This window comes from Vreelandella nigrificans (assembly GCF_002374315.1).
Classification (GTDB): Bacteria; Pseudomonadota; Gammaproteobacteria; order Pseudomonadales; family Halomonadaceae; genus Vreelandella; species Vreelandella nigrificans.
This window is the reverse complement of sequence record NZ_NWUX01000004.1, coordinates 1-115,343: the sequence shown is the minus strand read 5'-3', so window position 1 is coordinate 115,343 and position 115,343 is coordinate 1. Positions and strand designations below refer to the sequence as shown.

The following is a 115,343-nucleotide window of genomic DNA, read 5'->3' as shown; positions in this document are numbered from 1 at the left end:
CAAGGTTGCACTCGATTTCTACGTCCGAGAGAACACTTTCATCCCGATGGAAAACAAGATGCGCCGCTGGATGGGCAGCCGCTTCAGTCCTAAGGCGCTTTACTCGCCCAAGGGCGACGTGCAGGAAAGCAGTACCATCCGGAAGTGGCCGCAGATCAAGCCTGGCACGCCCCACCGTCTGATCAAGCTGCTCGAACTGGCAACCGGGCTGAATCGCGACATGAATGTGGATGCCGACAAGATCAATAGCTGGTTAGACGCGGCGTGGCTGGCGCTGGTCAATGCTGGCATTCTGGAGCCATCCGATACTGGTCACCGTTTGCGTTTGGAGTCCCTTACCTTCTCGCTACCTACAGAGGGTTGGGTCTGCCCGTTGACCCGACGCATCTTCGATAACACCTTCCGTGGCTTGACACCCTATTTGCCGCGAAAGCTGCTAAATCAGGATTACCGTTGCCAGAAGATCCAGCTTCCTACCTTGAGCACTCTAATGCCGGACGGCTCACCAGTACCCAAGCAAGCTCAGATTCGGCAGCTGGTTGCAAAAGACCCTGTCATCACTAATTTAAGAAAAGAAAGCCTGTGGACGGATATCAGTGACCGAACAGTCGAAGGCGGTTTCTACTACCGAACAGCCGAGCACTCGGCACAGCAGTCGGCAAAACGACTGGATGACTATGTCGAGGAGTTCAAGCGCGGCGATATAAACGTGCTGAATTGCTCCACCACCATGGAAATGGGTGTGGATATCGGCGGTGTTTCTGCTGTGGTGATGAATAATCTGCCGCCCCATCCGGCCAATTATTTGCAGCGCGCAGGTCGCGCCGGACGACGCAGCGAAGCTCGGGCGATCGCATATACGCTATGCAAAGCCGATCCGCATAACCAGCGAGCATTCTCCCATCCGAAGTGGCCGTTTGTGACCGCAATTCCAGCACCGAGCATTACCCTCAGTTCTGCTAGGATCGTACAGCGTCATATCAACTCTCTGTTGCTATCGTTATTCCTGCGTATGCACAGCAGCAATGATGGCGACCGAACAAAACTAACTCTGAAATGGTTCTTCGACTCAGACGAGTCGCCCTGTCAGCAGTTCATGGCTTGGCTCATGGCAAGCTCAGAAGAATATGGTAGTGCCGTGAAGCAACTTGCAAGGGGTACCTGCCTGAAAGGACGTTCGCTCAGCTCAATCACTGGCGAAACACAACAGGCGGTGCGAGACATCAAGGAGTACTGGCTGGCTGAACACCGCAATATCGACCATAAGTTGAAGTCAGTCAGTGAGGGCCCCTATAAGAAAGCTTTGACTCTAGAGAAGCAGCGCCATGAGAACGAGTATTTACTGCGTCATTTGGCATCCTCTGCATTCTTGCCGGGCTACGGTTTCCCTACCGATGTTGTGAGTCTCAAGACATACAACGTAGAAGATTTCATGCATCTGCAGCGAAAGGACAATGTTAGCCGCGAAGACAACATTTTCAACAACAAGGAAATGCCATCGCGCAGCTTGAATATCGCCATTAGAGAATACGCCCCCGGCGCTCAGGTGGTTATTGATGGACGTGTTTATCGTTCTGCTGGGGTCAGCCTGCAGTGGCATGGCGACGGGAAGATCAATGAGGCACAAAAGTTCGATGTAGCTTGGCGCTGCCCGGAGTGCGGAAGTTCTGGGGTGATCGAAAATGCCTATTCTAACAATAGCGGATTGTGCTGTTCGCATTGTACAACCCCGATTCCGTCAGCCGAATTATGTATGGTGTTGCGTCCAGGCGGCTTCTTGACCGACTTTTACGAGGAAACCACCAACGATGTTACTTCGCAGAAATTCATCCGCGTTGAGCGTCCACGTATTCAACTGAATGGTGAAAGTACTGCGTTACCCGACCAACGCTGCGGATTTGTGCGTTTTGGTCATGATGGTAGCGTTTTTCACCATTCAACTGGCGAGTATGAAAAAGGATATGCTGTCTGTATGACCTGTGGACGTGCAGAGTCGATGCTTGCCTCGGGCGAAATTCCCAAGGACTTGCAACCTGATAAAAGCCACCGCCCGGTTGGTGGGTTAGCCGGTAGTCACAAGGAGCGCGATTGCTCAGGCGAAACGGTTAAACCCAACATTCATTTGGGCTATCAGATTCGAACTGATGTGCTTGAGGTATTCCTCAGGAATCCCCTTACTGGAGAGTGGTTACGCGATACCTCTGAAGGTCGTTTAGTCGCTACGACACTGAGTGTTGCTATGCGCGACGTTATCGCAGATCAGATCGGTATCGCCAGCAACGAAATGGGATTCGGCTATCGTCTGGACCGTGACCGGGAAACTAGGGAGGGACGCGCTGTCATCCAATTGTTCGATGAAGTCAGTGGGGGGGCCGGATTTGTACTGACTGGTCTGGCTGATATTTCGCTGCTGCTGAGCAAGACTTTGGATAGGTTACGATGCCCTGCCAACTGCGAGAATGTTTGCTCGCACTGTCTGGCCAGTCAGGATAGTCGTGTTGAACGTGAAGAACTGGATCGCAATTTGGCGTTGCAGTGGATGAACGATTCTCGACTGATTGAGCATCTGGGGCTTCCCGATGTATTTACTGGTTTGCATGGTGCTCGCTATTGCTCGGTCGGTCCGTTGCGCGAACTGAGCTACGCCATCAACTCATTGGATCATCGTGATCAAACAGCATCGATTTTGCTTTGTCTTCACGGTTCCTGTGAAGATTGGGATATGGACCATCCTCGTTTCCGGGAACAAGTGCTAACGTGGGCCATTTCAGAGAGGCTCAAAGTCCGCCTTGGGATTGCTACGACTGCTCTGTTAAGCACCGAGCAAAAGGAGACCTTTGCACTGTTTGAGCGCTTAGGCATTGAGCTAATCAAGCTGAATCCCACAGAGTTTCAAGCTCCGTACCTAATTGCACAACTCCCTTCACAGTCTGGTGTTCAGAGCCTGTACAGTAGCACTGACAGCGTTGGAGTACCTGGCTCCGACTGGCTACAAGGTCAGGCTGATGTGGTGTGGGCTACCAGCAAACTTATACCACCCGTCACCGGGAGTTCTATCGATAGCAGTAACTGGCACCAACAGCTACAAAATGCGCGTGTCGTTGAAATTTCTACGCAGCTTGATGGGCCTGTCAATACTCTGGAAAAACGCCTTTATTCACTGGTCAAAGCTCAAATGCCAGAACTGGCCGACTTGATCTCCAATGACCAGGCGATTTCCATCAGTTACTCGGATCGCTACCTAAAATCGCCCTTGTCGCTGATGCTCCTTACGGGTTTCCTGGAGTTGTTCCGGAGTGATGAACTTCAGTCTCTATCAATACAGACGCTAGCACCGAGCAGTAACCAGCCCAGCTACCTGCTTGGCCATGACTGGATGCGAGCGGATGACCAGAAGACCATAATCAAGCTCTGGTTCGAAGAGCAGTTCGATATCGCACCGGACATTATCCTGATGAATAAACCACGTGATCTGCTGCACTGTCGAATCATTACTGTGAAGTGGGCGTCGGGTAAATCCAGCAAGATCCTGCTGGATCAGGGTATGGGCTACTGGCGTGGAAGGATGCCATACAGGGATCAACTGAACTTTGATTTCAATGCTTCACATCATGATCAGAAAGAGCTCATGTATGATAAATATAATTACGTTCAAATACAGCCGGGTGGTGAATGGCCAACTTTCATGAGCTGCGTAATTGATTGATCATAAAAGCCAGTATTTGTTTTAAGCCGTTTAATAACGGCTTAACATAAAATATTTGGTATTCTTTTTCCTCAGGAAAATGAATGCTTATGATTACAAGTCGTTGATTCAAAAAATAAAGCTTATCTCACTACTGGAGCTGCCCAGCGAGGCAGCTCCATTTTATTCAGGCATATCTCTACACATATCCCATTTCGGCGAACGATCTACAACCATCACTTCCTACAACCACATGATCAATCACTCGAATATCCATTAGCCCCAGGGCCTCTTTGAGTCGCTCGGTAATACGCCGATCTGCATTGCTAGGCTCAGGATCGCCGCTGGGGTGGTTGTGAACGAGGATAACAGCAGCTGCGTTGCAGGCTAGTGCCGCTTTCAGCACTTCCCGTGGGTACACGCTAGCCGAATCAATGGTGCCGCGAAACAGCTCTTCAAAGCGGATGACACGGTGTTGGCTGTCGAGAAACAGCACGCTGAACACCTCATGCTCATAGTCCTGAAGCAGCAGCTGCAAGTGCTCAAATGCTTGCGAGGGCTTTGTAATCTTACGGCCTTTAGCGAGTTTACGCCGAGCGAAGCGCTTAGCCATGGTAATGATGTCGGTTTCGGTCACCGGTGAAGTGACTAAGTAGGTGCCCGCCACTTCACCGGCTTTAAGCTTAGAATGAGCCATGTTTACCTCCAAAAAATAAAAAATGCCGGGGTTGTAGCCCCGGCATCTATTCCGTCGATTGTGGATAATGTGCGTAGCTAGTAAGTTGTCTCACGCAGCCATCACTTGGCTGATGCGCCGCTCCATCTCTTCATGAAATGCCTCCACCCGCTCGGCAATCGTGCGGATCATGATGTCGTCACGGTAGGCACGCTTAATAAACAGCGGCATGCCAGGCCAATAGCTCACAAAGTCGATCCACTGCCGCTCGCTGACCCACAGCCCTCCTTGGCATTGTGCAACATGCTCGGCGGGAACCTCCCCGCTCAGCAGCACCTCTATCTGGTACTTGGGCAGTTTGGTTTTAATTTCCAGCAAGCCGTTATCACCCACCAAACTGTCGGGCGAGTAACCCACGTTGTGGTTGAGGATAATGCCCGCTTCCTGTGGCTCTGGTTCGCCAGTGGCGTCGCGGTATAGCTCTCTTGCCACACTTTCTAGCTCGTGGCCCCGTCGGGTATGCGCGTTGCCCTGAAACGGTTCAGCTAGTTCACCGGTGATCCGCTCGCCAATCAGCTGATGCATATACGAAAAGGCCCCAGTGCCAAATCCACCAGGGCCTTTGCCGTTGACCAGCAACGTTTTTAGCTCCGACATGGTGACGCGCCCTAAGCGCGCCGCAAGCCATTCAGGGGAGCCTTGCTCCATGTTGAGTACCTGCATGGATGCCTCCTTTACTCAGGTAGGGTTGTACGCCGTTTTACTTAACCGCTCGCTTGGTGAGGGATGCCCGCAGCTTGTCAAAGTCCGTCTGAGGCACCTGAACGGCGGAACCGTATTTGCCGCTGAACCACTCCTGGGTCGTGGCGGGGCATTGGCTAATCAGCCGCTGGATCTGTCCCGCCTGAAAGGGTGTTACTAGCTTTACTCTAGTGCAGGTGTTGCCGTTATCGTCCTGGCCTCGCGTGGTGATGTTTAGCAGGGCGCTCAACACATACCGCTTGCCATAGCTAGTAGACGAGCCAAAGGCCTGTACCGTGTTTTTGTTACCGCTCATATCCGCAGGCAGTAGCATGCTGGTCTCTTCACGGTGACCGTCCTTGTGCATCAACACACCGGTGACCTGAATGCCCCGTTCTTGGGTCTGAATACGGAAGCTCACTGCAAAGCCGTACTTCTGCATAATGGGCCGCACGGTATCGACGATATCTTCCAGCGTGGCGTACTTACCGTTATTGCCTTGGCCATGTTCTTCGATGCTGGGTAACTCGGTCTGCATCGCCGCCATCGCCGCGCTATAGGCCATCATGGCCTGGCGATCCATCACCCGCTCCTGCATCTGTAATAAGCGTTCCATCTTGTCGATATCAACATCTGGGTTAAGCGCCGCACGCTCGATGACCTGAATGATGGCCGTGCTTTCTGCAAGGTGAGGGGTAGGCACCGTAGGAACAGCTTGTAAAGAGGGTGCAGATAAGTCGTGATTTACCACATTAGTTTTAGTTGCCATGACGAAGTACCTTCAATAGGGATTAAAGATCGGCAGGAAGCTCACTAGGTGAAACGGGGCATAAGCGCAGCTCGGTGCGATAGAGCTGCCCCTTTGCCATGACGTAGGTCTTGGCATAGGTTTGGTCTTGGGTAAGCAGTCGTTCCGTTAGTTGGGTTAATGCGATATCTAAATCAAGGCTAAGATTGGCCATGGTGTGCTCCACGTAAAATGCAAAAAGCCCAGCCGTGTAGATGGCTGGGCTGATCGCGCTATCCAATAAGGGGTAAGATAAAAACCAAAAGAAGTAGTAGTAAGATGATGAGAAACAGCATGTCAGCTCACCAGGGCAAGGGCCGTTTGCAATGCCTCCTGCTTTAACTGAGCCCCTTGACCAAACCACGCTGAATCCAATCGAGTATCGTTACTGCGCGCACGCTTGTCGTGATCCACGTACTCGGTAATAGCATTGAGCAAGCCCCACGCAGTATCTTTGGCAGTGTCGAGATGAGAACCGCGGCCTTCGCCGTGGTAGAGCTTCTGTACCTTGTTAAGCGCCCGATAGTTGGGCAGTTTGGAAGGATCGTCTATCGCCTTATCAATACCGCAGAGTACCGACTGAAAATACTGCTGTGCCTCGCCGTGGTCGACCTTACGTTCCGCTAACGCCTTCATGCGGTACATGAAGTCGTTCCACTGAGAAACAGAAATACCCAGTTGGCGTTTCACTGCACGGGGGTCGAACTCCGAACGGTGGGGCACCTTCACCGCCTGCGACGTACCATCCACGGCAATTTGTAGCGTGTTATTGCACACTACCCGCACCGTGGTGGGGGTCGCCATAGTGGCTAGGGTGCCATCGCACGACGTCGCCAACAGCAAGTAGTCGTTCACCTCATCCTGGCCTTTCAGCGAGGTGCTTAAGCCACTACGGGCCAAGGCCCAGAATTTACGCCCACCTTTAAGCACGCCCGCTGTCTCTAGCTCATAACCGGCGTATTCCGTTAGGTCGCGGTAAAACTCCAGAATCTCCTCAGGCTGCACCACCTTATAACGCTGCGATACTACGGAAAGGGGAGCCTTGGTATCCGAGCGATAGAGCACCTTCTGTTCTGGGAACGAGTGGATGCTACCCAAGTGGCTGGCACCCTCGGCAATAAACCGCACTGGCGCTTCTTCAATATGCCAATTCATACCGGCTTGTTGCTGCCAGATCTCTAGCGGTTGTTGACGGGATAGCTGTTGCCCCAGGCCGTGCCAAGGGGTAGCGCCGACGTAAGCCATTTGTTCAACGAGATGAGCCATGAGTAAGTCTCCAGACATAAAAAAGCGCTGACAAAGGCCAGCGCTATGGGGTGAGTGAGTAAAAGGCAAAACCAAACAGGCGCGACTTAGTAAGCGTCGGCCAAAGGGGGATACGACTGTCGAAAGGTATGCCCACAGGCAAGGCACAGCCAGGGGGTACCGGCGCCGGGTGGCAGCCACTGGGCGAATAAAGACGATGTTACCCGGACACCTGCCTGGCCTCCGGAAACTGCGCCGATTAGAGCAGCGGGAAGCTTAGCCAGCGGAAAACTCGCCGTTGCCAGTGAAGGCGTTTGGGTACCGGCAGTCTCGCGAAGGGCACCGATCAAACCACCCACTAGGCACCCGCTGACAACGCCAATGCGTTGGGCGGAATCGAGATTAATCAGGCGGGTAGCGGCACAGCGTTTACAAGGTGGGGACATTGGCAACACTCCTATGCATCACGAAGCAATACGTGGGGTGGGTTCTTAGGAGTGATATAGATCTGAAATTAATTCAGATAATGCGAATAGCGAAAAGAAAGAAAAACCATCAAAAAAACAAAAACTTAAACTCAGTTTCTTCACCTTTAGCTGAAGTCTAAAGACATTTTCTATCTTCCTCAAAACGAAATTTTTGTCCTGTTAGTCTTACAAGGTAGACAGCAGTCTCGTCCGAAAATGGACTCATTTTTATGGTTACAAATACATTAAGTGGCCTTTGTTATAAATTTTGGTAATCTTAAAGTTAAGAGCGTGCTTCAAATCCAATATCGATCCATGATGTTAGGTCAATTAAGGAAGCGGTGTGGCTTTTGCAACCAATAACAACAGTGAGAACTGGCCCTGGAAGTGGCATCTAGGAATACGCACATGAGCGAACCACAGACCTTATCGCCAAAACACAGCGCACCTGGGCCCTATCTGGGGTTCTCCTTGCAGCCGGTTCGGCTTTGTTACTATCTTCTTTGCAGCCCGGCGCATTCAAGAGTATCGCTTGAGTACCTAGACGATGTGGCGGTACACCACTCGGATGGCACAGTGCTTCTCGAACAGTGCAAGAGTGCGCTGTCCCATAATGCGCTTTCAGACTGGTCTGAGGACTTTTGGAAATCCATCGCCAATTGGCTTGAAGCTGTTCAATCGAAGAAAATTGATGGTGCCAATTCATCATTTCAGCTGTACGTTACGCCACCGAAAGCCGGAAAGATTAGTGCAGCAATGCACTCAGCTCTTACGCCAGAAGATGTGCAAAAAATCATCAGCCTTGTCAAAGGTAAACTCTCTAAGAAGACGCGTCCCCCGAAGTGCATGCCGCATGTCCAACGGTTCCTGGACGCTGATGAAGACATTCGCTGCCTTGTCGTCCAGCGAATGTCCTTAGCAAGTGAAGACACTGATCCATTGGAACCATTACGAGCCTTACTAGCCCCCACTGTTCCCGACGCCTCAATCGACACTATCTGTGAAGCCGCCATTGGAATGGCAAAGGAATGGGCAGACAAATGTATCCGCCGAAAGAGCCTTGCTCTGATTGATACCTCAGACTTCCGAAAGAACTTTCATGCTTTTGTCCAAAGAAATAACTTAGCTGGCTATTTGCCAACATTTTCAACCGCACCACCAGCAGAGACAACCCAATCAATGCTCATGGACTGCCCTATATTCGTGCGGCAGCTGCAGTTGATCGAGGCGAGTAAAGAACAGCAAGTACGTGCCGTTAGCGATTTTATGCGCACCTCAGCGGACAAAGTGAAGTGGGCCAATCAAGGCCTTGTTTTTGAGGGTAGTTTTTCAGATTGGGAGAATTCACTGCTGCGTAGGCACGCTGCGATGCAAGGCGAGATCCATGACCTCCATGCCGATAGGACGGAGATCATACAGGGCCGAACGCTCTATAACAGGTGCTCTACTTTGGAAATCCCTCTTGATAGTCGTACAGTTCCTGGTCATTTCACCCATGGCGGCTTCAATGAGCTAGCTGACCGACAGCAAATAGGTTGGCACCCTCAATATAGAAAATTTCTGGCAAATGAGGAAGATGAGTGATGGTTAATGCTTCCACGTTGCACTTAAGCGAGGCAGCAATAGTTCAGAATGAAGCCATTGGGTCATTTGCCCTGTGGAAGTTTGGGCTAGCGTTTCAGGCTAGAGACGGGTGTGCAGTAACTCTGCCATTGTTATATTTGATCCTACCTTTGATTATGCACGAAAAAACACTGAACTTAATTCTCGGAACTCGTAAGGCATCCGGCCTTCATCTATTTGTAGGCAAACTTAATGAAAAACGAGAAGACTTACTGTCTGTGCACAGTCGAGCGATGACACTCCGACAATTGACGCTCTCTTCACTCATTTTGGGTGAGCAATCAGGTTTACTGCGGATAGAGCCATCAACAGCAGAGGTCTGGGCAAATAGCGTAGACGAAGAAATACGCATCCCAGTTCTACCCGAGCGTATCAGAAGGATTACACCTGCTTGTGAGCGATTAGGGCATTGGTTTGCAGGGCTTTCTGACCAGCAGATAGCTCATACGCTTAAAGTGGAGTTCTAATGTACTTTCAAGTTCGACAGGTCATTCTGTGGCCAAGACATGGTGGTGAGCCGAGAGTGGTCGAGTTCGAGCCAGGGGTTGTAAACGTTATCAGTGGTGCTTCGAAGACAGGTAAGTCGTCGGTCATCCCTATCATCGATTACTGCTTAGGCGCAGGGAAATGTACCATCCCCGTTGGTGTGATCCGCGAAACCTGTTCGTGGTTTGGCGTCCTGATCGACACACAAGAAGGGCAAAAACTTTTAGCTCGTAAAGAGCCAGGGAATCTGAAAAGTTCTGGGGACATGCTTCTCCTTGAGGCCCCCAAAATCGCTCCACCAAAAACTATCGAGAGAAAGAATCAAAATGTTGAGCACGTGAAAGCGATGCTGAACCGACTGTCCGGATTGTCAAATCTGGAGTTCGAGCCAGGTACTGATGATCGGTTCAAGTATAGGCCGAGTTTTCGCGATTTGATGGCCTTTTTGTTTCAACCACAGAACATTGTGGCAAACCCCGACGTAATGTTCTTTAAAGCTGATACGACGGAACACAGGGAAAAACTCAAAACCATATTCCCATACGTACTGGGAGCTGTAAGTCCCGAGATACTGCAGGCGCGACATGAGTTGGATCGGATCAAGCGATTGCTAAGAAGGCGAGAATCAGAGCTTAGAGCACGTCAGGCTTCAGGGGCTTCGTGGCAGCGCGAAGGCTTTGCTTGGGTTCGGTTGGCAATTGAGTACGGACTTTTACCTGCTCAAACTACCGTGCCTAATAACTGGCCAGAGACACTTGATCTACTTAGAACAGCACTCCAAGGTGACCCTCAGAACGTTGCTCCGACACTAGCTTCAATGGACGTAATAATGGGCCGACTGGCTGAGCTACGTGTAGCTGAATCTGAACTTGCTATTGAACTCAATCAGTCCCGTCAACGTTTACACGAACTTAGGCGCTTAGATGAAAGCAGTGATGAATATGTAGATGGATTACGAACCCAACGTGATCGTCTGAGTTTATCAACATGGATACGCGCGCTTGCCAGCGATCACCATACTGAGTCTGCAGTACTGGAGCCAAGTGCAACTGGTCGAGCAAAAATTGATCAACTATGTGAAGCATTGGAAGGTATTGAGCTGCGCCTTCGTTCTCATCCTGGCGTTACCGAGTCGCTCGGAAGAGAAATGCTGCGACAACGTGAATCCACAGATACCTTGCTTCGTGAGTTGGCTGCAGTGCGGCTGGAGATTCGCTCACTTGAGGGAAAATCAAAGGAAGCTCGGAAGGTAACCACTCGAGGTGAGGAGATAGCTCGCTTCCTCGGGCGACTTGAGGAAGCGATACGTTTATATGAGGCTGCTGACACATCTTCAACACTTCATGAAGAGATTTCCACACTCAGAATAGAAGTGGAAAAACTGTCAAAAATCGTCTCAGAGCATGATATATCACGCAAGCTCAATAATGCGCTCGATACTATCCAGAACATATCAGGCAGATTAATCCCCAAGTTGGATGGTGAATGGCCAGAGGCGCCCGTACGCTTACTAATTTCAGAGCTAACAGTCAAAGTAATTCGGGGAACCCGAGACGACTATCTTTGGGAAATAGGCAGTGGCGCCAACTGGCTGGCATACCACATCTCCTTAACCTTAGCCCTTCAAGGCTACTTCCTAAGACTATCACACCATCCAGTGCCAGCTTTGTTGATTTATGACCAGCCAAGTCAAGTCTACTTTCCGGCACGACGCGTTGGTGAACCCAAGGCGGAAGAGCTAGATCCAACCTGGAAAAATGAGGACGTCGTCGCTGTAAGAAAAGTTTTCAGTTTGTTGAGTAATATCAGTCAGCGCACCAAAGGCAAACTCCAGGTCATCGTACTTGACCACGCAGATGAAGAAGTATGGGGAGAGCTTCCAAACATACATCTCGTTGAGGAGTGGCGTGGCAAAGGATTAGTACCATCAGCCTGGATTACATAAGTCTTACCGAAACACTTTCTCAACAACCATACCGAGGGCTTTTCTGCTCGCTGAATAATTATATTTCAAACTATTCTAGCTTCCATATCAACAATAATTGCGACTATTCCAGCTACTTTGATCAAGGCCTGTTTTCGCTCTTCGTAATAATCATACCGGTCATAAATACCTTCGACGCCCTTAAGCTTGTGATTCAAGCAGCGCTCAGCAACGTGGCCAGGCACTCCCAACTCAGCCAATAAGCTCCGACAGGTACGCCGTAGGTCATGCACTGTAAACTCGGCGAGATCGCCCATTCTATTCTCGGGCTGTTGCTTCTTGCCTGGCTCCTTACCAAATAGCTTAGTAATGGCGCGATTCAGTGTGTCCTTGCCCATATGGGGTTGCTTACTACTACGACGGCTAGGAAACACATACGGCGAACCACAAGCGCGAATCTGTAGCTCCTCCAGCCAAGCGATAGCTTGTGGAGGGAGAGGTATCTCAATCCCAACCCCAGATTTGCTACGTTCGCCCGGTAAACCCCATCTCGCATCATTGAGGTCGAACTCTGACCACTTAGCCTCTGTAAGCTCTGTTTTGCGTACTCCTAAAACGACCAGTAGTGCGCAAGCGAGGTAGTTATCACGGGTAAAGCTAGTACGGTTCTCCCTGAACACAGTAAAAGCTTTACTGAGTTCATTGGTGCTTAGTGCTCTGTTCCTGCTTTTCTCGACCCCACCCGCATCGTTGACGTTAAAAGCCGAAGCAGGGTTATAAGTAATCAGTCCTAGCTTGATGCCGTGGTTAAATAGCTGTTTCAAATACATTAAGGCATCATTTGCAATAGTAGGTCGACCGCTGCTAGTTACGTTTCTGACGATGGCACGTACATCCATTGGTGTAACGTTATCCAGCGTTAGCGAACCGATGGCAGGAGCAATATCTCTTTCAAATACGCGTTTTGGGATGTTGGGACGCTTGAGGCGCTTCTCTAAATCTTGATGCCAGTCGTCGAATAGGTCCTGCACAGTGTTGATCGTTATTTGCTCATCACGCCTACGCTCTGCAAGGGGGTCGGTGCCGTTACGGATAGTCTTCTGGGTCTCGACCACTTGTTCACGGGCTTCAGCCAGAGAGAGCTGGTGGCACTTACCCAGTGTCATACCACGGCGTTTACCAGCGAAGGTGTAGCGGCACATCCAGTAAGCAGCTCCTGCCTTAGGAATCATCAAATACAAGCCGTTGCCATCACCATAGCGTCCTGGCTTGGATTTACTTATCAACGACTGGACTTTCCTGGCAGTAAAGCTTCCCATTCTCCCCCTCCGCTAACGCTTCAAATTTTTTATATTAGGTTCAATAACTTGTATCAAAAATGGGTAGTAATTGAACGAAATCCTGTCTAACTGGTGGGTAGCATGGCATTTTACTACCCACTTTACTACCCACTTAACGATGGCTTAGGCTGGATTATGGTAGACAATCGTAGACAACGCCTGATATTAAATAATTACAAAACAATATCTTATATATCTATTTAGACAACCATAGACATTACTCAATATTCTGAATCTGCTCCCGCATCTGCTCAATCAACACCTTCAACTCCACCGCGCAGCGGGTCGTCTCAGCCACCACCGATTTTGACGAGAGGGTGTTGGCTTCGCGGTTGAGCTCTTGCATTAGAAAGTCCAACCGGCGGCCTTTGGGGCCTTTCTGGGCGAGCTGGTGGCTCACTTCTTCGATATGCGCCGTTAGGCGGTCTAGCTCTTCATCCACATCAGCTTTTTGTGCCACCAGAACCAACTCGGCTTCCAGGCGTTGCGGGTCGAGTTCGGTTTTGGCGATTTCTAAACGCTCCAGCAGTTGGGCGCGTTGACGTTCTAGAATCTGTGGCAGCAAGCTACGCACGGTGGCGACCTGCTCGCTGATGGCCGTCAGGCGGGTGGTGATCATCTCGGCAAGCTTTTCCCCTTCCCGGGCGCGGGCGTCAATTAGCTCATTTAGCGCTTGATCAAACAGCGCTTTGGCGGCGGCTTTGATGGCGTCTTGATCCAGATGTTGGGTTTCCATTACGCCGGGCTGGTTGAGTAATTCCAGGGTCGTCGGTGCTGCTGCGCTAGGCACCTGCTGATGAATCGCCGCAAGGGCATCGGCAATCTCTTTTAGACGCCGAGCATTAACTGCGGGGGCCTCATTGGCCTCGGCTGCTTCAAAACGTAGGCTACACTCCACTTTGCCTCGCGCCAGGCGCGTACGCAGCGCTTCTCGCAGCACCGGCTCTAAATCGCGCAGGCTTTCATGCAGGCGGAAATGGGGCTCTAAATAGCGCTGGTTCACCGAGCGAATTTCCACCTGTAGGGTGCCAAAAGGGGCTGCTTGCTCGGTGCGAGCAAAGGCGGTCATGCTGTGTACTTGGCGTAGGTTAGCCATGAATGTTTCCTATTAATCGTGCATTTACATCAGTCTACCCGATATTGGGCTGGTTGATATTCCTTCCTTGAATAGACCCATCAGCAGTGGAATTGACGTGTACAATGGAGGGCTTTTCCCCCTTAAGATGATGTGAGGTGCTATGCGTCCTGATGTTGTTCGCCCCAGCGGTCGCCAAGCCGACCAGCTCCGTGAGATTCGCTTAACCCGCGATTACACTCGCCATGCGGAAGGTTCTGTACTGGTGGAGTTTGGCGATACCAAGGTGCTGTGTAATGCGAGCGTGGAAGCTGGCGTACCGCGCTGGCTGCGTGGCAAGAATCAGGGTTGGGTCACTGCCGAATACGGCATGCTGCCCCGTGCGACCCACACCCGCAGCAACCGTGAAGCAACCCAGGGCAAACAGGGTGGCCGCACGCTGGAAATCCAGCGTTTGATTGGCCGCAGTCTACGCGCTGCCATCAACCTCAAGAAGTTGGGTGAGTTCACCATTACCGTGGATTGTGACGTGATCCAGGCTGATGGCGGTACCCGCACTGCAGCGATTACCGGCGGCTGCGTGGCCTTGGTGGATGCTATTCGCCACCTTCAACGCGAGAAAAAGATCAAAGGCGACCCCTTCAAGCAGTTGGTCAGTGCCGTTTCGGTGGGTATCTACAAAGGCGTGCCGGTGCTGGATTTAGACTATCCAGAAGACAGCAAAGCCGACACCGATCTAAACGTGGTGATGACCGAAAGCGGTGAGCTGATAGAAGTGCAGGGCACAGCGGAAGCTGGTGCGTTTACCCGTGCTGAGCTAAACGCGATGCTTGATCTTGCCGAAAAAGCCGGCGGAGAGCTACGCGAGCAACAGCGCGAAGCGCTGGGAATTCGTGGGTGAAATGTGAGGCGAAGCAACAGGCCAGCTAACAGCTGGCCTGTTGTTGGTTACTCATAACGAGAGGCGACGCGGGAAAGTGAGCGCTTAGAGCGCTAAGTCATACTCAACGATCAGCGGTGCGAACTCGGAGAAGGTCGCATCGTAATCAATCCACGCGTCTACCACGTGGCGACGGAAGTTGGGGCCGACCAGTTGGTAGTCGATCCGCCAGCCTTCCTGGCGCTCACGGGGCACGTCTTGGTCAAGCTTTGGCCACCAGGTATATTCACCAGCGTCGCGATTGATCTCGCGGAAAGTGTCGATAAAACCGGTTGGGCCAAGCACCTGATCCATCCAGGCGCGCTCTTCCGGACGGAAACCAGAAGTGAGCTGATTGTCCGACCAGTTGGCCAAATCGACGGTTTTATGGGCAATGTGCCAAGTACCGCAGAGGATATATTCGCGACGTTTGCGAGACATCTTCGTCAGGTACTCTTGGTACTGCTCCATAAACGCCTGCTTGGCTTTTTGATCACTCCCGTCAGGCATCAGGAAAGAGACAATACTGAAGCGTTCATAATCCGCCTGCAGAAAGCGCCCTTCGTGGTCACACTGTGGGAACCCCAGACCGTACATAATGGCCTTGGGGATTTTACGGCAATAGAGTGCCACACCGGCGAAACCATCTTCTTCAGCATCCAGAAAGTAGCCTTCATAGCCTTCCGGATAGAGAATATGGTCACCCAGTTCGAAACTTTTTGCCTTGATGTTCTGCACGCAGACCACATCGGCATCCTGCTGAGCCAGCCAGTCCAGGAAGCCACGGTCGACGGCATCACGTATACCATTGACATTGATGCTGGCAATTTTCATAAATCGTCCCTTTTGCGTCGCTGCTGTATGATACCCGACGTTTAGACGTTTGGGTAAATAGACAAACCAATTCTTGCTATTTAACCCTGTTTTATTGTTGCGTTTGACTTACATTTCTATCGACAAGAGAAGACCGCCGTGGCTACCACTCTACAACCCTACCAGCGCGATTTCATTGCCTTCGCTATCGAGCAGGGCGTACTCAAGTTTGGCGAGTTCACGCTTAAATCGGGGCGAGTAAGCCCTTACTTCTTCAATGCAGGCCTGTTTCAGACCGGCCGCGCCTTAGCTAAGTTGGGTCGCTTCTACGCCCAGGCAATTGTCGATAGCGGCCTAAAGGCCGACGTGCTGTTTGGTCCAGCTTACAAGGGCATTCCGCTGGCGGCGGTCACCGCAGCGGCCTTGGCCGACCATCACGACCGTGATATGCCCTATGCGTTTAACCGTAAAGAGGCCAAAACCCACGGCGAAGGCGGCAACATTGTGGGCGCAGCACTTGCTGGCGACATTTTGATTATTGATGATGTCATTACTGCTGGTACCGCCATTCGTGAGGTTATGGGCCTAATTGAGCAAAGCGGGGCCCGCGCAGGTGGCGTGATTATTGCGCTTGACCGCCAAGAACGTGGCCAGGGTGAACAGAGTGCCATCCAGGAAGTACAGGCCCAGTACGGCATGCCAGTGGTTAGCATTGTTACCCTAGAGCAAGTACTCACTTACCTTGAAGAGCATGCTGGAAGCGAAATGTTGGCCTACGCCGAAGCTGTGCGCGCCTATCGCGCCCGCTACGGTATCGTAGGCTAAGATTAAGGCGTGTTTACTTAGTTAGCCGCTAAAGCGCCAGCATAACCTTGCTGGCGCCATGCTTCGTAGCTGACGATGGCAACAGCGTTAGAAAGGTTTAGGCTGCGGTTATTAGGCTGCATGGGGATACGCAGCTTCTGTTCGGCAGGCAGTGAGGCATGTACCTGAGGCGAAAGCCCCGCCGTTTCCGAGCCAAATAGCAGCACATCACCAGGCGCAAACGGAGCCTCGCTGTGGGCACGGGTGCCCTTGGTGGTAATCGCCCAAATGGTGCGCCCCTGCATCGCCGCTTGAAACGCCGTAAAATCCGCATGGCGGGTTACGTTGGCGAGATCGCGGTAGTCTAATCCGGCACGGCGCAGCTTTTTCTCTTCGAGATCAAAGCCCAGCGGTTCAATTAAGTGTAATCGGCAGCCATTGTTAGCCACCAGGCGCATAATGTTGCCCGTGTTGGGAGCCATCCGCGGTTCAAATAGCGCTACTTCAAACATCACCACCTGCCTATTATGTGCTCATATGCATTCGCCAGCGCCGCTGATTGTAATAGAAATTACTCAGAAACACTTGTAGAGGTCACCCTTCGTTATGCCCCAACCGCCAACGAGCATCCTTAGCCGCATTAAAGGGCTCAACCCGCGCCAGCAGGAAGCGGTGCGCTACATCGATGGCCCCTGTTTGGTTTTGGCAGGCGCGGGGTCCGGTAAAACCAGCGTAATCACCACCAAAATCGCTTACTTGGTGCAAGAGTGCGGCATGAGCGCGCGTAAGATTGCGGCGGTGACCTTTACCAACAAAGCCGCCCGAGAAATGAAAGAGCGCGTCGGACAAATGCTGAAGGGCAAGGAGGGCCATGGGCTAACGGTGTCGACATTTCACAACCTGGGGCTAAACATTATTCGCGGTGAGTTAAAAACCCTGGGCTATAAAGCGGGCTTTTCGCTGTTCGATCCTGAAGATGCCAAGGCGCTGCTGCGAGATTTAATGAACAAAGATGCCCAGGTAGATGCTGAGCAGATTAACGCCGTACAGAGTAAAATTTCTACCTGGAAAAACGATTTGGTACTGCCCAGTGACGCGCTATCGTTTGCCGCTGATGATGACGAGCACTTTGCCGCACGGGTCTATGAAGCCTATGTACGCCATTTAAAAGCTTACAATGCGGTGGATTTCGACGACCTTATTCTACTACCGGTAGTGCTTCTCCAACGTGACCCCGAAGCGCTGGCCCGCTGGCGGAACAAAATCCACTATATGTTGGTGGACGAGTACCAGGACACTAACGTTTCCCAGTACCTGCTAGTAAAGCTGTTGATGGCCGAACGAGCTACTTTCACGGTGGTGGGTGATGATGACCAGTCAATCTACGCGTGGCGCGGTGCGCGGCCCGAGAACCTGGTAACCCTTGGCGAGGATTTTCCTCGCTTAAAAGTTATCAAGCTGGAGCAAAATTACCGCTCTACCGCCACTATATTGCGCGCTGCCAACACACTGATCGCCAATAACCCCCACGTTTACGATAAAACCTTGTGGTCGGATATGGGCGATGGCGCTCCCATTCGGGTGATCGTCAACCGCCATGAAGAAGCTGAATCTGAGCGCGTTGCTAGCGAAATGCTCACTCGGCGTATTAAGGAAAAAGCCGAGTGGCGCGATTTTGCGGTGCTTTATCGGGGTAACTTCCAGGCACGACTATTAGAGCTTAAGCTGCAGCATTACCAAATCCCTTACAAGCTCTCCGGCGGCACGTCGTTTTTCTCGCGTAACGAGATCAAAGACACCATGGCTTACCTTCGGCTACTGATTAACCCCGCCGACGACAACGCCTTTTTGCGCATTGTGAACGTACCCCGTCGGGAAGTTGGCCCCGGCACGCTGGAAAAACTTGCCAACTATGCCAATGAGCGCACTATCTCGCTGTTTTCCGCCTGTCACGAGTTGGGGCTAGAACAAGTATTGCCGACCCGCGCTGTGGAACGGCTTTCGCGCTTTACCCACTTTATCGATGGCGTGCGCAAGCGTATGGACCAAGGCGATGCGATTGCTGCAATCCGCGATATGTTACGGGATATGGATTACGAGGCGTGGCTCTACCAAAATGCCAGCGCGCCCACTGTTGCTGAAAGGCGCATGGCTAACGTATGGATATTAATCGATCAGTTGGAGAAATCGCTTAACCGCGACCCAGAAGATGATACCGCTTCTACCGAGACAGAAACTGACGGCGTGGAAGCCGCTATTTCACGTTTGGTGCTGCGCGATATTCTGGAACAACAGGCAGAGGAAGATGACTCCGACCGCGTACAGCTACTTACCATGCACGCCTCAAAGGGGCTTGAGTTTCCCCATGTCTATTTAATGGGCTTGGAGGAGGACCTGCTGCCCCACCGCAATGCCATTGAGATGGGTACCGTAGAAGAGGAACGGCGCTTAGCCTACGTGGGTATCACAAGGGCACGGCGCACACTAACGTTAACGCTCGCACGCCAGCGTAAAGCCTACGGTGAACTGATGGACTGCCAGCCAAGCCGCTTTTTAGACGAACTGCCAGGCGATGATTTGGAATGGGAAGGCCGCGCAGATAAAGAGGACCCAGACAAAAAGCAGGCCAGGGGTAAAGATGCTATTGCCGGGTTGCGCTCTTTATTGGGCTGAAAGCTTTCTACTGGCTTAAGAGAACCACTTGTCTTGGGAGAGGAGCTGTTTTCGCTTCCAACACGATCAGACTAACAGCTGTCTGCAGAGGGATTGGTAATGACATCAACAATGAGTCATGCGCTGATCTTATGGCGCTATCTCACCGCCTCTCCTGGCTATCATCAGGAAGGACTACTGGTTGTCTGCGGATCGTACGATCTGCGCGTATGTGATTATGCCTGCGATCTTTTCAAGCGCCACAAATTCGATCAGCTGCTAATTACCGGGCGAACCGGAAACTGGACCCATCATCTATGGAGCGAAACCGAAGCGCGAATCTTTGCAAAGCGAGCCCGTCAGCACTCTATTCCTGACAAATCGATAATCCTTGATACTGAGGCGACGAACTTCGCTGAGAATATTCGCAATGCGCGCCTTCTTGTTCCCACGGCCAGAAAAGTGACTTTTATTACGAAACTGAATTCTATTCGACGAGTCCTCACAACTGCACCAGTCCAGTGGCCCGACGCCAATGTGCGAGCAGATGGACCGCCGATCCGCTTCCCCGACGAAGTATCCAACGTTGTCGGGGTTTTTGGTTTGATTGCAGAGATGGTCGGGGACATTGATAGGCTCATCAAATACCCTGATGCTGGGTTCCAGATCGCAACTGAGGTGCCGGACGATGTTTGGACCTCATACCAATACTTGGCCGAAAATGGCTTTGACAGCCACATGATCTCGTTGACCACCTGACTTTTCATGACACGCTTTCTGCTGAGCTGAAGGCGCGCTGCCGAGCTAAGTGATATTTGCTGAGACAAATACACAAAAAATATCCACAGGAGGTTTTGTAAACCCACCTGTGGATAATTCTACGCTACTCACCACTCGGTCTTACTTGCTACCGAGCAACAATTACTTACTGAACTTGCGACACCATATAATCCACAACGGCCATAATTTCTTCGTCAGAGGCGCTGCTACCACCGCGAGGAGGCATCACACCCAGGCCGTTGAATACGCTGGCATAAAGCTCATCAATACCTTTATCAATACGTGGGCCCCAGTCGTCAGCATCGCCAATCAGCGGTGCGCCCGCAACGCCTGCTGCGTGGCAAGCAACACAACCTGTGCTGGCATACAATGCTTCGCCATCTAAACCACTACCACCGTTACTGGCGTCTTCTGCACTGGCAACCGCTTCTTCATCAGCGGCGACGTCAGCCTCGACAACTTCTTCGCTTACTGTCTCGTCCGCTGCCTCTGCTGCGGCCACATCATCGCTGGCAGCCTCGTCACTGCCACCTAGCTCAGGCACGTCCATCACCGGCTCAAGTAGGTAAGCCGTTGAGGCTTCCATCTCTTCATCGGAAAGGTTGGGGTTACCACCACGGGCAGGCATCGCGCCAATACCATTGATAGAGTGCTCAAGAAGCGTAGCAAAACCTTGCTCTGTACGTTCCGCCCAAGCAGCTTCGTCACCGCGAACCGGGGCACCGGCAGCGCCTGTTTCATGACACGCCATACAAATACGGTTATAGATGCCGGCGCCGTCAATACTGTCGCCACCATTGCTCGCCGCCGCTGGAGCTGCTGCAGTACCACAGTCTTGTCCCTGTAAACAGAGTTGGCCTACAGGTGCCAGGCGCTCTGCCATTGCGTCACGTGCGGCATCGCTGGCATAAGCACTAGATGTGCCTGCCATGACGCCAAGGGCCGCCAGCCCGCTCATGATCAGCTTAGATTTCACTCTCACCACCTCTTGGGTATTGTCATAAAACGTTTGTGCTTAACCCCTGTGCGCACCGACCTGCTCCGCCGGGACGCCAAAACATGCGTATCGAGTTAGTATACCGAGAACCCCAAGGGTAAGAAAATGCTACTAAGCGCGCCAATCCCTCTTACGCTAGCTATTTGTGCCTTATTTTGACAATTAGCCCAGTTCGCTACCACCTTTCCAGGCAAATAAACGCTGCTCAGCATAGGTTTTAAAGCCTGCCTGTTGGTAAATTCGTCGAGCAGGTAGATTAAGTTCGTCTACCGCCAGCATAACCTCGGCGATTCCCGCCTGCTGAGTAAGGCTCAGTGCGTTATTCAATAGCGCACGACCAAGCCCCTGACCACGCCATTCGGGTGTTAGCCCCATTAACAGTAGCTCCCAACGGTCTAGCGCCGGACGAGCTGCAAGCAATAGCACACCTACTAGCGCCTGTTGATAACTAACTGCATACCAATGCTGTGGTGCTTGGGGGGCTTGTTGGTAAAAGCCCGCTAGGAGCTCTTGCACCGAGAGAATGTCACGCAGCGCACAGCTATCCAGCGAGTCACGCCCTACTGCGGCCAAAAGGTCGAGCTGTTCTACGTCGGAAAGCTTACTAAATGGCTGCAGTGATAAAAAAATCTCTGAATTTAACGCTAAACGCCGGGTACTGTTGCAGGTTAAGTACGCCAACGTAACCAACGGCTGCATATCGTGCTGTAGCAGCAGCGCTTCTGTTTCATGGGACTGGGAAGCAAGCTCCAGGTGGCACAGTCGAATATTGTGCTTTTTCACCCATTGGTGCGCTGCATCTAACAGCGCGTGAATAGGCGCCCCTGTAACGTTGGGTGACCCATGGCTGGTTCCCTCTGGGATTGTTTCCCCTTGCATTCTTGGCAACCACAACCGCGCCATATTCCCAGGTAAACGCTGCACCCAGACAGCACCATTCATCTGACCATCCAGGTAACTTACCCACAACCCCTGCCACTCTTCATCTGATGCGTTCACCATGCCCTTTAAGGCTATGCTAAGCATTTGCTGCTGTGTCGAATCGTGGGCTGCCGCTAGATGTAATAATGCTTCACGCCGCTTATCTGACGGACAGGGGATAACAGATAAGGAGCTTGAGGGATGCTGATGCGGTTTAGCCAATGGCAAAACTCCGAAGCAGTAACAAAGCGTGCTAGGTTATTAAAGTACAACATATAACACCCATCCTGACGGTCTGGGCCTGCTAACGCCACATTTAAGTGCCGAGAAGTTTAAGTACTGGGTGGCGGCGGTTGATGTAGAGGAGTAACCATTCTGCCATGCGCATATTGTTAGTTGAGGACGACCCCAGTTTGGCCTCGGGAATTCGTTTGGCATTAAAGCCCGAGCACTTTACGGTGGACCACCTAAGTGATGGTGTCAGTGCCGTGGCAGCATTAAAAGAGAGCGAACCTTTTGATGCGGTGATACTCGACCTCGGGCTGCCACGTCTGGACGGTATGCAGGTGTTGGAAGCCGTGCGTCGCCATGGCAATCGCGTGCCTATTTTAGTGCTCACTGCTCGGGATGCGGTCGATGACCGCATCGCAGGGTTAGATGGCGGCGCTGATGACTATTTAACCAAGCCATTTGAAGTCGCAGAATTAAAGGCACGCTTGCGCGCCTTACTGCGGCGTAGTAATGGCCAGGTCAATAGCACCTTGGAGTGCAGAGGTATTCATCTTGACCCGTTAACCATGCAGGTCAGTTATCAAGACCAAGCGGTTGTATTATCCCGCCGGGAACTCACCCTTCTGCAAGAGTTTATGAGCCATCCTGGACGGGTATTTACCCGCGATACGCTAACCCGCTTGGTATATGGCTGGGACGAAGATGTAGAGAGCAACGCCATTGAGGTACATGTGCATCATCTGCGTCGTAAATTTTTTCCAACACTGATTCGTACTGTGCGTGGCATTGGTTATGTCATGGATAAAGCCGATCAGGATGAGCGCTCATGACATCTATTCGACGACGCACGCTGGGGCTAGCGCTGCTGGTGTTCGGCCTGAGTATGCTGGTGATTGGGTTTATCAGCTATCGCTACGCTGCCCATGAGATTGAAGAACTTCACGATGCCAGCCTGACCCAAAACGCGCGTTTATTAGAAGGATTGCTGCTAGCAGAGTTACCCGATGAGTATCGCAGCGTGTTGCTCAATAGCCTGGAAAACACGCTAAGGCGTGCAGAACTTACCAACACACGCTTTGCTGGGCATCCCTATGAAAGCAGATTGGCCTTTCAGTTATGGGAAGATGATCGCCTGGTACTACGTTCCGCCAATGCCCCTGAATCGCCCTTGGCCGATTACCCTCCTGGCTTCATTAGCCAGTATGTTGATGGCTACGATTGGCGCATTTATGTATTGGACGTAGCCGGTTCCAACCAACGGATTGCGGTGAGTGAACGCGAAGACGTGCGTAGTGAAATCATTCGAGAAGTGGCAATGAGAACGTTAATGCCCGACCTATTTGGTCTACCACTACTAACAGCCCTGCTGTGGTGGTCGATTGGTTGGGGATTAGCGCCACTATCGCGGATGGCTGAACAGATTCGCAAGCGTGATCCGCATAACTTACAGCCCCTAACACTCAACCCACTGCCCCAAGAACTGGACACCATTGCAGGGGCGCTGAACAGGCTGTTAGAACGCATCCGACAAATGCGGATACGCGAAAAGCGCTTCATTGCTGATGCTACCCATGAGCTGCGCACCCCTTTAGCCGTGCTTGATCTACACGCCCAAAATGCACTGACCGCCGATAATGCTGAGGACCGCCAGGAGGCGCTCAACCACCTGCGCAGTGGCGTTGCACGCTCTACACGCTTAGTCACTCAGTTATTGACCCTGGCTCGCTTGGAACCCGAGGACGAGACGCAGCCCGATTACCGTCGTTCACATCTGCTGCGCGAAGTACGCGAAACCCTGGCCAAACTTTCACCATTAGCCGCAGAACGCCGCCAGCAGCTACTGTTAAATGCAGATGAGCAAACGGACTGGTTAATTATGGAAGAACCCGGTGCCATTGAAACAGTAGTACAAAATTTAGTCGGCAATGCCATTCAACACTCTCCCAACAAAAGTGCGATCAGCATCACGCTGGAGGCTTCCGCGCAAGAGTTCCAGTTAATCGTTGATGACCAAGGCCCTGGGATCCCCATCAATGAACGCACAAAAGCCATTGAACGCTTTCAGCGCGCGGGCCCAAGCGCAGGTTCAGGTTTAGGGCTATCTATCGTTGAGCGGCTTGTGGCACGCTTAAAAGGCACATTACAGTTAGAAGATTCGCCCAGTGGGGGGCTACGTGCGCAGATAAGCCTACCACGCCCACCAGCACCGAATGCCCCTAGTATTGATCACCAGCCTGAAAGTTAGCAGGCCCTTTTAGCAAACCCTTAAGGTTGCGATAAGAATTGCGTGCAACTGTGGAGTTACACGGCGAGCCAGATACGCACGGTTCGCCACTTTGCTACATGGAGGTCTCCTGATGAATCAAGCTATATATTCACCTAAACCACTCATTCAATTAGGTGCTACCCCTCAGTTAACCACGCCAGCGCCAAAGCGGTTACTGCCCACTAGCCCTGCAATGAGCCTACTTACCGACTTTTCTCAAGTGGCACCTCAATCTATCGATGCTGATATGCCCATTGATGAAGTTCACCTTAAGATGCGCCACGCCGGTGTACGCTTGCTATTCGTGATGGATAGTAACGCACACTGTATTGGCGTCATTACTTCCAAAGAGGTGATTGGTACTCGGCGCATTAATCTAGCAATGCAGCAGCGTAATCTAACCCACGAAGAAGTTACCGCCGGGATGATTATGACCCCATGGCATAAACTCAGTGCCATGCCTCTTGCCCAGCTAGCATCACTTACTATTGAAGATTTAGTGATATCGATGGAAACCTTTACCGATCAGCACTTATTAATCACTGAGCAAGACGAGAACCACGAACTGAAAGTTCGCGGCCTGATCTCGGCAAGTGATATTCAGAGTGCGGTAGGCAAAGATATCAACCCCGTGCCCATGGCAAAAAGCTTCGCTGAAATTTGCCAGGTGATTACTGGCCACGACCTTTAAGGTTACGACTAGCTAATACAGACCAGCTCGGGTTTAACCATCAATAATTTTTACTTACGCTACCAAAAAGCCCCTCATTGAGTTAACTCAATGAGGGGCTTTTAGTTTTTACACTTTTAAAACATCTTTTATGCTTTCAAAACATGGATGCATTAATCCATAGGTGTGCTGCAATGCTAGCGGCATACCCCAACAAAATAGCGGGCACCCAGCGCAGATGAACAGCAAAGGTATAGATCCCCCGCGCCTGGCCCATTAGCGCCACACCCGCGGCGGAGCCCATGGAAAGCAGGCTACCGCCTACACCCGCTGTTAGGGTAATCAGCAGCCAGTTACCCTCGCTCATACCTGGAGCCATAGAAAGTACCGCAAACATCACCGGGATGTTATCCACAACCGCCGAAATAAGCCCTAGTACCACGTTAGCCCATACCGGATTCCAACTGCCATATAGCGTTTCGGAAAGCAGGCTGAGATAGCCCATAAAACCAAGGCCACCCACGCACATTACTACCCCATAGAAGAACAGCAGCGTGTCCCATTCGGAGCGGGCAATACGGCTAAAAATATCAAACGGCACCACGCTGCCAAGCTGTTCCAGTTTCTTCCAATCACCCCGACGCGAGTAACGCTCCCGCTTACGTTCTAGCGAACGCGGCAAGCTGCGACGCAGATAGTAACCAAAGAACTGCAGTAGCCCTAAGCCAAACATCATGCCCATTGCAGGCGGCAAATGGAGAACTGAGTGACACAGTACCGAGATAGCTACAGTCAGCAAAAACAGCACTATAATTCGTCGTGCACCGCGTTTAAGCCAAACATTCTCTTGTAGCGCCGCTGGCTGACGATTAACAATAAAAAAGTTCATGATCACAGCAGGCACTAGGAAGTTAACCACCGCGGGGATCAACAAAACAAAGAAGCCGCTAAACGGAATCTGACCTGCTTGCCACACCATTAGTGTGGTGATATCACCAAACGGGCTAAAGGCACCGCCTGCGTTGGAGGCTACCACCACGTTGACACAGCAAAGGCTGATAAATTTATTGTCGCCTTCCGCAACTTTAAGCACCACTGCACACATCAACATGGCAGTGGTCATATTGTTAGCAATGGCCGAAATACCAAACGCCATCACACCGGTGATCCAAAACAAGCTGCGATAGCTAAACCCTTTACGCACTAGCCAAGAGCGCAACGCGTCAAACACCCGTCGCTCTTCCATGGCATTGATATAGGTCATCGCGACCAGCAAGAATAGCAGCAACTCGGTGTATTCAAGCAGCGTTTCACGGAAGGCGCTTTCTGCCTCTTCCGGCATCCCCGCTTGTACATAGACCCAAGCCACTATGGCCCAGATAAGCCCTGCTGCGACCAGTACAGGCTTGGATTTGCGCATGTGCAGTAGCTCTTCACTCATCACCAACGTATAAGCAAGCACGAAGATCACGACAGAAGAGATACCGGCAATAGAAAGCGTAAGATCAAGTGACCCAGCAGCGGCATAAGAGAAGGAAGGAAATACAAGAAGACAGCAGACGAACAACAGCCAAGCAGCTCGGCGTGTGGTATGCCGAGTTGCAAGGACGTTTGGTGGTTTCATAGCGATATCACCCAGGCAGGGAAGAGAGATAGACCGCCATAATGATAAGCACCCTAATTAAATGCTGCAACGCAACGGTTGCGCATAAAATGCGGCGCATTGCCGCATCTTGTTTAGCGTCTCGACTAACTTAATGTTACTTAACCGTAGTCTGATTAATCACTCCACCGTAACGCTTTTTGCTAGGTTACGTGGCTGGTCAACATCAGTGCCTTTTAGCACTGCCACGTGATAACTCAACTGCTGTAGCGGCAGGGTATAAAGCAGTGGTGCCAGTGCTTCGTGCACATGAGGAAGCGTTATAACGCGAATCTCTTCTTGTGCCTCAATACCCACACTTTCATCAGCAAACACAAACAGTTGGCCACCACGAGCGCGGACCTCCTGAAGGTTGGACTTAAGTTTTTCTAATAGGTCATCGTTGGGTGCCACTGAAATAACCGGCATTTCACTATCCACCAGCGCCAACGGGCCATGCTTTAACTCCCCCGCTGGATAGGCCTCCGCATGGATATAGGAGATCTCTTTAAGCTTAAGTGCTCCCTCAAGGGCAATCGGGTAATGGGCGCCGCGACCTAAAAATAGTGCGTGATGCTTTTCAGCGAACGCTTGGGAGAGGGTCTCAATTTGGCTATCCAGTGCCAACACCTGTTGGCAAAGCCCGGGAAGCTGTCGTAGCGCCTTTACTATCTCAGCTGCAGTGTCCGCACGCTCTGGCTGGCCTTTGGACTTACTCACCGACAGCGTTAGCAGCATTAACGCCACTAGTTGGGTAGTAAACGCTTTAGTGGAGGCCACGCCAATCTCTGGGCCCGCTCTCGTCATCAATGACATATCCGATTCACGCACCAGCGAACTGCCTGGTACGTTACAAATCGCCAGCGTGCCTATGTAGCTAAGTGTTTGGGCAAAGCGAAGAGCGGCTAACGTATCGGCTGTTTCACCCGACTGAGACAGGGTGACGAACAGCGTTCCCTCAGGAACAACGGGGTGGCGATAGCGGAACTCAGAGGCAACTTCTACCTGCACCGGTACACCGGCATAACGTTCGAGCCAATAGCGAGCAACTAGGCCTGCATGGTAGCTGGTGCCGCAGGCAATAATGTGCACATTACGAGTACTCTCAAACAGCGCCTGTGCCTCTGGGCCAAAACTCTCTACCAGTACGCTGTTGTTGCTCAACCGACCTTCTAACGCAGCATTAATGACCTCGGGCTGCTCGAAAATCTCTTTAAGCATGTAATGGCGGTATTCACCTTTGCTGGCGATACCATCGCCATGCTCAAAGGTGTGAATAGGGCGCTCCACTGCTTCACCCTGGCGATTGACAATGCGGATAGCCCCTTGCTCACCTAGCTCTACCAAATCGCCCTCTTCCAGATAGATGAAGCGGTCGGTCACTTGTAAAAGTGCTAGCGGGTCGGAGGCTAAAAATGCTTCATCAATCCCCACGCCCACGACCAGCGGGCTACCCTGACGGGCACCTACTACAATGCCAGGTTCAGAAACGCTCATGACCCCCAGCGCATAGGCACCCCCCAAGCCGTTAACGATCTGTTGGGTAGCCTCAAATAGCCCAAGCCCACTGTTCAGCTTGTCTGCCAACAAGTGGGCAATAACTTCGGTATCTGTTTCCGAGGTAAACACATAACCACTGGCTTGCAAGGTGTCTTTAATATGCTCGTAGTTTTCAATAATGCCATTATGCACCACTGCAACTTGGTCGCTGCTGTGATGAGGGTGAGCATTGGCCTCGGATGGCTTTCCGTGCGTAGCCCAACGCGTATGAGCAATGCCATAAAAGCCAGGCAGGGCAGAACTGATTAACTGCTCCTCTAGGGCAGCCACTTTACCCAAGGCGCGGTGGCGCGTCAGGGAGCCTTTATGGAGCACCGTCATGCCAGAAGAATCATAGCCGCGATACTCTAAGCGCTTGAGCCCTTCTAGCAGTATCCCTTGCACATTACGCTGCGCAACCGCTGCGACGATGCCACACATACACGTTTCTCCTTGGGCGTTTTAACACTTGGTTATCTAAGTAGCGGGTCGACTTACTTGGTTTTTTTCGCCGGGCGGATCCAGTCGCCCTTTTCCAACTGACGGCTTCGGGTTACAGCCAACGCCTGCTCGCTAACGTCTTTGGCAATGGTAGAACCAGCGCCAACGGTCGCCCCTTTGCCAATACTCACCGGCGCAATTAACGCGCTATTAGAGCCAATAAAGACGTTATCGCCAATCACCGTACGGTGCTTGTTAGCACCGTCGTAATTACAGGTGATCGTACCTGCGCCTACGTTTACATTGCGCCCTAAATGCGCATCACCAACATAACTTAAGTGATTGATCTTGCTACCCTCGCCCACTTCAGCATTTTTGGTTTCAACAAAATTTCCAACTTTGGCTTTTACCGCTAACCGCGTACCGGGGCGTAACCGCGCAAAGGGACCAATGTGATTCAGCCCCGCCGCTACGGTAGTGTCAATCACGCTGTGGCTCTCAATTACGCTTTCAGCGCCAATGGTGCTGTTTTTAATCACACAGTAGGGGCCAATCCGCACGCCTTCACCAAGTGCTACCTCACCCTCAAACACGCAGCCCACATCAATAAACACATCGTGGCCACAGGTCAGCGTACCGCGTATATCGAGCCTAGCTGGGTCAGCTAGGGCAACCCCTTGCTCCTCCATTAGTTTATCGGCCAAATGCTGCTGGTAGGCACGCTCTAAGCGTGCCATTTGGGCACGATTATTAACTCCCTCCACTTCTACCGGATCAGCGGGTTGGGCGGTGCATACCTTAATGCCCTCTTGGGCAGCCATGGCAATCACATCCGTTAGGTAGTACTCACCCTGGGCGTTTTCAGCGGAAAGCTGGGGTAGCCAGCGTTTAAGCTGGGTGCTGGTCATGGCCATGATGCCGGTATTGCACTCGGTGATAGCGAGCTGCTCAGTATTGGCATCCTTTTGCTCAACAATAGCCACCGCTTCGCCCTCAGCGTTACGTACAATACGCCCATAACCACTGGGATCATCTAAGGTGACCGTCAAAAGCCCCATGTGCTGCTCATCCACTTGACTCAAAAGGGCATCCAACGAAGCACGCTGGATAAGGGGCACATCCCCATAAAGTACCAGCACCTTTCCGCTACCTAACTGAGGCTGTGCTTGTGCAACGGCATGGCCGGTACCCTTTTGTTCCGATTGGATGGCAAACGAAACAGGGCTATCAGCGAGCGCTTCTCGCAGTTTTTCAGCACCATAACCAATCACTACGTGGATACGCGCTGGATTAAGCCCAGCAGCGGTATCCAGCACGTGCCTTACTAGCGGCTTACCTGCCAGTGCATGTAGCACCTTGGGTGTTTGAGAGCGCATGCGGGTACCTTTGCCCGCAGCGAGAATGACAATATCGAGGTCTTGCATGTTATTCACCTGTGGTCGTTTCACGGGCTGCTGCGGGGCCTTCCCAGGCGTCAATGCCAAGCTCTTCCACGACCGCGTCACCAAAATAATTAACGAAGGCAGGGGCAGCAAGGCTGCGCCATTGGCCTTCATCATCTTTGATTAACATCAGCATATTCAGGTCATGCTCCAGCGCCAGTTGCATACCAGCTTCACTGCCCATGACGGTCAGCGCAGTCGCCCAGGCATCAGCCCAGGCATTGGAGGGATGAAACACAGAGACAGAGGCTAAGCGATTAGTAACAGGACGACCCGTACGTGGGTCAATGGTATGCGAGTAGCGTTTGCCATCGACCTCAAAATAGTTACGGTAATCCCCAGAGGTAGCTACCGACATATTTTCAAGCGGTAATACATGCTGTGCCTGCTGTGGGCCGGTGTGGGGTACTTCGATGCCGATACGCCAAGGCTCTTGGGTTTCTTTATTACGATAACCACGGGAAATAAGGTCGCCGCCTAAATTCACCAGATAGTGCTCTATCCCCTGCTGGTCAAGGTACGCTGCAACACGGTCAGTAGCGTGCCCTTTAGCCACCCCAGAAAGGTCAGCAAATACATCCCGGGTACGTCGTGCTTGCATCGCGTGAGTGTCTACATCGATAGCATCATACCCAATAGTGGCCAAGCGCTCGTTTAGCTCGGCATCTGAGGGCACCTCCTCTGGGCGAGCTTCTGGGCCAAAACTCCACAAATTGACGATGCCCCCAACGGTAATATCAAAAGCGCCGCCACTCTCTTCAGATACCGAACGGCTAATGGCAAGCACTTCGATAAGTTCATTGGAGAGTGGCTGCCACTCGTTGAGCGGGGCCTCGTTAAAGGCAATCAACTCAGCATCATCACGGTACGTCGACATCGCTTGGTCGACACTCTCAAGCTCCGCAAGGAACCCCTCTTCCAATGCATTGGCTTCGCCTTGGGTTAGTGGGTCCATTACCGTTACTTGGTAGAAAGAGCCAAAAATACCCCCTTCAAAACGTACAGGAGCATCAAGGGGGCGATCATTTTCTGAACACCCAGCAACCATGAAGGTGGCTAACAGCACTAAGCCGACGGCACTCGACAAACGGTGGTAGCGTCTCATTATATTTCCCTTGAACAGTAGGTATGCGTATTAAAAGTGGAAAAACCACAGTAACCAAGCACCAAATAGCACCCGGTACACCACAAACGGCTGCATACCCAATTTTTTAATAACGACTAGAAAGTAGTGTATACAGAGGTAGGCGCTAATTCCCGATAGAAGCGTACCAACAATCATGGCAGGCCAATCTATCGGTTCTGGTGAACTTACTAACCCTACAGCTTCTAGCCCGCCAGCCAACACAATCACCGGAATGGAAAGCAGAAAAGAGAAACGAGCAGCACCCTCTCGGCTCATCCCCAACAACAGCGCGGCGGTAATGGTTATCCCTGAGCGTGAAGTGCCTGGAATCAGCGCCAGGGCCTGGGCGAAGCCGATAATCATCACATCCTTCATACGCATGTGATACTCACTGCGGCTGCCTCGGTTTTTCCAATCCGCGTAGCCCAATAGTAAGCCAAAAGCGATAAGGCTAATGCCGATAATCAGTGTCGAGCGCATATGACCGGCAATCAGATCTCGCCCGAGAAAGCCAATAATACAAACAGGCAGCGTGGCCACCACTACCCATAGCGCCAGCTTGGCATCTTCATTAACGCCTTTGCCTGTCAGAGCATCGACACTACTAAATACCATGCGCAAAATTTCATGGCGAAAATATAAAATAACCGCTGCTAAGCTGCCTAAATGCAGCGCCACATCAAAAGCTAGCCCTTGATCGTCCCAAGCGGTGAGCACCGGCACCAAAATCAGGTGGGCAGAGCTCGAAATAGGTAGAAACTCGGTAACTCCCTGAACTACTGCTAAAACAATGACTTGTAGCCAATCCATAATGTATCCCAACGTCGGTGAGTGACTAATATCAAAACGCTGTTAAGGATACACGTCGCTCAGCGGTCTGTCCGCCTCCACCGTTTAGCTCCAGCAACCCAACATCGCTCACTTAAACAAGTTGACAACATCAGTGTTAGCTTTTAGCATCGCGCATGCTTTTTATAGGCTTATAGGCTGTCTTTTTATAGGCTATACATATTTATTAAATATGTCTTTAAAAAGCATTACATAAAACCGTCTAAATGAATTCGATTGGCGGTTATTATTCACCAATTAATAAGGTTTTGAGAGCAACCCATGGAAGATCCCAGTAGTCGATTATTCACGCGTGAGGCAGCCGATAAGTCTGGCCTGCTAGCGCACACGACTCGCCTGTAAGCGCTCTCTGCTTTTCCAGGCCGTCGTTGCCTGGCACATCTATTCTCGCCTATCTTATCCACTGTCTCGCGCTGATAGCGAGATAGCTAGTGGTTATTCGCCGCTTATAAATACTGCCCACAGATGCATTATCGCATTCTGTCTTCGGCTGATATGTATTGAAAGAGGCTAGCCATTGGTCATTCTTTGCCTTTACCTATAATCGGTCTTTATGCACTTAATGATAGCGATCCAGCTAACTTAGCTGCATTAGGATTTATGATCTTTTTATGACGCGCTAGCTATTTAAAGCGTTATAAAGATAGGGTTGTCTCGCCTTAAAAAATGGTAAAACCGGAGGCGAAAAATGAGCTATGCCGTATTAGCAGCATCATTACGCAGCGCCATGCAGCGTAATGACCAAAGCGCAATTTCCCATGTTGTTTCAGAAATGCAGCCTGCCGATATCGCGGATTTTGCCCGCTACGAGCCGGCCTATACCGTGTTATCTCTGCTGATGCTACTGCCCGAAGCCCAGCGTGGCCCCACCTTTGGCTACCTGGAAACCGAACAACAGCGCGATATCGCGGAAAAGATGACCGATGAGGAACTGGCCAAGCTAGTATCGAGCATGGATGCCGATGAACGCGCTGATCTTTTTCACTTGGTTGAGCCTGGCCGCCAACCCGCCATATTACGTCAGCTTTCCAAGCGTGAACGTGATGACCTACGCAAACTGGCCAGCTATGAGGAAGGTACAGCGGGGGCGGTAATGACCTCGGAATACGTCGCCGTTCCAGAGGATATTGATGTCGCTGAAGCATTGAGCCTGCTGCGCGCCAGCGCCCCAGATGCGGAGACTATCTATCAAATCTACTGCGTGGATGTGCAAGGCCGGCTAAAAGGAGCAGTGTCACTGCGCCAGTTAATTTTGGCAGCACCGCATCTGCCCATCTCAGAACTAATGGTTGAGGATGTCGTCTTCGTCACCGCCGAAACTCCCCAGGAAGAGGTGAGCCGCCTGATTGCTCACTACGACCTGTTAGCTCTGCCAGTGATTAACGGTGGCGAACGTTTGGTGGGCATTGTGACCTACGATGACGCCATGGATGTGGCAGAAGAGGAAGCCACCGAAGATATGCATAAAGGCGTATCGATTGGAAAACTGGAGGGTAGTCTGCGCTCGGCTAGCCTATACGAACTTTACCGTAAGCGTGTGGTATGGCTGGTATTGCTGGTGTTCGCCAACATTTTTTCCGGGGCAGGAATTGCGCACTTCGAGGAAACCATTGAAGCCTATATTGCTCTAGTCTTCTTCCTACCACTACTGGTAGATAGTGGTGGCAACGCAGGCTCTCAGGCAGCAACCCTCATGGTCCGGGGGATGGCCACCGGCGATGTTCGCACCCGAGACTGGGCCAAAATGCTAGGGCGCGAAGTCGGTGTAGCGCTAGGGCTGGGCCTTACCATGGCGCTGGCGGTATCCGTAGTAGGCATTTTCCGTGCTGGAACAGAGATTGCCATGGTAGTAGCGCTATCCATGGTGCTGATTGTCATGGTCGGCAGCCTAATCGGTATGCTTTTACCCTTTATCCTGCAGCGCTTTAACGTTGACCCAGCCACAGCGTCAGCTCCATTGGTAACATCTATCGCGGATGCTTCTGGGGTGCTGATCTACTTCGCCCTTGCTACCGCTATTCTGGGTCTTCCCAGCTAACGAGTCTGGAGGTCAGCCATGACCCTGTTTGCTCAACTATCGACACAGTTGCAACCACTCTGGCCTCTTATGCTAGCGGCTGTGCTCGGCGCATCAGTCGGCTTGGAGAGACAATGGCGACAGCGTATGGCGGGACTGAGAACCAATGCACTGGTGGCGCTAGGCGCCGCCAGTTTCACCCTGATGTCGATGATGGTCGAGGGTGAAATCAGCCCAACACGCATGGCGGCTCAAGTGGTGTCGGGTATTGGTTTCCTCGGTGCTGGCGTGATTATGAAAGAGGGCGCTAATATTCGTGGGCTCAATACTGCCGCAACGCTGTGGTGCTCAGCAGCGATTGGCGTCATGGCGGGTGCTGGTTTTTACCTGCCCGCTACGCTCGTTGCATTGTGTATTCTTGCCGTCAATATAGTACTGCGCCCTATCGTGCTACTGATCAATCGCCAACCCATAGAAGGCAGTCAAGATGAAATAGACTGGCGATATGAACTGAATATCACTTGTCGTAATGACCATGAAGCGCATATTCGCGCCTTACTACTTCAGGGATTACTTGGCGATGCGTTACAATTACAGAAGTTGGAAAGCGTCCACCGTGACGATGAACGCACGGTGCGCGTCACGGCGCTGCTCTCCGCTACCGAACGCCACGATACCCTGGTGGAAAAAGTGATTGGACGTCTTAGCCTGGAGCCCTCTGTCAGCGCCGCTGGCTGGGATATCTCATGACACAAACGATCAAGCAGCAACATAGCCAAGAAGCCAAGCGGATCACTTATATTGGCGCTTGGCTTGATGGCATTCTTAGCGTGGTTAAGGTAGCAGTAGGTTTTCTGGTTGGTTCAGCGGCACTGATCGCTGACGGCATTCACTCGCTTTCGGACCTGGTCACTGATGGCTTCGTGCTGGCGGCGATTCATTATGGTCGCCAAGAACCGGATATTGACCACCACTATGGCCACGGCCGCATAGAAACACTGACAACTCTATTACTCGGCAGTGTGTTGATTTTCGTTGCCGGGGGTATTGCCTGGTCAAGCTTAGATCGTCTGTTTAGCGGTACTGAGGTGGGAGCACCCGGTATTGTCGCTATTGTTATTACCGTTATCGCCCTACTGAGTAAAGAGTGGATTTTCCGCTACACCATGCGGGTTGCCAAGCGCGTGAAATCAAAGCTGCTTGAAGCCAATGCCTGGCACTCCCGCAGTGATGCACTTTCCACTGCGGTGGTACTGGTCGCGCTGATTGGAGCTCAATTTGGTTTTGGCTGGCTTGATGCGGTAGCCGCTATCATCGTTGGATTATTAGTGGGTAAAGTTGGCTGGGACTTATTGTGGGAGTCTGCCCGGGAGCTGGTGGATACTGCTCTACCAGTCGATGTACAACACCAGATGCATGACGTTGCTTGCGGCGTACCTGGTGTTGATAGCGTGCATGACTTACGTACACGCCAATCAGCTGGCTGGGTAATGGTCGACCTGCATGTGGTCGTGGGACCTAAAATAACCGTTTCAGAAGCCCATGAAATCGGTAATGAAGTCAGCCGTCGTTTGCGCCACGAATTCCCTGCCCTAACCGATGTAATTTTTCACATTGATCCAGAAGATGACGCGGGCGCAGGCGACCCTAGCCGACTGCCTGGGCTGCCGTTGCGTCCCGAAGTAGAAGCCGCACTTGATGAGCGATGGAGTAAACACCCAGTATGGCGCACACTAAACGACCTACAACTGCATTACCTGGACGATAAAGTATCGGTATCGCTAATTATTGATGATGCAGTTAACCAACCCCCCCAGTGCCTCGCCAGCCAGCTAAAAGGGCTGGCCTACGACATTGAGTGGCTAGGCCATGTGGAAATACTGTTCATTACTCGTGCGGCTAGTAATGCGATGCACTAGCCCTTTCCAACGATCTAAACGACCAATTAACCTTACTGCTCTAGTTAGGCCATCATGGATTCGCTAAATATCGCGCTATTCGAACTACTCAATGCGGCCCCTGACTCACCCACTTGGTTGATTCTGCTGGCGCATGCATGCGCTGTAAACCTGATGTGGCTAGTACCGGTCCTTTTCGTTATCGGCTGGCTTCGAGGTAATGAGCAACTCAAGCAAGCGCTGTTGGAAGCACTCATTGCAACACTGCTAGCCCTTGCAGCAAGTGGGGTAATCGGTGTGTTATGGCCGATGCCCCGCCCATTTATGGTGCCTATTGGCGAGTCGTTGATAGAGCATGCCGCAACCCCCGCCTTCCCTAGCAACCATCTGACCATCCTTCTGACGATAGCCGTTAGCCTGATACTGCACCGCCACTCCCGACGTATCGGTAGCTGCCTGATGTTGCTCGCCATTCCCGTTGCTTGGGCAAGAATATTTATGGGGATCCACTTTCCTCAAGATATGGCAGGCGCTGCACTGCTCTCCACTGTGGTTGCCGCACTAGTAGGGTATAACCGCGCTTGGCTGGTGCAGCCCTTTTACGAGCACGTCGCCAAGCGCCTTTATCACCGTCTGTTTGCACCGCTAATAAGCCGTGGCTGGGTACAGCGTTAAGTGCAGTCCTGCCGTTAGTACTTTATATAGTCGTGAGAATTGACGTTGCAATACTGAAGTAAATTATCACCCCCGTGGCATCAATTAAGGTGGTCACCAGTGGCGCTGATGCTGTTGCAGGGTCAACTTTAAAGCGCTCTAACAAAAATGGCAGGCACATACCGATCATGCTGCCAAAAAGCACAATCGTGACCATGCTGAGTGCAACAATAATTCCTACTGCATCCCCCCCTCGCATAATACCTATGGGAGCAACCGCTAATGCCATTGTAAGGCCTAGTGAACCCGCTACCAGCAGCTCGCGTCCAAGCATCTTACTCCAGTCTTTAACGCCAACATCCCCCGTTGCCATACCACGCACCATCAGCGTTGCCGCCTGGGCCCCTGCATTACCGCCACTACCAATCAACAGCGGTAAAAAGAACACTAGCGCCACTTGGGCGGCAATGGTGTCTTCAAAGTAGGCGATGCCTGCGCCTGAAAACAGGTTGGCAAACACCAGCAGTACCAGCCACGTCACCCGCTTACGGTAGAGGCTCCATAGTGGCACGCGGCTAACGCCATCTTCCAACTGACCGATCGACATCCCCTTGTGGATATCTTCAGTGGCTTCCGATTCTGCAACATCCATGGCGTCATCGTGGGTGACAATCCCCACCATGCGCCCATCGGCATCAATCACAGGTAAAGCAAGTAAGTCATAGCGGGCCACAATACGCGCTACTTCTTCCTGCTCTTCATCTACTGGGGTGTGGATAACATCTTTAATCATAATGTCATCGACCAGTGCGCCTGGTCGAGCCACCATTAGCTGGCGTAGCGACATCGTTCCGATCAGTTGGCCATCGCTGTCGAGTACATAAAGCTGGTAGACCGTTTCCGCATCAGGGGCGGTTTGGCGTACCCGCATCATGGCTTGCGACACCGTCATGCCACTGGCTATTGCCACATAGTCAGAGGTCATGATGGCGCCTGCAGTCCCCTCTTCATAACTCGATAAGCGCTTTAAATCTTCCCGCTCTTGATGGGCCATACGGCGCAACAGCGCCTCACGACGATCTTCGTCGAGCAGGTTGAATAAGTCTGCCCGCTCATCCGACCCCATCTCTTCAAGCAGCTTGAGTACCTGGGTATCCGTAAGTTCACCCACCACTTCAAGCTGGCTTTCACCCGGCAAGTAGCCAAGTACGTTGGCAGCACGCTCGGTAGAGAGAATATCGAGAACCGACAGTGCAGCAGGTAGCTTCTCATCTTCTTCGATGAGCTCTTCAAGTACTTCACCAATATCCGCTGAGCGTATTTCTGACAGCCGTTCGGATAATAGCGTTTTACTCGGCTCCTCTTTAACCAACTCGTCTAGAAGCTCAGTTTTCAATTCCTGCAAGGTTTCATCATTCAATGACATCGCTATCTCCCTTTTTGCAGGTACGTTTTTACCAAAATAGTGTCGCAGACGAGCGTCAGTAGCTGAATGCACAGCTTATATTAACAGACAAAAAAAACGCCCCTTAAACCCTGGTGGGTTCAAGGGGCGTTTTATACACGCCTAAAACGTGTTTCTAGCCTTTACCCGCCTTTTTACGCAGTTGCTGGATCGTTCGTAGCTGTGCAACGGCTTCGGCAAGTTCAGCGGCAGCGCGGGTATAATCCAGCTCCGCTGACTTCTCATTAAAGGCTTTCAGCGCTTGCTGACGTGCTTCTTCAGCAGCGGCCTCGTCGAGGTCGCCCGCACGCGCAGCCGCATCTGCCAGGATCGTCACAACATCCGGTTGGACTTCCATGAAGCCACCCGAGACAAAGAAGTTCTCTTCCTGGCCACCATCATGGATCACACGGACCGGGCCCGGCTGAAGCTCGGTCAGCAACGGGGCGTGACCCGGCAAAATGCCCAGGTCACCCATAATCCCGGAAGCGACTACCTGCTCAACCTTGCCTGAGAAGATAGATGCTTCAGCGCTGACGATATTGCAAGTGAAGCTATTCGCCATAGCGAATCCCCCTAATGGACGGGATTACTTCTTCATCTGGTTGGCTTTGTCGACAGCTTCGTCGATGGAGCCGACCATGTAGAAGGCCTGTTCCGGCAGATCGTCGTATTCACCAGCCAGGATGCCCTGGAAGCCACTGATAGTATCTTTCAGAGAAACATACTTACCGGGCGAACCAGTGAATACCTCGGCAACGAAGAATGGCTGCGACAGGAAGCGCTGGATTTTACGCGCCCGAGATACGGCCAGCTTGTCTTCGTCAGACAGCTCGTCCATACCCAGAATTGCGATAATATCCTTCAGTTCCTTATAACGCTGCAAAACGTTCTGCACACCACGCGCTACGTTGTAGTGCTCTTCACCTACAACCAACGGGTCCAACTGACGCGATGTAGAGTCCAGCGGATCGATAGCTGGGTAGATACCTAGCTCAGCGATAGAACGCGCCAGTACAACGGTTGCGTCAAGGTGCGAGAAGGTAGTCGCCGGCGACGGGTCGGTCAAGTCATCCGCAGGTACGTAAACGGCCTGCACAGACGTGATAGAACCGGTTTTGGTCGAGGTGATACGTTCCTGCAGAACGCCCATCTCTTCGGCCAGTGTCGGCTGATAACCTACCGCAGATGGCATACGACCCAATAGTGCAGATACTTCGGTACCAGCCAGGGTGTAGCGGTAAATGTTATCAACGAACAGCAGTACGTCGCGGCCTTCATCACGGAATTTCTCTGCGATGGTCAGACCTGTCAACGCTACGCGCAGACGGTTGCCGGGCGGCTCGTTCATCTGACCATAAACCAGCGATACCTTATCGATAACGTTGGATTCGGTCATCTCGTGATAGAAGTCGTTACCCTCACGCGTACGCTCACCTACACCGGCGAATACAGAGTAGCCGCTGTGCTCGGTGGCGATGTTGCGGATAAGCTCCATCATGTTAACGGTTTTACCTACACCGGCACCGCCAAATAGTCCAACTTTACCACCCTTAGCAAACGGGCAGACCAAGTCGATAACTTTGATACCAGTTTCCAGCAGCTCGTTAGAGGCTGCTTGGTCGGCATAACTCGGCGCTTTACGGTGGATCGGCATACGCTCTTGCTCGCCGATCTCGCCAGCTTCGTCGATCGGCTCGCCAAGTACGTTCATGATCCGACCCAGCGTTTCCTTACCTACCGGTACGGAAATCGCGGCACCTGTGTTGGTCACGTCCAAGCCACGTTTCAAGCCCTCGGTGGAGCCCATGGCAATGGTGCGCACCACGCCGTCGCCCAGCTGCTGCTGGACTTCGAGGATAGTCTCTTTTTCGGAGACCTTCAGCGCGTCGTAGACCTTGGGCACAGAGTCCCGCGGAAACTCTACGTCAATCACCGCGCCGATGATTTGTACGATACGTCCGCTCATCTTGGTTCCTCTCAAAAACCTGCAAATGAAACCTGTCTGCCGGGAGCCACCTAAGCGATGGCTAGCTCCCTAGGCGTTATACGGCAGAAGCGCCGCCGACGATCTCAGAAATTTCCTGGGTGATGGCGGCCTGACGGGCCTTGTTGTATACCATCTCCAGATCGTCGATCAGGTTGCCCGCGTTATCAGTGGCACTCTTCATAGCGATCATTCGGGCGGCCTGTTCGCACGCACCGTTTTCGACTACCGCCTGATACACCTGCGATTCGATGAATCGAACCAACAGGCTGTCTAGCAACGCCTTGGCATCCGGTTCATACAGGTAGTCCCAGCTTCCGGGACGGGCGTTTTCTTCGTCATGCTTCGCATCTGCGCCCATATCGGCCGACAGAGGAAGAATCTGGCGTACCACGGGACGCTGCGTCATGGTATTAACGAATTCGTTATATACCACGTACAGGCGGTCTAGACGTCCGTCGTCGTACGCTTCGAGCATGACCTTAACACTACCGATCAGACCCTCAACGGTCGGTGACTCCCCTAACCCACTTTTGGCGGCAACCAAGTTGCCCCCGTAGTTACGGAAGAAAGCACCGGCTTTAGAGCCGAGGGCACAGAAGTCCAGCTCAGCGCCTTGCTGTTTCCAGGCTATGGCATCTTTCACCACTGCCTTAAACAAATTGACGTTTAAGCCACCACACAGACCACGGTCGGTAGACACCACAATGTAACCAACACGACTAACCTCGTTACGCTCGACCATATAGTCGTGCTTGTATTCGGGGTTTGCGTCAGCAATGTGGCCTACCACGTTGCGAATCTGCTTGGCGTACGGCTGGCCAGCCTTCATCAGATCTTGCGCTTTACGCATTTTCGATGCAGCCACCATTTCCATGGCGCTGGTAATCTTCTGCGTATTTTTTATGCTCCCGATCTGGGTGCGTATCTCTTTTGCAGCTGCCATAGCGATCTACCCTTCGTTCGTGGCTCTCAGAAAGCATGCAAGCCCGCCCGCAGGCGGGCCGGACATTACCAGCTCTGAGTCGCCTTGAACTTCTCGAGACCTGACTTCAAGCTGTCCTGAATCTCGCCGTTGTAGTCGCCGGTCTGGTTGATCTTATCGAGCAGGTCGCCATGCTCAGACTTCATGTAATCGTGCAGGGCACGTTCGAAGTCCAACACTTTATCGACGCTCACGTCATCCAAGTGACCTTCGTTAGCGGCGTACAGAGACAGCGCCATTTGCGCCACAGACATCGGCGAGTACTGGTTCTGTTTCATCAGCTCAGTAACGCGCTGGCCGTGCTCAAGCTGCTTACGGGTCGCTTCATCAAGATCAGACGCAAACTGGGAGAACGCTGCCAGTTCACGATACTGAGCCAGCGCCAAACGCACGCTACCACCCAGTTTCTTGATGATTTTGGTCTGCGCTGCACCACCTACACGAGAAACCGACAGACCTGCGTTAATCGCCGGACGAATACCGGAGTTAAACAGGTTGGTTTCCAGGAAGATCTGACCGTCAGTAATAGAGATTACGTTGGTCGGTACGAAGGCAGACACGTCGCCACCCTGGGTCTCAATGATCGGCAACGCGGTTAGAGAACCGGTTTTGCCTTTCACTTCGCCATTGGTGAACTTCTCTACGTAGTCAGCGTTAACGCGCGCAGCGCGCTCCAGCAAACGTGAGTGGAGATAGAAAACGTCACCAGGATAAGCTTCACGGCCCGGCGGACGACGCAGCAACAAGGATACCTGACGGTACGCCACAGCTTGCTTAGAAAGATCGTCATAAACAATCAGTGCGTCTTCACCACGGTCGCGGAAGTACTCACCCATGGTGCAGCCAGAGTAAGCGGCTAGGAACTGCATCGGTGCCGGATCGGCAGCGCCAGCAGCTACAATGATGGTGTGATCCAGCGCACCGTGCTCTTCTAGCTTGCGTACTACGTTAGCAATGGTCGACTGCTTCTGACCGATAGCAACGTAGACACAGGTAACGCCTTTGCCTTTCTGGTTGATGATCGCATCGATGGCAATAGCTGACTTACCAATTTGACGGTCACCGATGATCAGCTCACGCTGACCACGACCAATTGGCACCATGGCATCGATAGATTTCAAACCGGTTTGGATCGGCTCGTCAACAGACTGACGGGTAATAACGCCAGGCGCTACTTTCTCTACCGCGTCGGTCATTTTAGCATTGATATCGCCTTTGCCGTCGATGGGGTTACCCAGCGCATCGACAACACGACCAATCAGCTCGGGACCTACCGGTACTTCAAGGATACGACCGGTACACTGCGCGGTCATGCCTTCTTGAAGTTGCAGGTAGTCGCCCAGGACAACGGCACCTACGGAGTCACGCTCCAGGTTAAGTACCATGCCAAAGATGCTGTTGGGGAATTCAATCATTTCACCAAACATCGCGTCTTCGAGGCCGTGAATTTTCACGATACCGTCGGAAACGCTGACAATGGTGCCCTGATTACGGGCTTCAGATGCGACGTCAAGCTTCTCAATTCGCTGCTTGATGATGTCGCTGATCTCGGAAGGATTCAGTTGCTGCATGCCATGTCCCTCAGACTCAAGCGGTCAGCGCTTCGGAAAGGCGGTTCAATCGACCACGTACCGAACCGTCAATGACGGTGTCGCCGGCACGCAGGATGACACCGCCAATAAGCGACTTGTCCACCTGAGTAGTAATGGAGATTTCGCGATTCAGACGTTTCTTGAGCGCGTTTGCTAGCTTGGTCTTCTGCTTGCTGTCCAGCTTGTAAGCTGAAACCACAGTGACGTCGATACGCTGCTCATGCTCTGCGCGAAGGTGTTCAAACTGGTTAGCAATAGCATCCAACGTCGTTAAGCGGCGTTGGTCGGCTAAGGTGGTCAGAAAGCGTTTAAACGCATCATCTGCGTTATCAGCCAGCATCTCTGCTAGCAGTTCTACTTTCTGATCACTGCTGAGTTTGGGGCTACCTAACAGGCCAGCAACTTGGCGGTCTTTGACGCTTGCTCCCGCCATTGCCAATGCCTGTGACCAAGCGTCGAGCGCTTGATGATCGCGCGCGTATTCAAACGCCGCTTTGGCGTAAGGACGAGCGACGGTAGATTGTTCCGCCATGGGTCACCTCCTTACAGTTCAGCGGCAAGCTTATTAAGCAAGTCGCGGTGCGCTTTCTCGTCAACAGAGGCTTCAAGAACACGCTCAGCGCCTACGATCGCAAGGTGTGAAACCTGTGCACGCAGCTCGTCTTTAGCGCGATTAATTTCTTGCTCAATTTCAGCCCGAGCATTGGCAACCAAACGTTCGCCTTCGGCACGTGCTTGATCACGAGCTTCTTCGATCATTTGGGCAGAGCGCTTATTAGCTTGCTCGAGAATTTGAGTTGCCTGCTCCTTGCTCTCGCGTAGCGTCTGTTCTGCACGCTCTTGAGCAAGCTCAAGGTCACGGGTAGCACGGCTAGCTGCGTCCAAGCCATCAGCAATTTTCTTTTGACGCTCGTGAAGCGCGTTGCTGATCGGAGGCCACACATATTTTATGCAAAACCAGACAAAGATCGCGAAGGCGATCGTCTGCCCGATAAGCGTCATGTTGATATTCACAGGGATGTACCTCTGACAAATTCGTGGCGACCGGAGTGAAACAAAACCGAGCGGCTTTCCGCTCGGTCAAGCTGCATTAACCGGCAACAACGAAGATCAGGTACATCGCGATACCAACACCGATCATCGGCACGGCGTCAAGCAGACCGGCCATGATGAAGGTTTTAGTCTGCAGCTGGTCGCCCAGTTCAGGCTGACGCGCGGTAGACTCAAGCAGTTTACCACCCAGCATGGCGAAACCCAGACCAGTTGCCAGAGCGCTAACACTGATGATGATGGCGGCAGCGATGTAGACGATTTCCATGATAAAGCTCCTGATAGTGCGTTAATTTCAAGGGTTTAGGTTAAGGGTGTTGTGCAAAGCGTTGCTCTTTTATCAGTGATGCTCGTGTGCTGCACTCAAATACACGATCGACAGCGTCGTGAAAATGAAGGCCTGCAACGAAACCACCAAAATATGGAAGATGGCCCACGGCACATCCAACAGCCAGATAGCCCAGAAGGGTAGCAGGGCAATCAGGATGAAGATAACTTCACCGGCAAACATGTTACCGAAGAGACGCAGACCCAGGCTGATCGGTTTTACGATCAAACCCACGATCTCAAGGACCAAGTTAAAGGGAATGAGAGACCAATGGTTAAACGGTGTCAGCGATAGCTCTTTAGCGAAACCACCGGCACCTTTTACCTTGATGCTGTAGTAAAGAATCATCAAGAACACACCGAATGCCATACCCAGCGTCGCGTTCACGTCGGTGGTGGGTACGATCTTCATGTATTCAAAGCCAAGCTTACCGAATAGCTCGGGGAAATAGTCAACCGGAATGATCTTAAGGCTATTCATGAGCAGTATCCACATGAATAGCGTTAGGGCGATGGGAGCAATATGCTTGTTTTTTCCGTGGAACGTGGAGCGAGTCAAGTTTTCAATAAACTCGATGACCATTTCCACTGCATTTTGCAAACCACTGGGTACGCCTGCTGTGGCGGTTTTACCTGCTTTATGAAACAGCCATAAAAACAGAGCCCCCATGCCAATTGACCACCCCATTGTATCCAAATGGATAGCCCAAAACCCCATTTCAGACGCTTCGGCAGAGGTGGACGCAAGCGACCAACCGTTCTCCGGATGCTTTCCGAACGTAAGGTTCTGGAGGTGGTGCTGTATGTAATAGATGGCCGATACTTCGTTATCCGCTGCCATACTGCTTCCTCAGGTTTAAGGGGTTGACCGCTCGCGCACAAGCCAAGGCGTTAGCCAGTACATGAGTTGGGCCACCACATAGGCTACAAAGAAATAAGCTGGGTTTGAGGGCGGCACTAGAGAGAACACCAGTGCAAATAGCGCCACCGTCAAACCAAACTTGCCCATTGCTGCTTGGTATAAATTAAGTACGTTGCGTTGGGGTTGTTTAGCAGTGCGTTGTGTGCCGCGCCAGACAAAATAGATAGCGGGCAACACACTAACGACTCCCCCCATAAGCGCTGATAAAGCTGCTTGGCTTCCCGATACTCCACCAGCAAGCGCCATAATGAGTGCCGTTGTTGCTAATTGGGCTTGAAACAACCTTTTAAAATCTAATGAACGGCGTTGAGCAGTAGAAACATGGGCCACTTTGTTCACTACTCCCTACCACTTTTACTGCGTTGAGCGTTATTGCCCTGACGCCTAGCGTTTCACACAACCTTTTAACAAACACCGGCGGATTATAGGGAAGCGCTATCACACCTTCAACCGAAGTTGCACGGATTTGACGCGTTTAGGCAGCGACTTGCGACCAAAGGGCTAAAAAAGTCGCGCTTTAACTCATTTATTTAATAAGCCTGCTATTTAATGTGTGCCAAGATACCGTCTAACTCTTCAAGGCTGGTATAACGAATAGTAACTTTTCCTTTGCCTTTCTGACCGTGGTCAATGGAAACCGGCGCTCCTAGCAACTCACCTAGCTGAGTTTCAAGTCGTGAAACATCCGGCGTTTTAGCCGCTTGACGCGCCGATTTATCTGGTACTTCGTTTGACTGTACTTTCTTAACCAAGGCTTCCGTTGCGCGCACGGTTAGGTCGTTATTGACCACTTCGTGGGCTATCTGCCGCTGCTGAGTACTGGATAATGAGAGTAGAGCACGGGCATGCCCCATATCTAAATCACCGCGTTCTAGCAGCGTTTGTACTTCTGGGTCTAACGCTAATAGACGTAGTAAATTCGCGACCTGAGTACGAGATTTCCCCACCGCATCGGCTATTTGCTGCTGGGTAAGTTCAAACTCATCCCCCAAGCGTTTCAGCGCCAGTGCTTCTTCAATGGCGTTGAGGTTTTCACGCTGGATATTTTCAATCAGTGCTAGTGCTAGAGCAACCTCATCACTAACATCACGGATGACAGCAGGGATAACATCTAGCTCTGCCAACTGAGCAGCACGCCAACGGCGCTCACCAGCAATAATTTCATAGCGGTCTTCCCCGACAGGGCGCACCACAATGGGTTGCATTACCCCTTGAGCACGGATCGAGTCAGCAAGCTCTTCCAGTGCTTCTGGCTGAATATCTCGGCGTGGCTGGTATTTCCCACGGGAAAGCTGGCCCAGGGGCAAGCGCTCCAAGCGCTCTGCCGCCGCATCGTGGGGGGCCACAGGCAACAAGGAAGTGTCTGCACTATCAAGCGCAGTACCACCCGTTATATCTAAACTGTCACGACGACGGGCGCCCGCACCAATCAGGGCATCCAGGCCACGTCCTAGCGCGCGTTTACGCGTCATTCGTTTCCCCTCGAACTTTTAGCAATACGTTACAGCGACATAGGTTACAGCGATAGTCGACGGATCATTTCTTTCGCTAGCACCCGATATGCTTGGCTACCTCGCGAAAAGCGTGCGTAATGGGTGACTGGCAACCCATGACTGGGCGCCTCGGCAACTTTAACGTTGCGCGGAATGGTAGTTTTTAGCAACGCATCACCGAAGAAATCACGCAGTTGTTTGTCAACTTCCCGTGTCAAGCTGGTACGTTTATCGTACATAGTGCGCAAAATACCAGAAATTGCCAGCTCTGGATTAACGCTCTGCTTGATCTGCTCGACGGTATCGAGCAGTGCTGACAACCCCTCTAGAGCATAAAACTCGCATTGCAAAGGGATAAGCACACCATCAGCCGCGGTAAGCGCATTAACCGTCAGCATATTAAGCGACGGCGGGCAGTCAATAAGCACGACATCGTAATCATCAGCGACTGCATTTAACGCCAGCGATAAGCGACTCTGCCGCTGATCAATATCAAGTAGCTCTACCTCTGCTGCAGTTAAATCACCATTGCCAGGCAACACGTCAAATTTGACTGGCAGGTTGCGCACAATAGCATCACTAGCAGCTACATCGCCTAACAACACATCAAGTACACTTTTTTCCAGCTCATACTTGTCGATGCCACTGCCCATACTGGCATGCCCTTGCGGGTCTAAATCAACCAGCAGCACACGACGATCTAGCGCAGCCAAGCTGGCCGCAAGGTTAACGGCTGAGGTGGATTTGCCCACGCCGCCTTTTTGGTTGGTCAGGGCAATGATCTGGCTCACTACTCAACTCCTTTTGGGGTCAGAATCAACAGCTGCCGCTCGGCCGTCTCAAAAGGTACGCTTAACAAGTGACGTTCGTGAAGCACAATACCGGAAGGTAGATTACGCAGTTCTTCGTCTGCACCAGGGCCTTTCATCGCTAACCACTGGCCATTTTCTGCCGGTAACGCCTCGGTTAGCGTGACAAAATCTACCAAACTGGCGAAAGCTCGCGAAATTACTTGATCAAACGCTTGGCCACTGAACTGCTCAACGCGAACCTGTGTGGGGGTGACGTTGTTAAGTCCTAATTCCATAACGGCTTGGCGCTGAAAACGTACTTTTTTGCCATTACTATCAAGTAATGTGACTTGCAGCTCAGGTTTGAGAATAGCCAGCACTAAGCCTGGCAACCCCGGACCTGCGCCAACATCAAGTAGCCTTGGTCCATACACATAGGGAACCACTGCGGCACTGTCCAGCACGTGACGGGACACCATCTCTTCAACATCACGCACTGCTGTGAGGTTATAAGCACGGTTCCACTTATGCAACAGAGCAAGTAAAGCCAGCAGCTGTTCGCGCTGCGAATCACTAACGGTAATGTTAAGCGCGGCTAGTCCCTTATCCAAACGTGGCGCAACGGGACCAGGCAAACTATTAAGCAGTGGCTGCAATTGGCTCATCCGTTAGCTACCTCGGTACTAGTGACAAGGCGACGCTTTTTCAAATGAATTAGTAAAATTGAGACTGCAGCAGGCGTCACGCCAGAAATTCTTGCCGCCTGGGCAAGTGTTTCCGGACGCGCTTCACTAAGCTTTTGACGTATCTCGTGGGATAAGCCCTCAACCCGTTGATAATCTAACTCTGCTGGTAACGGCATTGCTTCGTGGCGCTTAAGTTTATCGATCTCGTCCTGTTGACGATCAATATACCCTTGATATTTCGCCTGTATTTGCACTTGTTCAGCCACGGCTTCGTCATCTATCCCACCGCTTTCCATGCCTGGTAAGCTGGCGATATCAGCGTAAGTAAGCTCAGGACGTTTAAGCAGGTCACTCAAGCAGTATTCACGTGGCAGCGGTTTACCTGTTTTTTCAGCAATTTTCGCGGCTGCAGGGCTATTAGGCTGTACCCAAGCGGTGCTAAGGCGTGCTGTTTCACGCTCGATAGCTTCACGCTTTTGGCAAAATGCCGTCCAGCGTGTGTCGTCCACCAGACCAAGTTCACGGCCCTTTTCGGTGAGCCGCAAATCAGCGTTGTCTTCACGTAGCAGCAAGCGGTACTCCGCACGAGAGGTAAACATGCGGTAGGGTTCTTTAGTCCCCATAGTAATCAGGTCATCCACCAGCACGCCAAGGTAAGCCTCATCGCGACGGGGGTACCAGGTATCTAATTGCTTGGCACGACGTGCTGCGTTAAGACCTGCAAGCAAGCCTTGAGCACCGGCCTCTTCATAGCCGGTTGTGCCGTTAATTTGCCCTGCAAAAAACAGGTTGTGGATAAATTTAGTTTCTAAAGAGTGCTTTAAGTCCCTTGGGTCGAAAAAATCGTACTCAATGGCATAACCTGGACGCGTGATATGCGCGTTCTCAAGTCCTTTAATCGAGCGCACCACCTGCAACTGCACATCAAAGGGCAGTGAGGTTGAAATACCATTAGGGTACAACTCGTGGGTATCTAGCCCTTCTGGCTCGATAAATACCTGATGGCTTGATTTATCAGCAAAGCGATGCACTTTGTCTTCGATAGATGGGCAGTAGCGCGGGCCAACCCCTTCAATCACCCCTGAATACATTGGTGAACGATCTAGATTACCAAGAATAATTTCATGGGTGTGCTCATTGGTATGGGCAATATGGCAGCTCACCTGTTGAGGGTGCATATCCCGTGAGCCAAGGTAGGACATCACTGGCGTTGGCGTATCACCAGGCTGCTCTTCCAACTGGGAAAAATCGACAGTCTTGGCATCAATACGTGGTGGTGTGCCAGTTTTAAGGCGATCAACGCGAAATGGAAGTGCCCTTAGGCGTTCTGCTAGTGCATTTGAGGGCGGGTCACCGGCACGACCACCGCGGCTTTGATCCAACCCTATGTGGATAACACCACCTAAAAATGTACCTGTCGAAAGTACCACAGCTTCTGCATGAAAACGGATACCAGTTTCTGTAACAACACCACAAACAGCGTTGTTATCCACAATCAAATCACCAGCTGCCTGCTGAAAGATTGTCAAATTTGGCTGGTTTTCAAGCATCCCGCGAATTGCTGCTTTGTAGCGAATGCGATCAGCTTGGGCACGTGTTGCCCGAACGGCTGGGCCTTTGCGGGCATTCAACACGCGAAACTGGATGCCGCCTAAATCCGTGGCTAACCCCATTGCACCACCAAGTGCATCAATTTCTTTCACTAGGTGGCTTTTGCCAATCCCACCAATCGCTGGATTGCACGACATTTGGCCGAGCGTCTCGATGTTGTGAGTTAGCAATAGAGTTTGACAGCCCATACGAGCAGAGGCCAGTGCGGCTTCAGTTCCCGCATGGCCACCGCCGATGACAATCACGTCAAAGCGGTCGGGGTAGTTCAAGAGACACCTCGTCTTGCGCCTTTTGGCACGGATGATGTGGTCAGTGTTTAGCCACTGATTGAATAGGTCGGCAAGTATAAACCTCCTGTGGGTAACCGTCAGGTTTTTCCACACCCCAAGCAATCAGCTCACCTATTATTAATAACAAAATAAAAATAAATAAGAGAAGTTCTGTTAATGCTGTAACTAATGGTGTGGACAAAATCTGGGGATAACCCTATAAATAAATTTAAAATCAAATGATTACGTTGTTGACCTTTCAGTGATCAAGCAGCGTAGTGCCTGAGTAGAAGCGGTGTTAGAGCTGTGGATGAAAAGGCGACTTATGCACAAGGCTATCGAGTAACGGGTTATCCACCGGCTCATACCGACTTTGTTACCGCATCTGTGAACATCTTGCCATAACGCCTCTAGAAGTGCTTAAAGGTCGGCAGAGTAGGAGCTACAGAGCACATGAGAGGTCCCGTAAAAAAATAGTATCCACAGGCAAAAAAAATGGCCTGTCGCTTTGACAGGCCATATAACAGACATTAATTAGCAGTTTTATGCGTGTTTTAATGTTTTAACACGCGAGCCAAGAATGAACGGGTGCGCTCATGTTGAGGCGCATCGAACAGCTGTTCGGGGGGACCCTGTTCAGTGATTTCTCCTTTGTGGATGAAGATAACGCGGTCAGCCACTTCACGGGCAAATCCCATTTCATGGGTAACAATCACCATGGTCATGCCTTCTTTAGCAAGTTCGCGCATGGCATCAAGCACTTCACCGATCATTTCGGGATCGAGAGCTGAGGTAGGCTCATCAAACAGCATCAATCGTGGTTCCATTGCCAGTGCTCGTGCCAATGCAACCCGCTGCTGCTGGCCACCAGAAAGCTGACTTGGATACTTATATGCTTGGTCGGAGATACCCACCCTCGTTAGTAGGCGTTGAGCGGTATCTTCAGAGTCTTTACGGTTCCAGCCGCGCACTTTCATAGGTGCAAGGGTGATATTGTCGATTACGCTTAGGTGAGGAAACAGGTTGAATTGCTGGAACACCATACCTACTTCAGTGCGAATAGTTTGTAGGGCTTTGCCGCTTTTTCCATTAGGTAGCAGTTCATTGCCATCCACATCCAGTGAACCTGATTGAAATTCTTCAAGGCCGTTAATACAGCGAATCAGCGTCGATTTGCCAGAGCCACTGGCACCAATCACCACCACTACTTCGCCTGGGATAATTTCAAGGTCAATATTATTGAGTACGTGCAGGCTGCCAAAATGCTTGTTGAGCTTCTGCATACGCACAATAGGTTGCGTTGCGTTATTCATTGCACTTGTCCTTATTGTCCGACGAGGCCTCTGCGCTCTAATTGACGCAGTAAGATGGAGAGAGTCCAGGTAATGGCGAGATACATAAGTGCGACCATGAAGTAGACCTCTAGGGCAGTGAAGGTGGTGGCGATATAGATCTGACCTTGGCGTACCAGCTCACCTACTCCTATGACGGAAAACAGCGATGTGTCCTTAATACTGATAATGCCCTGGTTGCCTAGTGGCGGGATCATACGGCGAAAGGCCTGGGGCCAAATGACGTAACGAAACGCTTGAGAGCGAGAAAGGCCTAGAGATAGTGATGCTTCGCGTTGGCCACGCTCGATGGATTGCACTCCGCCACGCACAATCTCAGAGATATATGCCCCTGAATTGATAGCGATGGCGGCAATACCGGCAACCAACGCGTTAATGGGGCTACCCAGTAGTTGCGGCAAGCCATAAAAGATAAACAGCACTTGAACAAGAATTGGAGTGCCGCGAAATACTTCGACGTAGAAAATAGCTGGCCAGCGTAACCAGCGCACGCGACTGATACGCAGCAAACCAAATAAAATACCGATAAAGAAACCGATGGCGAGACCGCCGAACGAGATCATTAGTGTCCAGGGGATTCCTGGTAACAAGTAGGGAATCGAGCGAAACGCTGCCGCCCAGTCAAACTGAAATGTGACATCCACGAACTTTTCTCCTGAAAGGCAACTAAACAACGCAGGGCCGGGGGCTAGGCCGCCCGGCCCTGTCTCAGTGATTCACTATGTTAATGCGGAGTATTAGTCTTCGCTGGACGCTTCACCAAACCACTTTTCATAGATTTCATCATAGGTGCCATCTTCGCGCATCGCTGCTAGAGCTTCATTGGCGGGTTCTACCCACTGGCTGCCTTTATGGAATACGATGCCGTATTGCTGGCCTTCATACAGCGGGCCTACCACTTTGGTGCGGCCTTCGCCCCGGGTTTGAGAGAAGTAGGCAACGTTGGGTGCATCGTAGAAGGCTGCATCGACATTACGGCCTAGTAGAGCCATATACATATCGCTGTTGCCTGGGTAAGGGGTGATGTCTGCGTTATCACCTAGCTGTTCTTGCAGAAAATCATAGCTAGTAGAGCCAATGCGGGTGGCTATCTTGAGGCCAGCAAGGTCGTCGATGGTTTCAACATCGTCGTTATCCGCACGAACAATGATTTGCAGGCCTGAGTCATAGTAAGGGTCAGAGAAATCTACGATCTCGGCGCGTTCTTCGGTAATCGTTACCCCGGCAATGGCGATCTCTTGGCTACCGGTTTGCACCGCCGGAATAATGCCCGCGAACTCCATAGTGGTAAGGTTGACATTAAATCCTGCACGATCAGCCACTTCGTTGATGATATCCATATCGAAACCGATCATCTCACCAGTTTCTGGATCCATCATCTCAAAGGGTACAAAGCTTGGATCAGTGACTACATTGACGGTGGGTGTCTCGGCCATGGCGGAAGTTGCCATGCTGGCAAGGCCTATAGTGATAGCAGTGGTAATAACAGACTTGGTAATGGTGAGTTTCATTAGTTTTCCCGTGTTTTATAGTGTTGTTAGCGGTTTTTAAAGAAAGTGTTTCTTTAAAAATGGGGCTAACAATCATTATTGACCGTTTAACCTTGGCGAGAAACCGCCAAGGCGTCAAGTCACGGGGAGAGGGTTGTTGCTAACCTTATCTAGACCATGAAGGAAGCACCACAACCACAGGTGGTGGTGGCGTTGGGGTTCTGAATGCGAAAACGTGCACCTGCTAACCCCTCTTCATAGTCAACCGTTGAGCCTACTAAGTACTGGTAGGAGAGCGGGTCGACGACCAGTGTGGCATCGCCAAACTCAATGAGTGTGTCGTCCTCGGCAACGCTTTCCGCAAAGTCGAATCCGTATTGGAAACCGGAACAGCCGCCGCCGGTCACGTAGACGCGCAGTTTCAGCGCAGTATTATTCTCTTCTGCCATCAGTGCGCTAATACGTTTGCGTGCGCTGTCAGATAAAAGTAGAGGGGTTGGAACAAAAGCTTCTGCACCGCTCATGGGTACCTCCCGCGAGCTTTAGGAACGAATAATCAGCATTGGAGAGTGATTATGGGTAATTCCCAGCAAAAGGGTCAACTATTGCTGGGAATTAGTGAGATGTTACGGCATCAGGGCTGGAGCGCTAAGGCCCATATTTTCTTCAAAGCCAAACATCAGGTTTAGGTTCTGGATCGCTTGACCGGATGCGCCTTTAACCAGGTTATCAATCACAGACAGTACCACCACGGTATTGCCGTTACCGGGGCGGTGCACCGCTAGGCGGCAGGTATTGTTACCTTTTACGCTGCGGGTTTCTGGGTGGCTACCTGCAGGCATGACGTCCACAAATGGCTCATTGGCATAACGCTGTTCGAAGAGTGTCTGTAAATCGCCAGGTTCGGCGATAAGTGAGCTGTAAAGCGTAGCATGAATGCCTCGAATCATCGGGGTTAGGTGAGGCACAAAGGTCAACCCAACCGGATTGGATTGCATATCTCCTAAGCCTTGACGAATTTCCGGCAAATGACGGTGTCCACTCGCGCCGTAGGCTTTCATGGACTCACTAGCCTCTGCTAGTAATGATGCCACTTTTGCGCCACGTCCTGCGCCGGTAACGCCTGATTTACAGTCGGCGATTAACTGGCTCGGGTCGATTAGCCCTGCTTCTAAAAGTGGTAAGTAGCCTAATTGAACGGCGGTGGGGTAGCAGCCAGGCACGGCAATCAAACGGGCGCTTTTAATTTCTTCCCGGTGCATTTCCGGTAAGCCGTAAACTGCTTCTTGCAGCAGTTCTGGCGCACCGTGAGGCTGGTCGTACCACTGACTCCACTCATTGGCATCACGCAGTCGAAAATCAGCAGAAAGGTCGATTACTCGGGTGCCATTATCGAGTAACTCTCCGGCAAGGGCGTGAGCCACACCATGAGGGGTGGCAAAAAATACCGCGTCCATAGCGCCTAGTGCCTTGGCATCAGGTTCGCTAAACGCCAGCGTATCGTAGTGGCCGCGGAGGTTGGGGTACATATCACATACCTTAACGCCCGCTTCTGATCGTGAGGTAATCGCTTCTACACTAACGTGGGGGTGCTGGGCGAGAAGCCTTAGAAGCTCTACACCTGTGTAACCCGTACCGCCGACAATACCAACCTTAATCACAAACCACTCCTTGCGCGTTGAGCACGTTACGTCTTAACAATAAAGCTTGAATGCTAAACAGCCTTGTTAAATGGTCGCAGGCTGTCGAAGTGTATCAAGCTATGATACACAAGAGGTGTCGCCCATAAGAGCGCTCAATGGTTAAAACGATAACTGCCACTGGGTGAGCCATCTCGGGTACCCTGAGATAAGTCTAGGTAAAATAAGCGCAAGGACAGACGCTGTGGCACGTTTTTCCCGATCAGATTTCACCTTAGAGAGTTTTCGTCGCCAACTGGCAAACGTTGATGCCTTACCGCAGCTATGCGTGTTGGGATTAGTGTCTGGAGTGATTACCGGCGCGGTGATGGTGGCGTTCCGCTTACTGTTGGAAGCAGGGGCCGCTCTTTATATGCCGGAAGGTAACCCCGAAGCTTTTGAAGGTATGGAACCATGGCTGCGCGCGTTACTGCCCTTGGTTGCAGTAAGCATCATCGGTACGTTGCTGTACCGCCAAAAAGCGGCCGCTCGTAAATTAGGTGTTGGGCACGTGATAGAGCGACTGACCTACCATCAAGGGCGCTTCCCTATGCGCAACTGGTTAAACCAGTGGTGGGTGGGGGTGGTTTCAGTCTTGGGAGGACTCTCTGCCGGGCGTGAAGGGCCTGCCATTCACTTAGGCGCTGCTGCATCAAGTGGTTTGGGGCTTAAACTCCGTTTACCCAATAACAGCCTACGAGTGCTCGTCGCCTGCGGCACCGCGGCGGGTATTTCGGCATCGTTTAATACGCCGATTGCCGGGGTTATCTTCGCTATGGAAGTAGTGATGATGGAGTACACCCTGATGAGTTTTATGCCAGTTATTCTGGCCTCTACCATGGGGGCGCTGGTGGCTCAGGTAGTGTATGGCAATGAACCGGCATTTCGTATTCCTGAGGTTGCACTTGGGTCGTTAATTAATTTGCCCTGGGTAGTGGTGGTAGGCTTAGTAATTGGCCTACTGGCAGGCTTGTTTATTCATATATCCCGCAGCCAGCAGTTACAGGCTTGGCCATTATGGTTGCGATTAGCGTTAGTAGGTGTTGTGACTGGTGCGGTGGCTTGGTGGTATCCCGAAGTGCAAGGGATCGGTTACGACAGCGTCGCCGCAGCGCTCAATAATCAGCTTGAGCTTAAAGTGCTGTTGGCATTGATGATAGCTAAGTTACTGATTACTGCTATTACCGTCGCGGGCGGAGTCCCTATTGGCATTATTGGGCCAGTACTAGTGGTTGGTGCGGCAACTGGTGCATTAGGCGGGATGTTGGGTGGCTGGCTATGGCCAGATAAAGCTGCTGACCCAGGTGTGTATGCCATGCTAGGCATGGCGGCTATGATGGGGGCTGTACTGCAAGCACCGTTAGCAGCGTTGATGGCGCTGCTTGAGCTAACTCATTCGCCACATATGATGCTGCCGGGAATGTTAGCAGTCGTAGTGGCCTGCCTAACGTCACGGCAACTAACCGGCTGCGAAGGCTTCTTTATTAGCTCGGTACGCTACGGCTTGCATCCCCTTCAGCAGCCTTTGATGCAGGCACTCTCGCGGGTTTCTGTGCCAGCAGTGATGGAGCGTCAACTGGTGCGCACTGAGCGCATAATAACGCCAGCCCACGCACGTCGTTTGCTGGAAACCAATCCCATTTGGTTAGTGATTGAGCGCTCCAGCAGCGAAAAGCCGGTGCTGGCATTAAAAGCCGCAGAGCTTGCCCGCTGGTTGCTAGAGCATGATGAGGCACTTGGGGGGGAGACCCCACCAGAAGACGAATTAATCGATTTGCTTGAGATCCCTGGGCAACGCCTTGAAATGGCGCCAATTGCCTTACAAGCAACGCTTTCTGAAGCATTTTTAAAATTACAGGCCGATACACTGGATGCGCTCTACGTAGTACATGGTTATCGCCCAAAGCAGCAGCGAATTTCAGGTATCATTACCCGTGATGCTATCGAGCGTTACTATCACTACGTAGACCCGCTTAGTGCTGAAAGCCGAGGTGCCGAAAAAGGTACCGAAAAATCAAAGTATTGAAAATAAAAGCACTGGCCCCGTGCTGCTACTTCCCAGCAATGAGTCCACCGCCTAAGGAGAGACCATGTATTTATGGGTAAAGGCCATTCATTTAATGGCAGTTATCACTTGGTTTGCCGCGCTGTTTTATTTACCGCGCTTATATGTGTACCACGCTATGGCCCGTGATAAAGGCGATGAGCAAGCGATCACTTACTTTAAAACCATGGAGCGTAAGCTTTACCGCGGCATTATGACGCCCTCGATGATTATCGTGCTGATTTTTGGTGGTTGGCTGCTCTATCTGGTGCCCGCTTGGTTTAGCCAAGGCTGGATGCATGCCAAGTTAACGCTGGTGGCTTTGCTGATTGCTTATCATCATGTTTGCTTAATTTATTTAAAGCAGTTTGCCCAAGGGCGTTGCACCAAGAGCCATGTGTTTTTCCGCTGGTTTAATGAAGCGCCGGTGATTGCGTTGATTGCCATTGTTATTCTGGCCGTGGTGAAGCCCTTTTGATGCGCCAACCTCTTCCACCCGTTGTGTTAGTACTCGCTGGCCACGATCCTACTGGGGGTGCTGGGCTGGTGGCGGATAGTGAAGCAATAGCAGCGTGTGGCGGCTGGGCAGCGACTATTCCCACCGCGCTAACTGTGCAAAATTGCCACGACGTAATGCGGATTTTGCCTGCTGATCCCAATGCTATGCGCCAAATGGCCGAGGCGTTAGGTGATATGCAGATTGCTGCAATTAAGCTTGGCCTACTAGCAGATGAGCCGACACTGCGTGCAGCAGAGCAGATTATCCGCCGCTTTCCTGGCATACCGGTCGTGGCAGACCCTGTGCTTAAAGCAGGGGGAGGCGCTGAATTATCCACACCCAGATTACAGAAGCTGTATGTGGATCGCTTGTTACCCCTTGTGGATATCTTAACGCCTAATCGCTATGAACTCGCAATGCTGACTCCCGAGATCAGTGAGCCGTTTGACGATACGGCGCGCGCGGTTGCGCTATTATCCCAGGGATGTCAGGCAGTGTTAGTAACCGCTACCGATGATCCTCTGCCAGGTAATGTGCAGCAAGTTGTGCATACGTTGCATTCACCTGACACTACCCGTCAGTGGCAGTGGCCGCGTTTACCAGACGTGTTTCATGGTTCGGGGTGTACATTAGCGTCTGCGCTAGCCGCACGATTGGCTGTAGGTGAGCGCTTACCAACTGCTTGTGAACAGGCTCAGCACTTTACCTGGGAGTGCTTGTCTCAGGGGTATCAGCCACCCAGCGGCCAGTGTTTACCCAACCGCTTGCCACACCCTGTGCGCTTTTGATCTTATTAGCAGTAATGATCTTATTAGTAGTAAGCCACTTATATTTGAGGATGCCATGACCACGTCTGCTGAACTGTTTGATCTCGCGAGTCGCCATATTCCTGGTGGTGTTAACTCGCCCGTCCGTGCGTTTAAAGGCCTACACCGTCCTCCGGTGTTTATGGAGCGCGCCCAGGGTGCTTATCTGTTTGATGTGGAGGGGAACCGTTACGTTGATTATGTTGGTTCCTGGGGGCCAATGATTACGGGCCATGCTGACCAAGACGTGCTGGCAGCAGTGCGCGCACGACTGGATAACGGCCTTTCTTTTGGTACTCCTACCGCTGTTGAAACCACCATGGCGGATCTTATCTGCGAGATGCTTCCTTCCATGGAAATGGTGCGCATGACTAGCTCGGGCACCGAAGCGACAATGTCAGCCATCCGTTTGGCGCGTGGTACGACAGGCCGTGACAAGATTGTGAAATTTGAAGGTAACTACCACGGCCATTCGGATTCACTGTTAGTTAAAGCCGGTTCAGGTGCCTTAACTCATGGTGAGCCAAGTTCTCCGGGGGTGCCTGCTTCACTAGCTGAACACACGATTACCCTCTCCTATAACGACCCGGAAGGGGTAGAGGCGTGTTTCGCAGAGATCGGCGAGCAAATAGCCTGCATTATTGTTGAGCCAGTGGCTGGCAATATGAACTGTATACCTCCTCAGCCAGGATTTTTGGAGACGCTGCGTCGAGTATGCAATGAATACGGTAGTATTTTAATTTTTGATGAAGTTATGACCGGCTTCCGTGTCGCTCTAGGTGGTGCTCAAGCGCACTATGGCATTACACCTGATTTAACCTGTTTAGGTAAAATTGTCGGTGGTGGCATGCCTGTTGGCGCGTTTGGCGGTAAACGCGAAATTATGCAGAATATTTCACCGCTGGGCCCGGTGTATCAAGCAGGCACGTTATCCGGCAACCCTTTGGCTATGGCAGCAGGCGTGGCTCTGCTGACTAAATTACAGATACCTGGATTTCATGATGCGCTAACCCAGCGAGTGCAAACTCTGTGTAACGGCCTTCAAGAGCGTGCTAATGCTGCCCGTGTACCGATGATGACTCAATCAGCCGGTGGCATGTTTGGTCTTTTCTTCACGTCACAATCAAGAGTCGATAACTTTGCTCAGGCGACTGCATGTAACCCGGATGCTTTCCGGCGTTTCTTTGGTGCAATGTTGGATCATGGCGTTTATTTGGCGCCGTCTGCTTATGAAGCCGGCTTTATGTCTAGCGCCCACTCTCCTGAAGATATTCAGTTCACGTTAGACGCGGCCGAGAAAGCTTTTTCTGTTATGTAACGAAAAGTAAATCGCCTGCTACACTGCAAGAGCCGCTTATGTTGAGCGGCTCTTGTGGTTAGTGAGGTAAGCCAACCATGAAATGGCAACTGGCGGGGCGCTATGCACTGTTTAACAGTGCCTTATTCAACTCTGCACTGTTAACAGCCTTCATCACCATTGGCCTACCATCTGGGGTATTGGCCGCACAGGAGCAGGATATGACTCAGATCCACATCACCATGGGCGGCACTCCAGGCGCAGAATTTTCAGCCGAGTGGCGTATCACCCATAATGATGAAACCATTGAATATCCGGAAGTGCTGGGAACGGTACCCGCGGAGTTTACCTTTGAAGGCACCGTCCTAGAAGGTACAGTAAAACTGCTAAGCGATGATGAGCGTTTAGAGGTGGATATTGTCAAAGGCAGCAATCGTTCTCGTTCTTCCACCCAAGGCAAAGGCGGCACACTAACGGTTGTGGTGCGTTAAAATGAAAAAACCGCCCCGGAAGGGGCGGCTTGAGAGAGAGCACTCATTAACTGATGGTTAATACTGGATAGTAGAAGCTCGGTTGCCACTACCCATTTGGTTAACAGTCGCTGAGGCATTGACTGCGCTGTTTTGAGTGATTGTGGAAATGTTATTCCAGCCAGAACCCACGTGCGTTTGAGTAACTTCGGCAACATGGCTGGCGCTACCGGTTTGTAAAATATGCGATTCGTTGATTGTATTGTAGAAGCCGTTGCCCGACTGAACTACAACAGCTTCATGATCATTACCGAATTGTAAGATATTAGAAGCGTCAAAGCCGCCTGACTGGCCCACATCTGCAGAGTTACCTGTCCCACGCTGATAGACGGTAGATAGAGCATCATTACCGGTTTGTAAGACGGTGACTTCGTTACCACCACCTACTTGATCAGCGTACGAGTCATTACTGCTACCGGTTTGTGTGATATCAGCAAAGTTACCTGCAGCAGCAGTACGGCTATCCTGGAAAACATAAGACTCATTACCCATTCCGGTTTGGTCTAGATATGCAACGTTGTCATCACCCCGTTGACGTATCATGTTGATGCCATCCACACCATGTTGTTGTGCTTCAGCATAGTTATTTTGACGACCCTGTTTGATGAAGCTCTGGTTACTGACTCCACTTTGATCAGACCATGCAACGTTACCTGAAGCACCACCATTAAGAATGCCTTGCTCAATGATTGATTTATGGTCGCTGCCAGTTTGTTGAATTTGGGCACTATTTAAGTCGGCACCTAGCTGTGAGACACGTGCCTGGTTTGCAGTACCGTTCTGGAACACATTAGCTATAGCGCCATAACTAAGATCTTGTTCAACGCTAGATGCGTTAGCATCGCCACGTTGATCAACATAAGCGCTTAACGCATCGCCAGTTCCCTGTTTATTTTGTATAACAAGTGACTGGTTATCAGTACCACCACCTTGTAAAACACTGGCAACATTACCAGTAGTACTGCTTAGGTTGGTTGTTTGATCAATTACTGATTCGTTTCCGTTAGCTGTACTGCCAAGCATATTATTTAGGCCAGTTTGAAAGCCACTAAATTCTCCATTACGTGGGATAGGAAAGCCTGACGCATTCCAGGCATCGTTGTCCATGCTTTCATTAAGGTTGTCAAGACCCCAACCTCCTCCTTGGGCCGGACTAGTTACTGTATTGTACTGAAGATTATTTTGTTCAGTAATCGTTTGTTGTGCAAAAGCAGCACTACTTACAGTAAGGCTAATGGCGGCGGCGAGAGCAGTAAGTTGCAGTTTCATGATGTTTCCCCTTTTATTCGATCAGCTTGCTTGGGTTATTTACTGAGAAGCAGGTGGCAACTCAGTAGGTATCGATAGTGACCGGCCGTGAGTAGCTCGAATAGTTTTGTTGCTGAACACTTACACTGCGTTGGCCACTACCCGATTGTGAAATCGTTACATATCCATTGAAACCTATCTGGTATATATCAGCCCTAAGTGATAAGTTATTACCTTGTTGTAAAATATTGGCTGTTTGGCTATCTCCTACTTGCCATATAACACTAATATTATTTCCATTGTCTTGAATGACAACTGCTTGATTATTATTTCCGTATTGATATATTTTTGAAAAATTTGAAAACTGATAATGCGCTGAACGTGATTGAGCAATGCTCGCTTGGTTGTTATGACCTTGCTGCTCTATAATGCTTACATTACCCTGTAGCAAAGATGTATCTATCTGATGTGAGTATTGAAAAACTCTGAATCCTTCATTTATTTGGCTTGGCATATTTCCATTAGCTTCTGCTGAAATCATGTTGTTCGCTAATAAGCCAGTCATTACCAGCGAAGCGATATAGTGCTTATCGCTTGCTCTACTGGTTACTGAGTGGCGGCTTGAAGGTTTCATTTTTTTTCCTTTTGAAACTCTGTGTATATTTTTACTTTGTGAATTGAGTGTGGACCATTTGAAAAATGAATCCATAAGAATATTTGTTAATGTTGGGGTTAATTTTTTGGTTTTTTTTAATGGATTTTTCCTATTTTTTTAATACCATTTTGGGTGATTGATTTAATTTATTTTACATAAAAAAGGTCACTCGTTGAGTGACCATAAATCTAGTTATTATAATGTTCCCTTGTTTTATTCTTTTAATGATTGGGTCGATAAGCTATCTATTTCTTGTAAATATTTTATTATAATCTAGGTGTTTGAGCATTCAGATAGTCATTTAAAATGGTTGCTTGAAGATTAGTTCCTGGTGCTAGATTCCATAGGCGGTTCTCAATACCTCTGGCCACAAGATGAATAACTGCTGACTCAATTGCTGACATCACAGCAAGTTGAACGGGTTCATTAGTGGTAATTCCTACCTCCGCTTCTAATAAGCGTCTAAAATCGATAAAGCGGTAAACTCCAGCACGTAGCTCTTTGGAATAGATGGTTTTAGTAGTGGTGACGTTGGCTAATATTTCACCGGTCGATATCTCTACAGCGCGTAAATTGACAGTGACCTGATCCACCTGAAATTGGCCTGATGCCCCAATTCCAAAGTACTCAGCACCGGCACCACCGGTTCGTATATTCGACTCGTATGCAATAATGCCACCTTCCAACATTACCGATGCTGCTCTTAACGATGGCAGCGTATCGGGCTGGGCAAAGCGTTCAAATTCTGCGCGGATAATACGCCGTTCGGTTAACAAATTTTGTAGCCCAACGCGCTCAAGCGGAATAAACCAGCCTGAGTCAGACAGCGCACCGGTGAGCATTGCTGCCGCTCCCTGTGTTACTGCGGTCGAAAAAGTACTGGCGGGGGCTGGCCTATATTGGCCTGTTTGGTCTCGGAAATCATAGACCGAGACAAAAATTTTCCCGGATGGCGGCGGTAGTGATATAAGGTCTTGGTAGGTCGCTCCTCTAGGAGTGAGCGTTGCTTCCGCACCTTCTAAGTTTTCAGACGTTGCCACCATCCCTGCACAACCACTGAGTAGGCTGGCGATGACAATTGAGGCGATAATTTTCATAGCGATCCCCTGACAAAACAGGTAGTGTTAGTCATTATTTTGATGGTTAGTTATTAGCGCTCTTTGTAGCGCTAAGGATTAAATAAACCGCCAACACTTATCTCTGTTACATCCCCAGTTACTTTATCCACTACTCTAACAACTAATTGACCACTACTGTCACTAACTACAACACCGAACTCGTTACTATCGAAACTTCCTTCGCTCACCTCTCCACGGCTGACATCGGATATTAATTGCGATATCAAGCGACTTTCTAAGTTTTGTAATAAGCGATCTGTTGATGATAAGGATTGGGCTCTGTGAGTGTTTGGGTCGATATTCTTATCTTGTGCCTGGGCTTTACCCAAGAGGTAGCTACCAACAAATGGATCGCCACCAAACGAGGGATTGATCGGTCGATAAATTAACTCCCCCGAGTGCGCTTGAGTTCCAATACTTATTAAAGTAATTATCGCTGCGCAGCTGATTTTTTTGCTAGTTTTCATTAGAATAACTCCTCTCTTCCCAAGTCTTTGTCTGAGGACAGGGCTGATGCTAGTTGTTGTCGGAGAAGTGCCTCCTCAACAATTTGTACAGCTTCTCCTGCTACACGATCAGCTTCACTAATCCTGGGAGAGAGCTGCGTTCTGAAATACATCCGGTTGCCTTCCGTGACAGCAATTTGGCTACCCCAGCGTGCATCTGGGCGCTCCTGAATAGTAATAGTGGCATTGCCTATTATTGGGTTATCCATTGCCCGTTGACTGAAAGCACGGTAGAAGGTTTTACCCGCCATGGTGACTGTGCGATCGACCATAACGCCAGTGAGTTCACTCCCTCTGCTTGCACGTCCTTGCACTTCAGGGCCATCTGGGCTTGAGAGCAGGTTAATAGCATTCATTTCTTCTTGTTCATTAGTGGGTAGTGAAACAGTTGGTGAAAAAGGCTCATTGGCAAGTGACCATGACATAGGCATCAGAGGTGCAAAGCAGATAATTAAAAAAACACGAAATAATGACATGTTAGTAACCCGTTTATCTATTAGTTGTTTTTATGAGATCTCTTAATTTTTAATGATGTCGTTTTAAACTACGCGAAGTTTCAATGTTTGGTAGGATGGGGCCTAAGTTTTGGTGTATCCAATTAAGCGCTTGAATTCGGTTATGAACATTTATTTTTCGAAATATATTATAAAGATGGGACTTTACAGTGTGCTCACTAACAAAAAGTTTATCTGCTATTTGCTGGTTAGAAGATCCTGAACTTAATAGAGAGATAATCTCCATTTCCCTGTTAGTAAGTCCACACGCAGGCCGGAAAGCATTACTTTGGTATTTACGATAAAATAGGATGAGTCTTGCCATCAGGTCCCGAGACATCCAAAGGTCGCCATCTAGCAAGGAGTGAATGCCTTTACAAATAACATCTAAACTTTCATTTCGGTAAAACACACCTTTTAACTGAACACAGGAGAGTGCTTCTAGTGCATGATCCATATCTCGGATGTTGAATGCTGCCAAGGAAGCAGTAGAAAGGGTCTCCGGTAACTTGCCTTGCCACTCGGGTAGTGCATCTGCACTAATGTGATCGCTATCGATTAGGATTAGTAGCTTTTCTGGGCTCGAAGTTGGCAGCGCTGCTTGGGGAGGAAAGGCGCTTACTGAGCAGCCTGTATGTTTATGTAAATAATCAACAAAAAGCTGAGACTGTGGGCTTTTTTCAGTAATGATATACACCGATCCGAAGGCTTTTTCCTGCAACATTAGAGAATCCTCGTAGAAGAAAAGAGTGAGCAGGTGGCCACTTAATTGTTATCCATTAGAGACTTTTCGTAAAGTTATGTTATTAAAAATGTTGCTTTAAAAAATTAAAAACCTTCATTAATTTTTTAAATCCTTGTTATTTATTAATATTTATATTAATTAAGGGTTTTGTTTATTAACAAAACATAGATACACTCAGTAACATATCATTAGCTTCTGATGCTAATTCGATCAGCGTAAACTGAATACCTAATACTTAGAGGTCTCTCCTATGTCATCGCTCAGCACCCTTGTTTTAGCCAGCGGAAACTCTGGAAAGTTAAAAGAATTCAATCAGTTACTTTCTCCGTTTGGATTTGATGTGCGTCCACAAGCAGAATTTGGCGTACATGATGTGGAGGAAACAGGGCTGACGTTTGTAGAAAATGCGCTCTTAAAAGCAAGGGAAGCTAGCAAAATCAGTGGATTACCTGCATTGGCTGATGACTCAGGCCTGGAAGTGGATGCACTTCATGGTGCGCCTGGTATCTACTCTGCACGCTATGCCGGAGAACCAAAAAGTGATGAGCGGAATAACGAAAAGTTATTAAGTGCTCTCAGCGACTGCGCTGAAGGCCAACGCAGTGGGCGTTATTGGTGTGTACTCGTTTATTTACGCCATGCTGAGGACCCTGTACCAGTCATTGTCCAGCGCAGTTGGGAGGGTGAAATCCTGGCCCATCCCCGTGGAAATGGAGGGTTTGGTTACGACCCTCTGTTCTGGTTACCGGAGCAGGGCATGAGTGTGGCTGAACTGCCCAGTGAAACTAAAAACCGTCTCAGTCATCGAGGCCGCGCTCTGCAAAGTATGGTTGACCTTCTGAAGGTGGCACATGGCTGCTGAGGTATTGCCACCCTTATCCCTCTATATTCACACACCATGGTGTGTGCGTAAGTGTCCATACTGTGATTTTAACTCGCATGAGCCGGAGGCCAATACGTTGCCAGAAACGGCTTATCTCCATGCATTGTTAAAAGATCTGGATGGCGATTTAGCGCTGGCTAATGGGAGAACGATTGAAACGATATTTATCGGAGGTGGCACGCCAAGCCTGCTATCTCCAGCGTTTTATCGACAGCTATTCCTCGAGATACGCGAGCGTTTGCCTTTTTCCCCTGATATTGAGATTACCCTAGAGGCTAACCCCGGCACTACCGAGCAGGGACGCTTTGTTGGCTACCGCGAAGCGGGCGTGAATCGTTTATCGCTGGGTGTTCAAAGCTTTCACTCCACACAGCTGCAAGCACTGGGTCGTATTCATAGCGGTCAAGAAGCCGTCACCGCTGTTCAACAAGCACGCAGGGCAGGGTTCGACAACCTCAATATTGACCTGATGCATGGCCTACCTCAGCAAACGCCAAGCCAAGCAATGGATGATATTGAGCAAGCATTGGAACTTTCACCGGAGCATCTCTCTTGGTATCAGTTGACCCTAGAGCCTAATACGGCATTTTTTTCCCATCCACCAGCGCTGCCTGAAGAAGAGGCTCTTTGGGACATCCAAGAAGCAGGTCATCAGCGGCTTGAACAAGCAGGATTACATCGCTATGAAATATCTGCTTATGCGCTGCCGAACAAGCAAAGTTGCCACAACCTTAACTATTGGAAGTTTGGTGATTATTTGGGTATTGGCGCAGGTGCCCATGGCAAACTGACCACGATTGATAGCCAAGGGCAACGGCATATAGAAAGGCGTTGGAAAACGCGTCAGCCGGATGCGTATTTACGTCGCTCAAATGATCCTCGTGGTTTTGTGGCTGGCAAACAACAAATTGCCCTAGAAGAGTTACCTCTGGAATTTGCCATGAACGCGCTGCGCTTAACCGAAGGGGTAAAGATGAGCATATGGTCAGCTTATACAGGGCTGCCTGAGAGTGTGTTACTTGCTCGGTTACAAAGTGCTCATGAAAAAGGACTTTTGATGGAAATGCCCGAAAAGCTGCGTGCGTCACCTCAAGGTCTATTATTCTTGAATGAATTGCTGGCATTAATCAGTGATCAGCGATGAGTCATGCAATTACCTAGAAGACAAACAAGGAGTGAGTGATGCGTATTTCTCGACTACTGGCCCCGCTAGCGGCTGCTATTTTGGTAGCCGGTTGTGCCACAACAGACCCTTACGGTGGGCAAACGCAACGCTCTAGTACTGCCATGGGCTCAGGCATTGGTGCCGCTGTTGGTGCTGCCGCCGGCGCTTTATCAGGTGATGGTAGTACTAGCCGACGGGATCGTGCATTAATTGGAGCGGCCGTTGGTGCTGCCGCTGGGGCTGGTATTGGTGTTTATATGGATCGCCAAGAGCAGCAACTGCGTGACAACCTTCAAGGATCTCGTATCGAGATTGATCGTCGTGGGGATGATATTGTTCTCAATATGCCAAGCGGTGTGACCTTTGGATTTGACTCAGCTGACCTAACCAGTGAGGCTCGTAGCGCACTCAATCAAGTAGCTAACGTGCTTACGCAGTACCAGGACACACGCGTTAACATTGCTGGTCATACTGATAGTGTTGGTGATCCCAGTTACAATCAGCGCCTTTCCGAGCGCCGCGCTCAGGCTGTAGGCAGCTACTTAAGCCAAAATGGCGTTTCTTCTATGCGCCTCAATACCCGGGGGTATGGTGCGAACCAGCCTGTTGCTAGTAATGACACCGAGCAGGGGCGTGCTCAAAACCGCCGAGTTGAAATCACTTTGACGCCGACAGGCAATGGCCAAGGATAATTGATCTAGAGTAACAAGTATTAATCCTGATATTGCCGTCAAAAGCCCGCTATGCTCACATAGCGGGCTTTTTCGTTTAACTGTTAGCGAGCCATTATGCTGTCTTATCAACACGCCTATCACGCCGGTAACTTTGCCGATGTGCAAAAACATCTGACGCTTTACACCATCGTGAATCATTTATTACGTAAAGAATCATCCATTACATATATAGATACTCATGCAGGTAGAGGGTTATATCCGCTTGCTACAAAGGAGACCCAGCGGCTAAAAGAGTACCGTGAAGGCATTTGGCCGCTTTGGCAGTCACGCCATCAGCTTGCTAATCCTCTGTTAAATGAGTGGCTAAACATTTTGGAAGGTGCTCAACCTGAAATAGCCGAGCTTTCTCACTATCCGGGATCGCCTTGGTGGCTCTCTCAGCAACTACGCCAGCAGGATTTGTTGAAGCTATTTGAGCTTCATCCAGGTGAACATGAGCATTTGAACGTGCAAGTACTTCCCAAGCAGGCGCAGCGAATTTACGGTGATGGCTTGGCTAGTTTGCGGAAGCTACTGCCAGTGGCAACCCCTCGTTTATGCATGCTAATTGACCCTAGCTATGAGCGTAAAACGGAGTATCAAGAGGTGGTGGAGGCAGTGGTATATACCATGGAGAAAGCCCGTCATGCAGTGGTAATGGTTTGGTATCCGTTATTGCCAGCAGGCCACCACCACACGTTATTGGCAGGCCTGAAAGAGAGTGGTATTGCTAAAATCTGGCGTAGTGAATTGCAGCTATATCAACAGAGTGAACAAACCCACGGTATGTATGGCAGCGGTATGCTAGTTATCAACCCCCCTTGGGGGCTGGGTGAGCATCTAACTGCCGCAATGGCAGAAATAACACCGTTGCTTGGCGCTACCAGCCGCTACCACATGGATTGGTTAGTGGGGGAGTAGTGACTGTTAACAAAAGCTATTACTTAAAGAGGTGATAGAGTTACACGTCTATTTTATTTCCCGATACAAAAGCTGCCGAAAATTTCCCCAAGTAAATCATCGGCACTGAATTCGCCGGTGATTTCGCCTAATGCCTGCTGAGCATCGCGTAAATCTTCTGCCAGTAGCTCGCCTGCACCATAGCCATCTAACTGGGCACGCCCTGTTTCCAGTGCCTCCATAGCGCGGTCCAACGCATCCAAATGCCGTCGGCGTGCCGAGAAGCGCCCTTCGGTCGTCGCGGAAAAGCCCATTACGTCTTTTAGGTGGGTTTTTAACTTATCCACACCCACACCGGTTTTCGCGGAGAGCCTTAGGATTGGAGTGGTTGTGGATAAATCAATACCTGCCTGTTCAGCACTGGTATCAATCTTATTACGCACCAGAGTTAAGCGCGTTTGGTCAGGAAGCCTGGTGACGAACTCGGGCCAAATTGTCATTGGGTCGGTTGCCTCTGTCGTAGAAGCATCAACTAATAGCAGTACTCGATCAGCCTTCTCTATCTCTTCCCAGGCTCGCGCCACGCCAATTTTTTCAACTGCGTCTGGAGTATCGCGCAGCCCTGCGGTATCGATGATATGCAGTGGCATACCGTCAATATGAATATATTCACGCAGCACATCCCGGGTGGTGCCGGCAATATCGGTAACGATGGCGGTCTCTTGTTCGGTCAGTGCATTGAGTAAGCTGGATTTTCCTGCATTCGGGCGGCCAGCAATAACAACGTTCATCCCTTCGCGTAGCAGAGCCCCTTGGCCTGCAGCTTGACGTACTGCTGCTAGTGCCTGCTGCACGTCGGTTAAATGTTGAGCCACATGGCCATCGGCAAGAAAGTCGATCTCCTCTTCAGGGAAATCAATCGCGGCTTCGACATAAACACGTAGCTCAATCAGTTGGGTGACCAGGGTAGAAACGCGTTTGGAGAACTCCCCCTGCAGAGAGCGTACGGCGTTTTCGGCAGCGGAACGGGAAGTGGCGTCTATCAGGTCAGCAATGGCTTCTGCTTGGGCTAGGTCTAGTTTATCGTTTAGAAAAGCGCGCTCGGAGAATTCACCTGGGCGCGCTAAGCGTGCACCTAACTGTAGGCAGCGCTCAAGTAGCATATCCATGATAATTGGCCCGCCATGTCCCTGTAGCTCTAGCACGTCTTCACCGGTAAAAGAGTGGGGGCCGTTAAACAGTAACGCAATCCCTTCATCAATGATGCCCTCAGTGCCGTTAAATGGGCCGTAGTGAGCATGTCGAGGGGCAGGGCACTCCCCTAGTATAGAGGTGGCGATTGCACGGCAGGAAGGGCCTGATACGCGGATAATGCCCACACCGCCACGTCCTGGTGGTGTGGCCAAAGCGGTAATGGTGTCCTGGGTATAAAGTCGTTCGGCCATGGTGGGTCTCATTGATTGATCGAAACAGATTGTGAAGTCCTGGGGCCTAAAACGCCAGACCCCCGCTAGGGCGGGGGTCTGGTGTGGTTAGGGTAAGCGTGTTACTTGGTGCGCATGCCTTTCCCCACGTTAGGGTCTTTCTCAATGTTGCGCGTAATAACGTACTGCTGCGCGACGGAAATGATGTTGTTGACCACCCAGTAGATAACCAGACCTGCCGGGAACCACAAGAAGAAGAACGTGAAGATAATAGGCAGCATCTTCATAATCTTTGCTTGCATGGGGTCTGGAGGTGTTGGGTTCAACAACTGCTGAACATACATCGAAATGCCCATCAGAATTGGCAAGATAAAGTAAGGGTCTTTGACCGATAGATCTTGGATCCAGAACATAAATGGTGCATGACGCAGTTCTACCGACTCTAACAGCATCCAGTAAAGTGCGATGAATACCGGCATTTGCACAAGGATCGGCAAACAGCCGCCCAGAGGGTTAATCTTTTCCTTCTGGTAGAATTTCATCATCTCTTGAGACATTTTCTGACGATCGTCGCCATACATCTCTTTGAGACGCTGCATCTCCGGGCCGAGCTTCCGCATGCGTGCCATCGACTTATAAGCCTTGGCGGAAAGCGGGAAGAGCACCAGCTTCACCAGTACGGTCAGTAGGACAATTGACCAGCCCCAGTTGCCGACTACATCGTGGATTTTATCCAGTAACCAGAACAGGGGGTTGGCAATGAACCATAGCCAGCCGTAATCAACGGTTAAGCGTAGGTTGGGTGCCACCTGCTCAAGATAATCTTGGACTTTTGGCCCCATATAGAGTGTTGCACTTAACGTGGCTTCGCTGGAGGCGGCTACGTTCATTATAGGGCCAGCAAACGCGGCTACGTTACGATCCCGAGAATCGGTCGTTGCGTAGTAGAGGTTCTGCTGGTTTTGAGCAGGAGCCCAGGCAGATACAAAGTAGTGCTGGATAATCGCCACCCAGCCACCTTGCGCCTCTTGGTTTTCAAACCGCCCACGCTGAATATCGTCAAAGTCGACTTTATCGTAGCGTGTTTCAGGGGTTGAATAAGCTGCTCCTAAGTAGGAGTTCATGCCCATTGCAACGCCACTGGATGGATCAGGACTATTATCGCGTGCCAACTGACCAATAAAGCGTGCGCTTACCGGGGCATCTGTGTTGTTGGCCAAGTAATAGCTAACGTCGACAGCATAGCTTCCGCGCTCAAATGAAAGTCGCTTAATGATATCTACGCCATTGACCTCGGCGGTAAGATCTACATTTAGCTGGTCATCATTATTGCCTAAGCGGTATTCGGAGCGCTCAGGAGTAAACACGATGCGACTCGCTTGGCCGTCTAGCTGTAGGCCTGAGCGAGCGACATAGCTGCGGTTCGTATTGTCTGAAAGCAATACATAGTTGCGATCTGAATCCAGAGTCAGCTTATGCTGTGGCAACGCTGCATAGACAATATCACCACCGTGCGGGTCAATGCGCAGGTCGAGAACGTCAGTGGTAACGGCAATGAAGTCACGGCTCGCTGTTTCGCTTTCCGCGGCATCCTGCAGGCCCTCGCCAACAGCGCTCTGCGGAGCGGATGTGCTTGGAACTGCAAAGTCGTCGCCATTGGAGACGTCGCTTGCTGGGGTTCCATTGCTGCTTTGAGTGATTTCAGGCGTCGAATCGTAGGTTGTCTGCCCGTAATCCTGATTCCACTGCACAACCAGCAGATAGGCAAGTACTGCCAGTGGAACCAGTAATAGAAGTCGTTTTACGTCCATGAGGGTTCTGCCCGATGGGTGGTGAACATGCTAATGGCGCAGTGTCATTTACTCGACCCATGACACACGAAAGCCTGCCAGACGGCAGGCCGAGGTCGAGCGGCGATGTGTGTCGTCAAGCGTCACGTGTTACGCCATCAAGCGGTGAAGGTGGCGATATCGCCTGTGCATCTCGCTGGAGTCGCTTCCACATGCCGTTTAACTGGCGGTAAAGCGTTTCGTTGTCGATATCCTGAACACCTCTTTTAGCCAGAATCACAATATCCACAGGAGGGAGGTGATCTTGGCGAAGCCGAACAGATTCTCTAACAAGACGCTTAAAGCGATTGCGATCAACAGCGCGCTTCACATTCTTCTTGCTGACTATCAGTCCGACGCGAGGGTGGCCCTGAGTACTTAAGCGCGCTAGCGCCATCATACCTTTGCCATGGACTTTCAAGTCGGCCTGTTCAAACACGTGACTAAAATCCCCAGCGTTTAGCAAACGTAAGCACCGGGGAAAGCCTTGATGCGGCACACGCAATCCGAGATCAGGCGCTCAGACGCTTGCGGCCTTTGGCACGGCGGCGTGCGATAACGGCACGGCCGTTTTTGGTTGCCATACGAGCACGGAAGCCATGCGCGCGCTTGCGCTTGAGAACGCTGGGTTGAAAAGTGCGTTTCATAACTCGTTATTCCCACGTGGTTTAGGACGGAAAGTGAATTCCAAAAGACCCGGACCAGTGAGGAACTAGCCGGGTAGATTCAATTCAAGACCGGAAATTGTAGAGACTTCCTGCGTCGGGTGCAATTTTTCCTTGCACAAAAAGCTTCAAAAAGGCAATGCAGATTTTGCAATTGGAGCTACAGAGTGTCAGAAACCTACCACTATTATTACTAATAGTATTACTTAAAACCTATTGTTATTAATAGTGGGGATACTAATTGTGGATAAGTGGTTTATGCTTTTTATTAACAATAGCTTAAAGATATAAAAAATCTGTGTGTAAGTCCCGAATAAAGGCCAAATAAGCTGTTAATTAGGTGTGTTCAATACCCCCGAAAGTTGCCCTTTCTTAAGTTGTCCTCTCCCCCTCCCATACTTTTCCTAGTAGCTTACGATAAGTTGTCCACAGGGGTAAAAGGGCGTCTAGTGCGTGTGGATAACCGCTCCATTGGGCGCTACAATGGTCGGCCCTTTTCAACTGATGGTGAGATGAGTGTCACTCGCGCTTTGGCAACAGTGCCTGGACTACCTGCAGGACGAACTGAATTCACAGCAGTTCAATACCTGGATACGTCCGTTGCAGGCAGAAGAAGGAGAGTCCAACGAGCTACGCTTGTTGGCGCCGAACCGCTTTGTGCGCGACTGGGTGAGCGATAAGTACGCCAAGCGGATCAGCGAGTTGATTCGTGAGCTATCACCCGCAAAACCTCCCAAAGTTAGCTTAACGGTAGGTAGCCGTCGTATTGCTACCCCAGCTCCACAGCCACGAGAATTAGGCAACCCGGTATCGGCAGCTCCTTCTCAGAGAATGGCCCCTGCTGTGCATACCCCCCCACGAGGTGATATTGCTGATGAGCGGGAAATTGGCCAGTTAAGAGATAGAGAAGAAGCACCTAGTCGTCGTAATAACGAGCGACAAGTACAGGTTGAAGGTAGCCTGAAGCATGGTAGCGGCCTTAATCCTAATTTTACCTTCGATACTTTTGTTGAAGGTAAATCGAACCAACTTGCTCGCGCCGCATCACGCCAGGTGTCAGAAAATCCCGGTGGCGCTTATAACCCACTGTTCTTATACGGTGGAGTTGGCTTGGGTAAAACCCACTTAATGCATGCAGTAGGTAACGCTCTGGCGGGCCGCCGAGAAAATGCTCGAGTAGTTTATTTACACTCTGAGCGTTTTGTGGCTGACATGGTAAAAGCGCTGCAGCTAAACGCAATTAATGATTTTAAGCGGTTTTACCGTAGTGTTGATGCACTGCTTATTGATGACATACAGTTTTTTGCGGGTAAAGAGCGCTCACAGGAAGAGTTTTTCCATACGTTTAACGCGCTGTTAGAGGGAGGGCAGCAAATGATCCTCACCTCTGATCGTTATCCTAAAGAGATTAGTGGTGTTGAAGAGCGTTTGAAGTCACGCTTTGGGTGGGGACTTACCGTCGCTATTGAACCACCCGAGCTTGAAACTCGTGTGGCGATTTTGATGAAAAAAGCTGATCAGGCGAAAGTTGATTTGCCTCATGATGCGGCTTTCTTTATTGCTCAGAAGATTCGCTCTAACGTGCGTGAGCTTGAAGGTGCGTTGAAGAAGGTCATTGCCGACTCACACTTTATGGGTAAGACCATTACGCAGGATTTTATTCGTGAGTCGCTAAAAGACCTATTGGCGCTACAGGATAAGCAGGTCGGAGTAGATAATATTCAGCGGACGGTCGCTGAATATTACAAGATTAAGATAGCTGACTTACTTTCAAAGCGGCGTTCCCGTTCGGTGGCAAGACCGCGGCAAGTCGCCATGGCGCTTGCCAAGGAACTCACTAATCATAGTTTGCCAGAAATAGGCGATGCTTTTGGTGGCCGCGATCACACTACAGTGCTTCACGCTTGTCGAAAAGTAAAAGCGTTGCAGGAAGAGAGCGCAGATATTCGTGAAGATTATAAAAATCTGTTGCGCCTGTTAACCAGTTAACCACTATTGTTGGGCCTAAGGTAAAGGGGCCTTTCAAGACATAAAACCGGAGTATTGATGAAGTTTTCAATTTCTCGAGAGGCGCTTTTACGCCCGCTGACTCTGGTGGCGGGCGTGGTAGAGCGGCGCCAAACGCTACCAGTGCTCTCTAACGTATTGATTCAAGTAGAGGGTGATCAAGTCTCACTAACCGGAACCGACCTTGAGGTTGAACTGGTGGGGCGTACGGTTGCTAGCCACGTGGAACAGGGCGGTTCAGCGACGGTACCTGCTCGCAAGCTAATGGATATCTGTAAATCGCTACCCGACCAATCAGATATTCAGCTGGCGGTAGAAGAGGGGAGGGCGGTGCTGCGTAGCGGGCGTTCTCGTTTTACGCTTTCAACACTTCCGGCAGCGGAGTTTCCCAATATTGAGGATGCTGATAGCAGCCAGGAACTAAGCGTACCCCGAGGTACCTTAAAGCACCTGATTGAAGCCACATCATTCGCGATGGCACAACAGGATGTTCGCTATTACCTCAATGGCATGTTGATTGAGATTCAGAGTAACTTATTGCGCACGGTTGCTACCGATGGGCACCGTTTGGCGATGTGCTCACGGCCTATCGAAATTACTGTTAGCCAGTCACAAAAGTTAATTGTCCCGCGTAAAGGTATTCTTGAACTGTCACGCTTACTCGATGATAGCGATGAGCCTGTAAGCTTAACGCTAGGTTCTACTCATGTGCGTGCTCATACAGGGGACTTCACTTTTACATCTAAACTGATTGACGGCAAGTTTCCTGACTACGAGCGTGTGGTGCCGCGTAATGGCGATAAAGTGTTGATCGCCGAGCGTGCCGAATTGCGCCAGGTGCTGTCACGCACAGCGATTCTTTCTAACGAAAAATACCGTGGTGTTCGCCTCTACCTTGAGGAAGGTAATCTCAAGGTGATGGCTAATAACCCTGAGCAAGAAGAGGCTGAGGAGAACGTGGCGGTTGAGTACAACGGCAGTGCTATGGAAGTAGGCTTTAATGTGGGCTACTTGGTTGATGTGCTGTCAGTACTGGATGAAGATCGCGTTCAAATGACCTTAGCAAATCCCAACAGCAGTGCATTGCTGGAAGTGCCAGGTGGTGGCGACGCTCTGTATGTTGTGATGCCAATGCGTTTATAACGGGTCTTTAGCCTCATGTTAAAACGGCGCTTCTGACAGCAGAAGCGCCGTTTTCACGTTTGTGTAGAAATACCATCACTGACTAACCCGGCGACGATTGCTCATGAGCCTATCCCTACTGAACCTACAAGGCTTGCGTAATCTAGAACCCATAGATATGCGGCCCTCTGAGCGTATTAATGTCATTTATGGTGTTAATGGCAGTGGCAAAACCAGCTTGTTAGAGGGGATTCATATTCTAGGGATGGGGCGCTCGTTTCGTACACGCCAGCTGAAGAACGCTATACAGCTGGATGCACCCTATATGACGCTGTATGGGCGTTTAACAGGTGACCCTGAGGTTGCCCTGGGGGTTAGAAGGTTTCGGGCTCAGAGGGAGTTAGAATTGCGTCTGCGGGGGGAGAAAGGAGTCCGCTTGGCTGAAATGGTAGAAGCAATGCCTTTGCAGCTAATTAACCCCGACGCATTTCGATTGTTAGAAGGCGCTCCAGCAGGTAGGCGAGAATTTCTCGACTGGGGAGTGTTTCACGTGGAACACCACTTTTTAGAAGCGTGGAAGCGCACACGGCGAGCGGTGAAACATCGGAATGCGCTGCTTAGGCGTGGTAGAATAGTACCTGACGAAATCTTAGTATGGGAGCACGAGCTAGCTACCTGGGGCGAGCAAATGGATAGGTTGCGCCAGAGTTGGTTTAGCGAGTTTCTACCTGTGTTTGAGGAAACGCTTGCAAGGCTACTCCCCTTGCCCGGGTTAACGCTGCGTTATGCCAGGGGCTGGGATAACCAGAAGCCATTAGCAGAAGTGCTAAAAGGTAGCCGTGAAGCAGATCAACAGATGGGCTTTACTCAGTATGGCCCCCAGCGAGCTGATCTACGAATTCGGCTATATAAGCAAGCAGCAGTTGAAGTGCTTTCCAGAGGCCAGCAAAAGCTAGTCGTTAGTGCTCTAAAGTTAGCCCAAGGGCGGCTTCTGGAAAGTACAGCAAAGAGGCACTGTATTTATCTAATTGATGATTTGCCCGCTGAACTAGATGAACAGCACCGCTTGCGGTTTTGCAAATTGCTTGAAGAGATGCAGTGTCAGGCATTTATTACCAGCGTCGACCCAGCCGCTTTAAGCGGCATGTGGCAACCCACTACTAGCGTCAGTATGTTTCACGTGAAACATACTGGACCGGGGTTAAGCCAGCTACAAACGGAAGGGTAGGCGACACGGAACGAGACAGACTTCACGACGGAGTGGTCAATGAGCGAGCAGGCTTACGATTCATCAAGCATCAAGGTGCTCAAAGGGCTGGACGCGGTACGCAAGCGCCCAGGTATGTATATCGGTGACACTGATGATGGCACCGGTCTACACCATATGGTTTTCGAGCTAGTGGATAACTCCATCGATGAAGCGCTGGCAGGACACTGCAGCGAAATTCGAGTGGTTATTCACCCCGATGAATCGGTAACCGTGAGCGATAACGGTCGTGGGATTCCTACCGAACTTCATGAGGGGGAAGGTGTTTCCGCAGCAGAAGTTATCATGACCGTCCTCCATGCTGGGGGTAAGTTTGATGATAACTCTTATAAGGTATCGGGTGGTCTTCACGGCGTAGGCGTTTCGGTAGTGAACGCGTTGTCGGAAGAGCTACGGCTAACCATTTGGCGACAGAATGAAGTGTTCGAGCAGATTTATCGCCATGGTGTACCTCAAGCACCGTTAGGTGTGGTGGGTAAAACTGAAAAAAGTGGCACCAGCGTCCACTTCCGCCCATCTCCGGGTACTTTCGCCAACATCGAGTTCCACTACGATATTTTGGCTAAACGCTTACGCGAGCTCTCTTTTTTAAACTCCGGTGTTGCTATTCGTCTGTTGGATGAGCGCAGCGGTAAAGAAGAACTATTCCATTATGAAGGTGGGTTGAAAGCGTTCGTTGACCACCTGAATAAAAATAAAACAGTATTGAACCCGGTATTTCATTTCAACGCAGTACGAGAAGACGGTGTTGAAGTGGAAGTTGCTATGCAGTGGAGCGAAGCCTTCACGGAAAACATTTTCTGCTACACCAATAATATCCCTCAACGGGATGGTGGTACGCACCTTGCAGGCTTTCGCGCGGCACTGACCCGAACGCTTAATCATTATATTGAAGCGGAAGGGCTGCTTAAAAAAGCCAAGGTGAACACTTCAGGCGACGACGCACGCGAAGGCTTAACTGCGGTGATTTCGGTAAAGGTTCCGGATCCTAAGTTCTCGTCTCAAACCAAGGAAAAACTGGTTTCCAGTGAAGTGAAAACTGCGGTCGAGCAGGAGATGGGGCGACTGTTTTCAGAGTATCTGATTGAAAAGCCGAGCGAAGCGAAGTCCATCGTTAATAAGATGCTGGATGCAGCGCGTGCTCGTGAAGCTGCCCGTAAAGCCCGTGACATGACCCGCCGTAAGGGGGCTCTGGATATCGCTGGTTTACCCGGTAAGCTAGCCGACTGCCAGGAGAAAGACCCAAGCCAGTCTGAGCTATATCTAGTGGAGGGTGACTCCGCTGGTGGTAGCGCGAAGCAGGGGCGTGATCGCCGTACCCAAGCGATTTTGCCACTGAAAGGTAAAATCCTTAACGTTGAGAAAGCTCGTTTTGACAAGATGCTATCGTCAGCAGAAGTCGGTACGCTGATTACTGCTCTGGGCTGTGGCATTGGTCGAGAAGAGTTTAACCCAGACAAACTGCGCTACCACTCGGTCATTATCATGACCGATGCCGACGTAGATGGTTCTCACATTCGTACGTTGTTGTTGACCTTCTTCTTCCGCCAGATGCCGGAGTTGATTGAGCGTGGTCATATCTTTATTGCTCAACCGCCACTTTATAAAATTAAGCGCGGTAAGCAAGAGCTCTATCTCAAAGATGAGCAAGCAATGATTGATTACCTGACCACAACCGCTCTGGATGGAGCCGGTCTCTATGTGAATGCCGATGCACCTGGTATCACAGGCTCGCAGTTGGAGGCGCTGGTTAATCAGTACCGTAATGTGATGAAGCGCATTGATCGACTTGCTCGGGTCTACCCAATCGAAGTGCTTAAGCAGGCTGTTCACACAACGGCGCTTCAAGGTGAGTCAAGCCTAAAAGATCGGGTCACCATGGAGAACTGGATCGCTGAGCTGCAGAAAGCAATGGACGATAAGGTAGCTTATGAGGGTGGGCCTCGCTACCAGTTCTACCTCCATGAAGACAGCGAGCGTGGTCTGCATCTACCAGCGGTATCATTAATTGCTCATGGTGTGACGACAGAGTATGTATGGGGCTTAGACTTCTTTGACAGTGCCGATTATCGTGCGATTACGGGGTTAGGTGACACGCTGAATGGCTTGCTCGAAGAGGGTGCCTATATCGCCCGTGGTGAGCGCCAGAAGCCAGTGTCCCACTTCTCTGAGGTGTTGGCTTGGTTGATGCAGGAAGGGCAGCGAGGGCTCTCTTTTCAGCGCTATAAAGGGTTGGGTGAAATGAACCCTGACCAGCTATGGGAAACCACGATGGACCCCGGCAGCCGACGCATGCTGCGTGTAACCATTGAGGATGCTGTCGCTGCAGACATGATGTTTAACACACTGATGGGCGATGAAGTTGAGCCGCGTCGTGAATTCATCGAGAATAATGCGCTTGTCGCTAACCTCGATGTGTAGTGTCAATGTATAACGTCGATGTATAGTGTTTAATACATGTCGTTTCACGTGAATGCTGTTTCACGTGAAACACTTTAAAGCTATACATTAAAAAGCGCCGCTTCTATGCCAATAAAGGCTGAAGAAACGGCGCTTTTTTTTAAATTTAATGCTTAATCGTTATCAAGGGCTTGTAAGATCATCTTGCTGTCTGCATAGCCAGTCGGCAAACGCAGCTAAATCCGGATAGATAGCTGCTTTCTCAAGGCCGATATTTCTAGCCAGCGTCTTTTCCCCTTTGCCTGTTTTAACGAGTACAACATTACAGCCAACCGCTTCGCCTGCTTGAAGATCCCTCAAGCTATCGCCCACCATCCAGCTTCCCTCTAAGCTCGCAATACTAAGCTGCTGCTGAATCTGTAACAGTAGCCCCGGCAGTGGCTTGCGACAATCACAGCCGTCATCCGGCCCATGGGGGCAGTACGCAATATGAGCGATATGACCGTTTTCTGCTTCTACGAGTGCGTTTAACCGATGGTGCATTGCATGCAGTGTCGCTTCATCATAGTAGCCACGCGCGATACCTGATTGGTTAGTGGCCACGGCAATGGTAAATCCTGCTTGGGTTAACCGGGCAATAGCACTGATGGCAGACGGGTAGGGGATCCACTCATCAAGGGACTTAATGTATGCATCCGAGTCGTGGTTTATAACGCCGTCGCGATCAAGGATAACCAGTTTACGGGCAGGCAGTGTTGCTAAGGCGTTTGACGTAGGAGGCATTGATAGGCTCTATTTAGTTCGTAGCTGATGATCTAGCACTGAAAGTGCGTGAAGCGTAATAGCGATTTTTTTTCCATCACTGCCAAAGCGCTGGAAAGGGAATCGCGCAAGCCGCGTAAGACGTGGCAGCGTATCAAGAAAACGTTCGCGAACTTCGGGTGTTGCCTGATATAGGCCGCCCAGCAGCGCGGGTGTCAAACGCTCGCGATGCATGTCACGCTTACTGAGTTTGCCGTACAGTGAAAAAATAAAGCAGTGCCAGTCGCGTACCATACAGTCCGTCAGCTCATGATACTCCCCAGGATCGGTTTCGAAATCGATGAACACCACTTCTTCTTGCCGTACGAGAATATTGCGAGCGAACGCTTCACTAAGATAGCACTGTCGTGCATGCACATCATTAAGCGCCTGAGTACCCAATGCCAGGTAATGATCGATTTCCTCTACACTTTGCGCTGCAATTAACTTATCAAGCAGCGTTTGGGATGGCTGACCATTATGACCAGCATCGGCTAGTAGTAATGCCTCTGGGGCTTCAGCCAATATTGTGGGCACGACTACGCCAGCGGCTGAAAGGGCTTTTATCCGGGCAGCCTCCTGAGCAATGCTTTGCTCGCCGCCTAGGTTTGGGACAGGCTTGAGCGCCTCAATACGCAACCATTTCGCTAATAGAGTAAGCGGTAGATACGCAAGGCGAGAATTGCGCTTTGCGGCTTTTTTAAGCCACACCTTTTGTCCATCATGTGTGTATGACGCTATATTTGCTTGTTGCTGGGGGAGGGTATCTAAAAGGAAGTTTTCGTACATGGGTCGTCTCCATGGCAAAGCAGAAGGCCTCACGCGTTTGCCAGGTAATGGACGCGCTGATTCGCTTTAGTGTTTCACCAATCTTACCTGCATGTTTCACGTGAAACAAAAAAACGCCGGGAGCGTTTTTCAACGTCGTGCAACGACGGCCCTGGAAGGTGGGCTGCCAGCTATAAAAAAACCGGCACTGTAGCAGTGCCGGTTGAGAGGGCGTTGTTAAATACGCCAATGAAGATGCTATTAGCGATAAGCTAAAACAACTATTGGGGTAGCTGAGAAATATCAGCCACTTCTAGGAACAGCGCCTGAAGACTGGCAAGCAGGGCAAGACGATTATGACGAACCGCTTCGTCATCTGACATCACCATCACTTGGTCAAAGAAGGCATCAACTGGCTCGCGCAGGGTCGCTAGTACATCCAGTGCCTGCTGATAATCACCTGCTGCGAATAGTGGCGTCACCTGCTGCTGGCTGGTGGCTACAGCGTTGAACAACGCCTGTTCAGCCTGCTCTTGTAGCAAGTTTTGGTCAACCTGGGTACTGCCATCATGTTCCTGCTTACTGAGAATATTAGAAACACGCTTATTGGCAGCAGCCAATGCAGTCGCTTCTTCACGCTGGGCAAAGGCCTTAACAGCACGTAGGCGGCGAGCGAAGTCCAATGGCTTGGTGACCGGACGAGCACGAACCGCTAAGTACATTTCCGCACTAATACCCTCTTCCTGCCCCCAGGCACGGAAACGGTCTAGCATGTAGGTCAGTACGTCCTCAACCAATCCTTCGGCTTTGGGTAGGCCTTGGTGCTGTTCTGCCGCTACGTTAAGTAGCTCATGCAGGTCCAGATTAAGTTCACCTTTGACCAGAATATTCAGCACACCGATGGAGGCACGTCGTAGGGCGAAGGGGTCCTTGGCACCAGTGGGGCGTTGGCCAATGCCGAAGATACCCACTAGTGTGTCTAAACGGTCGGCAAGGGCCAGCGCTTGGCCCGTTAGACTTTGTGGAATAGCATCGCTGGCAAAGCGGGGTAGGTACTGCTCTTCTAACGCCTGGGCAACCTCGGCAGGCTCGCCATCCTGCTCAGCGTAGTAGCGCCCCATGATGCCCTGCAGCTCCGGGAATTCGAGCACCATCTCAGTGACGAGGTCACATTTCGCTAACGCAACGGCGCGCTGGGCGTGAGCCACGTCACCGTTGATACGCTCGGCAATAAAAGTAGCAATGATTGTACTACGACGTGCTTTATCTGCGAGGGTTCCGAGCTGCTGCTGAAACACCACGCTCTCAAGCTGTGGAATGCGCGAGGCTAGAGTACGTTTGCGGTCAGTCTCGTAGAAGAATGCTGCATCTGCGAGGCGCGGGCGAATAACTTTCTCGTTGCCGGAGATCACCTGCTGGGGATCAGCACTGTCGATGTTCGAAATGGTAATGAACAGCGGTTTCAGGTTGCCCTGATCATCCAGTAGGTGGAAGTACTTTTGGTTCGCCTTCATGGAAGAGATCAAACACTCTGCAGGCACTTCCAGGAAGCGTTCGTCAAAGCTGCCTGTCAGGGCTACTGGCCACTCGACCAAGCCACTGACCTCAACCAGTAGGTCTTCGTCGATTACTGCGTTGGCCTCCAACACTTCAGCTTCGGCAAGCACTTGCTCACGAATACGTTCACGGCGTTGCTGACGGTCGGCCAGCACATAGGCGTTTTCCAGCGTGGCGAGATAGTCGTCGGCATGTTCCAGTTGTATTGCATCCGGCGCATGGAAACGGTGACCGTAGGTTGTACGACTAGCTTGAAGGCCTAGCGCCTCGGCAGCAATTACATTGCTACCGTAGAGGGCTACTAGCCAGTGAACCGGCCGGGAAAACTCAACCCGAGACGCTCCCCAGCGCATATTTTTTGGTACGGGAAGGGACTGTAGCGTTTTGCGCAACATTTCCGGCAGTAGCGCATGAACGCTCTCGCCTGGTTGTTGTTCGCGGTAGCCCAGCCAAGTACCCTTGTCGGTTTCTAGATGAATAAGCTCATCTACGCTGACACCGCAAGAGCGGGCGAAGCCTTCAGCGGCTTTGGATGGTACACCATCTTTAAACGCAGCGGCCAAAGCAGGGCCTCGGCGCTCAACTTCACGGTCGGGCTGCTTATCGGCAAGCCCGGTGACCTGCACTGCAAGGCGGCGTGGCGTGGCGTAAGCCGTCACAGCCTGGAATGGGATGTCTGCTTCCTTTAGGCCTTTTTCAATGCCTGCCGCGAAAGCATCTGAAAGTGCATCCAGTGCGGTAGGCGGTAACTCTTCAGTGCCCAGCTCTAATAAAAGCGTATCAACAGCCATTATGCGTCTCCCTGGTCAGCTAGTAGTTCGCGGCGCAGGGCCTCGGGCGCCATTGGGAACCCTTCTGCTTTACGAGATTCGAAATAAGCGGTGGCCACGTCTCTCGCCATAGTGCGCACGCGTAGAATAAAGCGTTGGCGTTCGGTCACGGAGATTGCATGACGTGCGTCGAGCAGGTTAAACGTATGTGACGCTTTTAGCACTTGTTCGTAGGCAGGAAGTGGCAGGCTAGCGGATAATAGTTTGCTGCACTCTTTTTCCTGGTGGTCAAAGGCGGCAAATAGCTGATCAACGTCGGCGTGCTCAAAGTTGTAAGCTGACTGCTCGCGTTCATTTTGCAGGTAGACATCGCCATAACTGACTTTGCTGCCATCCGGGGCGATAGCCCATACTAGGTCATATACACTGTCGACGTTTTGCAGGTACATGGCGATACGCTCAAGCCCATAGGTGAGTTCGCCTGTGACCGGGTAGCACTCAATGCCACCTGCTTGTTGGAAATAGGTAAACTGGGTGACCTCCATGCCGTTGAGCCATACTTCCCAGCCAAGACCCCAGGCCCCAAGAGTGGGAGATTCCCAGTTATCTTCAACAAAGCGTACATCATGAATCAGTGGATCAAGCCCCAGGCGCTTTAATGAACCAAGGTACAGATCCTGTAGGTTGCTGGGTGAGGGTTTCATGACTACTTGAAACTGGTAATAGTGCTGCAGGCGGTTAGGGTTTTCGCCGTAGCGGCCGTCAGTAGGGCGGCGGGAAGGCTGGACGTAGGCAGCGTTCCAGGTTTCTGGGCCAATGGCCCGCAGGAAGGTAGCGGGGTGGAAGGTGCCCGCGCCGACTTCCATATCTAGGGGCTGAAGGATGACGCAGCCTTGCTCTGCCCAATACTGTTGCAGGGTAAGGATCAAGCCTTGAAAGGTCGACACATCAGATGTCGATTGGTTTGTCGAGACACTCATCGCGGAAAGCACCGTTGGCCATGAATTCATTAGCCGTCAAGTATACAATCACAGGCAGATGGGTTATAGGCACGTTAGCTAACAGAGCCGCTTTTGGTAAGGAGAACGAGATGATCGTTGTAACAGGCGGGGCCGGGTTTATCGGTGCCAATATTGTCAAAGCGCTGAATGTCCGTGGCCGAGATGATGTAATGGTGGTTGATGACCTGCGTGATGGCACCAAATTTGTCAATCTAGCTGATTGCACGCTGGCCGACTATCTGGATAAGGGTGACTTCTTAGCGCGAGTTAAAGCAGCACTGCGCGGTGAAATAGTTGATCTGCCGACCATCGATGCCATTTTCCATGAAGGGGCCTGTTCCGATACCACGGAGTGGGATGGCCACTACATGATGGAGAATAATTTCGAGTACTCCAAGGTACTGCTCAACTACTGCGAAAAATTTGGCATCCCATTCTTATACGCATCGTCGGCGGCAACCTACGGCGGTAGTGAGGTATTCAAAGAAGCACCCGAGCATGAAAAGCCGCTGAATGTATATGGTTACTCAAAGCTGTTGTTTGACCAGCACGTGCGCTCACGTTGGAATGAATTGACCACTCAGGTAGTGGGCTTTCGCTACTTCAACGTGTATGGCCCCCGAGAGCAGCACAAAGGGAAAATGGCCAGCGTGGCCTATCATAACCATTTGCAAATTCGTAATGGGGAGACCTTGAAGCTGTTTGGGGCCTACGGTGGTTTTGATGCGGGTATGCAGAGCCGTGACTTTGTTTACGTGGGCGATGTAGTCGACGTTAATCTATGGTTTTTAGATAACCCAAGTGTGTCGGGTATTTTCAACCTGGGTACTGGCCGGGCCGAGCCATTCAAAGCTATTGGAGAGGCGGTGATCGGCTTTTATGGACGGGGTGAGATTGATTACATCCCTTTCCCAGAAGAGCTCAAAGGGCGCTATCAGAGCTATACCCGAGCGGATATTAGCAACCTACGCGCTTGCGGTTGCGATGTGGAGTTCAAAACAGTGGCCCAGGGTGTAAGCGCCTACCTGGAGTGGCTGAATGGCTAACCCTTCTGCCAAGCGACTGCTGGTGGTTGGCCCTTCCTGGGTGGGGGATATGGTCATGGCGCAAAGCCTGTTCATGACCTTAAAAGCCCGTTACCCAGGTTCAACCCTAAGCGTAGTTGCTCCAGCCTGGTCGCAGCCTATCATTGAGCGAATGCCTGAGGTAGACGCTGTATTCCCTCTGACGGTAGGTCATGGAGAATTCGGCTTGGCCAGCCGCCGCGAATTGGCTGCTCAGCTACGCGGAGGTTTTGATCGTGCCATTGTGCTACCACGCTCTTGGAAAGCCGCTCTAGTGCCGTTTATGGCTCGTATTCCTGAGCGGGTGGGCTTTGTAGGGGAGCACCGCTATGGCCTGCTGAAGGAGCGCCGTAAGCTGGATAAGCAGGTGCTGGACCAAACCGTAAAGCGCTTTGTCTCACTTGGCCTGCCTCTGGAGGAAGCTGCAAAAGGTGACTTTGCTATTCCCAAGCCGCGTTTGACCATCGACCGGGATAACTTGGTTAATTTACGCCTAGCCCATGCGTTATCGTCACGTCCAGCTATTGGTATGATGCCCGGAGCTGAGTATGGGCCAGCGAAGCAGTGGCCACTGGAGTATTTCCATCGTTTAGCAGCACTGCTGGTTAAAGAGGGCTTTGAGGTGCGTGTGCTGGGTGGGGCAAAAGATCAGGCGGCGGGGGAGGCCATTGTTCAAGGACTGCCCCACGCCCATAATCTTTGTGGTAAAACCCAGTTAGCAGATGCAGTGGATCTGCTAGCGGATTGCTGCCAAGTAGTGACCAATGATTCGGGGTTGATGCACGTAGCTGCCGCTGTGGGGGTCCGTATCCACGCTCTCTATGGCTCGTCGTCGCCCGCTTACACACCGCCACTAACTGATAATGCCGTTATTCACTACCTGGGGCTTTCCTGCTCGCCCTGCTTTAAGCGCATTTGCCCGCTGGGCCACACTAACTGCCTGAAAGAGCTAAGTGTTGAGCAGGTCTACCAGATGATGCAGACCGATCGACAAGATGAAAACGGTGTGTTTATTAGCGCATAATGTCTACTTCTACTGCTTGATCAGCAGGTGTTTCGACAACTTGTGATGCGCTATTTTTTTCGTCACTGCTCTCTTCTATAGTGCGGCGCTGAGGTGATAGCCCCTCCCAGAGGCGATGCTGGAGAGCAGTTTCTTCCCGCAAACGTTCGTTCAATACATTGAGCCCGTGTACTTCCACAAGGGTAGGTTTGTCGCTGAGCAGTGATGCACCTAGGCCCGCTCTATGATCATTCAGTGACAAACCCATAGCCTCAAGAATGGTAGGGAATACATCCAGCATGGTAGCGTCTCGAACGATGCGGCCTGGGGGCAGGTTATCGCCCAACATAATCAGCGTATTATCGCGATCAAGTGCTGTCAGTTGATCCCATACCGAAACACGCATAGTGAGATGATCGCTTAGCAACACGACCAGGGTGTTATCGAGCAAGCCTTCTTCATCAAGGCGTTCAATGAGATCTCGCGCTAACCATGCAGAGCACTCTACCGAATATAAAATATTCTGGCCGTCGAATTCACCCTGACGATCCAAGCAGGTTTGAGAGGGGAAGCCATGGGGTGCATGCCCTGCGATACTTAGGTTGACGATTGCCCATGGGCCGTCGTCTTCGGTACTTAAACGGCGAGCTTCTTGAACGGTAAAATCGTAAAGTGAATCGTCGTAAAGTCCCCAGCTATTTAAGTACTCTGGGTTCTCAAGCTTCGGGACCAGTTCTTCCTTACCTTTCACCGTATTAAAACTGTGACCACGATAAAAAAGGCCTTTTCCAGCAAACTGAGTGCTTGCCCCACCTAGATAGCTAAGCCGGTATCCTTGCTCGGCTAATATACCCCCCAGGCAGTCAACGCCTGGGACAACTTGGGTGAGCGGCTCAAACTGACTATCGTGCAAAAGGCCCGCAGGCATTAACGGTACACCACACTGGCTGGCTATCATGCCCGCCATGGTCCAGCCAGTATTGTCCATTTGGCGAACCCCTTCAAAGACGGTGCCGCGCTCACCTAGCACATTCAAGTCAGCGTAAGCATCACCAAATAGCTCATTATCGTAGGTACGCTCAATGCTCTCTAGATAGAGGAGTAGCAAGTTAGGTGGATTACTTAGCTCACTATCAGGAGGAGGCATATAGCGGCGATCTAGCCATGCGCCATCGTCAGTTACAATCGCGGCGCTACGTTGCCCTAGGCCGTATAGTAGCGGGTTAGCAGCGAGCAGCGTTATGGCGATGAAACGCTCCGATAATCGCCAGCGTTGATCATGGCGGGTTAGCCAGGTAATTGAGATTAGTACGGCTAATACTACCAGTGTGTAGAGCATCGCCATCACCATCTTTCCGGCACCACCGTGTTCGGCCATGCCTGCTTGAAGGTGAAAAAACACGGCGCCTAGATCAACACTACCGAAGCTGTCGACTAAATAGACATAAATACCTAATAAGCTGATAGGCAAGAGGGACCATGGCCAGACTGGCCGGTAGCGTGCATTGGTAGGCTTCCCCCAACGCAGTGTTAGCCCTATGCCAGTCCATACCGCGGCGGTAAAAAACAGCGTCCACCAGGGGAGGCGGGTTAACACGGTGATAGCGTAACCTATGCTAGCACCCGTGACCGCTAGCGGTAGCCAGGGAGTAAGTTTGATTGACGTTAACGCGGACATGCCTCTCCAAATAAATAGCTGTGAAAAACAGTAGCCTGTGGTGACACTCACATCAATATAACGTAGGCATATGGTTTGGCTACACGGTAATTAACTTTTTGTCCAAGCTGATTCCAGCCAAAACGGGTATCATGTCCTTGGAAATTAATGGCAGTTGGTTCTATGTGCGACCATAATCAATTTGTCTTTACACAAGACTGCGGCATGGGTACTGAGCAACCAGATAATGTATGTGGCACTGGCTTAATCATAGCAGCTATGCCGAGATGTTTTTCTCAGCTTGAAAGGTTGATATGTGAGGCTCTGAGGGAACTATGTAAAAGCATGCTCTAATGAAGTTATAGAGCTGTGGGCTTATTTACTAGGCAGTAATTTAGCGTATCGCCGCGGTACTGATAAGTTGTCAATTAGTGCCCTAAGGGTCAATCTTTATTAGAGATCTTGATTTATAAAGGAATAATTTAGTGAAAAATTTTTTGATTATAGTTGCTAGTCGAATAATTAAATTGATGGCTAATATAACTAAGCTGATTAATTATTTAGTTATTTGGGTTTTTCCAAAGAAACGGTTCAAACTGCCTCCTTACGCAGCACCTTTGTTAAAGACAAAGAAGTCTAGTAAAGTGCCACGCGTTATTTGGCAAACGAACTTTACGGATAAGGTGACTTTTCCTGTATATCTCAACTATCTGTTTAATAGGTTGATGTCGCCTAGCTATGAATATCGTTTCATGATTACCGAGGCGCGTTCTGAGTTTATAAAAAATGAATTCCCTGACGTGTTTCCTTACTATGATAGGTTGAAAATTGGAGCCGCTCAGGCAGATCTCTGGCGTTTGCTCATATTATATAAGTTTGGTGGAGTATATCTTGATATTGACGCGCACCAAGTATGGCCGTTAGCGTCTATCGTTGGCCAAGATCGGGAAGAGCTCTATGTGATGACTCGGCGTGGCGAAATTAGTAACTATTTTATAGCCAGTAAACCTAATAATGAAAATATCAAGCTGCTGATAGATAAAGTAGTAGAAAATATATCTTTGAACTCATCTGATAATATATTTCACTTGACGGGCCCTGGTGTTTTTAACGAATGTTTGGATAAGGAATTAATACCTACAGTTCTGTATCGCTACGCTGTCAATCAGGGAAGTTTTACAAATGAGTATTTTCAGTATATTGATAAACCTCAAGGTAAGTGGAATAAAGAACAGGAAAAAACGAGTATCTTGAAATAAATTTTGGTTGTGAAAGTTAGCACTCGATATGATGTCTAATTTTAATTAGTTTTTCTGGGCTAAATGAGCTTTGCACAATGCAGGATGGTTATTTAAAGGAAACTAGCCTCTGCCTTATCCAGATAAGGCATGAAAACTGGATGAGGTAGAGCGAGTCAGTAGCACTGCTTGCAATGCTAAGATGGTTCAATATTTTCTTTATAGAGTTACCTTTATTTATGCCTATTTCAGCTGTATTAATAGTGAAAAACGAAGCGCACCATCTACGGGACTGCCTAGAAACGCTGGCATGGGCTGACGAAATCGTGGTGCTTGATGCGGGTAGCCAGGACGAGACATGTGCAATTGCCCGTGAGTTCACCGAAAACGTCAACGTGAATGCGGACTGGCAAGGCTTCGGTATCCAGCGCCAGCGGGCTGAAGCGTTAGCCAGCAACGAGTGGATTTTAATGGTAGATGCTGATGAACGGGTGACACCTGAACTGCGCGACAGTATCTTAGCGGCGATTCAACGCCCGCCTGCCGCTTATAGCGCCAGCCGCCTGTCATGGTGCTTTGGGCGCTTTATTCGCCATTCTGGCTGGTATCCTGATCGAGTACTGCGTCTCTACCCGAAAAGCCAAGCATCTTATAATGCCTCTCTAGTGCACGAAAAGCTTGAAGTCTCAGAAGGGCTTGCCATAAAGCAGTTAGCAGGGGACCTGCTTCACTATACTTATCGTGACCTGCGCCACTATTTGGAGAAATCGGCCCACTATGCTCAAGCGTGGGCCGAGCAGCGGGCGGCGCAAGGCAAAACCGCCACCTTATGGCAAGGTATTAGCCATGGTCTTGCCTGTTTTATCAAAATGTATTTACTAAAAGCAGGGTTTAAAGACGGTAAGCAGGGGCTACTGCTGGCACTGCTTTCGGCGCACTCGACGTTTACTAAATATGCTGATCTGTGGATCCGTACCCAAACGTCAGCCGCGAAGCAGCGTTGAGATTTGTTGAGCCGCGTGGTTAATGTCAATCGCTGACATATCCTGCTGGCCAGCACTGTCGGGAGGGCTGAACGCTAGGCGCTTTTGAGCGCTATTGCAGGTTTGCCAACGTAGTGGTGTGGCCGAACGCTTGGCTGGATAAAACCCCGCTGTGGCAACATTTAAACAGCCCGCAATATGTAGTGGGCCAGTAGAACCTGCAATCAACAGGTCTGCCCCCGCGAGTTGCAGAGCGAAATCAGCCACGCTAATACTATCGGGAAAGTGGCCAGCGGTAATATCTACTTCATCAAGCTGCTCTATCAGTGCCTGGGCATAAGGTTTTTCATTTGGACCAGCGCTGACCATCCAGCTAATGGGCATGCCATTTAGCTGCTGGTGAATCTGCGTAATGAGTGACGCATATTGCTCTATTGATAAGTTGACCGCTGAGCCGCCGCTACCTGGGTGCACCACGACGACGCACTCACCAGCTGTTTGACTGGTACTGAGCAGTGCTTGGCGCTGCTGTTGGCGGTGGCTGTCGTTCATTGGCCAGAACGGGGGGGAGGGCAGCGCAGAGAGCTTAAGTGAAAGCCTGGCAAGCAATGCACAGGCTAAATCGACGTTGTACTGGAATTCAGGTTTGACCGACTGAGAGCGCCGCTGGCGAACCCTGACGTTGTAGAATACCTGCGCCCACTTAGTGGCAGGTGCAATGCGCAAAGGAATACCTGCTCGCCAGCCTAGCCAGCCAATACGGGGAGTCGAAAATAGTGTTAGCAGCGCATCAAAGCCCCTGGCTTTTATTTGGGCTAGCAACTCCTGCTGGGCAGCTTTGTCAGCACTGGGGCCTGGGTCGATAAGTACTTCATCTACCCAGGGGCAGGCATTCGCTAGTGGCGCGGTATAGGTAGGCACCAGTACGGTAATACGTGGCGCAGGTGATGCATTTTTCAGGCATGCCAGCGCTGGCCAAGCCAGCATAAAATCACCGATTTTGTCGTTGCGTACCACCAGGACGTTGGGCGTCGCAGCGCTTGGGTGACTCATCAAAGCTCCTAATAATTTTTCTACAACGTAAACGTTAATATATAGGACGGGAAGGTTGAGATGGCCCTAAACATAATGCAGATTTGTATGTCTCGTGGCTGGGGTGGGCTTGAAATGTACCCTTCACGTATTATGCCTGAATTGTATCGCCAGGGTGTAACCAACCATGGAGTCGCCATCAAAGGGTCACGTGTTGCTACCAGCATGATGGAGGCCGGTGCCCAGCTTTTTACTGTCCCTAGCCCCACACGAGCTATTTATTCGCTACCCAGGCTGCTGTCTTACATTGATGCGCATGCAATCGAGATACTGCATTGTCATAAATCTAGCGATTTGCGCGTTGCCTTCCTGTTAAAGCTCTTTCGTCCTGGGCTTAAGCTGTTTTTTACTGAACACATGGGTGTTACTAGGTCAAAAAAAGGGCTATACCACCGGTTCGCCTACTCCCAGGTAACACGCGTTTTTTCTATCAGTCAGGCGACTTATCAGCGTAATTTACGGGCATTACCCCTCCCTTCCGAGCGCATTCATTGCTTAGGACTAGGCGTAGACCTGGGCACCTATTCGGCTGCCCTTATATCGAAGGCGGAGCTGGGGCTTCCTGAAAATAGGTGCTTAATTGCGTTGCCAGGACGTATTACGCCAGGTAAAGGGCATGAGGTCTGGTTGGATGCTTTAGCGATGCTGAAGCAAACGACATCGTGGCATGCTCTGGTTATTGGTGGTTTAAATGCCGCTGAGGGAGCAGACGAATTATTTGTCGCTGAGATAAAGAAAAAAGCAGCACACCTGGGACTTGAAGATAGGGTGAGCTTTCTTGGGTTTCGGCGGGATGTGCCCATGTTGCTGCAGGCTATGGATATCGTCTGTATTCCTTCCCGCAATGAGGCGTTTGGCTTAACCGTGATCGAGTCCATGGCGGCTGGCTGTGCCGTGGTTGGGGCCAATAGTGGCGCCATACCTGAGCTGATCGATGCTGAGCGGGGGCGCTTAGCGGATCCTTTATCGGTAACTGAATGGGTTGCCGCTATTAGTGAGTTGCTCAATGCACCTGCTTTAAGAAGCAAACTGGGCGAGCAGGCAAGGCAGTGGGTGGCTGAAAATATGACGCTTGATGTCCATGTAAGTAATTTACTAAGAGAGTATCGACAGGATTAGTGGTGGTAGCCCGCATAAATATGCGCCATGGCGGTGTTTTCCAGCGGTGAGCAAAACTTGGCGATGGATCTTTCTAACCTTGCTAAGTTTTTTGCCTGCCATTGCCCTTGTGAGCGCAGGCGGCAGCGGTCCAGGTCAATTAGCCAAGGCTCGCCGTGGTGGTCTACCAAGATATTGCGGGCGTTTAGATCGACGTGATCAAGCCCTGCCAAATGAAAGCGCTTAATCATTGTGCCGACGCGTATTAAAAGTGCCTCGTTGGCTTCGTCTGCAGCCAGCAGTGAGGCCAGTGCCTGCGCACCGGGAATTCTAACGGTTAACAGGGCGGCTTCGTAGCTTGCACCGAAGCGAGTCACACAGCAGGCGACTGGACGTGGAATCGGTAAGCCTTGCTGATAAAGGGTAGCGGTTAAACGTAGCTCACGAAATGCTCGGGTACGCTCTTCACCAAGCCATAAATAACGTTTTTTACTCACTTTAGCGATTAGCCCGCCACGGCGGTAAGGGCGCAGCACCCACTGCTCGGAATCGCTGGCCTGTAAAAACAGACTACTGCCACGACCAGGCGCTTCTCCGACGATTAACCCTTGCCTACGCCAATAGTCCGCCTCAAACAGCGTTGGATCGAGTTGGTGTGATGCGCCAGCGTCACTTAAACTGTCTACATCATGTAAAATCAGCCAATTTTCCTTCCGGAGTGCCGCTAAGCGCATGAAGCCCTCTCTGCCTGTTCAACCTAATCATATTGCCATCTTGCGCCTCTCCGCGTTGGGAGATGTGTGCAATCTCGTGCCCACGGTGCGGGCGTTGCAGCGCCAATGGCCGCACGCGCGCATTACCTGGATTATCGGCAAGGGGGAGTACAGTTTACTGGCGGGGCTTTCCGGGGTCGAGTTTGTTGTTTATGACAAATCCACCGGCCTGGCTGGTATGCGGGTACTTTGGAAAGAGCTTGCCGACACGCGCTTTGATGTACTGTTGCATATGCAGCAGGCCATCCGTGCCAGTGTGCTCTCGCTAGGTCTGAAGGCTAATGTGCGAGTGGGCTTCGATAAGGCCCGCGCGAAAGATGCCCAACACTGGTTTACCCAGCTCCAGCTCGCACCGCACCCCAATGCCCACGTGCTGGAGTCGTTTATGGACTTCGCACGCCTACTGGGAGTAGAGGACGACAGCCTGGAGTGGAACCTAGCCGTTCCCCCCGTCGCTTACGATGAAGCTCGGGTAATCAGCGGTGACGGGCCTTATCTAGTGATTAACCCCTGTAGCAATGTGCGGCTGCGTAATTTTCGCAACTGGTCGGTGGAAGGTTATGCCAGCGTGATTGAACATGCCTGGGTGCAGCATGGTCTGACAAGCGTATTGACTGGCGGCGGCAGCTCGCTTGAGCGTGAAGTTGGTGACCAAATTGAAGCACTGTGCCAGCCGGGAAGTGTAATAAATGCTATCGGTGGTACGTCGCTTAAAGGAGTACTGGCGCTTATCGATAACGCTCGCGCGGTGATTGCCCCAGACACAGGCCCAGTGCACATGGGAAACGCCATGGGTACCCCGACACTTGGCCTGTATGCCACCACCAATCCCCAGCGTGCTGCGCCTTACTTGTGGCGCGATTTTGCAGTCAACGCCTATCCCGACGCAGTAAGTACTTACCTACATAAGTCGGTAGATGACGTTAGCTGGGGGCAACGGGTGCGCCATGCCGATGCTATGGACCTGATCAAAGCTGATGAGGTGATTGCTAAGCTAGACGCGCTGCTGGCGTATACCGCAGCGCAGCCAACCACAGGACCCACGCATGAAAGTTGATTTAACCGCCCTGGAACACGCCCGCGTACTGGTGGTGGGAGATGTAATGCTAGACCGTTACTGGCACGGAGGCACAACGCGTATTTCTCCAGAAGCACCGGTGCCGGTAGTAAGGGTGGAAGATGCCGAAGACCGTCCCGGAGGCGCGGCCAATGTGGCGCTTAATGTGGCATCACTCGGCGGTCATGCTGCTTTGGCTGGCGTAGTAGGGGAGGACGACAATGCAGAGTTACTCTCTACGCGCTTGGCCGCTTCAAATGTAAGTACTTACTTTCAGCGAAGCCCAGGCATACCCACTATTACTAAGCTGCGTGTGATGAGCCGTAACCAGCAGCTGCTGCGCCTAGACTTTGAGCAGAGACTCGATGAGGTCGACACTTCGGAGTTGCTGGCACAAGTGGAAAAGGCACTGCCCGCATGCGATGTGGTGATTCTCTCCGATTACGGTAAAGGCACGCTCAATCAAGTCGAGCGGTTGATTGAGATGACCCGCGCTCATGGTAAACGGGTGTTAATTGACCCGAAGGGCCAAGACTTCAGTAAATACCGCGGCGCCAGCCTGATTACGCCCAACTTAACCGAGTTTGAGGCGGTGGTTGGTCCATGCGCTAGCGATGAAGAGCTGGCCTTGCGCGGTGAAGCACTGCGTGCTGAGCTTGAGTTAGAAGCGCTGCTAATCACTCGCAGTGAAAAAGGCATGACCCTGATTCGAGAAGGCCACACGCCGCTGCACCTGCCCACCCGTGCTCAGGAAGTGTTCGACGTAACAGGTGCAGGCGATACCGTGATTGGCTTAATGGGCCTCGCCCTGGCTGCAGGCCACTCGCTACCTGAGGCCATGATGTTGGCTAATCTGGGTGCCGGCCTAGTGGTCGCTAAGCCGGGCACTGCAACACTCTCTATTGCTGAGTTATATACTGCGCTGCATGGCGATAAGCTGGCCGAGTTTGGCGTGATTGAGCCGATCCCTCTGGTGGAAGCCGTGCGTGCCGCCCAGCTACGTGGTGAACGCGTAGTAATGACCAACGGCTGCTTTGATATTCTTCATGCAGGCCACGTGGCCTATTTGGAGCAGGCCAAGCGCTTGGGTGACCGGTTAGTTGTTGCAGTCAATGACGATGCCTCCATTGGCCGCTTAAAAGGCACCAAACGCCCGATTAACCCACTGAACCGACGTATGCAGGTTTTAGCTGGATTGGGGGCTGTCGATTGGGTGGTGCCGTTTAGTAACGATACGCCACAAGCGCTGATTGAAGCTGTGTTGCCGGATATCCTGGTCAAGGGCGGGGACTATCGCCCCGAGGATATTGCTGGTGGAGACGCGGTGATTGCCAACGGTGGCGAAGTAAAGGTATTGGGCTTTGAAGATGGTGTGTCAACCTCGGCAATGATTAGCTCTATCTTGGATCGCGAGGGGTAATGGCCTTGCCGGCTTGGCCGCGGCTGGTTTACTCGGCAGCGCTCTATGCGCTGTCACCGCTGATCGCCTGGCGTATCTGGCGTGAGCAAGTACTCACATACTCGCGCCTACAGCGGTTGGGCTTGCGCCTGGGCGAACTCCCTCCCGCACCGCGTATTTGGTTACACTGTGCCTCCGTAGGGGAAGTGCGCGCTGCTCGCCCGTTAATAGAGGCGTTGCTGGCGAGCTCTCCTCAACATAGCCTGTTGCTCACCACCATGACCGCGACGGGTGCCCATCAGGCCCAAGTGCTCATTGGTGAGCAAACCACAGCTGATCAAGCCAGACTAGCCCACTGCTTTCTGCCGCTAGATTTTCCTGATGCATCCAAGCGTTTTATCGCCCGCGCCAAGCCTGTGCTTGCCCTCCTGTTTGAAACCGAGCTGTGGCCTAATTTGCTACATGCCTGCCGCCAGCAGGGAATACCCGTGGCGGTGGTTAACGGGCGACTATCGCCGCGGGCTTTTGCGCGCTATCAGCGTCTACGCCCGCTGATGGCGAGTACTTTAGCCGACATAACGTGGGTAGCGGCGAAATCGATGGAAGATGCCGAGCGCTTTAAGGAGCTAGGGTGTCAGGCCGGTTCAGTGAGTGTCGTTGGATCACTGAAATTTGAGCAACCATTGCCAAACAAGGCGCTAGAAGAGAGTGAACACTTACTTAAGCGGTGGGGCGAACGACCCATATGGGTGGCGGGTTCCACCCGTGAAGGGGAAGAGTCACTGCTGTTAGAAGCGCACAGCCTGCTGTGCAAATGCTTTCCTGATGCGCTGCTAGTGCTGGTACCACGTCATCCTCAGCGCTTTGATGAAGTGGCAAACCTATGCACGAGTGACGGATGGGTGTTGGGCCGCCGTAGCCAGCAACAGGCCGTCACGCCACAAACTCAGGTTTACCTGGGAGATACACTAGGTGAGCTGGCAACGCTTTATGCAGCAGGCAGCGTTGCCTATGTGGGCGGTAGTCTAGTGCCCTTGGGGGGACACAACGTGCTAGAACCGGCAGCTTTGGGGAAGCCTGTGCTCTGTGGCCCGTCACTGGAAAACTTTAGCGATGTAGCCGAGCCACTGTTAGCCGTTGGCGCTCTTACGTTGGTAGACTCTCCCTCCGCGCTGGCTGATGCGCTGGCCGGATGCTTTAGTGAGCCAGCGCGTACTCGTCAGCAGGGCGAGGCGGGCCGAAAGGCGCTTAACGCCCACCGTGGAGCGTTAGCGCGCACGCTCAAAGGGCTTAAGCAGTGGTTAGCGTAGAGCAGTACGCTCTACACCGTCAGCCTTACCCAGCAACAGTACATCTGCACCGCGCGAAGCAAACAAACCATTGGTAACAACACCCACAATAGCGTTAATCCGTGCTTCCATGGCGACGGGGTCGTCAATCATAAAATCAAAGCAGTCGATGATTTGATTGCCGTTATCGGTTACCACCCCTTGGCGATAGACAGGGTCGGCACCGAGCTTAACCAGTTCCCTGGCAACGTAGGAGCGCGCCATGGGAATAACTTCTACCGGCAGCGGAAAGTTACCTAGTCGAGCAACCTCTTTTGAGCCATCCGCAATGCAGATAAAACGCTCAGCGCAGGCGGCGACAATTTTTTCCCGGGTAAGCGCTGCACCGCCGCCTTTAATCATATGTAACTGAGCATTTACTTCGTCTGCACCGTCTATATAAAAAGGTATACTTCCAACGCTGTTGAGTTCAAATACCTCAATGCCTAAGTCTTGTAAGCGCTTAGCGCTAGCTTCTGAACTGGCAACAGTGCCTTTAAAACGGTCACGCAGTGGGCCTAAGCGGTCAATAAACAGATTGGCGGTTGAACCTGTACCGATACCCAGCACGGTATCTTTCTCAAGGTGAGGCTCAATCTCTTTAATGGCGGCGTCCGCCACAGCGGCTTTCAGTTCATCTTGGGTCATCGTATTTTCCAGCGTCAGGATGGGCAGGTGGTCCCTAGTATAACGGCCTGAACGGCCTCTGCCGATGGAAACGCTGCTAGACGTCGCTAGGCGTAATCTGCTACCAATAAGGGCTTTGCTCGCACCCGTCAGGGTCACGCTATTTTTCTGGGATTTCCGCATGCTCGAAGCAACCGTCAAAAAGATCCTCCAAGCCCGCGTTTACGATGCCGCTTGTGAGACACCTATTTCCCCTGCACCCTTTTTGTCGCGTCGCTTTAATAACCAAATTTTAATTAAGCGCGAAGATCTGCAGCCCGTGTTCTCGTTCAAAATCCGCGGTGCTTATAACAAAATGGCTCAGCTCACCGAGGAGCAGAAGGCTAAGGGAGTGATCGCCGCATCAGCAGGTAATCATGCCCAGGGGCTGGCTATGGCAGCCAAGCTAATGGGTGTTAAGGCGATTATTGTGATGCCGCGCATTACCCCTGATATCAAAGTTCAGGCGGTGCGTGCCCGTGGCGCTAAGGTGATTCTTAAAGGTGACGCCTTCGCGGCGGCTGCAGAGCATGCCCAAGAGTTAATCAAGGAGCATGGTTACACTTATATTCCGCCATTTGACGATATTGATGTGGTCGCCGGTCAAGGCACCATTGGCGTGGAGATCCTGCGCCAACACCCTGGGCGTTTGGATGCCATCTTTGTTCCAGTCGGTGGCGGCGGGCTGATCGCCGGTGTGGCTGCATATGTAAAATATCTTCGTCCAGATATCAAAGTAATTGGCGTAGAGGCCGAAGACAGCGCCTGCCTTAAAGCAGCGTTAGAAGCAGGCGAGCGGGTAGTACTCGATCAAGTGGGTGTTTTTGCGGAAGGTGTCGCGGTGGCTCAGGTGGGCGAAGTGCCGTTTTCGCTGGTGAAAGACTTGATTGATGGCGTAATTACCGTCAACACCGATGAGATGTGCGCTGCGGTAAAAGATATCTTTGAAGATACACGCGCTGTGGCGGAAACGTCGGGTGCACTCTCGCTGGCAGGGCTTAAAAAGTATGTGCAGCAGACCGGTGTTGAAGGCGAGACATTGTTATGTATCAACTCGGGTGCTAACACCAACTTTGACCGCCTACAGCATATTGCCGAGCGTACCGAGCTTGGCGAGCAGCGCGAGGCGATTTTAGCAGTGACGATTTCTGAGAAGCCCGGCAGTTTTAAAAAGTTCTGCCGCACCTTGGGCAAACGCATGGTCACTGAGTTTAGCTACCGCTACGCTGATAACAACGAAGCCCACATCTTTGTTGGTGTTCAGGTGAAGCCCGGCGGGGAGGACCGCCAAGCGGTACTGGATAAGCTCCGCGAAGGAGGCTATCAGGTGGAAGACCTCACTGATAATGAGTTGGCGAAACTGCATATCCGCCACCTTAGTGGTGGTCGTCCCAGTGAACGTTTTGAAGAGGAGCTTTACCGCTTTGAGTTTCCTGAGCGCCCTGGAGCATTGATGAATTTCCTGACCCAGTTGCCTCACGACTGGAATATTTCGCTGTTTCACTATCGTAATCATGGCGCTGCTTATGGGCGTGTGCTGGTTGGTATGCAGGTGCCTAGTGCTGATCGTACCCATGTCACTGAATATTTAGATGCCATTGGCTATCGGTACTGGCATGAGAGTGACAACCCCGCATATCGGCTCTTTATGGCCTAAAAGTATGTGAGCGCTCACTAATCGCACAGGCCAGAAAGATTAAGAAAAATGAACTTAAGAAAACGTTTAATTGAGCGTTAAAAATAGCGCTTATCATAGTTGTCAGCAGTCCTTAATGGCCCTATAGTCGTGAGCGAAATTAATGGGGCGCGTCATCTTGCAAAAGGTACAGCCTTGATGACGCATTACAGGCATTTGGCAACAGAGAAAGACGTTGGAGAAGAGGCATGCGGCGTAGGAAGCCTGATATGGTGATGGCGTTAACTGTGGTGTTTTTACTCGGAGTTCTTGCCACTGGCTACGCGCAAGCGGTGTCTGGAAGTTAACTTACTTAGTTAATTCCACAGCGCATTCAGCATAAACGCTGCTGCACCAACTGGTAACTAGTTGTGTTAAAGCGGGTTGATCCTATGGGTCAGCCCGTTTTTGTTGGTCGAACGGACATTAGATCACTGACCACAGCGTCGAGCGGTATGTCCCACGGCTCTACGGGAAGCGCCTTCACCTGTTGGCAGGCGTGGGCAACACCAATTAATGTTGGTGATGGGCCGTTTCTGCGCATAAAAGCGAGGCTGCGGTCATAAAAACCGCCCCCCATACCCATACGATTTGCCTCTGCATCAAACCCGACTAGTGGCACGATCAGTGTGTCCAATGCCCAGGCAGGTAGCCGGTGGCGTCTGTTGGCTGCAAAGCGTGTACAAGGCTCAGTAATGCCAAAGCGGTTTTTAACCATTGGGGTTGTATCGCGGTATTTTACAAACCAGAGCTGGTTGGTACTGAAGGGCCGCAGAACCGGAAGATACACCTCAACACTACGCTGGCGCAGCCAGGGCAGCAGCAGTGTCGGATCAATTTCACCATTAACCGGCAGATAAAGGCTAATACGCTTAGCACGACGAACTTCAGGCAGCCGTTTTAGCCGTTGGCAAAGGCTAATGGAGGCCTGGCGTTGTTGGTCGGGGGAAAGAGAACGGCGCTTACGCTTGAGTTCGCGGCGCAGAGCATGCTTATCAATCAAGTGATTTTCGAAGGCGAGTTTGTAGTTAGCAGTATCGTGCATTAAAAAGTGTTCCCCAGAGTGCCGCTGCCGTTCTGGCCCTGAACCTACTGGTTCAGGTGGGTGGCCGCAGCCAAACCGTCAGGCTTTCCGACGCACGGACATGCACACAGGTTTGGCTAGCATTTGGCCCCCTGGGTACTGCGCATAGGCTCGAGGGACTATAACGACTGGCGTACACCCCAGAGAACGCCACTATCCTACCAGAGCCAGACCTAATGCCAAAGTATCACGTTAAGGTTCTTCCTGATTTTTCAGGGTTCTTCAGGGCGTCGTGTTTTAGCCAGTGCTCGCTCAAGCTTGTCGTTCAAGCGGCTTAGGTTCGCTTCTCCAGCCCGATGCTCGTCTAGTGTTTCAAGCAGCTCGTGGGTAATGTTAAGCGCCGCCATAATGGCAATCCGCTCACTGCCCAGCACGCTGCTCTGGGCATGAATGCCCTGCATGGCGCGGTCTAAATAGCGAGCAGCGCGCTCAAGCTTGGCTTCTTCGCCAGTATCGCAGGCAATCACATAGCTGCGACCCTGGAGGGTGATTTCTTTCGTTGGTCGCTTAGCGTTACTCATCAAAGGCTCCAGCACAGGTCATTTTGTCGACCAATGCGTTAACATCACTACATAGAAAGGATGGACGGCGTTCACTATAAGAGAGCCGCTTGTGTGGGGTCAACGCGCATGCGCGCCGCTCTGTTCTATCGTATTTATCTCCATTCACTTTAAAACGAGTTATTACCATGTCACTTATTGATGAACGCCAGGACTTTTCTGACGTTGCAGATGTGTTTCTCATTCACGGTAGCATGCAATCTCCGGCCTTTTTGGATGGTCGGTTATCTGCTCTATTGGCGTTGCGCGATATTAATGCCGAGGCGTGGTTGGAAGAGGTCTGTTTAAGTTTAGGTGTTGAGCAGCCCCGCGATCCTGCTAGCGCTGAACGCTTACTGGGCTGGCGCCGCCAAACGCTAGAGGCGCTTAATGCCAGTGATATGAGCTACACCCCACTGCTGCCCGATGAGCTATTTTCGTTGGCCGAGCAGGCACAAGGCCTGAAAGAGTGGACGCTAGGCTTTATGGAAGTTGTCGAAGATGCTGCTGATGACACGCTACGTGAGCGCTGGTCGCAAACGCTACGCGAGGCTATTGATGATTTGGCCGGGCTCGCACAGATGGAAACGGATATCGACGATAGCCCCGAAAATGAGAATGACCTGTTTGCGCTGACCGAGCATGCCCGGATGGCGGCTATGATGCTATATACCGAGCAACACCCCGGCATGCCACAGGTTGAACAAGCAGATGCCCCCGTTCACTAAGCCTATTCATTAATTGTTAGGAGTGGTTATGTTGCCTGAGCTATTGCCCCGCCCCGCTGCAATTGAGCCTGCTGAGTACCAGAAGCGCCGGGAAGCGCTGATAGCGCAGTTGCCGCAAAACGCTGCCATGATATTGCCAAGCGCTTCCCTGGTAACACGCTCTCACGATAGTGAGTACGCGTTTCGTCAGCAGAGTGACTTTTACTACTTAACTGGTATCCAAGAGCCGGACGCCCTGCTGTTGCTACTGCCGGGTCGTGAGGCAGGCCAAAGTGTCGTTTTTTGCCAAGATCGTGACCCTACCATGGAAGCCTGGACCGGTAGGCGGCTGGGAGCCAGCGGCGTCGAAAGCCAGCATGGTATTGATCAGGCGTTTGAAAACGCCTTGCGCGATGATCTGCTTGCTGACCTGCTTGAAGGTCGTGCGCTGCTCTACGCTCCGCTGGATAACCCAGAGGCTGTCAGTATTGCAGAAGACGCGTTAGCCCACGCCCTAGCAGGGGCTCGGCGTGGAAAGCCAGCGCTAAAAGGTTGGTTAGACAGCCGGCCGCTACTACATGATATGCGACTCATAAAAAGTCCTGCTGAAATCGCTCTGCTGCGCCATGCGGCGACTATTTCCGCCCAAGCACATCGTCGCGCCATGCGGACTTGTCAGCCAGGATTAAGCGAGTATCAGCTGCAGGCTGAGTTAGAGCATGAGTTTATGTGGCAGGGCGCCAGCGGGCCTGCCTACAGCACCATTGTGGGTGGTGGCGCTAATGCCTGCGTACTGCACTATATTGAAAACAGCGCGGTACTCAAGGCCGATACACTGGTACTGATTGATGCTGGTGCTGAGTTTGATCTCTATGCTGGGGATATTACCCGTACCTTCCCTGTCAGCGGGCGCTTTAGTGATGCTCAGAGGGCGCTTTACCAAGTGGTGCTAGATGCTCAGGAGCGTGCTATTCAGGCTATTGTACCTGGCGCTACCTTGGTGGATATCCACCAAGGTGTGGTACGGGACTTAACAGCAGGCTTAATCGCCCTGGGGCTTTTAGATGGCGATGTTCAAGCGCGTATTGATGATGAGAGCTATCGTCGCTTCTACCTACACTCTACCTCCCACTGGTTAGGCTTAGATGTGCACGATGTGGGCACTTACCACTTGGATGAAAAAACGCCCCGCCCACTAGAACCAGGAATGGTGCTCACCGTTGAGCCTGGCCTGTATATCCCTTGTGACGATGATATCGCGGAGGCTTATCGCGGGATCGGTATTCGCATTGAAGACAATGTGGTGGTGACGCCCTCTGGTCATGATGTACTTACCTCTGCAGTGCCTAAACAAGTCATAGAGATTGAGCAATTGATGGTTAATTAGTAACCATTTTTTGATTGGTTTTTTGTGGATTATGTAAATTACATTACGGTTTACGAAAAGTTTTAGGAGAGGCCGATGCAAGGCGCTAAGCAGGTGAGTCAAACGCTCAGCCACGATATCGTGATAGTGGGTGGTGGGCTTGTAGGTGCTAGCTTGGGCTGCGCGTTGGCGCCGTTGATTGATCGTTACGGCTGGCGTGTGGCGATTATTGAAGGGGCTGCGTTACCTGAAAGTTCCCAGGAAGCATCCTGGCAGCCCAGCTTTGATGCAAGGGCCAGCGCTATTGCCGAAGGCTCTGCCCAGCGTTTTCGCCAGTTGGGTGTATGGGAGGCGATGCAGTGTGAGGCAGCGCCTATTAAGCGTATTCACATTAGTGAGCGGGGGCGGTTGGGGGCTGCGCGATTAAGTGCCAAGGAGTTAGGGGTGTCAGCATTGGGCCATGTAATACCCAATGCTTGGATGGGGCGAGTGCTTCACCGGCAGCTTCAGCAATTGCCCATTGAGTGGTATTGCCCTGTCCAGGTCGCGCAGCTGACGCCGCAAGCATCCGGCCATCATCTGATGCTTTCTGATGGTCGCGAGTTAACGTCGGCGCTCACCATCCTCGCTGATGGCGGTCGCTCTGGCCTTAAAGAACAACTAGGTATTAGCAGTCGCCGCTACTCCTATGAACAAACCGCATTAATCGCTCATGTCGGTGTTAGCCAGCCTCATCAAGGTGTGGCCTATGAGCGCTTTACCGCAGACGGTCCTATTGCACTACTACCGTTACCGGGCCAGGCCATGGAGCTGGTATGGACTCATACCAGCGGGGCTGAGCAGGCGCGCTTAGCCCTTTCTGACCGAGAATTTTTACACCAACTACAAGCTGCGTTTGGTGATCGGGTCGGGCGTTTTACTCGGGTCGGTCAGCGTTTTAGTTACCCGCTTTCACTGGTCACCGCTGAAGAGCCTGTTCGGCCTGGGTTGGCGGTATTAGGTAATGCGGCCCATGCGCTTCATCCTGTTGCAGGACAGGGATTTAATCTTGCGCTCCGCTCGGTAATAGACTTAGTGGAAGCGTTAGAGGAGGGCGCTCAGGAGCCGCGAGCACTGGGAGATATGCAAACGCTACTCGCCTTCGAGCAGCGCCGTGCTCAAGACCGAGCCAACGTGATCCAGTTCAGCGACGGCTTAGTGCGCTTGTTTGGCTATTCGCTGCCACTATTGTCCCACGCTCGGGCGGCGGGGCTGATTGGGCTTAACTTGGTAGGCCCTCTGCGCCGTAGCCTAGCACGACGGGCTATGGGTCTGGAGCGCTGATTTACCTAAGAATTAAGGAACGCTATGACTACGCAAGCAGCGGCAAGCAAAGCGTCGGTTGAACGTTTTGATGCAGTAATTGTGGGTGCGGGCATGGTAGGTACCGCGCTAGCAGGGTTGCTGGCAAAGGCAGGCATGCAGGTAGCCCTGGTAGAAGCTAAAGCGGCACCGCTACAGCTCAGCACTTTTGGAGAACACTCGCCTGCGCCGCGTGTCAGTGCCCTTACGCCGGTTTCTCAGCGGCTGTTGACGCACCTTGGTGCATGGCCCGCTATGGAGGCAACCAGGGTAACGCCTTACCGCTATATGCAGGTATGGGATGCCGAAGGCAGTGGCAGCATCGACTTTTCAGCTGATGAAGCGGGCACGTCGGTGCTAGGCCATATTGTCGAAAACGATATCACCCTGGCGGCACTTAATGAGCAGGTGCTTAAGTTACCGACAGTTAATACGTTTTTTGGGGCAAATATTCAGGCGTTACAGACGACTGGCAGTGGCCGTTGGCTTGTCCTGGATGACAGCCGTCAGCTACACACATCACTACTCATTGCCGCAGATGGGGCGCGCTCGACTCTGCGCGAACTGGCGGGCATTAAGGTGGCTGAAGATGCCATGGAGCAGGATGCGTTAGTGACAACAGTTCTCTGTGAGAAGACCCATGGTGCCACCGCGCGCCAGGCTTTTGTCGCCGGTCAGCCCTTGGCTTTTTTACCGCTGACGGTCAACGGTGATGATCGCTACTGCTCGATTGTTTGGTCAACCGCTCCAGAGCATGCGGAGGAGCTAGCTGCTCTTTCATGGGAGCGCTTAGGTGAAACGCTTGGGCGTGCGTTTAACCACCGGCTTGGCAAGGTAACAGTGGTGGATAATGCGCATCGCTTTCCTCTCGTCCAGCGTCATGCGTCACACTACATTCAGCCAAATTTTGCTCTGGTGGGGGATGCTGCCCACAGTATCCACCCGCTGGCTGGGCAGGGTGTCAATCTGGGCTTTATGGATGCGGCAGTACTGGCTGAAGAGGTCGTTGCTGCTTGGCGGCGCGGGGCTCCCTGGGGGGCATTAACCACTTTGGCTCGCTATGAGCGGCGGCGACGTTTTGATAACAGCGCAATGCTGGGGCTAATGAAGGGCTTCAAGGTACTGTTTGGTAGCCAAATTCCGGCTCTTACACTAGTGCGTAACCTAGGCATGAGTGGCATGAATCAAGTAGTGCCAGTAAAGCGTATGGTTATGCGGCAGGCCACCGGTGAGCGTGGCCGCCTGCCGCTGTCGTGCCGTTAACGGCGCCGACTATCCACTACGTTCAGTGCCTTAAGCAGGTTAAGCGCTTCGCTGAGCTGGTAATCATCCTGTAGTCGCTGTACGGCGGCGGAGCGCTCGCGTGGTAAAGCTGATTGGCCACCTAAGTGGCCATCAAGGTCGGCTTCGCGAACTTCGCGGCGGCTTTCGGCAACCTCCAGGCGGCCACGTACTACCTCTACATCAGGCTCAATACCTTGAGCCTGAATTGAGCGCCCGTTGGGAGTGTAATAGAGAGCAGTTGTTAGCTTGAGACCCTCTCCGTTACCGAGCGGCATAATCTGCTGCACGGAACCTTTGCCAAAGCTTTCGGTGCCCATAATTACACCGCGACGCTGGTCCTGGAGTGCTCCCGCAACAATTTCTGCCGCCGAGGCGCTGCCGCTGTTAATCAGTACAACCAAAGGCACTTCTCCGGCTGGCGTTGCCGGTGTGGCGGAAAATGACATTTCGGTATCAGATAGCCGCCCTTCGGTATAGACGATTAATCCACCATCCAGAAATAGGTCGGCAACGCCAACGGCAGCTTGCAGTACGCCGCCAGGGTTATTGCGCAAATCAAGAATCAGGCCCTCAAGAGGCTGTTGGCGCTCCATGCGCTCAATTGCTTGGCGCGCTTGATCGGTAGTGCGTGACTGGAACTGGCTGATACGCAAATAGCCGTAGCCCGGCTCTAATACTTCATGCTTAACGCTTTCACTGCGGATGATCTCTCTGGTTAAAGTGAACTCGCGAGGCGCATCTTCACCCGTACGCAAGATAGAGATCTGTAGCTGGCTACCTGCTTCACCGCGCATTATGCTCACTGCTTCTTGAAGCGACATGTCATCGGTGGGGGTGCCATCAATAGCAATAATAATGTCCCTTGAGAGCAGCCCTGCGCGGGACGCGGGTGTGTCATCAATGGGTGTGATCACCATAAGCTGACCATTTTCGGTGCCCACTTCAATACCTATGCCGCCAAACTCACCCTGAGTGGACTCGCGTAGGCTTTGGTACTCTTCTTTATCTAAATAGGCGGAGTGGGGGTCTAGCTCTCTGAGCATGCCGCGCATGGCGTTACGCAATAGCGTGCGGTCATCCACCTCTTCAACGTAGCCACGTTTAATACGCTCAAACACTTCGGCGAAGGTTTGAATCTCTTCTAAAGGAAGATCATTCGCAACGCTATTGCCAGTCGGTTGGGCTGCAAGTGGTAGCGGAGCGAACAATAGGGCAAGCGGTAGCAGGGTAGCCAAGAAGCGCTTGGCGGGTGCCGATACCTCGGTAACAGATAGCGTCATGCAGACTCCGCAAGGCGAAAGGCGGCGCGTCACTGCGCCGCGCAAATTTAGATAGTGAAGCTACGTTGGGCATTCATATAGGTCAGCTTATCCCGTCAGCGGCGTGCAATCCAACGTTGAGGGTTAATTGGTGCTCCACCTCGCCGCACTTCAAAGTAAAGCGCCGAACGGGGCTGGCCGCCACTGTTGCCTACCCGGCCAATTTCATCACCCCGGTTGACTTGCTGGCCAGGGCGAGCGCTGAACTGTTGTAGATGGGCGTGTAGTGTCATGATTTGGTCGCCGTGATCGATAATGAGCAGATTACCAAAACCACGCATCCAATCGGCAAACACTACACGGCCGCTGTGGACTGCCGTGACAGCAGTCCCCTCGTTGGCCTGAATAACAATACCGTTATAGTGTACGCCGTCGCGGCGCTGGAAATCCGCAGTAATGGATCCTTGCACCGGCCAGGGTAAATCGCCTTGGGTGCGCGTGATGTGCGTGGTGGGAGAGGGTTGTGATAAGCGGGCAAGTTCAGCCTGGATAGCACGTAACTGCTGCTCCGCCTGTTCTCTGCTCTGGTTAAGATCTGCCAGGCGATCAGCCTCGCTACCATAGCGGTCATCTAGCGTTGCTACGACGCCACGCCGCTCTGCGGTACGTTGAGCTAACAGAGTACTTTGGGTTTCTAGCTCATCTGCCAGCGTATCAAGACGCGTTTGGCGCTCGCTTAAGGCTTGTTGCGTGTCGGCAAGGGCGGTGTCTAAGCGCCGAATGTCTGTTAAGCGCTGCTGGCGGGCTTGGGTCAGCCGGTTGAGATAGGCCTGCATACGGTCGAGCTCAGCTGGGTCGCTTTGGTTAAGCAGTAGCTTGAGCTGGGGAGTTGGGCCAAGCCGGTAAAGCGCGGCCAGCTGTTGGGCTAATGCGGCGTACTGAGCATCGCGCTCAGCCTCCAAGCGATCTCTGTGCTGTAGTAGCTGCGTGGTTTCGGCATCCAACTGGCGACGTTCGGCTTGCAGAGCATCCAGGCGCTGGTGTGTTTCGGCTAGTTCTGTCTCAACTTGTTGCAGCTCGCGCTCAGCGCTGTCGCGAGCTTGGGCGGTAGCACTCAGGCGCTGCGAGAGGGAGTCAATCTCCTGGCCAAGGGCATCTAATTGCTGGCGTGCTGCATGCTCGTCCTGGGCGATAGCGGGCGAGCACAGCATCATCAACACTGTGCTTAGTGCTATTACTCCCCGCATTGGCATCAGCCTAATGTAATCAACGGCTTCCCGGTCATTGCTTCGGGAACGGGTTGATTCATCATCGTCAGCAGCGTAGGTGCTAAATCGCATAGGCGGCCATCTGCTAACGTGCCGTCTCGCTCTCCCACGTAAATGAGAGGCACTACGAAGGTAGTGTGAGCGGTTTGGGGAGCGCCAGTTTCCGGATGCACCATCTGTTCGGCATTACCGTGATCGGCGGTAATCAAACAGGCGCCACCTGCCCGCTCAATAGCTTCTACTACTCGGCCAACGCAGGTGTCGACGGTTTCAATGGCTTTCACTGCGGCGTTAAAGTCGCCGGTGTGGCCGACCATATCGCCATTGGCATAGTTGCATACAATTAAATCAAAACGACCACTATCGATCGCTTCCACCAGCTTGTCGGTGATCTCGAATGCGCTCATTTCGGGCTTTTCATCGTAGGTTTTAACGTCCCGCGGGGAGGGCACCAAGATGCGCTCTTCACCCTCATACTCCGCTTCGTTACCGCCAGAGAAGAAGAAGGTAACGTGGGGGTACTTCTCGGTTTCGGCAATGCGCAGTTGGGTCAGTCCACGTTTGGCGACTACTTCGCCCAGGGTGTCACTAAGATCTGACGGGGGAAAGGCAGTCGGTGCCGGGATGTCAGCAGCATATTGGGTCATCATCACGATGCCATCACCAGCGAGTTTCGGGCAAACGCGACGCTCGAAGCCAGTAAAATTGGGTTCGGTGAAGGCACGGGTTAGCTCGCGGGCGCGATCAGAACGGAAGTTTAGAAAAATAGCTGCGTCGCCATCTTGTAGAGTAATGGCGCTATTGTTGAGGGGGATGCTACTGGAGGCTACAAACTCATCGGTTTCACCGCGCTCGTAAGCGTCACGCAGAGCAGTTTCAGCGCTGGAAGCGATAAAGTCTGCGTGGCCGTCGGTCAGTAAGCGATAGGCCTGCTCAACACGCTCCCAGCGATTGTCTCGGTCCATCGCGTAAAAGCGGCCGATCACCGAGGCAACAAAGCCGTTGTCAGCACCGACCAGCTCCGCCAATCGGGCATTGGCTCGCTCAATTGAGCGGAGCGCACTTTGCGGCGGCATATCACGGCCATCCAAAAATGCATGTACGAAAATGCGCTGTGCACCGCGGCGAGCCGCCAGCTCGGCCATGGCAATAAAGTGGTCTTCATGGCTATGCACGCCGCCAGGGGAGAGTAATCCAAGTAGGTGGACTGCATGACCGTTGGCCACCGCTTCATCGATTGGCTTGGTCAGTACCGCGTTAGTATCCAGCTCACCCTCTTCAACGGCCTTGGTGATACGCGTGAAGTCCTGGTACACGATACGGCCCGCACCTATGTTCATATGACCAACTTCGGAGTTACCCATCTGCCCATCAGGCAAGCCCACATGGCGGCCATCGGTATGGACGAAGGCATGGGGGCGGTTGGCCCACAGTTTATCCATGTTAGGCGTATTCGCGGCAGCCACAGCATTGTGGGCACTATCCGGGTTGTGGCCGTAGCCGTCTAAAATGATCAGCGCCACGGGGCGCGGAGTAGCAGTAGATGTAGCCATGGAAAAACCTCGTTAAGTTGGTCCGCCAAGCGACGTGAGATGTTGTTTGAAACGTCATTGAAGAGTGCTCAGACCGTTTTCAGACAACACTTTATGATCGGGGTCGCGACAGGCGCGCGCTTGGGGCATCATAACGCAGGCAACCGTCGGGCGTCATGGCCTGCGCGGAATGCTGTGTGACGTGTATACTTGTCGCGTTTCTGACAGTGGCTAGGCCGCTTTTTTCTGTATAGACCAAGAGATTGTGTTCGCGATGATCGATCAGCTGTTCGAATTCGTAATGAACCACCCCCTATTAGTGGGGGCGTTTTTGTTGGTACTGATAGCGTGGATTACCTATGAAACGCGCAGTGCTGCCACTAATGCTGTGACTTCTACTGAGGCCACCCAGCTCATCAACCGCGAAGACGCGGTGGTGCTGGATATTCGTGAAAGCAAAGACTTTAAAGCCGGGCATATCGCTGGCGCACGCAACATACCCCAAAGTAGCCTCGACAGCCGCATGAGCGAACTGGAGAAAGTCAAAAGCCAGCCGATCATCGTGGTGTGTAAACATGGTCAGAGCTCGGGGGCTGCTCAGGCGAAACTCTCTAAAGCGGGTTTCGAGCGCTCAACCAAGCTAAAAGGCGGTATGGTGCAGTGGCAGGCCGATGGCCTACCGGTCGTTAAAAAGTAATCACGTGGCTGGTAGTATCCGCGTGTCTTAATTTATTGAATGAATCATTAGGAGCATTCCAATGGCGGAAGATAACAACACCCCGCAGGCTGGCGCCGCTGAAGGTGAAAAGCCCCAGCTGAAGTTCTCGCTACAGCGTATCTACGTAAAAGATATCTCGTTTGAAGCGCCTAATTCGCCCTCTGTATTTAAGCAGGCGTTCAAGCCTAAAGTGAATCTTGACCTTAACACCACCAGCCAGAAAGTAGCTGACGACCAGTACGAAGTGGTTGTGAAGGTGACGGCTCAGGTTAACGACAGCGAAACTGGCACCACGTCATTCCTCGCGGAAGTTGAGCAAGCGGGCCTGTTCCGTATCTCTGGTATCGAAGGTGCTCAGCTTGAGCAAACCTTGGGTGCGTTCTGTCCTAACCTGCTGTTCCCTTACGCCCGTGAGTGCGTGGATAACCTTGTCAATCGTGGTGGTTTCCCACCGTTGATGTTGGCGCCGGTGAACTTTGAAGCCATGTATGCTCAGCGCAAGCAGCGTGAAGCGCAGCAGGCAAGCCAAGCTGCAGAGAACACTCACTAAGCTATGTTGGAAACATTGCTCGCCGCTAATTGGGTTGCCTTACACGGTAAAATGCCTCGCCTCTATGTGTCTGCTGAGTTCGCAGTCGGCGCCACATTAACGCTGCCGGAAGGTCCTGCGCGACACGTCACGCGGGTACTGCGGATGGGTGAAGGGGCGCCACTGGTACTGTTTGATGGCCGGGGTCAAGAGGCAGGAGTTCGCTTAGCCGAAGTAGGCCGCAAACATACTTCGGTACGTATTGAGGAGCTTTGGCAAGGGGGCAATGAGTCGCCGTTGGCAGTGCACCTTGGTCAAGCGATCTCCAAGGGTGACCGGATGGACTATGCCATTCAAAAAGCCGTGGAGTTAGGCGTTGCGGCTATCACCCCACTCTATACGGAGCGGGGTGATGTGCGCCTGAAAGGCGATCGAGAAGAGAAAAAGCTGGCGCATTGGCAGGCTGTCGCGGCTAGCGCCTGCGAACAGAGCGGTCGAGCGGTCGTACCGCCGGTCTACCCACCCAAAGGGCTTGATGAGTGGCTGGCCGAACGTCAAGAACCGCTGCGTTTAATGCTGCACTTGGCGACGGGCAACGTATTTTCCCAGCAGCCCCGCCCCGATGCGGCGGCGCTGTTGATTGGCCCCGAAGGTGGCTTAAGCGACGCGGATATTAGCATCGCTGTTGCTAGCGGTTTTACGCCACTAACACTGGGTCCTCGGGTGCTGCGTACTGAAACCGCCCCGGTAGTGGCCTTAACGCTTTTACAGCATCACTTTGGTGATTTGTAAGCACTCACTATCGCCAGTACCCTCTATCTGATCGCTGCCCAGCAATGCGTAGGCAGCGATTTTTTTATACGCTGTTCCCCCGCTGTTGGTTGTGCTGGTAACCACGATGCTTTGCCTTGCGTTCGCAAGACACCATAATGAAGCTCTACTTCCTGTAAGGACGGTACCCATGGTCCGTGAGTCACACTCCTCGCCTCGCTCCGCCAGCGATGCATCTGCCCAACTGGGTGATGTCGCATACTTAACTGTAACTGCGGTCAATAATACCGGGGCGTTTTTACAATGGGGGCAACCTAAAGATGTGCTATTGCCCTACAGCGAGCAGCGCTTTCGTCCTGACCCCGGCAAGCGGGTATTGGTGATGCTATATAGCGACGATCAGGGACGGCCGGTGGCCACCATGCGTCTTGATCGCTTTTTAACCGACGATGCCTGGGCGCTAGAGAAGGGTGATGAAGTGTCTGTTGTGGTTGCTGACCGAACGGATTTAGGTATGAAGGTTGTCGTCAACCACCGCTACTGGGGGCTGATTTATCAAGATGATATTACTCAGCCGCTGCGCCGTGGGCAGTCGCTGAAAGGTTATGTAAAGCAGCGCCGTGAAGATGGTCGTGTGGATATTTCGCTACTACCTCCAGGGGCGGCCCGATTAGATGTGGTCGGCGATAAGGTATTACAGGCGCTGCGCGAAAGCGGTGGCTACCTGCCTCTGGGTGATAAAAGTTCGGCCCACGCAATTAAGACTCGGCTGGGTGTGAGCAAGAGCGCCTATAAGCAGGCGATTGGGCGGCTTTATAAGCAGCAGTTAATCACCCTGGAGCCTGATGCTATTCGTCTTGTGCCCGGTGCGCTCACCGAGGGGCAAGGCGAGTAGCCGCTCGTCGCGGTGGTTGGAGCTGTGCAGGCAGTACGGCATACTGCCTACTATTGTTCATGTCTGGATAGGTACCCCGATGAGCCAAGCAACGTTGCATCTCGGTGTGGTGATGGATCCCATCAGCGACATCGCGTACAAAAAAGATACCACTATAGCCATGCTGTGGGCGGCTCAAGAGCGCGGCTACACACTTCACTACATGGAGCAGGATGATCTTTTTTTGAGCGCGGGCCAAGCCTACGCACGTATGCGCCTGCTTACGGTGCACCGCGACCCCAACCACTGGTACGATTTGGGTGACGCGGTGCAGCGCCCGTTAGCCGAGCTAGATGTGGTGCTAATGCGCAAAGACCCGCCAGTAGATACTGATTTTACCAATGCGGTTCATCTATTAGGTTTTGCCGAGCGTGAAGGCGTGCTGGTGGTAAACCCCACATCAGCACTCTTGCAGTGTAATGAAAAGCTATTTGCCCAGCAGTTTCCCCAGTGCTGCGCGCCCACACTGGTGGCTAGCCGCGACGATGTGCTGCGCGCTTTCCACGCTGAGCACGGCGATGTGATTTTCAAGCCGCTGGATGGTATGGGTGGCACCGGCATTTTTCATATTGGGCCTGATGGCCGCAACATTGGCGCGGTGATTGAACAGTTAACGCTGCGTGGTCAGCGGCAAATTATGGTGCAGCGCTACTTGCCTGAAATTAAAGACGGCGACACGCGTATCTTGTTGGTTGATGGTGAACCAGTACCCTTTGGGTTAGCGCGCATACCTTCAGTGGGGGAAACCCGGGGTAATCTGGCTGCTGGTGGGCGTGGCGTCAGTCGTGAGCTAACCGAACGTGATCACTGGTTAATTCAGCAGGTGCAGCCGATGATTCGCGAGAAAGGCTTGATGTTTGTTGGTTTAGACGTGATCGGTGACTACATCACTGAAATTAACGTAACAAGCCCCACTTGTGTGCGTGAAATCGATGACCAGCGCGGTACCGATATTGCCGGCATGCTGCTGGACGCGATTGAGCGTCGGCTTGCCTAAAGGTTGAACGTCCTAGCCGCTAAATAATTCGAGGCTTGCCGAGTAATTGGTGGGCCGTAGGAGACGCATGCAAAGTTTAAAGCATCACTTTTTAATGGCAATGCCGCACTTAGATGATCCTAATTTTGCGGGTAGCCTGATCTACCTATGTGATCATGACCATAACGGTTGCATGGGGGTTATCGCTAATCGGCCTCTTGAAATCACCCTGGATGCCCTGTTTGAACAGCTTTCACTGGGGGGAGACGATAGCCCGCACCGTAATGCACCAGTCTATTATGGCGGTCCAATGCATAAGGATCGTGGCTTCATTTTACATATTGGCGATAGCCAGGATTGGGACTCAAGTGTCCAAGTGGAAGATGGTATTGCGCTTACCACCTCAATGGATATTCTACAGGCACTTGCCGATGGCACTGGTCCTGAGCATTTTCTGGTCTGCTTAGGTTGTGCAGGCTGGGACGTTGGGCAGTTGGAAGACGAGCTAAAAGAGAACGCCTGGTTGACTGTTGAAGGCCAGGGAAGTGTGCTATTTGATACGCCACCTGCCGAACGCCTAGCCGCTGCGGCTGGCATTCTGGGGGTTGACCTTAACTTGATGACCCGTGATGCGGGGCATGCGTAATGGTTACATATCATGGCTGATATAGGGCAGCGGCTGATACTCGGGTTTGACTTTGGTACCCGGCGCATCGGTGTTGCGGTGGGGAATGAGCTGTTAAATAGCGCTCGGGAGCTGTCGCCGTTAGCTGCTCGCGACGGTATTCCCGATTGGAATCTTGTCTCACGGCTAGTAGAGGAGTGGCAGCCTGATCTATTTGTTGTTGGTTTGCCGCTTAATATGGATGGCAGCGAATCGGCGATGAGTACGCGTGCACGTAAATTTGGCAACCGCCTTCATGGGCGTTACGGCAAGCCCTGTGAAATGGTCGATGAGCGGGGCTCTACTCGCGAAGCGAAACAAATTGCCCTCGCGGCAGGCCACCGTGGTAACTACTGGGAAGAGAGTGTTGACGGGATTGCCGCGGTACTTATTTTGGAAGGTTGGTTTGCCCACCAGGAAGGTCTTCCGGGTGGGCGCACTGCTTATTAGCAGCACTTGTTAAAAGTAAGATGGGGGCTAGCGGTCGAGCGTGCCAGTTTGGGCAGGCACGAACCAGCGTACAGAGCGCAGATCCTTCTCTATCAAATCGTCAACGTTGAGCAACGTTGCAAAAATGGCCATGCGCATGGGAATGCCGTTATCTGTCTGACGGAAAATCGCCAATCGTGGGTCGCCATTTAGATCCACATTTAGGTCATTAGCGCCTGGGCGGCTATCCCGGGGCAGCGGGTGCATGACAATCGTGCTCTGACTGCAGCGACGGTCAAGAAAATCGCGATTCACCATAAAGTCGTCAGACAGCCCCTGAAAGCTCTCATTCATCTCGTCGGTAAAACGCTCTTTCTGGATGCGGGTGGTGTAAACCACGTCCAGGTCTGAGAAATCGCTGGCCAATGAGTCGCGCTGTTCAATGCGGTGCCCGCGTGACGTGACCAAGTCAATCAGCTTTGATGGCATTTCAAGCCCTGGTGGAGAGACCAGAGTAATGCGCAAGGGGTCGTAAAGAGACAGTAGCTTAATCAGCGAATGCACCGTACGGCCATACTTCAAATCGCCGGTAAGTAAGATATGCGCACCACTGAGCGATTTACCCAGCCGCTGAAACTCTTTATCAATAGTGTAAAGGTCTAGAAGCGCTTGGCTCGGATGCTCGCCAGGGCCATCTCCTCCATTAATCACTGGTACATTGGTCGCTGCAGCAAACTCAGCAACCGACCCCTGGTCGGGGTGACGCATTACTATTGCATCGCAGTAACCGCTCATCACCCGGCTAGTGTCATATAGCGACTCTCCCTTGGCCATAGAGGAGAACGTAAAGCCGGTGGTATCGCATACGCTTCCACCTAAACGACAAAAGGCAGCATTAAAGCTTACCCGGGTCCGGGTACTAGCCTCAAAGAAGAGGTTGCCGAGTACTGCGCCTTCCAACACTCGTGTCACTTGGCGCCGCTGAGCAATCGGCTCCATACGCGCAGCAACACGCAGTAGATGATCAACGCTTTCGCGGCTTAATGAATCGACAGTTAATAAGTGCTGGCTCATCGTAGACCTCAGAGTAATAGGCATTCGGTGCTAAAGGCAGGTATCAGTGTAACTGCCAATGCAGTGCCATCGAAGTGCTTTCAGCAGTCAAATATGGGCATGCTGAAACTTTCTCACGCTTATTTCCCAAAAGGCCTTGCCAAGCGGGTCATGAAACCGTAAAGTACGCATCCGCTGCCGGGGACGCCAAGCGTTACCAGCGGTGAATAAGGTGTAAAAACCTTGGTTTGTCA

At 51.6% G+C, this 115,343-nt stretch carries 108 protein-coding genes and 1 other RNA gene (1 of these 109 running past the window's edge); 48 read left to right on the top strand and 61 right to left on the bottom strand.

The genetic code is table 11. The features are described 5' to 3' along the window. Positions 1-3,706, top strand: the 3' portion of a protein-coding gene (locus CPA45_RS07330; RefSeq protein ID WP_096650914.1) for a DEAD/DEAH box helicase. It extends 2,579 nt beyond the left edge of the window; the window shows 3,706 of its 6,285 coding nt (coding positions 2,580-6,285); its start codon lies beyond the left edge, outside the window; the stop codon is at positions 3,704-3,706. Between the two features lie 178 nt (positions 3,707-3,884). Here CPA45_RS07330 and radC read toward each other — a convergent pair whose 3' ends face one another. The 6 genes from radC to CPA45_RS07305 all read right to left on the bottom strand — a co-directional run bounded on the left by radC (position 3,885) and on the right by CPA45_RS07305 (position 7,580). After that, entirely contained in the window at positions 3,885-4,298 is a 414-nt protein-coding gene (radC, locus tag CPA45_RS07325) for a RadC family protein (protein WP_479694243.1), read from the bottom strand. A 174-nt stretch (positions 4,299-4,472) separates the two neighbouring features. Further along, positions 4,473-5,084, bottom strand: coding sequence for a lambda exonuclease family protein (locus CPA45_RS07320; protein ID WP_096650912.1), 612 nt, complete (start codon positions 5,082-5,084; stop codon positions 4,473-4,475). Between the two features lie 37 nt (positions 5,085-5,121). Further along, the gene (locus tag CPA45_RS07315) at positions 5,122-5,871 is read right to left on the bottom strand and encodes an ERF family protein (RefSeq protein ID WP_096650911.1); all 750 of its coding nucleotides are present in this window, start codon (positions 5,869-5,871) and stop codon (positions 5,122-5,124) included. A gap of 22 nt (positions 5,872-5,893) precedes the next feature. Next, positions 5,894-6,064, bottom strand: coding sequence for a hypothetical protein (locus tag CPA45_RS22805; protein ID WP_156886210.1), 171 nt, complete (start codon positions 6,062-6,064; stop codon positions 5,894-5,896). 122 nt (positions 6,065-6,186) lie between these two features. Continuing rightward, complete coding sequence (locus CPA45_RS07310) at positions 6,187-7,155, bottom strand: DUF932 domain-containing protein (RefSeq protein WP_096650910.1); 969 nt, start codon at positions 7,153-7,155, stop codon at positions 6,187-6,189. A gap of 86 nt (positions 7,156-7,241) precedes the next feature. Beyond that, positions 7,242-7,580 carry a hypothetical protein gene (locus tag CPA45_RS07305; protein ID WP_096650909.1) on the bottom strand — a complete coding sequence of 113 codons (339 nt, stop codon included), beginning with the start codon at positions 7,578-7,580 and terminating at the stop codon, positions 7,242-7,244. A gap of 429 nt (positions 7,581-8,009) precedes the next feature. Between CPA45_RS07305 and CPA45_RS07300 the strand changes: the two genes are divergently transcribed. From CPA45_RS07300 to CPA45_RS07290, 3 genes are read left to right on the top strand one after another with little or no spacing between them, the layout of a single operon-like run. Beyond that, positions 8,010-9,185, top strand: a complete 1,176-nt coding sequence (locus CPA45_RS07300) for an ABC-three component system protein (RefSeq protein WP_096650908.1) — start codon at positions 8,010-8,012, stop codon at positions 9,183-9,185. Then, complete coding sequence (locus tag CPA45_RS07295) at positions 9,185-9,691, top strand: three component ABC system middle component (RefSeq protein ID WP_096650907.1); 507 nt, start codon at positions 9,185-9,187, stop codon at positions 9,689-9,691. Before CPA45_RS07300 ends, CPA45_RS07295 begins: the two co-directional genes overlap by 1 nt. Beyond that, positions 9,691-11,655: a DUF3732 domain-containing protein gene (locus tag CPA45_RS07290; RefSeq protein ID WP_096650906.1), complete on the top strand. Its 1,965-nt coding sequence runs from the start codon at positions 9,691-9,693 to the stop codon at positions 11,653-11,655. Before CPA45_RS07295 ends, CPA45_RS07290 begins: the two co-directional genes overlap by 1 nt. 65 nt (positions 11,656-11,720) lie before the next feature. On the opposite strand, the gene CPA45_RS07285 is transcribed toward CPA45_RS07290, so the two are convergent. Together CPA45_RS07285 and CPA45_RS07280 are read right to left on the bottom strand one after the other, a co-directional pair. Next, positions 11,721-12,953: a tyrosine-type recombinase/integrase gene (locus CPA45_RS07285; RefSeq protein WP_096650905.1), complete on the bottom strand. Its 1,233-nt coding sequence runs from the start codon at positions 12,951-12,953 to the stop codon at positions 11,721-11,723. A 238-nt stretch (positions 12,954-13,191) separates the two neighbouring features. Continuing rightward, positions 13,192-14,070, bottom strand: a complete 879-nt coding sequence (locus CPA45_RS07280) for a YicC/YloC family endoribonuclease (RefSeq protein ID WP_096650904.1) — start codon at positions 14,068-14,070, stop codon at positions 13,192-13,194. A 142-nt stretch (positions 14,071-14,212) separates the two neighbouring features. Between CPA45_RS07280 and rph the strand changes: the two genes are divergently transcribed. After that, complete coding sequence (gene rph / locus CPA45_RS07275; protein ID WP_096650903.1) at positions 14,213-14,950, top strand: ribonuclease PH; 738 nt, start codon at positions 14,213-14,215, stop codon at positions 14,948-14,950. Between the two features lie 84 nt (positions 14,951-15,034). Here rph and CPA45_RS07270 read toward each other — a convergent pair whose 3' ends face one another. Then, complete coding sequence (locus CPA45_RS07270) at positions 15,035-15,802, bottom strand: exodeoxyribonuclease III (protein ID WP_078089635.1); 768 nt, start codon at positions 15,800-15,802, stop codon at positions 15,035-15,037. A gap of 138 nt (positions 15,803-15,940) precedes the next feature. On the opposite strand from CPA45_RS07270, the gene pyrE reads away from it, so the two are divergent. After that, on the top strand, positions 15,941-16,606 hold the full coding sequence (gene pyrE, locus CPA45_RS07265; protein ID WP_096650902.1) for an orotate phosphoribosyltransferase: 666 nt from the start codon (positions 15,941-15,943) through the stop codon (positions 16,604-16,606). 17 nt (positions 16,607-16,623) lie between these two features. Here the strand turns inward: pyrE and CPA45_RS07260 are convergent, their stop codons facing one another. Continuing rightward, the gene (locus tag CPA45_RS07260) at positions 16,624-17,097 is read right to left on the bottom strand and encodes a tRNA (cytidine(34)-2'-O)-methyltransferase (protein ID WP_096650901.1); all 474 of its coding nucleotides are present in this window, start codon (positions 17,095-17,097) and stop codon (positions 16,624-16,626) included. A gap of 94 nt (positions 17,098-17,191) precedes the next feature. On the opposite strand from CPA45_RS07260, the gene rep reads away from it, so the two are divergent. Together rep and CPA45_RS07250 are read left to right on the top strand one after the other, a co-directional pair. Further along, on the top strand, positions 17,192-19,258 hold the full coding sequence (gene rep / locus CPA45_RS07255) for a DNA helicase Rep (RefSeq protein ID WP_096650900.1): 2,067 nt from the start codon (positions 17,192-17,194) through the stop codon (positions 19,256-19,258). A 99-nt stretch (positions 19,259-19,357) separates the two neighbouring features. Continuing rightward, entirely contained in the window at positions 19,358-19,996 is a 639-nt protein-coding gene (locus CPA45_RS07250) for a YdcF family protein (RefSeq protein ID WP_096650899.1), read from the top strand. Between the two features lie 166 nt (positions 19,997-20,162). Here the strand turns inward: CPA45_RS07250 and CPA45_RS07245 are convergent, their stop codons facing one another. Both CPA45_RS07245 and CPA45_RS07240 read right to left on the bottom strand, forming a co-directional pair. Continuing rightward, on the bottom strand, positions 20,163-20,993 hold the full coding sequence (locus CPA45_RS07245) for a c-type cytochrome (RefSeq protein ID WP_096650898.1): 831 nt from the start codon (positions 20,991-20,993) through the stop codon (positions 20,163-20,165). Between the two features lie 183 nt (positions 20,994-21,176). Continuing rightward, a complete protein-coding gene (locus CPA45_RS07240; RefSeq protein WP_244287547.1) occupies positions 21,177-22,157 on the bottom strand; it encodes a GNAT family N-acetyltransferase in 981 nt (326 codons plus the stop codon). 158 nt (positions 22,158-22,315) lie between these two features. On the opposite strand from CPA45_RS07240, the gene CPA45_RS07235 reads away from it, so the two are divergent. The 3 genes from CPA45_RS07235 (at position 22,316) to CPA45_RS07225 (ending at position 25,123) form a co-directional block, all read left to right on the top strand. Further along, positions 22,316-22,996 carry a response regulator gene (locus tag CPA45_RS07235; protein WP_096650896.1) on the top strand — a complete coding sequence of 227 codons (681 nt, stop codon included), beginning with the start codon at positions 22,316-22,318 and terminating at the stop codon, positions 22,994-22,996. Then, a complete protein-coding gene (locus tag CPA45_RS07230) occupies positions 22,993-24,411 on the top strand; it encodes an ATP-binding protein (RefSeq protein ID WP_096650895.1) in 1,419 nt (472 codons plus the stop codon). The genes CPA45_RS07235 and CPA45_RS07230 overlap by 4 nt, the downstream gene beginning before the upstream one ends. Positions 24,412-24,523: 112 nt before the next feature. Then, on the top strand, positions 24,524-25,123 hold the full coding sequence (locus CPA45_RS07225; protein ID WP_165771515.1) for a CBS domain-containing protein: 600 nt from the start codon (positions 24,524-24,526) through the stop codon (positions 25,121-25,123). A 136-nt stretch (positions 25,124-25,259) separates the two neighbouring features. Here the strand turns inward: CPA45_RS07225 and nhaD are convergent, their stop codons facing one another. The 5 genes from nhaD to CPA45_RS07200 all read right to left on the bottom strand — a co-directional run bounded on the left by nhaD (position 25,260) and on the right by CPA45_RS07200 (position 32,102). After that, entirely contained in the window at positions 25,260-26,726 is a 1,467-nt protein-coding gene (nhaD, locus tag CPA45_RS07220; protein ID WP_096650894.1) for a sodium:proton antiporter NhaD, read from the bottom strand. Positions 26,727-26,885: 159 nt separating this feature from the next. Beyond that, a complete protein-coding gene (gene glmS / locus CPA45_RS07215; RefSeq protein WP_096650893.1) occupies positions 26,886-28,724 on the bottom strand; it encodes a glutamine--fructose-6-phosphate transaminase (isomerizing) in 1,839 nt (612 codons plus the stop codon). Between the two features lie 53 nt (positions 28,725-28,777). Continuing rightward, a complete protein-coding gene (glmU, locus tag CPA45_RS07210) occupies positions 28,778-30,148 on the bottom strand; it encodes a bifunctional UDP-N-acetylglucosamine diphosphorylase/glucosamine-1-phosphate N-acetyltransferase GlmU (RefSeq protein ID WP_096650892.1) in 1,371 nt (456 codons plus the stop codon). A 1-nt stretch (position 30,149) separates the two neighbouring features. Beyond that, the gene (locus CPA45_RS07205; protein ID WP_096650891.1) at positions 30,150-31,271 is read right to left on the bottom strand and encodes an FAD:protein FMN transferase; all 1,122 of its coding nucleotides are present in this window, start codon (positions 31,269-31,271) and stop codon (positions 30,150-30,152) included. 30 nt (positions 31,272-31,301) lie between these two features. Next, positions 31,302-32,102, bottom strand: coding sequence for an undecaprenyl-diphosphate phosphatase (locus tag CPA45_RS07200; protein ID WP_096650890.1), 801 nt, complete (start codon positions 32,100-32,102; stop codon positions 31,302-31,304). A gap of 727 nt (positions 32,103-32,829) precedes the next feature. Between CPA45_RS07200 and mgtE (CPA45_RS07195) the strand changes: the two genes are divergently transcribed. From mgtE (CPA45_RS07195) to CPA45_RS07180, 4 genes are read left to right on the top strand one after another with little or no spacing between them, the layout of a single operon-like run. Further along, positions 32,830-34,179, top strand: coding sequence for a magnesium transporter (mgtE, locus tag CPA45_RS07195; protein ID WP_078089649.1), 1,350 nt, complete (start codon positions 32,830-32,832; stop codon positions 34,177-34,179). An 18-nt stretch (positions 34,180-34,197) separates the two neighbouring features. Next, positions 34,198-34,908, top strand: coding sequence for an MgtC/SapB family protein (locus CPA45_RS07190; RefSeq protein ID WP_096650889.1), 711 nt, complete (start codon positions 34,198-34,200; stop codon positions 34,906-34,908). Further along, the gene (locus CPA45_RS07185; RefSeq protein ID WP_096650888.1) at positions 34,905-36,077 is read left to right on the top strand and encodes a cation diffusion facilitator family transporter; all 1,173 of its coding nucleotides are present in this window, start codon (positions 34,905-34,907) and stop codon (positions 36,075-36,077) included. The genes CPA45_RS07190 and CPA45_RS07185 overlap by 4 nt, the downstream gene beginning before the upstream one ends. 54 nt (positions 36,078-36,131) lie before the next feature. Further along, a complete protein-coding gene (locus CPA45_RS07180) occupies positions 36,132-36,731 on the top strand; it encodes a phosphatase PAP2 family protein (protein ID WP_096650887.1) in 600 nt (199 codons plus the stop codon). Positions 36,732-36,753: 22 nt separating this feature from the next. On the opposite strand, the gene mgtE (CPA45_RS07175) is transcribed toward CPA45_RS07180, so the two are convergent. The 19 genes from mgtE (CPA45_RS07175) to argC all read right to left on the bottom strand — a co-directional run bounded on the left by mgtE (CPA45_RS07175) (position 36,754) and on the right by argC (position 54,370). Then, the gene (gene mgtE / locus CPA45_RS07175) at positions 36,754-38,136 is read right to left on the bottom strand and encodes a magnesium transporter (RefSeq protein ID WP_096650886.1); all 1,383 of its coding nucleotides are present in this window, start codon (positions 38,134-38,136) and stop codon (positions 36,754-36,756) included. Positions 38,137-38,290: 154 nt separating this feature from the next. After that, entirely contained in the window at positions 38,291-38,719 is a 429-nt protein-coding gene (locus CPA45_RS07170) for a F0F1 ATP synthase subunit epsilon (RefSeq protein ID WP_078089654.1), read from the bottom strand. 24 nt (positions 38,720-38,743) lie between these two features. Next, positions 38,744-40,123, bottom strand: coding sequence for a F0F1 ATP synthase subunit beta (gene atpD, locus CPA45_RS07165; protein ID WP_096650885.1), 1,380 nt, complete (start codon positions 40,121-40,123; stop codon positions 38,744-38,746). A gap of 76 nt (positions 40,124-40,199) precedes the next feature. Next, positions 40,200-41,087 carry a F0F1 ATP synthase subunit gamma gene (gene atpG, locus CPA45_RS07160; RefSeq protein WP_096650884.1) on the bottom strand — a complete coding sequence of 296 codons (888 nt, stop codon included), beginning with the start codon at positions 41,085-41,087 and terminating at the stop codon, positions 40,200-40,202. Between the two features lie 65 nt (positions 41,088-41,152). Then, entirely contained in the window at positions 41,153-42,697 is a 1,545-nt protein-coding gene (atpA, locus tag CPA45_RS07155) for a F0F1 ATP synthase subunit alpha (RefSeq protein ID WP_096650883.1), read from the bottom strand. Positions 42,698-42,713: 16 nt separating this feature from the next. Next, positions 42,714-43,250, bottom strand: a complete 537-nt coding sequence (locus CPA45_RS07150) for a F0F1 ATP synthase subunit delta (protein ID WP_096650882.1) — start codon at positions 43,248-43,250, stop codon at positions 42,714-42,716. Positions 43,251-43,261: 11 nt separating this feature from the next. Next, a complete protein-coding gene (locus tag CPA45_RS07145; RefSeq protein WP_096650881.1) occupies positions 43,262-43,732 on the bottom strand; it encodes a F0F1 ATP synthase subunit B in 471 nt (156 codons plus the stop codon). 76 nt (positions 43,733-43,808) lie between these two features. Beyond that, positions 43,809-44,036, bottom strand: a complete 228-nt coding sequence (gene atpE, locus CPA45_RS07140) for a F0F1 ATP synthase subunit C (protein ID WP_039179032.1) — start codon at positions 44,034-44,036, stop codon at positions 43,809-43,811. Between the two features lie 72 nt (positions 44,037-44,108). After that, positions 44,109-44,936: a F0F1 ATP synthase subunit A gene (atpB, locus tag CPA45_RS07135; protein ID WP_096650880.1), complete on the bottom strand. Its 828-nt coding sequence runs from the start codon at positions 44,934-44,936 to the stop codon at positions 44,109-44,111. Between the two features lie 15 nt (positions 44,937-44,951). Further along, complete coding sequence (locus CPA45_RS07130) at positions 44,952-45,347, bottom strand: ATP synthase subunit I (RefSeq protein WP_165771519.1); 396 nt, start codon at positions 45,345-45,347, stop codon at positions 44,952-44,954. A 212-nt stretch (positions 45,348-45,559) separates the two neighbouring features. Beyond that, positions 45,560-46,489 carry a ParB/RepB/Spo0J family partition protein gene (locus tag CPA45_RS07125; protein ID WP_096650879.1) on the bottom strand — a complete coding sequence of 310 codons (930 nt, stop codon included), beginning with the start codon at positions 46,487-46,489 and terminating at the stop codon, positions 45,560-45,562. Between the two features lie 44 nt (positions 46,490-46,533). Further along, positions 46,534-47,301: a ParA family protein gene (locus CPA45_RS07120; RefSeq protein WP_096650878.1), complete on the bottom strand. Its 768-nt coding sequence runs from the start codon at positions 47,299-47,301 to the stop codon at positions 46,534-46,536. Next, positions 47,301-47,966 (bottom strand): 16S rRNA (guanine(527)-N(7))-methyltransferase RsmG, encoded by a 666-nt coding sequence (gene rsmG, locus CPA45_RS07115; RefSeq protein ID WP_096650877.1) that lies wholly within the window; start codon positions 47,964-47,966, stop codon positions 47,301-47,303. Before rsmG ends, CPA45_RS07120 begins: the two co-directional genes overlap by 1 nt. Beyond that, positions 47,963-49,867: a tRNA uridine-5-carboxymethylaminomethyl(34) synthesis enzyme MnmG gene (gene mnmG / locus CPA45_RS07110; protein ID WP_096650876.1), complete on the bottom strand. Its 1,905-nt coding sequence runs from the start codon at positions 49,865-49,867 to the stop codon at positions 47,963-47,965. The genes rsmG and mnmG overlap by 4 nt, the downstream gene beginning before the upstream one ends. Positions 49,868-50,421: 554 nt before the next feature. Beyond that, the gene (locus CPA45_RS07105; protein ID WP_096650875.1) at positions 50,422-51,180 is read right to left on the bottom strand and encodes an amino acid ABC transporter ATP-binding protein; all 759 of its coding nucleotides are present in this window, start codon (positions 51,178-51,180) and stop codon (positions 50,422-50,424) included. A gap of 11 nt (positions 51,181-51,191) precedes the next feature. Continuing rightward, positions 51,192-51,863, bottom strand: coding sequence for an amino acid ABC transporter permease (locus CPA45_RS07100; protein WP_078089667.1), 672 nt, complete (start codon positions 51,861-51,863; stop codon positions 51,192-51,194). A gap of 93 nt (positions 51,864-51,956) precedes the next feature. Further along, entirely contained in the window at positions 51,957-52,670 is a 714-nt protein-coding gene (locus CPA45_RS07095) for a transporter substrate-binding domain-containing protein (RefSeq protein WP_422822018.1), read from the bottom strand. 209 nt (positions 52,671-52,879) lie between these two features. Continuing rightward, positions 52,880-53,233 carry an iron-sulfur cluster insertion protein ErpA gene (erpA, locus tag CPA45_RS07090; RefSeq protein WP_078089669.1) on the bottom strand — a complete coding sequence of 118 codons (354 nt, stop codon included), beginning with the start codon at positions 53,231-53,233 and terminating at the stop codon, positions 52,880-52,882. Between the two features lie 102 nt (positions 53,234-53,335). Further along, a complete protein-coding gene (gene argC, locus CPA45_RS07085) occupies positions 53,336-54,370 on the bottom strand; it encodes an N-acetyl-gamma-glutamyl-phosphate reductase (protein ID WP_096650873.1) in 1,035 nt (344 codons plus the stop codon). A gap of 223 nt (positions 54,371-54,593) precedes the next feature. Here argC and CPA45_RS07080 point away from each other — a divergent pair, with 223 nt between their 5' ends. From CPA45_RS07080 to CPA45_RS07060, 5 genes are all read left to right on the top strand, one after another. Next, positions 54,594-56,414 (top strand): chloride channel protein, encoded by a 1,821-nt coding sequence (locus CPA45_RS07080; RefSeq protein WP_096650872.1) that lies wholly within the window; start codon positions 54,594-54,596, stop codon positions 56,412-56,414. 64 nt (positions 56,415-56,478) lie between these two features. After that, positions 56,479-56,910 carry a protoporphyrinogen oxidase HemJ gene (hemJ, locus tag CPA45_RS07075; protein ID WP_096650871.1) on the top strand — a complete coding sequence of 144 codons (432 nt, stop codon included), beginning with the start codon at positions 56,479-56,481 and terminating at the stop codon, positions 56,908-56,910. Continuing rightward, positions 56,910-57,719 (top strand): bifunctional hydroxymethylpyrimidine kinase/phosphomethylpyrimidine kinase, encoded by an 810-nt coding sequence (gene thiD, locus CPA45_RS07070; RefSeq protein ID WP_096650870.1) that lies wholly within the window; start codon positions 56,910-56,912, stop codon positions 57,717-57,719. The genes hemJ and thiD overlap by 1 nt, the downstream gene beginning before the upstream one ends. Positions 57,720-57,774: 55 nt before the next feature. Further along, positions 57,775-59,055: a glutamate-1-semialdehyde 2,1-aminomutase gene (gene hemL, locus CPA45_RS07065; protein WP_096650869.1), complete on the top strand. Its 1,281-nt coding sequence runs from the start codon at positions 57,775-57,777 to the stop codon at positions 59,053-59,055. A 77-nt stretch (positions 59,056-59,132) separates the two neighbouring features. Beyond that, positions 59,133-59,525, top strand: a complete 393-nt coding sequence (locus tag CPA45_RS07060; RefSeq protein ID WP_096650868.1) for a hypothetical protein — start codon at positions 59,133-59,135, stop codon at positions 59,523-59,525. A gap of 57 nt (positions 59,526-59,582) precedes the next feature. Here the strand turns inward: CPA45_RS07060 and CPA45_RS07055 are convergent, their stop codons facing one another. From CPA45_RS07055 to CPA45_RS07030, 6 genes are all read right to left on the bottom strand, one after another. Next, entirely contained in the window at positions 59,583-60,833 is a 1,251-nt protein-coding gene (locus tag CPA45_RS07055) for a hypothetical protein (RefSeq protein ID WP_096650867.1), read from the bottom strand. Between the two features lie 61 nt (positions 60,834-60,894). Then, a complete protein-coding gene (locus CPA45_RS07050) occupies positions 60,895-61,446 on the bottom strand; it encodes a hypothetical protein (RefSeq protein WP_096650866.1) in 552 nt (183 codons plus the stop codon). A gap of 287 nt (positions 61,447-61,733) precedes the next feature. Further along, the gene (locus CPA45_RS07045; RefSeq protein ID WP_096650865.1) at positions 61,734-62,564 is read right to left on the bottom strand and encodes a CsgG/HfaB family protein; all 831 of its coding nucleotides are present in this window, start codon (positions 62,562-62,564) and stop codon (positions 61,734-61,736) included. Positions 62,565-62,635: 71 nt separating this feature from the next. Next, positions 62,636-63,052: a curli assembly protein CsgF gene (locus tag CPA45_RS07040; RefSeq protein WP_096650864.1), complete on the bottom strand. Its 417-nt coding sequence runs from the start codon at positions 63,050-63,052 to the stop codon at positions 62,636-62,638. After that, positions 63,052-63,567 carry a curli production assembly/transport protein CsgE gene (locus CPA45_RS07035; RefSeq protein ID WP_244287546.1) on the bottom strand — a complete coding sequence of 172 codons (516 nt, stop codon included), beginning with the start codon at positions 63,565-63,567 and terminating at the stop codon, positions 63,052-63,054. The genes CPA45_RS07040 and CPA45_RS07035 overlap by 1 nt, the downstream gene beginning before the upstream one ends. Positions 63,568-63,616: 49 nt before the next feature. Next, a complete protein-coding gene (locus CPA45_RS07030) occupies positions 63,617-64,309 on the bottom strand; it encodes a response regulator transcription factor (RefSeq protein WP_096650863.1) in 693 nt (230 codons plus the stop codon). A 271-nt stretch (positions 64,310-64,580) separates the two neighbouring features. On the opposite strand from CPA45_RS07030, the gene rdgB reads away from it, so the two are divergent. The 4 genes from rdgB to CPA45_RS07010 all read left to right on the top strand — a co-directional run bounded on the left by rdgB (position 64,581) and on the right by CPA45_RS07010 (position 68,012). Then, on the top strand, positions 64,581-65,192 hold the full coding sequence (gene rdgB, locus CPA45_RS07025) for an RdgB/HAM1 family non-canonical purine NTP pyrophosphatase (protein ID WP_078089680.1): 612 nt from the start codon (positions 64,581-64,583) through the stop codon (positions 65,190-65,192). Next, complete coding sequence (gene hemW / locus CPA45_RS07020) at positions 65,182-66,357, top strand: radical SAM family heme chaperone HemW (RefSeq protein ID WP_096650862.1); 1,176 nt, start codon at positions 65,182-65,184, stop codon at positions 66,355-66,357. The genes rdgB and hemW overlap by 11 nt, the downstream gene beginning before the upstream one ends. A 38-nt stretch (positions 66,358-66,395) precedes the next feature. Beyond that, positions 66,396-67,070 (top strand): YiaD family glycine zipper/OmpA-like lipoprotein, encoded by a 675-nt coding sequence (locus CPA45_RS07015; protein WP_096650861.1) that lies wholly within the window; start codon positions 66,396-66,398, stop codon positions 67,068-67,070. A 96-nt stretch (positions 67,071-67,166) separates the two neighbouring features. Continuing rightward, the gene (locus tag CPA45_RS07010) at positions 67,167-68,012 is read left to right on the top strand and encodes a 23S rRNA (adenine(2030)-N(6))-methyltransferase RlmJ (RefSeq protein WP_096650860.1); all 846 of its coding nucleotides are present in this window, start codon (positions 67,167-67,169) and stop codon (positions 68,010-68,012) included. A 53-nt stretch (positions 68,013-68,065) separates the two neighbouring features. On the opposite strand, the gene mnmE is transcribed toward CPA45_RS07010, so the two are convergent. The 4 genes from mnmE to rpmH all read right to left on the bottom strand — a co-directional run bounded on the left by mnmE (position 68,066) and on the right by rpmH (position 71,891). Beyond that, entirely contained in the window at positions 68,066-69,436 is a 1,371-nt protein-coding gene (mnmE, locus tag CPA45_RS07005; RefSeq protein WP_096650859.1) for a tRNA uridine-5-carboxymethylaminomethyl(34) synthesis GTPase MnmE, read from the bottom strand. 101 nt (positions 69,437-69,537) lie between these two features. Then, positions 69,538-71,226 carry a membrane protein insertase YidC gene (gene yidC, locus CPA45_RS07000; RefSeq protein ID WP_096650858.1) on the bottom strand — a complete coding sequence of 563 codons (1,689 nt, stop codon included), beginning with the start codon at positions 71,224-71,226 and terminating at the stop codon, positions 69,538-69,540. 115 nt (positions 71,227-71,341) lie between these two features. Then, positions 71,342-71,743, bottom strand: coding sequence for a ribonuclease P protein component (rnpA, locus tag CPA45_RS06995; RefSeq protein ID WP_096650857.1), 402 nt, complete (start codon positions 71,741-71,743; stop codon positions 71,342-71,344). A 13-nt stretch (positions 71,744-71,756) separates the two neighbouring features. Continuing rightward, entirely contained in the window at positions 71,757-71,891 is a 135-nt protein-coding gene (gene rpmH, locus CPA45_RS06990; protein WP_009723348.1) for a 50S ribosomal protein L34, read from the bottom strand. Between the two features lie 534 nt (positions 71,892-72,425). Here rpmH and dnaA point away from each other — a divergent pair. The 4 genes from dnaA (at position 72,426) to gyrB (ending at position 78,726) form a co-directional block, all read left to right on the top strand. Beyond that, positions 72,426-73,898, top strand: a complete 1,473-nt coding sequence (gene dnaA, locus CPA45_RS06985) for a chromosomal replication initiator protein DnaA (protein WP_078089687.1) — start codon at positions 72,426-72,428, stop codon at positions 73,896-73,898. 57 nt (positions 73,899-73,955) lie between these two features. Then, positions 73,956-75,059, top strand: coding sequence for a DNA polymerase III subunit beta (gene dnaN / locus CPA45_RS06980; RefSeq protein WP_096650856.1), 1,104 nt, complete (start codon positions 73,956-73,958; stop codon positions 75,057-75,059). 103 nt (positions 75,060-75,162) lie between these two features. After that, positions 75,163-76,266 carry a DNA replication/repair protein RecF gene (recF, locus tag CPA45_RS06975; protein WP_096650855.1) on the top strand — a complete coding sequence of 368 codons (1,104 nt, stop codon included), beginning with the start codon at positions 75,163-75,165 and terminating at the stop codon, positions 76,264-76,266. A 39-nt stretch (positions 76,267-76,305) separates the two neighbouring features. Beyond that, positions 76,306-78,726 carry a DNA topoisomerase (ATP-hydrolyzing) subunit B gene (gene gyrB / locus CPA45_RS06970; RefSeq protein WP_096650854.1) on the top strand — a complete coding sequence of 807 codons (2,421 nt, stop codon included), beginning with the start codon at positions 76,306-76,308 and terminating at the stop codon, positions 78,724-78,726. Positions 78,727-78,888: 162 nt separating this feature from the next. Here the strand turns inward: gyrB and gmhB are convergent, their stop codons facing one another. From gmhB to glyQ, 4 genes are all read right to left on the bottom strand, one after another. Beyond that, positions 78,889-79,488 (bottom strand): D-glycero-beta-D-manno-heptose 1,7-bisphosphate 7-phosphatase, encoded by a 600-nt coding sequence (gene gmhB / locus CPA45_RS06965; RefSeq protein WP_096650853.1) that lies wholly within the window; start codon positions 79,486-79,488, stop codon positions 78,889-78,891. A gap of 9 nt (positions 79,489-79,497) precedes the next feature. Then, complete coding sequence (locus CPA45_RS06960) at positions 79,498-80,295, bottom strand: BUD32 family EKC/KEOPS complex subunit (RefSeq protein WP_096650852.1); 798 nt, start codon at positions 80,293-80,295, stop codon at positions 79,498-79,500. A gap of 260 nt (positions 80,296-80,555) precedes the next feature. Beyond that, positions 80,556-82,622, bottom strand: coding sequence for a glycine--tRNA ligase subunit beta (gene glyS / locus CPA45_RS06955; RefSeq protein ID WP_096650851.1), 2,067 nt, complete (start codon positions 82,620-82,622; stop codon positions 80,556-80,558). Then, positions 82,622-83,581, bottom strand: a complete 960-nt coding sequence (gene glyQ, locus CPA45_RS06950) for a glycine--tRNA ligase subunit alpha (RefSeq protein WP_096650850.1) — start codon at positions 83,579-83,581, stop codon at positions 82,622-82,624. Before glyQ ends, glyS begins: the two co-directional genes overlap by 1 nt. Positions 83,582-83,691: 110 nt before the next feature. Between glyQ and rfaD the strand changes: the two genes are divergently transcribed. Continuing rightward, positions 83,692-84,648 carry an ADP-glyceromanno-heptose 6-epimerase gene (gene rfaD / locus CPA45_RS06945; protein ID WP_096650849.1) on the top strand — a complete coding sequence of 319 codons (957 nt, stop codon included), beginning with the start codon at positions 83,692-83,694 and terminating at the stop codon, positions 84,646-84,648. After that, positions 84,641-85,690 (top strand): lipopolysaccharide heptosyltransferase II, encoded by a 1,050-nt coding sequence (waaF, locus tag CPA45_RS06940; RefSeq protein ID WP_096650848.1) that lies wholly within the window; start codon positions 84,641-84,643, stop codon positions 85,688-85,690. The genes rfaD and waaF overlap by 8 nt, the downstream gene beginning before the upstream one ends. On the opposite strand, the gene CPA45_RS06935 is transcribed toward waaF, so the two are convergent. Next, positions 85,680-87,347: a sulfatase-like hydrolase/transferase gene (locus CPA45_RS06935; protein ID WP_096650847.1), complete on the bottom strand. Its 1,668-nt coding sequence runs from the start codon at positions 87,345-87,347 to the stop codon at positions 85,680-85,682. The genes waaF and CPA45_RS06935 overlap by 11 nt on opposite strands. Positions 87,348-87,811: 464 nt before the next feature. Between CPA45_RS06935 and CPA45_RS06930 the strand changes: the two genes are divergently transcribed. Both CPA45_RS06930 and CPA45_RS06925 read left to right on the top strand, forming a co-directional pair. Continuing rightward, entirely contained in the window at positions 87,812-88,585 is a 774-nt protein-coding gene (locus tag CPA45_RS06930) for a glycosyltransferase family 32 protein (RefSeq protein WP_244287545.1), read from the top strand. Between the two features lie 218 nt (positions 88,586-88,803). Beyond that, on the top strand, positions 88,804-89,568 hold the full coding sequence (locus CPA45_RS06925) for a glycosyltransferase family 2 protein (protein ID WP_096651013.1): 765 nt from the start codon (positions 88,804-88,806) through the stop codon (positions 89,566-89,568). On the opposite strand, the gene CPA45_RS06920 is transcribed toward CPA45_RS06925, so the two are convergent. Beyond that, the gene (locus tag CPA45_RS06920) at positions 89,548-90,600 is read right to left on the bottom strand and encodes a glycosyltransferase family 9 protein (RefSeq protein ID WP_096650846.1); all 1,053 of its coding nucleotides are present in this window, start codon (positions 90,598-90,600) and stop codon (positions 89,548-89,550) included. The two genes, CPA45_RS06925 and CPA45_RS06920, sit on opposite strands and share 21 nt — an antisense overlap. A gap of 60 nt (positions 90,601-90,660) precedes the next feature. On the opposite strand from CPA45_RS06920, the gene CPA45_RS06915 reads away from it, so the two are divergent. Beyond that, positions 90,661-91,758, top strand: a complete 1,098-nt coding sequence (locus tag CPA45_RS06915; protein WP_244287544.1) for a glycosyltransferase family 4 protein — start codon at positions 90,661-90,663, stop codon at positions 91,756-91,758. Here CPA45_RS06915 and CPA45_RS06910 read toward each other — a convergent pair. Next, positions 91,755-92,471 carry a 3-deoxy-D-manno-octulosonic acid kinase gene (locus CPA45_RS06910; protein ID WP_096650845.1) on the bottom strand — a complete coding sequence of 239 codons (717 nt, stop codon included), beginning with the start codon at positions 92,469-92,471 and terminating at the stop codon, positions 91,755-91,757. The genes CPA45_RS06915 and CPA45_RS06910 overlap by 4 nt on opposite strands. Between CPA45_RS06910 and CPA45_RS06905 the strand changes: the two genes are divergently transcribed. From CPA45_RS06905 to waaA, 3 genes are read left to right on the top strand one after another with little or no spacing between them, the layout of a single operon-like run. Beyond that, a complete protein-coding gene (locus tag CPA45_RS06905) occupies positions 92,470-93,567 on the top strand; it encodes a glycosyltransferase family 9 protein (RefSeq protein WP_096650844.1) in 1,098 nt (365 codons plus the stop codon). The two genes, CPA45_RS06910 and CPA45_RS06905, sit on opposite strands and share 2 nt — an antisense overlap. After that, the gene (hldE, locus tag CPA45_RS06900) at positions 93,557-94,987 is read left to right on the top strand and encodes a bifunctional D-glycero-beta-D-manno-heptose-7-phosphate kinase/D-glycero-beta-D-manno-heptose 1-phosphate adenylyltransferase HldE (protein WP_096650843.1); all 1,431 of its coding nucleotides are present in this window, start codon (positions 93,557-93,559) and stop codon (positions 94,985-94,987) included. Before CPA45_RS06905 ends, hldE begins: the two co-directional genes overlap by 11 nt. Next, positions 94,987-96,276, top strand: a complete 1,290-nt coding sequence (gene waaA / locus CPA45_RS06895; RefSeq protein WP_096650842.1) for a lipid IV(A) 3-deoxy-D-manno-octulosonic acid transferase — start codon at positions 94,987-94,989, stop codon at positions 96,274-96,276. Before hldE ends, waaA begins: the two co-directional genes overlap by 1 nt. On the opposite strand, the gene rpiA is transcribed toward waaA, so the two are convergent. Further along, positions 96,268-96,942 (bottom strand): ribose-5-phosphate isomerase RpiA, encoded by a 675-nt coding sequence (gene rpiA, locus CPA45_RS06890; protein WP_096650841.1) that lies wholly within the window; start codon positions 96,940-96,942, stop codon positions 96,268-96,270. The two genes, waaA and rpiA, sit on opposite strands and share 9 nt — an antisense overlap. Before the next feature lie 160 nt (positions 96,943-97,102). Between rpiA and ilvA the strand changes: the two genes are divergently transcribed. Next, a complete protein-coding gene (ilvA, locus tag CPA45_RS06885; RefSeq protein WP_096650840.1) occupies positions 97,103-98,617 on the top strand; it encodes a threonine ammonia-lyase, biosynthetic in 1,515 nt (504 codons plus the stop codon). Positions 98,618-99,032: 415 nt separating this feature from the next. Here the strand turns inward: ilvA and CPA45_RS06880 are convergent, their stop codons facing one another. The 3 genes from CPA45_RS06880 to CPA45_RS06870 form a co-directional block, all read right to left on the bottom strand. Continuing rightward, positions 99,033-99,680 (bottom strand): 5-formyltetrahydrofolate cyclo-ligase, encoded by a 648-nt coding sequence (locus tag CPA45_RS06880; protein WP_096650839.1) that lies wholly within the window; start codon positions 99,678-99,680, stop codon positions 99,033-99,035. A 6-nt stretch (positions 99,681-99,686) separates the two neighbouring features. Further along, positions 99,687-99,869, bottom strand: a non-coding RNA gene (gene ssrS / locus CPA45_RS06875) — 6S RNA. Positions 99,870-99,931: 62 nt separating this feature from the next. Then, on the bottom strand, positions 99,932-100,240 hold the full coding sequence (locus tag CPA45_RS06870) for a cell division protein ZapA (protein WP_078089708.1): 309 nt from the start codon (positions 100,238-100,240) through the stop codon (positions 99,932-99,934). Between the two features lie 167 nt (positions 100,241-100,407). On the opposite strand from CPA45_RS06870, the gene CPA45_RS06865 reads away from it, so the two are divergent. From CPA45_RS06865 to CPA45_RS06850, 4 genes are all read left to right on the top strand, one after another. Then, the gene (locus tag CPA45_RS06865) at positions 100,408-100,986 is read left to right on the top strand and encodes a UPF0149 family protein (RefSeq protein WP_096650838.1); all 579 of its coding nucleotides are present in this window, start codon (positions 100,408-100,410) and stop codon (positions 100,984-100,986) included. A 28-nt stretch (positions 100,987-101,014) separates the two neighbouring features. Beyond that, positions 101,015-102,352, top strand: a complete 1,338-nt coding sequence (pepP, locus tag CPA45_RS06860) for a Xaa-Pro aminopeptidase (RefSeq protein WP_096650837.1) — start codon at positions 101,015-101,017, stop codon at positions 102,350-102,352. 75 nt (positions 102,353-102,427) lie between these two features. After that, positions 102,428-103,654, top strand: a complete 1,227-nt coding sequence (gene ubiH / locus CPA45_RS06855; protein ID WP_096650836.1) for a 2-octaprenyl-6-methoxyphenyl hydroxylase — start codon at positions 102,428-102,430, stop codon at positions 103,652-103,654. A gap of 24 nt (positions 103,655-103,678) precedes the next feature. Continuing rightward, positions 103,679-104,935 carry a UbiH/UbiF/VisC/COQ6 family ubiquinone biosynthesis hydroxylase gene (locus tag CPA45_RS06850; protein WP_096650835.1) on the top strand — a complete coding sequence of 419 codons (1,257 nt, stop codon included), beginning with the start codon at positions 103,679-103,681 and terminating at the stop codon, positions 104,933-104,935. On the opposite strand, the gene CPA45_RS06845 is transcribed toward CPA45_RS06850, so the two are convergent. From CPA45_RS06845 to gpmI, 3 genes are all read right to left on the bottom strand, one after another. Next, positions 104,932-106,236, bottom strand: coding sequence for a S41 family peptidase (locus tag CPA45_RS06845; RefSeq protein ID WP_096650834.1), 1,305 nt, complete (start codon positions 106,234-106,236; stop codon positions 104,932-104,934). The genes CPA45_RS06850 and CPA45_RS06845 overlap by 4 nt on opposite strands. Before the next feature lie 95 nt (positions 106,237-106,331). After that, positions 106,332-107,462 carry a murein hydrolase activator EnvC family protein gene (locus tag CPA45_RS06840; RefSeq protein ID WP_165771514.1) on the bottom strand — a complete coding sequence of 377 codons (1,131 nt, stop codon included), beginning with the start codon at positions 107,460-107,462 and terminating at the stop codon, positions 106,332-106,334. A gap of 5 nt (positions 107,463-107,467) precedes the next feature. Beyond that, entirely contained in the window at positions 107,468-109,036 is a 1,569-nt protein-coding gene (gene gpmI / locus CPA45_RS06835; RefSeq protein ID WP_096650832.1) for a 2,3-bisphosphoglycerate-independent phosphoglycerate mutase, read from the bottom strand. Positions 109,037-109,289: 253 nt separating this feature from the next. On the opposite strand from gpmI, the gene CPA45_RS06830 reads away from it, so the two are divergent. The 7 genes from CPA45_RS06830 to ruvX all read left to right on the top strand — a co-directional run bounded on the left by CPA45_RS06830 (position 109,290) and on the right by ruvX (position 114,057). Continuing rightward, positions 109,290-109,712, top strand: coding sequence for a rhodanese-like domain-containing protein (locus CPA45_RS06830; protein WP_078089716.1), 423 nt, complete (start codon positions 109,290-109,292; stop codon positions 109,710-109,712). A gap of 61 nt (positions 109,713-109,773) precedes the next feature. Then, positions 109,774-110,283, top strand: coding sequence for a protein-export chaperone SecB (gene secB, locus CPA45_RS06825; protein WP_044628537.1), 510 nt, complete (start codon positions 109,774-109,776; stop codon positions 110,281-110,283). Between the two features lie 3 nt (positions 110,284-110,286). Further along, on the top strand, positions 110,287-111,054 hold the full coding sequence (locus CPA45_RS06820) for a 16S rRNA (uracil(1498)-N(3))-methyltransferase (protein WP_096650831.1): 768 nt from the start codon (positions 110,287-110,289) through the stop codon (positions 111,052-111,054). A gap of 169 nt (positions 111,055-111,223) precedes the next feature. Next, positions 111,224-111,928 carry a CvfB family protein gene (locus CPA45_RS06815; RefSeq protein WP_096650830.1) on the top strand — a complete coding sequence of 235 codons (705 nt, stop codon included), beginning with the start codon at positions 111,224-111,226 and terminating at the stop codon, positions 111,926-111,928. 79 nt (positions 111,929-112,007) lie between these two features. Beyond that, positions 112,008-112,964: a glutathione synthase gene (gene gshB, locus CPA45_RS06810; RefSeq protein WP_096650829.1), complete on the top strand. Its 957-nt coding sequence runs from the start codon at positions 112,008-112,010 to the stop codon at positions 112,962-112,964. A 67-nt stretch (positions 112,965-113,031) separates the two neighbouring features. Beyond that, entirely contained in the window at positions 113,032-113,589 is a 558-nt protein-coding gene (locus tag CPA45_RS06805) for a YqgE/AlgH family protein (protein WP_096650828.1), read from the top strand. A 12-nt stretch (positions 113,590-113,601) separates the two neighbouring features. Further along, complete coding sequence (gene ruvX / locus CPA45_RS06800) at positions 113,602-114,057, top strand: Holliday junction resolvase RuvX (RefSeq protein WP_096650827.1); 456 nt, start codon at positions 113,602-113,604, stop codon at positions 114,055-114,057. Between the two features lie 27 nt (positions 114,058-114,084). Here ruvX and CPA45_RS06795 read toward each other — a convergent pair whose 3' ends face one another. Then, the gene (locus tag CPA45_RS06795) at positions 114,085-115,110 is read right to left on the bottom strand and encodes an aspartate carbamoyltransferase (protein ID WP_096650826.1); all 1,026 of its coding nucleotides are present in this window, start codon (positions 115,108-115,110) and stop codon (positions 114,085-114,087) included. Positions 115,111-115,343 lie beyond the last annotated feature (233 nt).

Bases quoted from the DNA above. Each gene is read 5' to 3' on its own strand.
- radC (WP_479694243.1), bottom strand. From the start codon at position 4,298: ATGGCTAAGCGCTTCGCTCGGCGTAAACTCGCTAAAGGCCGTAAGATT.
- CPA45_RS07320 (WP_096650912.1), bottom strand. From the start codon at position 5,084: ATGCAGGTACTCAACATGGAGCAAGGCTCCCCTGAATGGCTTGCGGCG.
- CPA45_RS07315 (WP_096650911.1), bottom strand. From the start codon at position 5,871: ATGGCAACTAAAACTAATGTGGTAAATCACGACTTATCTGCACCCTCT.
- CPA45_RS22805 (WP_156886210.1), bottom strand. From the start codon at position 6,064: ATGGCCAATCTTAGCCTTGATTTAGATATCGCATTAACCCAACTAACG.
- CPA45_RS07310 (WP_096650910.1), bottom strand. From the start codon at position 7,155: ATGGCTCATCTCGTTGAACAAATGGCTTACGTCGGCGCTACCCCTTGG.
- CPA45_RS07305 (WP_096650909.1), bottom strand. From the start codon at position 7,580: ATGTCCCCACCTTGTAAACGCTGTGCCGCTACCCGCCTGATTAATCTC.
- CPA45_RS07300 (WP_096650908.1), top strand. From the start codon at position 8,010: ATGAGCGAACCACAGACCTTATCGCCAAAACACAGCGCACCTGGGCCC.
- CPA45_RS07295 (WP_096650907.1), top strand. From the start codon at position 9,185: ATGGTTAATGCTTCCACGTTGCACTTAAGCGAGGCAGCAATAGTTCAG.
- CPA45_RS07290 (WP_096650906.1), top strand. From the start codon at position 9,691: ATGTACTTTCAAGTTCGACAGGTCATTCTGTGGCCAAGACATGGTGGT.
- CPA45_RS07285 (WP_096650905.1), bottom strand. From the start codon at position 12,953: ATGGGAAGCTTTACTGCCAGGAAAGTCCAGTCGTTGATAAGTAAATCC.
- CPA45_RS07280 (WP_096650904.1), bottom strand. From the start codon at position 14,070: ATGGCTAACCTACGCCAAGTACACAGCATGACCGCCTTTGCTCGCACC.
- rph (WP_096650903.1), top strand. From the start codon at position 14,213: ATGCGTCCTGATGTTGTTCGCCCCAGCGGTCGCCAAGCCGACCAGCTC.
- CPA45_RS07270 (WP_078089635.1), bottom strand. From the start codon at position 15,802: ATGAAAATTGCCAGCATCAATGTCAATGGTATACGTGATGCCGTCGAC.
- CPA45_RS07260 (WP_096650901.1), bottom strand. From the start codon at position 17,097: ATGTTTGAAGTAGCGCTATTTGAACCGCGGATGGCTCCCAACACGGGC.
- rep (WP_096650900.1), top strand. From the start codon at position 17,192: ATGCCCCAACCGCCAACGAGCATCCTTAGCCGCATTAAAGGGCTCAAC.
- CPA45_RS07250 (WP_096650899.1), top strand. From the start codon at position 19,358: ATGACATCAACAATGAGTCATGCGCTGATCTTATGGCGCTATCTCACC.
- CPA45_RS07235 (WP_096650896.1), top strand. From the start codon at position 22,316: ATGCGCATATTGTTAGTTGAGGACGACCCCAGTTTGGCCTCGGGAATT.
- CPA45_RS07230 (WP_096650895.1), top strand. From the start codon at position 22,993: ATGACATCTATTCGACGACGCACGCTGGGGCTAGCGCTGCTGGTGTTC.
- CPA45_RS07225 (WP_165771515.1), top strand. From the start codon at position 24,524: ATGAATCAAGCTATATATTCACCTAAACCACTCATTCAATTAGGTGCT.
- nhaD (WP_096650894.1), bottom strand. From the start codon at position 26,726: ATGAAACCACCAAACGTCCTTGCAACTCGGCATACCACACGCCGAGCT.
- glmS (WP_096650893.1), bottom strand. From the start codon at position 28,724: ATGTGTGGCATCGTCGCAGCGGTTGCGCAGCGTAATGTGCAAGGGATA.
- glmU (WP_096650892.1), bottom strand. From the start codon at position 30,148: ATGCAAGACCTCGATATTGTCATTCTCGCTGCGGGCAAAGGTACCCGC.
- CPA45_RS07205 (WP_096650891.1), bottom strand. From the start codon at position 31,271: ATGAGACGCTACCACCGTTTGTCGAGTGCCGTCGGCTTAGTGCTGTTA.
- CPA45_RS07200 (WP_096650890.1), bottom strand. From the start codon at position 32,102: ATGGATTGGCTACAAGTCATTGTTTTAGCAGTAGTTCAGGGAGTTACC.
- mgtE (WP_078089649.1), top strand. From the start codon at position 32,830: ATGAGCTATGCCGTATTAGCAGCATCATTACGCAGCGCCATGCAGCGT.
- CPA45_RS07190 (WP_096650889.1), top strand. From the start codon at position 34,198: ATGACCCTGTTTGCTCAACTATCGACACAGTTGCAACCACTCTGGCCT.
- CPA45_RS07185 (WP_096650888.1), top strand. From the start codon at position 34,905: ATGACACAAACGATCAAGCAGCAACATAGCCAAGAAGCCAAGCGGATC.
- CPA45_RS07180 (WP_096650887.1), top strand. From the start codon at position 36,132: ATGGATTCGCTAAATATCGCGCTATTCGAACTACTCAATGCGGCCCCT.
- mgtE (WP_096650886.1), bottom strand. From the start codon at position 38,136: ATGTCATTGAATGATGAAACCTTGCAGGAATTGAAAACTGAGCTTCTA.
- CPA45_RS07170 (WP_078089654.1), bottom strand. From the start codon at position 38,719: ATGGCGAATAGCTTCACTTGCAATATCGTCAGCGCTGAAGCATCTATC.
- atpD (WP_096650885.1), bottom strand. From the start codon at position 40,123: ATGAGCGGACGTATCGTACAAATCATCGGCGCGGTGATTGACGTAGAG.
- atpG (WP_096650884.1), bottom strand. From the start codon at position 41,087: ATGGCAGCTGCAAAAGAGATACGCACCCAGATCGGGAGCATAAAAAAT.
- atpA (WP_096650883.1), bottom strand. From the start codon at position 42,697: ATGCAGCAACTGAATCCTTCCGAGATCAGCGACATCATCAAGCAGCGA.
- CPA45_RS07150 (WP_096650882.1), bottom strand. From the start codon at position 43,250: ATGGCGGAACAATCTACCGTCGCTCGTCCTTACGCCAAAGCGGCGTTT.
- atpE (WP_039179032.1), bottom strand. From the start codon at position 44,036: ATGGAAATCGTCTACATCGCTGCCGCCATCATCATCAGTGTTAGCGCT.
- atpB (WP_096650880.1), bottom strand. From the start codon at position 44,936: ATGGCAGCGGATAACGAAGTATCGGCCATCTATTACATACAGCACCAC.
- CPA45_RS07125 (WP_096650879.1), bottom strand. From the start codon at position 46,489: ATGACGCGTAAACGCGCGCTAGGACGTGGCCTGGATGCCCTGATTGGT.
- rsmG (WP_096650877.1), bottom strand. From the start codon at position 47,966: ATGAGCCAATTGCAGCCACTGCTTAATAGTTTGCCTGGTCCCGTTGCG.
- CPA45_RS07105 (WP_096650875.1), bottom strand. From the start codon at position 51,180: ATGAATAACGCAACGCAACCTATTGTGCGTATGCAGAAGCTCAACAAG.
- CPA45_RS07095 (WP_422822018.1), bottom strand. From the start codon at position 52,670: ATGGCAACTTCCGCCATGGCCGAGACACCCACCGTCAATGTAGTCACT.
- erpA (WP_078089669.1), bottom strand. From the start codon at position 53,233: ATGAGCGGTGCAGAAGCTTTTGTTCCAACCCCTCTACTTTTATCTGAC.
- hemJ (WP_096650871.1), top strand. From the start codon at position 56,479: ATGTATTTATGGGTAAAGGCCATTCATTTAATGGCAGTTATCACTTGG.
- thiD (WP_096650870.1), top strand. From the start codon at position 56,910: ATGCGCCAACCTCTTCCACCCGTTGTGTTAGTACTCGCTGGCCACGAT.
- hemL (WP_096650869.1), top strand. From the start codon at position 57,775: ATGACCACGTCTGCTGAACTGTTTGATCTCGCGAGTCGCCATATTCCT.
- CPA45_RS07060 (WP_096650868.1), top strand. From the start codon at position 59,133: ATGAAATGGCAACTGGCGGGGCGCTATGCACTGTTTAACAGTGCCTTA.
- CPA45_RS07055 (WP_096650867.1), bottom strand. From the start codon at position 60,833: ATGAAACTGCAACTTACTGCTCTCGCCGCCGCCATTAGCCTTACTGTA.
- CPA45_RS07050 (WP_096650866.1), bottom strand. From the start codon at position 61,446: ATGAAACCTTCAAGCCGCCACTCAGTAACCAGTAGAGCAAGCGATAAG.
- CPA45_RS07045 (WP_096650865.1), bottom strand. From the start codon at position 62,564: ATGAAAATTATCGCCTCAATTGTCATCGCCAGCCTACTCAGTGGTTGT.
- CPA45_RS07040 (WP_096650864.1), bottom strand. From the start codon at position 63,052: ATGAAAACTAGCAAAAAAATCAGCTGCGCAGCGATAATTACTTTAATA.
- CPA45_RS07035 (WP_244287546.1), bottom strand. From the start codon at position 63,567: ATGTCATTATTTCGTGTTTTTTTAATTATCTGCTTTGCACCTCTGATG.
- CPA45_RS07030 (WP_096650863.1), bottom strand. From the start codon at position 64,309: ATGTTGCAGGAAAAAGCCTTCGGATCGGTGTATATCATTACTGAAAAA.
- rdgB (WP_078089680.1), top strand. From the start codon at position 64,581: ATGTCATCGCTCAGCACCCTTGTTTTAGCCAGCGGAAACTCTGGAAAG.
- hemW (WP_096650862.1), top strand. From the start codon at position 65,182: ATGGCTGCTGAGGTATTGCCACCCTTATCCCTCTATATTCACACACCA.
- CPA45_RS07015 (WP_096650861.1), top strand. From the start codon at position 66,396: ATGCGTATTTCTCGACTACTGGCCCCGCTAGCGGCTGCTATTTTGGTA.
- CPA45_RS07010 (WP_096650860.1), top strand. From the start codon at position 67,167: ATGCTGTCTTATCAACACGCCTATCACGCCGGTAACTTTGCCGATGTG.
- mnmE (WP_096650859.1), bottom strand. From the start codon at position 69,436: ATGGCCGAACGACTTTATACCCAGGACACCATTACCGCTTTGGCCACA.
- yidC (WP_096650858.1), bottom strand. From the start codon at position 71,226: ATGGACGTAAAACGACTTCTATTACTGGTTCCACTGGCAGTACTTGCC.
- rpmH (WP_009723348.1), bottom strand. From the start codon at position 71,891: ATGAAACGCACTTTTCAACCCAGCGTTCTCAAGCGCAAGCGCGCGCAT.
- dnaN (WP_096650856.1), top strand. From the start codon at position 73,956: ATGAAGTTTTCAATTTCTCGAGAGGCGCTTTTACGCCCGCTGACTCTG.
- recF (WP_096650855.1), top strand. From the start codon at position 75,163: ATGAGCCTATCCCTACTGAACCTACAAGGCTTGCGTAATCTAGAACCC.
- gyrB (WP_096650854.1), top strand. From the start codon at position 76,306: ATGAGCGAGCAGGCTTACGATTCATCAAGCATCAAGGTGCTCAAAGGG.
- gmhB (WP_096650853.1), bottom strand. From the start codon at position 79,488: ATGCCTCCTACGTCAAACGCCTTAGCAACACTGCCTGCCCGTAAACTG.
- CPA45_RS06960 (WP_096650852.1), bottom strand. From the start codon at position 80,295: ATGTACGAAAACTTCCTTTTAGATACCCTCCCCCAGCAACAAGCAAAT.
- glyS (WP_096650851.1), bottom strand. From the start codon at position 82,622: ATGGCTGTTGATACGCTTTTATTAGAGCTGGGCACTGAAGAGTTACCG.
- glyQ (WP_096650850.1), bottom strand. From the start codon at position 83,581: ATGAGTGTCTCGACAAACCAATCGACATCTGATGTGTCGACCTTTCAA.
- rfaD (WP_096650849.1), top strand. From the start codon at position 83,692: ATGATCGTTGTAACAGGCGGGGCCGGGTTTATCGGTGCCAATATTGTC.
- waaF (WP_096650848.1), top strand. From the start codon at position 84,641: ATGGCTAACCCTTCTGCCAAGCGACTGCTGGTGGTTGGCCCTTCCTGG.
- CPA45_RS06935 (WP_096650847.1), bottom strand. From the start codon at position 87,347: ATGTCCGCGTTAACGTCAATCAAACTTACTCCCTGGCTACCGCTAGCG.
- CPA45_RS06925 (WP_096651013.1), top strand. From the start codon at position 88,804: ATGCCTATTTCAGCTGTATTAATAGTGAAAAACGAAGCGCACCATCTA.
- CPA45_RS06920 (WP_096650846.1), bottom strand. From the start codon at position 90,600: ATGAGTCACCCAAGCGCTGCGACGCCCAACGTCCTGGTGGTACGCAAC.
- CPA45_RS06915 (WP_244287544.1), top strand. From the start codon at position 90,661: ATGGCCCTAAACATAATGCAGATTTGTATGTCTCGTGGCTGGGGTGGG.
- CPA45_RS06905 (WP_096650844.1), top strand. From the start codon at position 92,470: ATGAAGCCCTCTCTGCCTGTTCAACCTAATCATATTGCCATCTTGCGC.
- CPA45_RS06910 (WP_096650845.1), bottom strand. From the start codon at position 92,471: ATGCGCTTAGCGGCACTCCGGAAGGAAAATTGGCTGATTTTACATGAT.
- hldE (WP_096650843.1), top strand. From the start codon at position 93,557: ATGAAAGTTGATTTAACCGCCCTGGAACACGCCCGCGTACTGGTGGTG.
- waaA (WP_096650842.1), top strand. From the start codon at position 94,987: ATGGCCTTGCCGGCTTGGCCGCGGCTGGTTTACTCGGCAGCGCTCTAT.
- rpiA (WP_096650841.1), bottom strand. From the start codon at position 96,942: ATGACCCAAGATGAACTGAAAGCCGCTGTGGCGGACGCCGCCATTAAA.
- ilvA (WP_096650840.1), top strand. From the start codon at position 97,103: ATGCTCGAAGCAACCGTCAAAAAGATCCTCCAAGCCCGCGTTTACGAT.
- CPA45_RS06880 (WP_096650839.1), bottom strand. From the start codon at position 99,680: ATGCACGATACTGCTAACTACAAACTCGCCTTCGAAAATCACTTGATT.
- CPA45_RS06870 (WP_078089708.1), bottom strand. From the start codon at position 100,240: ATGAGTAACGCTAAGCGACCAACGAAAGAAATCACCCTCCAGGGTCGC.
- CPA45_RS06865 (WP_096650838.1), top strand. From the start codon at position 100,408: ATGTCACTTATTGATGAACGCCAGGACTTTTCTGACGTTGCAGATGTG.
- pepP (WP_096650837.1), top strand. From the start codon at position 101,015: ATGTTGCCTGAGCTATTGCCCCGCCCCGCTGCAATTGAGCCTGCTGAG.
- ubiH (WP_096650836.1), top strand. From the start codon at position 102,428: ATGCAAGGCGCTAAGCAGGTGAGTCAAACGCTCAGCCACGATATCGTG.
- CPA45_RS06850 (WP_096650835.1), top strand. From the start codon at position 103,679: ATGACTACGCAAGCAGCGGCAAGCAAAGCGTCGGTTGAACGTTTTGAT.
- CPA45_RS06845 (WP_096650834.1), bottom strand. From the start codon at position 106,236: ATGACGCTATCTGTTACCGAGGTATCGGCACCCGCCAAGCGCTTCTTG.
- CPA45_RS06840 (WP_165771514.1), bottom strand. From the start codon at position 107,462: ATGCGGGGAGTAATAGCACTAAGCACAGTGTTGATGATGCTGTGCTCG.
- gpmI (WP_096650832.1), bottom strand. From the start codon at position 109,036: ATGGCTACATCTACTGCTACTCCGCGCCCCGTGGCGCTGATCATTTTA.
- CPA45_RS06830 (WP_078089716.1), top strand. From the start codon at position 109,290: ATGATCGATCAGCTGTTCGAATTCGTAATGAACCACCCCCTATTAGTG.
- secB (WP_044628537.1), top strand. From the start codon at position 109,774: ATGGCGGAAGATAACAACACCCCGCAGGCTGGCGCCGCTGAAGGTGAA.
- CPA45_RS06820 (WP_096650831.1), top strand. From the start codon at position 110,287: ATGTTGGAAACATTGCTCGCCGCTAATTGGGTTGCCTTACACGGTAAA.
- CPA45_RS06815 (WP_096650830.1), top strand. From the start codon at position 111,224: ATGGTCCGTGAGTCACACTCCTCGCCTCGCTCCGCCAGCGATGCATCT.
- gshB (WP_096650829.1), top strand. From the start codon at position 112,008: ATGAGCCAAGCAACGTTGCATCTCGGTGTGGTGATGGATCCCATCAGC.
- CPA45_RS06805 (WP_096650828.1), top strand. From the start codon at position 113,032: ATGCAAAGTTTAAAGCATCACTTTTTAATGGCAATGCCGCACTTAGAT.
- ruvX (WP_096650827.1), top strand. From the start codon at position 113,602: ATGGCTGATATAGGGCAGCGGCTGATACTCGGGTTTGACTTTGGTACC.
- CPA45_RS06795 (WP_096650826.1), bottom strand. From the start codon at position 115,110: ATGAGCCAGCACTTATTAACTGTCGATTCATTAAGCCGCGAAAGCGTT.